Here is a 115343-nt window from a genome sequence, read left to right on the forward strand (position 1 = left end):
CGTGCGTTTTCCATTAACAATCCATCCCTCATGTACAGCTGCTATCTTTTCTTCGCGCCCGCGCGTTCTGCCTTTTTGCCTTTTTACATAGAGCCCATCTACTTCCACAAAAAGAACGCGCCTCATCGGAGTAACGGAGGGGCCGGGTATGACTTCGGTCTGTAAAAGATGTTGTCTAATTGCTTCATGGCTAATGACGGAGTACCCCAGAAGCTTTTCTAGCGTACTAGATGCATGGCGATAAGAGGAGCCTTCAACCGCTAGCTCCATCGCCATTTCCTGTACGAGGGGACTCAACCCTTTTGCCCCGTCAAACTGTAAATATTGATCCAATAAATAAATATACTTTCCGTTCTGCCGATCATAATAATAATTTCTAGTAATTTTAATGGAGCCAAATAAAGCATCCATCGTCATGGGGCGTTTATCTTTCAGTTGAAATCGAGTTTTATCTCGACTTTCCGCTAGTTGTTGATCCAGTTCCGTTAGGAGCTGTTGAAATACGTTCGCAAACGTTTGTTGAAGTGTTCGAAATAAATCTGTCTCAATTTCTTTTAATGTAGGTAACTTTATGTTATTTTTAGGCATGTGGGTTCTCTTTCTCCTTAGTGTTTGTGTGCAAACTTCACTATACAAGAAGAGAGCCCCTTTTTCATGCCTTTAAACCTACCGCGCTATCGCTTACTTTCCGCTCCCTGCAAGTTGGAATCCAAAACCGGGATTCCAACTTGCAGGGAGCGGTTACTATTTATTCACCCACAAACATTTTACTCATACCGCTTTGCATCCAACCGTTACTCAGTTCCGTTAGGAACTTATGGAGTATTACCAGAGAATCAGGTTGTTTTAGACATACAAGGCGAGCAACAAGATAAGTTAATCATTCGTAAGCAGTCAAATGGTGAAGTATTGGCAGAACACCAAATTAGTAGCGAAAAAGGGAAGCTTATTCAAAATCGTAATCATACCCGAGACCGTTCTAAAGGAATTGAAGAGTTAAAGAAAAGCGTCATTTCACATTTTAAAGAACAAGAAGACGCATCGATATATGTGGACGAAATTTGTAGGACATACGTGCGTTATCGCCGGGATCAATTAACAATTCTTCTAAGAGTGATTAAAGAAGAAACCGAATGGATTGACCCAGCACTTCAAAAATGTATACGTGAAAAACTATACAGTGCGAATGACTTTAGAGACATAGTGTATTACTTGAAGCAATCGAATCTAGAGGAACCAGCCCAGCTCCATGAGCAACAGCAAGTCCCAATGACTCCAACGAATATTCAAGTAGAAACACGCCCCTTAGAAACTTATACACGAATTCTAGGAGGAAATGTCTCATGAATAAAACCGTGAAAGACTTACAGAATCACTTTCGGCAGCTACGGCTATCAGAAACAGCAGAGGAGCTCCCGCAGCTCCTTCGCGAGGCTGAAAAAGAGTCTTGGACCTACTTAGAATTTTTGGAAGCCATCACATCATTTGAGCTAGGTAAACGCGAGTTGAAAAGTATAGAACGTCGCATTAAATGGGCGCGCTTCCCCTATATTAAGACGCTACAAGAATTTCAAGTAGAGGAGCAAACAGCCCTCACATCTCGTCAACTGACACAGTTACAAGAGTTTAGCTGGTTAGAGCAGCAATACAATTTAATCTTATTAGGACCACCTGGTGTCGGTAAAACGTTTCTAGCCATAGGGCTAGGCCTGGAAGCTATTCATAAAGGATTCCAAGTGTATTTTGTGACAATGGGTGAATTAATTCAGCTACTGAAAACCCAAGAATTTGCGCATAAATCGCAGGTGCAAATGAAACGACTCCAAGCGTCTGATTTGGTGATTATTGATGATTTGATGTATATGGCGATGGATCAGCGTGAAGCAAATCTATTCTTCCAACTCATCAATCATCTGTATGAACGAAGTTCCATTATTCTAACGTCGAATAAGAGCCCAGAACAATGGACGGAATTAATGGGAGATCAAGGGGTTATGACAGCCATTCTAGATCGACTGTTACATCGTGTCGAAGTGATTCATATGAATAGTGATAGTTATCGTATGAAAAATAGGCAGCATATATTTTAAGCAAAAGTGTTCATTTCAAACGAGCAGAAACTGTTCAATTTAACTTGACGGTTACAACAATGCGGTATGTGCTGGATTAACAACCTTACACCGAGCCTCGCATGAGTCCCAAGCCAGGAAACCAGCAACACGTGCTGGCTTGCCCCGCCAAGGCTATCATGCCCGTCACTCGGTGTAAACTTGTGAATTTAAGTATCGGTAGCCTCCCCAGTCATTGTGTATCCTGTATCTAAGCTTCCCATGCAGGGTGTAAATGATTATAGAAGGGGAATGGTAGACTACTTGTCATTCGCTGGTATATTTGTTGTCATTCGATGGTAAAAGACTTGTCAGTGGTGGTACATTTCATTGGCTGTAATCAATCAACCAAGAAAAAACATTTACAACGAATAATGGATTTATAGTCTTCAGCCAAAACTTTAGTAATTAAAAATGAATTACTTTGCGATTTCTAATTTAAAGTAAATTCTCCCACTTAACAAATACAATACCATTGCCGAGCAGTGGCAATGATATTGTATTTGTGTCCTAGATAAATTATAACTACTTAAGATAAAGCATTGCGTAACGAGACCAAATATATTTCACTAAATCAAATAACCATTCAAAATTCAAAAAGGCTACCAATATTAATATCTACTTGTTTTTCAAAAATTAAAATTTCCCATTACTATCCACATCATAAATTAATGACTCCTTTAAAAACCACTTTAGAATTTTATACGTTTTATTCCAATCAATACAAACTTCATATTGTTGAAGAAATCTTGGAATATTACCAATTAATAAATGCCAATTCCCAATGTATTCTTTATCTGATACTCTAGCAAACATTGCATTGTGTATTATCATCATGTGGTGGATTCTGATCTCCTCCACTTTGTAAAGAGAGTATATATCTACTAGGGGTAAACAGGAATGCCATCCATCTGGATACCTTGATACTTCAAGATATCCGATTTGATTATCATTAATATACTTTTTATCCTCTTCATGTATACATCCATATTTAAACGGGGTATACTCCTTTTCTTCTTCTTTTGCTTTTTCCAGGATATCTATTCCTTTTTCAATGACTTTTTTCTCGATCTTTTTATCGTCAATCGCCCCTAATATTCTGTAGCCGTTGTAATTTATAGAATCGAGAATACGATTACAGTGCTTGCTTTGCAATGGATTTTGAATATCTCCGTATTCAATAGTTTTCCCATAATCATGATATGAAAGCAGTTTATAAACTCTGTAATCAATGTGTTTAACATCAAGGCAATTTATTTTCTCAGGTGCTAAATCGAATATATCTACAGGGAAATCACTCCTATTAAATGCACCTATTTGATCCAATTTATTTATTATAAAATTGTCTTTCATATTTATATAGCTTCCAAGCAAATGTCTAATCCCTTTTTCACTTTGATCCATCACTTTTCTTAATATATCAATCGATTTTAACTCTTCTAAAAAACCATGTTCCTCAAACACGCTTAATGCAGTATCTAGTGTATATACACTATAATCTTTTCGGTTATAATACATTGTCCATACACGATTAATTGAATAAATATCAATCTGTCTCTTTTCATGGTTTACTAACCTTAAAAAAGATTGCGCATATTCTACCGTTTCAAAAGATCCTTTGGAAGCACTTTCTCTTATTATCTCGTCCAAAGATTTACCATAAAAGAAATTTTTATCTCCTAATTTCCCCATTTCATTAAGTTGATATTTGGCAGATATTAATATTCTTGCTGACCACATACTTCTTATACCGTACTTCTCAACGATTTTACTTAATTGGTATTCTGCTATGCTTTTATCGTTTTTCAGGTATTCATCCAGTAATTCAAAATAAATATCCTCTTGGTCCTGATTAATCCAAACATTAACCATATGTCTTATTAAGATATCTTGCTTCTCAAATTCGGTTATACCACTATCTTCCAACCTTTCTAATGTCTCTTTGTAATTCGGTTTGTTTTCCCGTATTTCAAAGTAATGTTGTTCATCATAAACTGCTTCATATAGTGTTTCTATTTGATTTGAATCATACATTCTATCTGTCAAATACCTTTTATATGGTCCCTCCTCCTGTAACTTTAATAGAATGAGAGTATTCCATAAAACACCCGTACTAAATATCTCTTCCTCTATAATTACATGATCATTCATATATAGAAGAATCTGATACACCAAACCGTCATTTCCAATTAAATCATTACGATTAACCATTTGACAGATTAAGGAAAATGAATAATATTGATATAAATCAAGTACTCCTTCCCGATGCTCTAATAACCTCTGTAGCTGGTTATATAATGAGGTTACTGAATTGTAATCTAAAGTCCTTTCAAGTAAATCTGAAAAACTTCCAACATCGCTATACATCAATAATATGTCTTTGTAGAAATTTTCGCTAAGGTCAAATGAAGACAATCTTGACATGAAATTTACAGTTCCACTTAACAAACTATCCTGTACAAACTGATTTATTCTATCTTCTAACTCTGGATAATTTTTAATTTCATGCCTCAAGTAGGTGTTAAAACTATCATGAATTAACGAAATTCTATTCAGTGTTCTTTTAAACAAATATGGATGTGTTTCTACAAATTCCATAATGGCGCCTACTAGGAAGGATTCTTCAAGAATAATTTTAATCTCAGATTCTGTGAAAAAACTATTGTTTGTTGCAAAAATAGATAATAATGATTTTGGTTTAACTAGATCAAGCAGTAGGCCATAATATTGATTTAAACTTTCAATTTCCAGAGTAACATTTATTTCCTTATGTATTTTATAATGTTCAGCAACAAAGTAGGTAATTATAGGATAACCATCGGTAACATTATAAATTTCTCTTACAACTCGATATTCATAGATATTGTAAGCCATCGCTAAATATAATTCGGTTTCTTCAAAACTCCAATTTTCCAACTCCATCTTTCCCCAATTAACTTTAGCTAAAAGTGGTCTCGACAAAACAACTATAGGGGCATTTGCCAGTGAATTAATGAAGTCTATATATAAATCAAGTTCCTTTGGATTGTAATTTTCTACATGATCAAGACCATCAATTATCAGTATCCTTTTTTGCCTAACAATTTCTTGAATTAACTCTGCGGTAGTATAACTCTTTGGAGAGTTGAAAATTGCTACTGCTATATCATCTAAAAATGCATCAAATTGTAACCGTTTCATAAGTCGTTCGTCTTGAGATCCAGTCCAGAATCTATAAACTACTGCGTTATCATATTTTTGAATCAACTCTTTAACATAATGACTCTTACCTACGCCAGGCTTACCACCTATCCATAAAATACCTGTTTCTATACTTTCTATCGGCTCACGTATTAATATTGTTTTGTCACTTAAGTCTAGAGACATTCTGATCACTTTTGGCAGATCCCCTACCATAATCATAAAGTTCGAAGAAGTTGTTAATGAGAAGGCATACTGAATGATCTGAACCTCCCTACTTTCAGTACTAAACATCTCATCAAGTAGATTTTGTACTTCACTAGGAGTAAGTGGGATTATTACTATTTCATTTATTATTATTGCTGGTAAACCCAAAAATTCTGAGTCTGTAATAATCTGGTCAGTATTAATTATTACAATATTATTTTCGTGTTGATTGTAAACATTTGAGCTTCCTTTGATTCGAAAACTATCTTTACTTATAGAAATGTCATCCAATGAAGTTCCGGGGTAGTTTTTTACCTGAATTCTATAATTCTTATTGGACTCTAGGTATAAATCATCAAAGTTTCCAGTAGTAATTGCTTCCGATTCAATTTTTTTGATTTTCCTTTCAACATCCATCTTTGCTACGAACAATGTGAATATGTAGTGTTGATATGTGTAACCTTTGAGTGCATTACGTGCAGCTTGACCCATAACATCCCTCCTTTGTCTCTCATCAATACTATATTAACCCTTATAGTATCTATACTTTTATTAACTATCTACGTGTCAAATAATAAAGTTATTAAAACAATACACTTCAAAAAAACCTCACTTACTTGTGATACAGTTCCCCATATCACAAGTAGATTCACCTAATCATTCATCAATCAAATAATGATAAAGCTTCCCCTCCACAGCCTGTTCCATTGCCATATTCATATGAACAACAGGAAGGTCTTTCCCATTCTTATCAGTCATTCTGTCTTCTTCAACACTGGATTTGTCAGGGTACCCTTGTCCTAAATAATAGAAATCGGTTCCCTCGTCGTCATCTTTTTTTACGAAGATATGAATATCGATATTATTATCGTCTGAATGAATGATTTTCTGAACTTCCTGCGACCTCAATGATCGATTACTTCTTGTGTACCACTTAAGTAGCTCCGGATTGAGGAGTTCATCGCCGTAATTAACGCTGGATTCAACTTCTTCATTCTTATGGTAAGTAATGAAGATGGGACATGTGTTGTGCTTCGGCTTATATCCATACATCGTTGAACTTTCATCTGCATTCCAATTCAAAAGCTTACAAGCATCTTTTCTGGAGTACTTTTCATATAGAGTAAGGGGCCGGCTGCATTCATATAGCTCCGATTTTGATTTTGCACTATGAATAATGTCTTGAACCAGCTTTCCGAAGTAAGGATTGCTTGTTAATCCTTCGCGAATTAATTCATTCAGCGTGTAATTTCCACTTTCATCTACAGTGACTAGTGGTTTTCCACCATATTTACTTTGGACACTTGTTGTGAAGAAGGATAAGTATAACAATCGATTCACTGAGTCCATTGTTGCTACATCTGTCCGACAATTATTTGCAGTTAGCAAGCTCAAATAGGCATCGTAATGAATCTTTTCCTGTTGCAACAATTGTTCGAGCAATAGTATTTCATGCAGGCGTTTTCCATTCAATACTTCTAACGAAAGCATTGTTAATACCTTGTCTTCATAGTCCTTCACGGTAGGTACTTCTTCTTTCATCTTCAATAGAAACTGGTAATAGTTTGTATGTTTCTCCACAATGACTACAGGATCGATGGAATGATTCGTCACAAAATCGTATAAGTACGGAACCCGGCCAATTTTATTTTTCAATTCTACATAGGCATCCCGTAAAACTTTCAGTGCCGTCAAATTACTATCATTGATCGAACTAAAAATCCGTTTTTTAGCAATCTCTTCGAAGTTAACGGTTGATACGCCCTTAATGTAGCTTGTATCCTTTGTTCGGCGACGTACATTATCTTTGTTTTGGGATTTGTCACCTGAGAGTGCAACCGGGATTAAATAATTGTTTTTGTAGTTACCGATAAAGTCGATAATCGTCACGTAGTTTTTCGAATTATGCTTACGTAATCCACGTCCAAGCTGTTGAATGAATATAATACTCGATTGAGTTTGTCTCAACATCACCACTTGATTTATGCTCGGAATATCAATTCCTTCATTAAAAATATCTACCGTTAAAATATAATCAAGGAATCCATTTTCCAATTGGGTTATCCTACGTTCCCTTTCTTCTGGCGAATCATCACCTGTTAATGCAACGGTTCTAAATCCCTTCTTGTTTAGCGCAATAGATAACTCTCTTGCTTCAGCTTTCCGGCTGCAGAACATTAATCCTTTTACTTTCTCACCCGAAAAACCATAGTAATTAATCTTCTCGATAATGTGGTTTACACGTTTGTCAGTGACAAGTTTTGTAAAAACGGCTGTATCATCGACTGATTCTCCATCTAACTCAAGATCGGTTACTCCAAAATAATGAAATGGACAAAGCATATCCTCTTCAAGTGCTTCCTGTAGCCTAATTTCATAGGCAATATTGTAATCAAACAGGGAGTAGATATTAAATTCATCTGTCCGCTCCGGTGTGGCTGTCATTCCCATTAGAAATTGCGGTTTAAAGTAATTAATGACTCGCTGATAAGAAGCGGCCCCCGCCTTATGTACTTCATCAATTAGAATATAATCAAAGTCTCTCGGATCAAATTGATTTAAGTTTTCTTGTTTTGACAGCGTTTGAATACTTGCAAAAAGATATTTCTTATCCAATTGCTTGCTAGCACCTACATATAATCCGAACTCTTCGTCGATTCCACCCAAAATTCTATGAAAATCCTCTTTTGCTTTGTTTAATATTTGCTCCCGGTGAACAATAAATAGCATCCTCTTAGGCGCAAAACTTCTAACATCAAATGCAGACAAATATGTTTTACCGGTGCCTGTTGCAGAAATAACTAGCCCTTTATCATTTCCCTCATCACGGACCGCCCGTATTTGCAGCAAAGCGGCTTTTTGCATTGCATTTGGAACTATCTTCATCGATTCCTCGATAGCATTCGGATTATAATTGGCTGGCATCTCTACCACTTGCTCAGCAAGTTTTCTATCTGCATTTTTTAAGTACTCAATTTCGTAATCCTCTATCCACTTTCCGGTTAATAAATCTGCGTCTTCCCAAACATCCTCAAATTGATTTTTAAAATGATGAACAATATCACCATTCTCATGGGATGTTAATTTCACATTCCACTCATAATTCACTTTCAATGCATGGGCGGTTAGATTGGAACTACCCACAATTAAAGAGTAGTGCGTTTTGTGTTTAAAAATATAGCCTTTGGAATGGAAACCTTTTAACTGTGTTAACCTTACTTCCACGTTCGTCAATTTCATGAGTTCCCTAAATACTTTGGGTTGATTAAAATATAAATAGGTAGATGTTAATATTCGTCCCGTAACCCCCTTTTCTTTAAGATCTAAAAATAATGACTTCATTGTTGCTAGGCCGCTTTCCGTAACAAACGCTACTGAAAAGATAAAGTCTTCACTAGTTTCAAGTTCTTCCTGTATTGTATTTAACACGTTGATACTTTTCTTTGCATTATTAATTAATAACTCTGGTTTGAAGCTACCTATACTGCTCTGATTTTTGTTCACAAAGCCTTCTTGTAGTGAAGAATTTAAATTCCGTAAAAAGCTTTCCATTTAATCACCGCGTTCCCATACTATTTTTAATTCTTTAAAACTCGCCCGTTAGCTTATTAATTGCTGGAATATCTGCAGGCGCCCAATCTAGGGACCGTAACCCTTCCCTTGTAACCCACCTAACTTCTGCATGTTCGGAAAGTACGGGGGTACCAAAAACGACCTTTGACATAAACGTCTCCAACCTAACAATGACTTTTTCATATTCATATGTCGTATCTTCTACTTGATTAAACACTTCAATCGTACAACCTAGTTCTTCTTGAATCTCTCTTTTTAAAGCCTCTTCTTTTGTTTCGCCTTTTTCAATCTTTCCACCTGGAAACTCCCAGTAATTCGGCAATGTCATCTCTGGCCCTCTTAGTGCACATAAAATTTCGTTGTTTTCATTTTCAATGATTGCTCCTACAACATGTACAATCTTCTTGATTTTACTCACCTATTCTTACGCATATTTTCTACACTTAAAAATCCAAAAGGCTTATCTGTTAATTATAAACAAATCATACCATATAGCTGTCAATTAAATGTTTAATTTGTCGATTAACTTTAATTTCTCAAGCGTCATACCAATCCGTCCAATACGCATCTCCATTGCCATTGTCGTGAATTGCTAAGTAGTCCTTCCAAGAGATAACTTTTAGCAGACAAGCCTCACTGCAATACTGTGTTCCGTCTGATTCAAAATAGAACCCTTCTTCCATCGGCGTACTACATTCGGAGCATAGACGCTCATCTTCTTCCTAGTCTTTCATGCGAAGATCTTCAGCAACTAGCATGGTTTTCATTTCGAAACGTGTTGTATAGACAAATTTAAAATCCTCTTCGTCCATATCATATATTGCGCACACCCTATCACTTACTATCAATATTCCGTTTGGAACAACAATCGTTCCGCTACCGTCTACTAATTGAATGGTCGTACCTTTGAATTCCAATGTACCCCACTCCTTTATAAAAGCTTCTCTCAAATCAATTAATCAATTCTGTTTCGGGAACAATCCTCAAACTTTCACAAGTGCAAGCCTGACACATATAGGTTTCATCTGCGTGCATTTCGTGACATTTGTTGCAGACGTATAAAACGGCTTCATACTCCCCTGTATTTTTATTGAAAATAGTAGGTTTTATATTCTCTTCCATTCGTTTACACCACCTTCGCACTGATCTTCAAATTAATATAAACCTTATCGTCCTACTCGACTTCTACTACATTCACACATTGAGTAGCAAGCATGTGACCTAAATCTCCACTTATTGTACAGACATAAGGAAACCAACCTTCATCTAAATCATAAATCGTACAAAGGCCTTCACCTTCTACCCAAACTCCTCTTTTAACAATAACTTCTCCATCATCATGGATCACTTGGACTAGCGTTTCTTCGATATCATACTTGATAGTTGGTTTCAAAATAGATCCTCCTCCGAATTCATTTTTATCTATATGCCTTTCCGATCCCCCTATCATCGTTTATCAAACCACATTGCTTTTAGATTTCATTCCGACTGAAACCCATCCAAAACGGGTAAAGAACTAACAACTATGCAACAAAGGAGTTTTTACATATGAACCCACAATTCGAAGAACTACAAAAACGTATGAATCATATCGGGAACTTGAACAACTACCTAGAAGACTTGCTTGCTAAAATTCCGGGTAATTTGTTGTCGGGGAAGCAGCAGGCGAAGTTGATGGATGTTTTGCTGGATGATAGTGATTTGACTAGTTTGCTGGAAGGTTTGAAGGATCCGCGACCGCCGCGTTTTGTGCTTGTTGGCAGGACAGGTGTCGGGAAAAGTAGTTTGATCAATGCGATGAGTGGTAGGTATCTAGCGGAAGTGAGCGATGTGGAAATTGGGACGGAGGAAGCGCGTCGGTTTACGTACGAGTCGGATGGACAAGTGTATTTTGAAGTGATTGACACGCGTGATATTGGGGAATCGGAGGCGTTTACGAAAGATGCAGATGCAGAGGCTGAGCTTGCGGCTGTCGTTAAAGCGTTTCGGCCGGATGCAATACTGTTTTTGCAAAAAGCGACGGAGCGGGCGCATAGCGATATTGATGTGGAGAGCGCGAAAAAGATGATGCTGAGTGCCGGTTATGGTTTGCCGATGGTTGGCATTATTACGCATGTGGATGAGCTGAATCCTTCCCGCATAAAAGACCCTGCTGATTATCCGCCCGGCAAGCTTGCGTTAATGGAGGACAAGAAGGGGCAGCTGAGGCGTATTTTTAAGGAGCAAAAGGTGCCAGTTGATGCGATTATTCCTGTCTCTTCTTATATCGAGTGGAGCCAGGATCCTGACGATTTATCCGAAGTTGAACGTGGTGAGTTGACGATTGGGTTTGACGGACGTTATGGAATCGAGGAACTGCTGGATTTTTTGGAACAAAGTATCGACATACGGGCGGCTATCCACCTGGGTATGACGATACGCATCCATAAGATTTCCGAAAGGATTGCGCTGCGGTTCATCAAAGTATTTTCGACGCTTGCCGCCACGGTTGCGCTGAGCCCGATCATTGCGACGGATATTGCTGTTCTTTTGTCGTTGCAGACGGTCCTTCTGATGATTATCGCTTATTTGTCGGGCCGCGATTTGGCATTCAAGACAGCACGGGAGCTACTAGTATCGCTTGGCGGAATTGGCGCTACCGGTTTTACGCTACGAATGATTGCACAGCAAGGCAGTAAGTTCGCGAACCTGATTCTGCCCGGTGCAGGTTCCGCCATTAGCGCAAGTATCGCGAGCGGCGGAACCTATGCAATCGGCAAGGCTGCGGTTGCTTATTATTTGAAAGGTGTTCCGGAAGAAGAGTTGAATAAAGTTGTGAAGAATGCTCGGGATGAGTTTGATAGAGGTTTGGAGTAGATGTGCGCTGGGCTTAAAAAAATCAAATAAGGACCAAATAAGGTAGATTAACGTACCTTATTTGGTTCTTATTTGTGTTGTAGGACTCCTTATTTGGTTTTTATTAAGCGAGAGTCCCATGCTTAGTGGGGTATATAGTCCATTTAATCGCATATGAAAATGCCGCTGGGTTTACAACTATAACTTCCATTGCTATCAAGCCCATTGTGTACCGGAAAAAAATACACGGCTCCAAAACAATACAATCTTGTTTCAGAGCCGTGTACCTACTTCTCTCACTGAACAGCTGATTCAATAATTTCTTTCACTTTTGCAAGGGGTATTTTTGTTAATTGTGAGATGGATTCCGCCGACACGTTTTCTGCATGCATATTAAGGATAATCTCTCGGTCACGCAAATGTGCACCTTCTTCGCGGCCTTTTTCTATCCCTCTAAATTGGGCATCTTCTTCCCGTTGCAACTGATCTTTCAAGTGAATTTCCCTGGAAATCGCCATTTTAACAGTTTCCGGGTTCTGACTCAAACGTTCAATTTGAGAAAGGGCTTCTTTCAACGTTGAACTTTCCATAGCCAACACCTCCTTTGTTTTTCTATCGCTGTTCATGAACAATAGCCACTTTTCCAAGTCATTCGATTCTATTATTGACTTTGCCCGTAACTTCGGTAACTCCAACACATGAATTTCTAGATGGTTGGAAAAAACCGTGCCATCCTCCGGGTCCATTATCAGAAACATACTATGAAAATTTGATTTCGGCAACAACTTGAAATTGACGATGACAATCTGGACTGCTTTTTTCAATTCCCGATAAGATTTCCCAACCTTATCTTGACTGCCATACATTTTTGCCCAGTACATCAGCATCCGTTCGGAAAATGCCTTATGTCCTTGATATTGCATCTCGACATTGATTTGCTCTCCGCGATTTGTTAGCACACGCAGATCCATCACAGATGATTTATCACCAGAATGAGCTACTTCAATCGTTGGATCTGTCAACATAACGGATGTAATCGATTCACCCAAAATCGCCCTGAGAAATTGTAAAAGTAGTCCGTTACTTCGCTCATCCGTGAAAAAAGCTTTGAATACAAAATCATTCCGCAGGTCCAAAGGCTCGGCACCATAGACATCTTTCTCTTCGCCTACAACAGAGACCAACACATGCACCACCGTTTCTTTCCCTCTATTATAGAACTAAGGTTCCCCAAAATCAATTAATTTGACTGATTATTCTACCACCCGAGCTAGCAATCCAAAAACAGAAATTCATTCAAAATGAAAATATTGTCGTTTGTTAATATATCTAACAGATAGCGGATGTACGTCTTCTATTTTAATCAAAAAAAGCACCCAGTTCCAAAACAATTCAAGATTGTCTCAGAGCCAGGTGTCTACCAACTATTTCCCTATTTAACACGTGATGATTTAATAAAGAGTGAAACAATAAGACCGGCAATCGCCAGTATGAAACCGAAGATAAAGGAATCCTGGACACCGGCCGTCAAGGAAGCTACGATGTTTGATGGATCGGTTGGGTTCGTAACCCCCTTTAAATAAGCTTCTTGAGAAACCGACATGATGGTGATGGCTACAGCCGTTCCGATTGCACCGGAAACTTGCTGCAGGGTATTCATCAAAGCGGTACCGTCCGGATAAAGTTCTCTTGGTAGTTGGTTTAGCCCGTTTGTTTGCGCGGGCATCATGGTCATGGAAACACCAATCATCAGTATGGAGTGCATCACAATCACCATGACGATGGATGTCTCTGCGGTTATCGTCGACAGCATCCATAACATAACAGCCATCAATACAAACCCTGGAAGAACAAGTCCTCTTGGTCCATATTTATCGAAAATGCGGCCGGTGATCGGTGACATAATCCCGTTTAATAAGCCACCTGGTAAAAGAATAAGGCCTGCTGTAAATGCCGCTATCGCCATCCCTGTTTGTAAGTATAGAGGCAATAGAATCATGGATGACAAAATAATCATGAACGTGATGAATACGGTGAGTAAGCCCAACGTAAACATCGGATAGCCCAAAACACGTAAATCAATCATCGGTCTTGGCATTTTAAATTGTCGAAGCGAGAATAAGGCGAGAGCTATTAAGCCAATTAGTAAAGCAGATACTACGATGGCACTTCCCCAGCCATTTTCGCCCGCGCTACTGAATCCGTAAACAATCCCACCAAAACCAATTGTGGATAAAATAATCGAAAGTACATCAATTTTAGGTTTCGTTATGTCAGAGACATTTTGCATATAAACAATCCCGAAGAGTAAAGCGATTATAAACAGCGCTAAAGAAATCCAGAAAATCCAATGCCAGCTGAGATATTCTATCAATAAACCGGAAATCGTCGGCCCAATAGCTGGTGCAAACATAATCACCAACCCCATCAGTCCCATGATCGTTCCTCTTTTATGAACAGGGAAAATGACAAGAATTGTATTGAACATAAGTGGCAACATCAGTCCCGTACCTATTGCCTGAATAACACGGGCCACTAGCAATACTTCAAAACTTGGAGCCAATGCGGCGACCAGCGTTCCAATAATCGAGAAAAACATTGAGGCGAAAAATAAGTGGCGCGTACTGAACCATTGAATCAGCAGACCCGAAACCGGAACTAGAACCCCTAAGGTCAATAGATAACCTGTCGTCAACCATTGAATAGCTGAGGGGGAGACTTGAAATATCCGTATTAAATCACCTAGCGCCATATTTAAGGCGGTTTCACTGAATAGCCCGATGAACCCTGCCATTAAAAAAGTGATTAAAATCGGGGTCGTTTTGATGACTTGTTTTTCTTGTTGTACGTTACTTGTTACCATTCATTATTCCTCCACCTATTTATCAAATCGACCTTGGTTCATTATGACTTTTAGAGTTACAACCTATTTCTTCAGTAAAAAAGGTATTTGTTCAGCTATTATTCGCAGCGGTTCTCTAGATTTCGTCGTTAGACATAGAAGAATTCCGCCTTCTAGCATAGCATTGATCAGTAAACCTAACTCTTTTGCATGCTTCTCGCTATACCCCGAGGCAAGTAACTTCTCTACATAGATCAATTGCCAACATTCAAAAGCTGATTGACAGGCCAGTCTTATCGGTTCACTCGTTAAAGAAGTTTCGCCCGCTATCGTTCCGATGGGCAATCCGAAAATTTCCTTGTGCACGCCGAATTCTTCGGACAGGTCATTGATATGTGCTTGAAACGCCTGAATAGGTTCTTCAAACTTTTCTAATGCTCTACGGATTTTATCTGCTACAAACTCTTTCGTGTAATCTATAGCCGCAATAGCTAATTCTTCTTTGCCATTGGGGAAATAATAATAGAGCGATCCTTTGGCGGTGCCACTTTCCTTAAGGATTTCATTAAGCCCTACCCCGTAATATCCACGTGTACGAAAAAGTCGAGAAGCGGCTTTGATAATAATATCTTTCGCATTTTTTTTATCAGTCAACGTTTTTGCGCTCCTTTAATTATAACAACCGGTCTACTAGTATAATGAATGCATATCTGTTCTTTGTCAATTTTTACGTCCAATTCCACTGTGGATTGTTTTTTTACAGTAAAAAAAGTCGGCCATTATAGACTGGACTAAGAATTCTCCATGATACACGCTTCGGCGCTTTGTGGATGCCACACATACGAAGTCCCTCTAATCGATTCTCTTAACAAATGTCATCATTTAGGTAGTTATTAGTCATCCCGGTTCTTCAATGCCCATAGTGACAAAACTGTCACTCACCTTCTTGTTACATCTATGGTTGGATAACAAAAAAGGGGATATAGTTGGAGCAGTAGAAGGAGGAATTATTCGATGAACACAGTAATTCAAACAAAAAGCTTATCCAAATCTTACGGCAAGACCCAGGTCTTAAAAAATATAGATTTAACCGTTGAAGCGGGTGAATTCACAGCAATTATGGGGCCTTCTGGTTCAGGGAAAACAACTTTAATGAATGTCTTATCAACGATTGATACCTTTGACGGTGGAGATGTTTCGCTTGATGGAACGTCTCTTTTAGATTTAAAAAAGAAATCGTTACGTCAATTCCGTCAAGCGCGAATGGGCTTTATTTTTCAGGACTACAATTTACTTGATACATTAAGCGTGAAAGAAAATATATTGTTACCACTTTCTTTACGCAAAACCTCTGCGGAAGAGATGGAAAAACGATTAGCCACTATTGCTCAATCATTAAATATTAAATCGATATTAAGTCAGTATCCTTCTGAAATTTCCGGAGGTCAAAAACAACGCGCAGCAGCCGCTCGTGCCATTATTACCAATCCCGCGATTGTCTTTGCAGATGAACCTACTGGTGCCCTTGACTCTCGCTCGGCAACTCAGTTATTAGAACAGATTGAGTCACTCAATCATACATTCGAGACGACAATCCTTATGATTACGCATGATTCATATGCCGCTAGTTACTGCAAACGCGTTATTTTCTTGCGTGATGGTGGAATAATGAATGAATTGTACAGAGGTGATCAGAACCAGAAGGAGTTTTTCGATCGCATTCTGACCATCCAAAGTGTACTGGGGGGCGATCGGAAATGAGTTTGCTGGATTTATCTTGGAGAAATGTTCAGCGGAATTTCCGGCTGTATTCGATTTATTTGTTTTCAATGATTACGGGGGTTATCATCCATTTTACTTTTTCGTCTTTAATGTATAACAAAGACATTTTAAACGCACTGGAGAATAAGGAAAACTTCCAACTGGGTGTAATCATCGCATCTGTTGTTGTATTTCTCTTCATTATTTTCTTTATCCTTTACGCCAATTCGTTTTTTATGAAGCAACGAAAAAAAGAATTCGGTATGTACTTACTTTTTGGCATGAGTGAAAGACAAATTGCGACGATGGTTTTCATTGAGACTTTATTTCTTGGTGCTATATCCCTTGTAAGTGGTATTTTGATTGGCGGTTTGCTGTCTAAATTTTTTGGGATGTTATTAATGAATTTGATGCAATATGATAACGTCATTTCTTTTGCCTTCCCGATACAAGCTATTGGGTCAACGATTCTATTGTTTATTTTATTAATAGTGATCATCAGTATTCAAAGCTACTTGAATGTACGTCGTGTACAGTTGATAGAATTATTTCATGCAAAAGAAAAAATGGAAAAACCTATCCCTTCTTCAAGAATTCTAGCCTTGTTTGCTATTTTCTTACTGGGAATGGCTTTCTTATTGATTAGCCGTGGCCGGGCATCCGTTGTGTGGCAGGATTATGCAAACGTCAGCATGATTGCAGTTACCATTGGTATCATCGGCGGAACGTATTTGTTTTTCCGACAATTCACCGGCTGGCTACTACAGATGGTGAGTCGAAGCAAAAAGTTCAATGAAGGCAATACAGTATTGTGGACTTCCTCACTTCGTTTTTCAGTTCGCAGCAACACCTTAAACTTAACGTTTATCTCGTTGTTTAGTGCAGTGATTATCATTTTAGTTGGATTCGTGTCCATCAATTACGCCGTCCAATTCGAAGCTGCTGGAAGAAATTTACCGAATGATATCGCGTTCGAGTCACTAGATGAACAAACCAATGAAGACATTGAAAAAATTATTATAAATTCGGATCATCGGATTATTTATCATGAAATAATTGAGGGACTTTCAGGAAAACCGGCAACCGACATGGGTATTGCCTTTGAAAACCCAGAGTATTATACAGAAGACATTTTCCTACTCCCTGAAAAACAATACAACTATATAGTCACTTTACGTGGACATGATCAACAAATCGATTTACAAGGTAAAGAAGTTGTTGCTCTTTCGCAAGGAATGGACTTACCAGGACGTTTCACTGCGGATAAACAACCAGAATTTACAGTTACCACAAGTGAAGAAACTACTTTTCAACTTGTTGAAAGAAAAGATTACGCTTTACTTGGTTGGGCTTCCGACCCAGCAAAATCCATGACAATAAAATCGGCTGTGCTCATCATTTCGGATGAAGCCTATCAAGACTTAAACAATGCTACATCGACGAAGTCATTTGAAATTTACCACATTGAAGATGCAAAGAATGCAGAAGCATTATCTGAGCAAGTACATGCAGTTGTTTCAAAAACACCCGGAGCATACTACTCTTCTTTTGCTGATGTGTATTCCGTCCAAATCGAAAGCTCTTCATTGTTGTTATTTGCAGCCGCTTTCCTCGCAGTCATTGCATTATTTGCCTTAGGCAGCGTCATTTATTTCAAACAATTACGCGAGGCAACCGAGGGACAAAGACAATATGCGATTTTACGCAAGATCGGTGTCGATCAGCGTGAAATGAAAAGTGTCATTCGAAAACAGTTATTATTTATCTTCTTACCTCCGCTTATATTAGGCGTTTTGCATAGCTGGTTTATTTTGAAGTACTATATGCTAGATACACTTCAGGACTATCCACAACTCACGAATATCATCTGGGGTATACTGATTGCTTACTTCCTTATTTACTTTTTGTTCTACTTGTCTTCTACAAGTGTTTATTACAAAATTGTCAATCAGAAAAACTGAGCACGCTAAAAACGCAATGACTGATTTGTACAGTCATTGCGTTTTTTTGTCTGCATTATTTTGATTCATCAATAGGAATGGATCATGGTTTTTTGGAAAATGGATGATAAATTCTGTATAAACATTCACATCAGATGTACAGGTAATATAATGTTCCAATTTATTTGATAATTGTTGCGCCAAATATAGGCCCATCCCCGTTGATTTGGAATGTGTACGACCATTCTCTCCAGTAAAACCTCGATTAAAGACCCGTGGAAGGTCTTTTTGTTCAATCCCAATTCCATTATCTCGGATGATTAGTTGCTTTTCTTGTGGGGTTTCAACAATGGTAATTGTTATTTCTCCACCTACAGATGTATACTTCAAACTATTCGTAATTAATTGATTCAAAATAAACTGTAGCCATTTGGAATCGCTTTGTACCGCCATTGGTTCTAACTGTAAATTGATGCGGATTTTTTTTGAAATAAAGGTTTTCGAGTGATCTTTTACTGTTTCTTTTACCATTCTCTCTAGGTCACAGTTTTTAATTTCATAGTCTTGATTGAAACTATCAAGCTTGGCATAATAAAGCGCCTGATCGACGTAATTTTCTATCCTTGATACTTCTTCACTCAAACTTTTGGCGTCCACTTCCGTTTGCTGCATCAATCGTAAGACAGCAATGGGGGTTTTAATCTCATGGAACCAAGAAACGATAAAATCATAATGCTCATTTTGTTTTTCCTGAATCGTGTTCAATTCACGAATATGCTGCTTTCTCATCTCATCCATGTGTTGCTGGGCGTAATCACCTTCCATAGATAGACTTTCGTAATCCCTGCTCTGCATACTGCGGATGGCCCGCAGATTTTGCTGATAGCGAAACAGCAAATAACCGGCCAGTATAAGTAAGATTAAAGCGAGTGCGTAGAAGAAAGTACCCCAAAGCCAGTTTCTAGTGGGATCTGTAAAAAACACCATTGCCGTTATGAGAAAACCGACCAGATATAAAAAAATAACTGGCCTTTCGTAACGTAAAAACCGCAGAAACGTCATTCGATTAAATACCCCATTCCTTTGCGGGTGACGATAAACGCTTCCAATCCAAGAGTGGCAATTTTTCGACGCAAGCGATTCACATTGACAGTCAGCGTATTGTCATCAACAAATTGCTCATCTTTCCACAAAGCCTGCATCAAATCGTCCCTCGAGATAATCTTTCCAATATGGCTCATCATCAATTGTAAAATTATAAATTCATTCCTAGATAACAGCGACGTTTGTTCTCCTACCTGTATGGATGAATTGGTCAAATAAAATACCAGGTTTTGGTGCGTGAGCTGCATACTACTTTCATCTTGATAAGCGTGATTCCGACGCAGCAGTGCACTAACTTTAGCAGCCAACACATCCAAATCGAACGGTTTTTGTACGAAGTCATCGCCACCCATATTAATTGCCATAATGACATCCATATTTTGAGTCCGGGAAGAAAGGAAAATAATCGGTACTTTTGATATCGAGCGAATTTGCTGGCACCAGTAATAGCCATCAAAAACCGGTAAATTAATATCAAGCAACACTAAGTGAGGCTGATTATTTTCAAAAGTGGTAAGTACTTGATCGAACTTGGCTACTTCAATCACGTCATACTGCCACTTCTTTAGCATATCCGCTACAATCCTTCTTATCTTGTCATCATCTTCTACAATCATCACCTTATACATCGCGTTCGCTCCTATCACGTAGGTACGTCTAATGTGGAAATTGTACCATGTTTTTGAGTACTTTCCTTTGGTAATGGTTTTGATGAACAGTACCGTTGAACTATCACCAAAAGAAAAAGGATTGTTTGCTTTTGTCATTCTTCCCCGGTATTGAGGCGTATGCAAATCCAATGAACGAATGAGTTATCTGTTTCTTGTGCTATACTTTATAAAAAGGATTCGGGGGGGTATTTTGATGGCACAGTCAAAACCAAATCGACGATTGACGATTAAAGAGATTAGTGATTGGGAAGGTAATTGGGAATTAATCGATGGAGCGCCATACAATATGACGCCGGCTCCTACACCCATTCATCAGCGTATTGTCGGAGAACTATTTTACGCATTACGAACACATTTCGGGAAAAGTGGATGTTCTGTATACGTTGCTCCGTTTGACGTTCAGCTAGATGATACCGATGACTATACGATTGTACAACCCGACATTTCCGTTTTCTGCAATGATGATATGATTGGAGATAAGCGGGCAATCGGTGCGCCAGAGCTAATCGTTGAGGTACTATCTCCGTCGACAGCTTTGAAGGACCGCAACAATAAGTTCACCCTATACGAACGGGTAAATGTTGGAGAGTATTGGCTTGTCGATCCACATAATGAAACGATCGAAGTGTATGCCCTTTCAGAAAATCGATATCGGAAACGGAAAGTGTTTGGACGGGATGGTTCGCTTGTATCGTTCGTATTTCCGGAATTGACGGTTGGGTTGGATGAAGTATTTGTGGGCTGAACATTTTGAGGTTAAGTACTGTATAACTATGATGCACAGAAAAGTTAAATGTATTGCTCGTTCTTCATAAGAATAAGTGGGCTGCTGTTCACGTTGAGTTATTGTATAAATTCATTTATAATGGACATATACTAAAAAAGAGAGAAGCGCGTCAACGCTCCTCCCTTTACAACCTTTACCGTCAGGGTGATGGTTGTCAAAAAAGTTTTGTTACTTTCTTCGTGAACCACCCTTTTGCTTCTGACGGCGATGGGTGGTTTTCTTTTTTTCTAAAACGTTCTTCCGATAGAAAATTGCACTTGTTTCGCGCACTATTCCTTTCAGAACTTCTTTTAGAATTTCAAGAAATGTTTCCATGATTATCACCTCCTTTCCACTTAGGAAAGAAGAATGACAACCAACCACCCTCACAATATTCGGTTGTATTTATATAATATCAGAGTCGTACATAATTTAGTAACCTATTTCGTATGAAAACAGTGTGCCGGAGCTCATTGTTTAAGTACCTCTGGATGATTCGCTTGTATCGTTCGTATTTCCGGAATTGACGGTTGGCTTGGATGAAGTATTTGTGGATTGAAGCATCCTGGTTGGATGCTTTTTTGTTTTGAGTGGATTAAATGGTTCAGGCTGTGAGCTTGTTTGTGGTTATCACCGGCTCATGTGGGTTTATCACCGCTTCGGGACGTGTTATCACCGCCTTGGGATCTGTTATCACCGGCTCACGTGGTTTTATCATCGGCACGATTTTTTGAAACCAAAAAACCCCACTTTGAAGTAAGGGTTTTTCACCATTCAATTCCTGTCACTGCACCAAAAGCTAGTGCAATCATGATAACGAAGGCCGGGTGCCAATTCCACTTTTGAAGCATCAAATAACTGGCCAGGGCAATGATTCCCGTAAATAGAATCCCAACCCCTTCGACCGATGTTTCCACAAACTGGACAGTCATAAACACCAAAAGAATAGCGATAATTGGACGGATAAGTTTTGTTATACTTTTCACTTTGGGATGATCTTTATATTTCATGAGAACAGCCATTAGCCCAATCATAAGAAAGAGTGATGGCGCAACGGTGGCAAATATGGCGACAAAAGCTCCCAGGATTCCCCCTTCCGAATAACCGATAGATGCAGCCATTTTGGTTGCAATCGGTCCCGGCAAAGAATTCCCAATAGCGACGACCTCACTGAATTCTTGGGTGTCCATCCATCCGTAAGTTCCGACTACCTCATTCTCCACAAGCGGAATCGTAGCCGGTCCTCCCCCATAGCCTAGCATTCCAGATATAAAAAATGCGAGAAACAGTTGCCAATAGATCATGCCTTCTTCCCCCTTCTTCGAATAGGAAAGAAGATGAAAATAAGGACTACTACTATAATAATTGCGGGATGTATATTCAATGCTTCCATTAATAGTCCCGCAGCGACCAACATCGTCAATGCCTTTTTCCACCCCAGTGTATCACCGGATTTTTTAATGAAATCCCAGGATAGTATACCTAGCATAACGGCCACTACTGGCACAACGGAGGCGGACATATTTTTAACCCATGAGATATCTTTGTATTTCTGCAAAATGCCGATTAACACAATCATCATTAAGGAAGTCGGTAACACACAGGCAAGTATGGCATTGAGACAACCTAACTTTCCACCCACTTTGTAACCAATATATCCTGCTAACTTTGTCGCAATCGGTCCCGGCATTGTATTCGCTAGAGCAAGGGTATCACCGAACTCATCTTCATCCATCCATTTATAATTGCGTACAACTTCTTGATGGAAAATTGGAATTGCTGCAGGTCCTCCCCCGAATCCCAATAAGCCTACTCGGCAAAATGCGGTGAATAAGTCTTTTTGCAGCTTCCACTTCCCTAACCCAGGCGTCTTCCCACCACCTAAGGGAATGTTGTTATCTTTCACCAAACCGCAAGTGCCCCGTCTGTACGTGATTCAGTTCCACCCCGAAGTACGCCCGTTTCTGCATTTCGCCATATGATTTGCCCTCGTCCAAAGCCTCCGCCATCCGGTGAAATTTTCACTTCATGACCTTTTCTAATTAACGACTGCACCAAATAATTGGGGAACTCTGGCTCAACCAGTACCTTTCTCGCTTTCGTCCATTGCCATCTGGGCACGTCAAGAGTTGCCTGGGGATTTAGCAGGAAATCGACTGTGTTTACCACAACTTGAAAATGTCCTTGCGGCTGCATATAGCCTCCCATTACACCAAAAGGTCCGACCGCATCACCATCTTTTGTTAGGAATCCAGGAATTATTGTGTTATACGACCGTTTACCTGGTTTCAGAACGTTTGGATGGTCCTTATCAAGCGAAAAGTCATGGCCGCGATTTTGAAGCGCAATACCTGTTCCAGGGACAACGATACCTGAACCGAACCCCATATAATTGGATTGGATGAAAGAAACCATATTCCCTTCTTCATCTGCTGTCGCAAGGTACACGGTGCCGCCCTTCGGCAATTCATATGGTTGCGGATCCATTGCTTCATCATGAATAAGCTTTACACGTTTCTCCGCGTAGTCATCAGATAACAGATGAGCCGTTTCAACCGGCATGTCTGCCTTTTCCGTAATGAATGCTTTGCCATCTATAAATGCCAATTTCATACTTTCAATTTGTTCGTGAATCGTTTGAGTAGACTGCCACTCGGGTTTACTCAGTTTCTTATAAATATTTAACGCCATAAGCGTTACCATCCCATGACCATTCGGGGGAATTTCCCATACATCATAGCCTTTGTAGTTCACAGAAATAGGTTCAACCCATTCCGGTTTGTATGTAGCAAGATCTTCTTTCGATAAAAAACCACCATGTTTTTTCATGTACGCATCAATCTTATCAGCAATTTCACCTTCATAAAAATCACGTGCATCTGTATCCGCAATTGCCTTTAGTGTTTTTGCATGACCGGGTGATGACCACATTTCACCTGTTTTGGGTGCACGACCGTCCGGGGCAAACGTCTCGAACCACGCATTGAACTCATCTCCGGTACATTGTTCTTTAAACCTTTTATACGCCATTCCCCAGTACTTACCGAGTATCGGTGTGAGAGGGAAACCTTCTTCTGCATAACGGATTGCAGGTGCAAGTACTTCCTTCAAGGATAGCTTTCCAAACTTACGTGAAAGTTCCGCCCAAGCGGCAGGCGTGCCCGGCACTGTAATCGGAATCACTCCGTGGGCCGGTATCTTGTCATGACCTAGTGCCTTTACAGCCTCCGGGGTCAGTGTCGCTGGAGCGGGTCCAGATGCATTTAGTCCATACAATTTATCTTTCACCCAGACAAGTGCAAACGCATCCCCTCCAATACCGTTGGAAGTCGGTTCTACCACTGTTAGCGCTGCCGCCGTTGCGATTGCGGCATCAATTGCATTTCCTCCTTTCTGCATAATTTCTAATCCTGCACTAGAGGCAAGCGGCTGTGATGTAGCGACCATACCCTTCCTGGCAAATACGGTATGTCGTTTTGATTGGTATGGATGATATAAGTGATCCATGAAACTCCTCCTCGGGGCGATTCTATTTTTTCGCTCTACTTTTAGACCTACGATATGTTAAGAATTCTGAAAAGCCCGTTGCTTCCCTTTAACAAATTCAAGTCTCTTATGTCTATAAACTTAATCATTTGTTAATCAAAATCTAACTTCCTCTTAACAAATGTCCTTACCCGTGTAGTTATTAGTGTAAAACGAAGAGTCAGTTAAATCAATATGGTTTTCAAATAACTTAGACACTATAAATTGTATTTACATTTGATGACGATTTGGATTGGTTTATCACCGCCATGCCCTATTTGAAGCTAAAAACATTCATTTCCAATGAACCCTAACAGTACTTCCACCTTAATCATCATTAAAATTAAAAAAACTCCACTTCTTAGTGGAGTTTTTTGTAAGTTCTATTCCCGTACAACCGGCATGGAGCAGCATCTAAAGGAACCGCCGGATTTGATGATTTCAGAGAAGTCGATTTCAATGACTTCAAAACCATGTGCCCGGATTTGTGCGTTGACGTTTTTGTTTTGAGGTAAGCTGAATACTTTTTTGTCGCCGATGGATAAGACATTTGTACCCATGGTGAATTGCTCTTCTTCGGATACTTCGATGAGCTCATATTGTGTAGCTAGCTTGTCGATTGTTTTTTGTTCGATTGCTTTCGGGAAGATGAGCCCGACTTCGGGTGACAGGATATTGAATACACAATCGAGGTGCAAGTATTTTTCATTGAACGGAATGGGTATGATTTTGTGCTTTGGCAAGTCCTTCTTCAACTTCTGAATGGCTTCTTTGGACGTACGGCTGCTGACACCTACATATACCCTGTCGCGATCGACGATGACATCGCCGCCTTCCACCCGATTGGTCGTTGTCTGGAACTCAATGTCCTCGTCGTCCAACCAATCCTCGAGTGCTTCTTCTTCACCTTTACGGATGTCACTTGCCATTTCAGCAACGAAGATATCGTCGCCGACTGTGAATCCGATATCACGTGTGAATACTTGCTCGGGGAACTCTTCGGATGTAGGTAGCTTAATGACTTCGACTCCGTGTTCGATAAGCTTTTTTTCAAATTCCGCATGTTGTTTCATAGCTATTGTGGTATTTATATTTTCGTCTTCGTATTCTTTTTGCACATCATTGATGACTTCGTCTATCGCCATGAATTTCGGCTGACAGAGGATGACACGGCGTAACGTATCATATTCGGTATTGCACTGTGTTTCAAGGGTATCTTCTATAGGGGAATCCATCTTCCATCCTCCAAGTAATTTTTTTCGTCTTCAAATCAATTCCCTTTTGAGATAAATATAAACATTTAATTTTCCATATTTAATTCTATAAACGATAACTCTTTTAAGGTAGAGACGACAGAACTTGTGGGTGTTTTTAAGCGTAAGATACCCACCATTCCGTTGAAAGTTGATTTGAAAAGCCAATAATTTGCGTGTCGGCCTCTTTTCCGCTGTATTTCCGAGGAAATGATAGCGCATCATTCACCCCCCGATTCGATATGTATATTGAGTTCCTACATATATGGTTTATTCGGCCCATTGAAAAAACCCTCACATTCCGTGAGGATTCCACATTATTCACACGGTTATTTCCCGTTTCGTGTCGATTTCCCGGGAAATAAAGCGAATTATTTCCCCGCCATCCCGTAGTAAAGTGCCATTTCGGCTTCAGGGACCATACTGCCACCTGTTGCCCAGACTAGATGGGTTGCATTAGCAGAATCAGCGTCCAGCACATGTTCACGAATGACGTTTATGGGGCCTGTCATGCCTGCTAATGCAGATGGTTCAAGCTTGATGCCTTCTGTGTCTGCAATCAGCTTCAATAAACGGAACATTGATGCGTCTGCAATTGTATAGCAACCCGCCAAATGCGGTTCCATTGTTTTGCCGACAAAGCCTGATGCTGTACCGACTGCAAGCCCATCCGCAGCGGTTTTATTGTCAATGCCGAAGTCTTTTACAGAGACTTTATCATGTAGGCCAGTCATCATCCCGAGAATCATACACGGGGAATGTGTGGGTTCTGCAAAGAAACAGCGAACATTATCGCCGAACGCAAGCTTCAATCCGAATGCGACTCCGCCCGGTCCGCCGCCGACACCGCATGGCAAGTAAACGAATAACGGATGGTCTTTGTCGACAATTGTACCGCGTTCATTCAGCTGATCCGCTAGGCGTCCTCCTGCAACAGCGTAACCTAGAAACAGGTCAAGCGAGTTTTCATCATCGACAAAGTGGCAGCTCGGATCTGCGTCTGCTTGGCGACGCCCTTCTTCAACTGCCTTGCTGTAATCGTCTGCGTATTCAATGACTGTTACGCCTTTTTCACGTAACAACTCCTTCTTCCACTGTTTCGCATCCGCGGACATATGAACTGTAACGTTGAAGCCAAGTTTTGCACTCATTATGCCTATACTCAGGCCCAGATTACCGGTTGAACCGACAGCTATTTTATGTTTGGCAAATAGGTTTTTCAGTTCCTGTTCGGCAAACCTGGAATAATCGTCTTTAAGGTCAATCAAGCCATATTCGATGGCAAGTGTTTCCGCATGTTTCAGTATTTCATAAATGCCGCCACGTGCTTTGATGGATCCTGAAATAGGTAATTTATTGTCTTGTTTTAAAAGGAGTTCCCCTGGAATGGAACTATTGTATTCATCCGCAAGCGCTTCTTTCATTTCCGGAATTGCGGTTAATGGTGATTCAATGATTCCTTTCGCATCTCTCGTTTCCGGAAATACCGTTTCAATATAAGATGCAAAACGTTTGAGTCGATCTGATGCATCTTTGACATCCACTGCCGTTACATTAGTTTTTGGCAGCCCGGTTGTAACGGACTCTACTAGTGGATTAAGCCAGAGAACTTCTTCGAGACGGGTTAAGTTTTTAATGAGTGGCAGTTCTTCCAACCAATTATTCACTTCGTTCGGTTTCAACAACTAAATCACCCCTTTTTTGAAAATTTATACGAATAGTATACCATGTAGCAATTCTTCACTCTTGCCATCTGAATTACTTGTACTTCATAGGAAAATACTTCTGCTTCGCTAGTTATAAGATAATTTTCTCAAACGCATCCGTTATGCCTTATTGCACACACGAATATTAACTTTTCAGAATACAATATAATAACGAATCGATGATAGGGGGCGTTTGAGGTTTATGCAATGAGCCACAGCGGTTCGAGGAGGCGTGCCCGGGGTCGATGCGCAATCAGTTCGACAGGTTCATTGCCGGTACCTGTTTATGCGTTATGAATGAAGTCTTATTATTTAAGTGAACCATCTACAAAACTCCGCCAACGAATTCATATCGTGGCGGAGTTTCTTTTTCTATAGTTTCGTACGTACTTCCCATAGCTCAGGGAAAAATTGGTGGTCTAGAACGGATTTTAAATACTTCACACCGGACGAGCCACCCGTTCCTGTTTTGAAGCCAATGATTCGCTCGACTGTTTTCATATGCCTAAAACGCCATTGCTGGTGGCTGTCTTCTATATCGACCAATTTTTCGGCAAGCTGGTACAAGTTCCAATACTTATCGACGTTACGATATACTTCGAGCCAGGCATCCGCGACGGTTGAATCCCCTTTGTAGGTAATGGAGAAATCGCGCATTAGTAATTCGGGATTGATAGGGAAACCGGCCCTTGCCAATGCACGGATGGCGACATCATAAATGCCTGGTGCACGGTAAGCGGTCTCCAGCTTTTGCGCAAGCTCGGGATCCTTTTCGTAAATTTTCACGATATGCGCCTGCTTGTAGCCAAGTGCGAATTCGATAAGGCGGTTTTGATAGGATTGGAAGCCCGATGCGCGGCCGAGGCTATCACGGAATTCCATATATTCCGCAGGTGTTAGTGTCGACAGGACATCCCATGCCTGGATGATTTGCGTTTGGACTCTTGAAACACGAGCCAGCATTTTGAACGCTTCCGGTAACTCGTCTTCTTCAATAGATTCAATTGCGGCGTCCAACTCATGCAAAATGAGTTTCATCCATAATTCACTTACCTGGTGAATGACGATGAACAGCATTTCATCATGATGACCGGACAAGCGCTCTTGACTCGTCAGCAACTTATCAAGATTTAGGTATTCGCCATACGTCATATTGTCTCTGAAATCAGTATGAATCCCATTTTCACTCATGTGAGCCACTGCCTTTCACAGATCTCAAGACGGCGCGAACTGGGCTACCGTCACCCTCTGCTAACGGTAGCGGTAATGCAATCAGCTCATAATCGCCCGGCTCGACTGAATCGAGTACAATATTTTCTAAAATCATCACGCCATTCTGATTTAGCGAATGATGAGCCTCCAACAATTTGCTGTCTTCTGGATCGACGGAGGGTGTGTCGACGCCGATTAGTTTGACGCCCCGTTCGTTCAACAAAGGACCGATATCTCCGCGTAAATACGTAAATTCTTCAGGGAATACATTTGCGTCAGGACGACTTGAGGTCCGCAATAGAACTCGTGCCACTCCGCCGAAGTCGATGTTTTCCAAGTCCGAATGACCGACACTTTCAAGTCCTGAAACGTCGATGACACGGGCCTTTCCAATGTATAGATTGATGTCAAGATCAAGCACTTTTTTGCCCGCATCATCGAAATGGAACGGCGCATCGATATGCGTGCCCATATGCGTACTTGTCGTTAGTTTTCCAATGTTGACGGATCCTGTATCGACTTTAGCAAATGCAACTTCGTAGCTGAACGGCGTGTCGCCCGGCCATTCTGCAATATCGTTTTGGAGTGGTTGTGAAATATCAATCCATTTCCCGGTCATGCGACGACTCCCCTTTTGTTTTCAAACTTTTCATAGCGTTTTTCATCCATGATGATTCTTAGTTTTTGCACAGTATGCCAGACATCTTCGAATGAGTTATAGAGTGCTATAGGCGCGAGTCGGACGCCGTTCGGTACGCGGAAATCAGGTATGACGCCATCTTCTTTGAGCGCTTTGCAAATGCGTGCCGCCTCTACATGTTCAAGCAGAATATGCCCGCCGCGGGTAGCGTCTGTTGGGTTGCCGATGGTGAATTGATAATCGGCAAGTTCCGATTTAATTAATTCCAAAAAGTATTGTGTAAGTTGAAGTGATTTCTTGCGGATGTTGGCTAGACCTGCCTCTCCAAACAATTCAAGTGCTCCGATTAACGGTGCGAGGCTTAGAACATGTGGCGTCCCTATTTGGTAAGCGCTCACATCCATTGCCGAGTCCATTGTATGATCCATATCGAATTGCGATTCCTTTTTGGAACCGAACCACCCCGCAAGTCCTGGCACTGTACCGAAGTGTTTCTCGTGGACGAATAATCCGCCGACAGAACCCGGACCGCCGTTCAGATGCTTGTATGTACACCAAAATGCGAAGTCCACTCCCCAGTCATGCAAAGCGTGTTCAACCGCCCCTATGGAATGGCACAAATCGAATCCGATTGGAATGCCCCGCTCGTTTGCAGCTCTGGTTAGTCGATCCATGTCAAGTACTTGGCCACTTCTATAGAGTACTGCCGGGAGGACGATTAGCGCGATGTCGTCTGTCATTGCTGCGATGATGTCATCTTCGCACAGGAATCGACCGTCAGGACTTGTCACTTGAACTAGATGTTCGTCCGAATCGTAGCCTTTCATTGCAAGTTGGCTTTTAAGTGCGTAAATATCTGAAGGAAAGTTTAGTTTGTCCGCGAGAATTTTCGTTCGGACGCCTGCGGGCTTGTAAAAAGTTGCGACGAGCTGATGCAAGTTCGTTGTTGTCGACCCTGTCGCAATGACTTCCGCTTTCATGCCCCCAACTAGCGGTGCCATTTTCCCTCCAACGGATTCCGACAGGTAAAACCATGGATTGTCCCCTTCTGTCCATCCCTCTATGCCAAGTGTTTTCCAGGAATTAAGTAGGTCGAACAATGTGCGTTCAGCCCGTTTGGATAGCAAACCCAACGAGTTGCCGTCCATGTAGAGGGTGTTTTCTTGCAGGTAGAATTCCTGTCTATAGGCCGCTAAATCATCTTGCTTATCCAGTAGTTGTGCGTATTCAAGCGTATCTTGTTCCATTACTTTCTCCCCCTTATTCGAATTGTCTGTTTCTAGTGGAATCATAGCATAGATTGGGGGGGTTATCACTGGTTTTGGAGGGGTGTCATTGGCTTGGGTGGGTTTATCACCGGCATGGGGGAGGTTATCACCGCCTCAGGGTACTTTATCACTGTCTTGACGGGAGTTATCACCGCCTCGGTTGTATATCCCGCCTTGACTAGGGTTATCACCTCCTCGGGGTACCTTATCACCGCCTTGACCGGGGTTATCACCACCCCGCTGCCTCAAGCTTTTCCCACACAAAAAGCCGGCTGATTCGCCGGCTTCTACTTCACATAATTCACTTAAACCAGCCCTTATCTTTAAACCTCGAAATCGCTTCAATCCGATTGCTGACTTCCAGTTTGTCGAGGATGGTGGAGATATAGTTGCGAATGGTGCCCGGCGTTAGAAATAGTTCACCGGCAATGTCCTTCGTTGTTTTGCCGTCTGCAATAAGACTAAGCACTTGGCTTTCACGTTCGGTCAGCGGGTTTTCCGTTTCATCCCTGTCTCCGTATGCGATGTCGACAAGCTCCGGCGCATAGATACGTCGTCCATCCATAATGGTTCGGATGGAGCTGACCAAATCCTCGATTGGGCTATCTTTCAGCAAATAGCCACGCACGCCTGCTTTTCGCGCGCGTTCAAAGTAGCCGGTTCTTGCAAACGTCGTCAGGATAATGATTTTGCATTCGCCGCCTTGCAAAGCTTCTGCTGCATCAAGCCCAGTTTTTACAGGCATTTCAATATCCATGATACACACATCCGGTCGCTGTTCATTTACCAAGTCAACGGCTTCTTCACCGTTTTTTGCCTTTCCGACGACCTCCATGTCATCCTCCAAGTTTAGTAATGATCCAAGTGCGCCTAGCATCATCCCTTGGTCTTCTGCTATAACAATACGTATCACGTCAATCACTCTCCATAATATGTGTTAGAACCGCAGGAACACGGATGCATAATTTCGTGCCTTTACCACCGACAATTCGAAGGTTGCCATTGATGAATTCAAGTCGCTCTCGCATTCCCCTTAAGCCATTCCCCGGCGACGTCTCTCCGCCCCTTGTAATGCCAATGCCGTTATCTTCAATGATGATGACAAATTCATTTGGCCGTTGTTCAAACGTAATATGACAAGAAGTCCCGTAACTATGCTTCACAACATTCGTCACGGCTTCTTTTAAGCACATGCCCAGCACATTTTCAACGATTGTCGGGATATTAGTGAATACCGGATTCCCTTCGATTGTGAAATCCATTTCAGCTGCTTTCAAAATTTGCTGGATACGCGGCAATTCATCTTCCAATTTTGTCGCTCGCATATCTGATACAAGTTCTCGGACTTCTTTCAATGCCGTACTCGCTGTTTGCCGAATATCATGCAATTCCTTTTCTGCTGCGGCTGGATCGCGGGAAATAAGTTTTCCAGCCAAATCACTTTTCAAACCAATTAACGACAACTTTTGCCCAAGCGTATCATGCAAGTCACGCGCAATACGCTGCCGCTCTTCCATTATGATCAGATCCGAAAGCCGCTCATTTGCGTACTCCAATTGACCTTCCAGGTTTTCACGTTTATTGCGATTGTACAGATTGAAAGGAAGAAGTACGACACCAATTACCGTAATGATGATGAAATGGACCTGTGGAAGGAATAAATCGATTTCGATGAAAAAACCTGTAACAATCGCTACAATCGTAATTGCGATATGTAAACCATACATGATGAAAAAACCGACTGGATTACGAATATTACCTATGAAAAATGCTGTAAACAACGATAAGTAGACATACCCGAAAAGAAGCGTCATAGCGACATTGATGACCATTTCAAAACTGAGCCACATATAAACAAGTCCACTTTTTGATTTGAATGAAAAGCGGTACGACAGGAAAAATAGAATAAGAATAGCAATCCCTATACTAATTTCAACCGGAGACGAAGATCTGAAAATGAAAAAGAACGGAAGAAGACAAAAAATAGACCACGCATAGATACTTAGCCATGTGTTTTTCGGGAAAATACTATACCAACTTTGCATACCGCTCCATCACCGTCCTGTCTATATGTACCATTGTACCAAATGAATTGTAGAAAAAAACAGTCATTCTCCAAAGAGATGACTGTTTCAACTATTATTTTGGATCTAACGTTGTGCGTTTTGGTTTCAAATCGATTGAAGGGCTTGCTGATTTTAACATATGCTTCACGTCTTTAAATGCGATAAACCGTTTCTTTTCAGGATCGTACAAACGGTATCGAATGGACGAAAAGCTTTCTTTGATTGTAATCGTTGTTGCTACATGAAGAGGTGGTGTCGATTCATGAGCCATTTCCAAGTTGTAATTCGGAACCCGCGGTGACAAGTGATGAACGTGATGGAAACCGATATTTCCTGTTGCCCACTGCAACACGCGCGGTAACTTGTAGTATGAACTGCCGTCGATGGCAGCTTTCACATAATCCCACTCCGATTCCTCTTCGAAATACGAGTCTTCAAATGTATGTTGAATGTAGAACAACCAGATGCCTAGCGCGCCTGCAACGAACATAATTGTTCCTTGTATAAGAAGGAATGACTGCCATCCGACAAGTAAAATCATACCTGTGTAGAGGACAACAAGTGCTACATTTGTCAAATACGTATTGTTTCGCTCTTTCTTACGTGCATCTTTGCGGTTAAAACGGCTTGAAATAAGTACGAGGAAAAGCGGTCCAAAGCCGAACATGACAATCGGATTACGGTATAACCGGTAAGCCAAGCGCTGCCATTTCGATGCTTCCACGTACTCTTCAATTGTCATGACCCAAATGTCACCCGTGCCTCGCTTGTCGAGGTTTGAGCTTGTTGCATGGTGGATTGAGTGTTCACGTTTCCATTTTTCATATGCAAACAGTGTAAGAATACCGGTAATTGTACCGACAATATCATTTGTTTTTTTGTTTTTGAAGAATGAACCATGCGTGCAATCATGGAAGATGATGAACGTCCGGATGACGAATCCTGAAGCAATAACGGAAAGTCCAAGTGTCAGCCAAATCGATACCGACAAACTCTGGTACGCCAAGAACCATAGGATTAGAAACGGCGGTACTGTATTGACAAGTTGCATGATACTTTTCTTTTTATCTGACTTAGCAAAAGGGGCAACGTCTTTGTGAAGCTGTTTCGTTTTCTCTTTAGACATGTTGTGTTATCCTCCTTCAATTTGGTGTTAATTTTCTGATTCACTATGTTGACTCTAATGATAAAGAACTTTCAGACCTTACAGAAGACATAAATGTCATAATAATTGATGTGACAAGTGTCATCTATTGTGAATTGATTCACAAGGAGCTCATTAAATTGGGTTGCTGTTATGCAAATAAAGATGTGAAAATAATTATTGGCCATAAAAAAAGAACCACCCCAATTTGAGGTGATTCTTTTTACACTGTGGACGACTTCTATTCGTCGATGTCCACATGTGGATATCGAATTTTCATTCCCAAAACTGCTTTTGTGCATAACTTCTTACGTCAACATTCCGCCATCCACTTCCAACACGGTGCCGTTTACAAAGTCAGATTCGTCGGATGCAAGGAATAGATACGCGTTTGCGATGTCTTGCGGCGTTCCGAATCGTGGATAAGGAGTTAACTGTTTGAGTTGCCCTAATATCTTTTCAGGAATGGTGCTGATCATATCCGTTTCGATGAATCCCGGTGCAACCGCATTTACATTAATGCCTTTGCCGCCGAATTCCTTTGCCCATGTTTTTGTCATGCCGATGACGCCGGCTTTGGAAGCGGCATAATTTACTTGGCCAACGTTTCCGCCTGTCCCTGTAATGGATGAGGTATTGATGACTTTTCCTTTTCCTTGAGCGAGCAGCGTTGGTAGAAATGCTTGGGTGCAATTGAAGACACCTGTTAAATTCACGTCCAACACTTGTTTGAAATTCGCTACGTCCATTTTCAATGTCATTGCGTCTTTCGTGATGCCGGCGTTGTTAATGAGGATATCCACTTTGCCGAACTTTGCGATGACTTGTGTAGCCATCTCTTTTACATTTTCTGCGTCAGAAACATCTGCTTTGAAAAAAGCTACATCTAACCCTTCTGCACGAAGTTGTTGCGCTTTTGCTTCACCTGCTTGTTCATTAAAATCTACGATTGCCACTTGAGCTCCCTGTTTGCCGAAAAGCTCGGCGGCGACGGCCCCGATTCCATTTGCACCACCTGTGATGACAGCTGTTTTCCCTTTTAAACGCAATATATTCTCCCTCTTCTCTAGTGCTATTATAAGATAATTCTTATTTTATCATACAGCAATGAAAAGCGGGTACTCCTTTATATAGAGTGCCCGCCTTGATTCAGCAGAATTCTTCCACTGCTTTTTTTAGTTTAGGTCCGCTTATCGCATAGTGTGTCGCTTGCCAAATTGCTTTCCCATCTTTCAGTAGAAATAATTGAGGAGATTCATGTTGAATGCTAAGATCTTTCTCAATTTCGTTGGAAAGGGGCTTGCTGTCTTGTACGATTAAGTAACTTTTCGGCACTTCCGTTTGTAATTCACTATAGGCCTTGTATGCCGCCGCACTGACAGGGCATGTTGAACTATGTTTCATCATGAATTGAGGTTGCTCGTTTGAACTTTTCAACACGTTTTGCCATTCATCCACTGTTTGAATTTCTTTCATATTCGCCATCTCCTCTTCCATTCGTTTAATTCCCTTAAGATATCGTCGTAAACGTGCTTTGTTTTCCGGATGCTAAGAAATTGAGCACGTTAAGAAACCGGTCCAATTCTTTTTCAGGCACATCATTCATAGACGCAATTTGGAGCCAGTTCTTCTCTTGTAAATAAGAGCTTTCGTAATGTACGTTAAATCCATTTAAATATAGATTGTCGCCGAGCAGGATTGCGGAAACGTCTTCTGGCATAATGAGTGTCACGATAGCAGGCGTTGCTGATTCTTCTGTCACCGGAATTCTGAAGCCCGTCTTTTCAACGGCCTTTCTTACTTTATGAGCACGTGTTTTAATGCTTGTAAATACTTCGTTTGCATCATCGTATTTCAACAATGCTGCATCTAGTGCGTAGAGAAGATTGGAGGACTGGGAATAAGGAATTCCCTCCGCTTCAGTATATGCCCCTAAATCCAAGTAGCGCGGCAACCGTTCACTTTTTTCCACTTCTTCCTTGTGAAAGACAAAGGATAATCCTGTGTAGCCCGCCAACCCCTTACCACTGACCCCTGAAGCGAACGCAACTCCATTGAGGTCAACCCGCACTGTACCAATAACACTTACACAGTCGAGCGCAAGTGCAACGTCATTTTCCGAGCATACTTTTTTCAGTAAACCGACGTCATTAAGGATACCTGTAGACGTTTCACAATAGACCGTCCATAACCAACTATAACCGCCGCTCTTTATCGCGTCAGCGACCTGTTCTTCATCAAACACTTCGCCCCATTTAGTTTCAATCACGTCGAACTTCATCCCAAAACGTGTTGCATGATCACCTAATCTTAAGCCGAATTCCCCGTTTACAAGAATAAGTCCTTTACCATCGATCAAACTGAGCTGGGCCGCAACAACATCATTCGCAAGCGTTCCAGTTCCTTGCAGAAGTTGAACATGTTGGGCGTTGCACAACGCTGTTAACTTACATTGTACGCGTTTCAACAGACTTTCAAATTCGGCTGAGCGATGTGAGAGCGGTTCAATCATTAACGCGTCTCGTACTTCATCGGAAATGGTGGTCGGCCCTGGCAAGAAGTTGACGTGCGGTTTTGAAATTCTCCCAGCAATACCGGCTTCATACGTTTTTTTCGTCAAATACATAGGTTGGAATGCGGCTTCCGTTGTTCCCGTCAGTTCGGCAAATGGTAAAAACCCGAGTTGTCCGTACAACTTCTGTTCACGTACAGTGCCGGATATAAGGGCCGCGTCATAGCCCGCTTTTAAACAATACCGGACGAGCGCTTGCATAAGGCCAAGAAATGCGCGCCCATTACGGTACACATGGTCAATCGCAAGGAGCCTGATTTCAACGGGGTTGTCCACTTCAATCGGCAAATGTCGTTCCACTGTGCCGATTTTTCCATCAAGTGAAAAAGGTCGCTCACCTCGCAAGGCAAGCATCCCAACGACTTGGTCATTTTTGAGGCAAATAATATATGTATTTTCAGCATGAAATTTATCAACGAGTTTTTGCGACTCATTGCGTTCGTGTTGTGGAATTTCCTCGACAAATGTCCTATAATTCAATTCGTGGATTTGTTCGAATTCGGAAGGTGTTTCCGCAATCTTATAAATGAAACTCATTAGAATCCGCCCTTTTCTTTCGTGAATTTCTTTTTCAAATCATCCCTGTGGGTCATCAGGACAAGACCCGCCAAGAAGCAAGTGCCTACGAATACCGGTAGACCTAGTGAGAATGAAAGAACAATAATAGGCACGAGTGAGATAGCGCTCAACCCGGCAATCGTGAAACTTCTGATGAATAAATAAAGGAAAGCGAAAGTAATTACAAATATAGTAAACACTATAGGATTGAACGCCAGTAAGCCTCCGATGAATGTCGAAATCCCTTGTCCTCCGCGAAACCTGAAGAACACAGGAAAGATATGACCTACCATAACGGTGAATAGGGCTAGCACCTCGGTGCCCATTCCGAGTCCAAGCCACTTCGCAACGAGTACAGCCAGTACACCTTTTAATGCATCGCCAAGAAACGTTGCAACGAAGGCCTTTTTGCCAAGTATGCGTCCGGCGTTCCGAGCACCGGGATTGCCGCTACCTTCCATACGAATTTCTTTGTTAAAAAACAGCTGTCCGATAATGGTGGCGGTTAACACATTTCCCAATAGATATGCGCCTAGTACTAAAAATAAGATTGTCATATTCGATCCTTTTCAGAAAGTAATGTGTTTAGTCTAGTTTACCATCTTTACAAACTGATGATAACAAAATTTCAATCTTTTTAACCCATATTAGCGGACGACAAAACGCCCGTTGATTGAAGTTTCGCTTTTGCCTTAGTACTTTCTTTATCAATAGGCGGTAGATGAGGTACACTTATTTAATACGGAAAGGTGAGATGTATTTGCGTAAACATTCTCTACGTCTGCTGATAGCTTTTATCCTTTGTATCAGTTTTGGCGCCTTATTTAGTTATATTGCAACTTCTATTAGCAACAAATCGATTGCCCATTTTGACAATGCTGTAATTGCTTTTGTGCAAGGATTGGAGGCACCGTGGTTGACCGTTGTTATGAAAGGTGTCACATGGATTGGCTCCGGTTTTGGCGTTGTATTGATCACGCTAGTAGTCTTTGTTGTTCTCTTTTTCAAATTTCGGTTTCGCAAACAAGCGTATTTTCTTCTCATCGTTATCGCAGGTACAGTTTTATTTAATACAATTTTAAAACATTATTTCGAAAGAGAACGACCTACCATTCACCGAATCATGGATGCAAATGGTTTTAGTTTCCCAAGCGGCCATTCAATGATGGCGTTTAGTCTATACGTTATTATTGCGTATATTGCATGGCGCAATGTAAAAACAGTCGCGAGCCGTGTTTTACTCGTACTATTTGCTGGCTTCATGATTATTATGATTGGGTCAAGTCGGATTTACGTCGGCGTCCATTACCCAAGCGATGTAGTTGGAGGGATTGTCGCAAGCGCTTTATGGCTGACGATTGCCATTTCGGTGTATGCCATTTACCAAGGACCACGGGAAAAAAAGATGGGTTCTTGAACTCGGTGCCAGTTGCTGTCACAATTAGAAGAGCGTACATGGTGTTAATAACTGGGTACTGGGTATGAAGAATGTAAAAGGGCGGTGTTGCAGGCAATGAATGGTTATCATCGGCTTTATGCCCCCTTATAGTATACGAAATGGGACTGGAAATGGTTTCATCAACAGGTTTGCTGTACTGGAAATAGCGTAAGGAGGTTGGACGTATGACGGATTTCACGGAACGGGTTATTCGAATTATTCAAGGGATTCCTGCCGGTCAGGTGATGACATATGGACAAGTTGCCGCCGCAGCGGGCAGTCCACGTGGGGCAAGGCAAGTTGTACGTGTCCTTCATTCAATGAGTGCAAAATACGAGCTTCCATGGCACCGAATTATTAACGCACAAGGCAGTATATCCGCCCCCGCCGACGCTGAAGGAAAATGCGTACGCCAAAGGGGACTACTGGAGGCGGAAGGCGTGCAATTTAATAGTGAGGGAAAAGTGGACTTTACGTTATATCGCTGGTTTCCTGAGGATGCAATTGAGGGATGAATATGAATTGATTCCTTGTAAAAATAGTATAGAAACGGAATGATAGTATGTGGAAAGACTTTAAAGAATTTGCGTTCAAGGGCAATGTAATCGACCTTGCCGTTGCAGTCGTTATTGGGGCGGCTTTCGGAAAGATTGTCACTTCGCTTGTCGAAAACATTATCACCCCACTTATTGGGCTACTTTCGGGCGGCTACGATTTTTCGAAACTAAGTTATACATTTCTGGATGCCAAAATCATGTATGGCGCATTCATTCAATCTGTGATTGACTTCATTATTATCGCGTTCTCAATTTTCATGGCGATTCGTTTGCTGATGAAATTGAAACGTAAAAAACCTGTGGTAGAAGAACCCCCCGTTGCGGAAATCGATGCACAAGAAGCGCTTCTTATGGAAATCCGTGATTTATTGAAAGAACAGAATAGGCGTTGATATGTAAAAAGAAGCAGGGCAAGCTCGAGTAAAACGGGATTGCCTTGCTTCTTAAATTAGTGCGTTTCGGGTGCAAGGTATGCTTCAACTGTTTCCAACGGGACTTCCAGCAATTCAGCTATCTCTTCTGCTGAAGTTCCCTTAGTGAAAAGTCTTTTTACTAACGCTTTCTGTTGCTTCACTATTCCTTGTTCTATTCCTTGTTCTATCCCTTGCTCTATTCCTTGCTCTATTCCTTGCTCTATTCCTTGCTCTATTCCTTGCTCTATTCCTTGCTCTATTCCTTGCTCTATCCCTTGTTCAATCCCTATTGCCAAACCGCGTTGCTCAGCGTCGTACCGGTATTGTGCCTGGTCTTTCAACCACATGTCACGGGATAGTGCACGGGCACGCATCTCTTTACTTTGACTGATTCGATCCAATTCATCATACGCATTTTGGAATGTCGGTTCTTGCATCGCTAACTCCTCCTTAATCTTTTTATTTCCCTTCAAAAACAATAACCATTTCTCTAATTGACTTATATCCTCATTCAACTTTTTATTCATCTTCGGCATTTCCAAAACATGCATTTCCAATTGATCTGTGTATGCGAAAAACTGCTCTTTTTCTATTATATGAAACGTACTATGGAATTCTTCAGTTGGCAAGTAAGAGAAGTTGGTTATAACGATTTGTATCGACTTTTTCAATTTGACAAGTTCTTTTCCCGCGTCGTCTTGGCTTGCATGCATACGTGTCCAGTACATAAGCATGCGTTCCGGAAATGCCGTGTGGTACTGCATTTGAATCTCAAGATTGACTTGTTCACCATCTGATTTCTCAATTCGTATATCCATAACGGATGACTTATCCGTCACACTTTCTTTCTCCAAATATGGATTGACAAAAGTTACTTTTTCAACTTCAAAAGGCAAAATAGCATTCAACAGATCAAGCAACAAATTCATATTTCTATCCTGTCCAAACAGCATCTTAAAGACAAAATCATTCCTTGGATCAAGCATCTCTTTTTCATACTTTTCCTGTTCTTCCCTTACGAAAACCACCATACGAATCCCCCCTTTTTAATACTTATAGTATAGAACATTTATTCCCCTGAATCAACTATAATGACTGACATTTCAGACTACAGATAATTAATTCCACGTATAGAAAAGGCATCCCCGTCAAACAAGGATGCCTCATTCATTCGTCAATCAACCGTTACTGATAACTCTTTCACCCGTAGCGATGGTGAACCGTAGCCGCCTGGTAGGAAATGCAGTTCCGATCCGACTTCTTCGATATCTTTCATGTAATCGAAGAAATTACCGGCAATCGTCATTTGTTTAACGGATGATGCAATTTGTCCATCTTTAATATGAAATCCTGTTGCCGCCAAAGAGAAGTCGCCTGAAATTGTGCTGGCTCCTGAGTGAAGTCCGGACAAATCCGTGATAAGGACTCCGTCTTTAATAGAAGCAATCAAATCAGCGTCACTTTTTTCGCCAGGAGCAATGTACATATTCTGGGGAGCTACTGTTAGCGTACTTTTATAAGATGCTTTATGTGCATGGCCTGTTGTTTCGACGCCCTCTTTCTGCGCCGTTTTCCGATTATGCAGAAGTGTTTTTAGTGTACCCTTCGAAATAACCTCTTGTTTTTTTGTCGCTACACCTTCTCCGTCGAAATTCGAACCTACAACGGCTTCCGGATGGAATGGGTCATCGAGTAATGTGAAAGCGGCTGCCGCAATTTCTTCGCCAACTTTCCCTTTTAACTTCGATTGATCCTTCTGTGTGTTTTCAGCCGAGAATATCGGTGTAAACGCTGCAAGTAATGACGCCGAGGCATCGTAACGCATAATGACGGGGTATTTTCCGGCTGGAATCGATTGCTCACCGAGATTCGACAAGGCTTCTTCCGCCGCCTCTTTTGCAATCTCATCGGCATCCAGTGACGCGAAATCACGTGTCATTTTAATGCAACTGCCCGTTTTCATTTCCTCGCCATCCTTGACGACAACAGAAATATAGATGATTAATCCATTTATCTTTTCATTCAATGAAAGCTTCTTACTGTTTGCCATTATGCGTTCTGCCGTAAAATTCTGCAGCATGCAATAGTCTAGCGTTACAATCCGCGGATCATATTCGCGTACTTTCTTTTCTATGGCTGTAATCAGGTCAATCTTTTCCGGAATCTCGACATTCGCAAGTGTGTCGCTGTAAAACGACTGGTCCGCATACGTCTGGCTTTCTTCAAAAATTGTCGTTCCATCATCTTCGTCAAGTACGGCTGCATTCGCTTTTGCGCTATCGATCAAGAATGGAATTGACTCCTTTTCAATCTTTTCCGTATAGGCATAGCCCATTTTGCCGTCATACATCCCTCGAAGGCCAAGCCCACCTTCTTCAGACGTCTCATAACTATCGATTTCACCTTCGAAAATTGTGCAACGGAACGATTCGGAGCGTTCATAATACACTTCCGCCTCTTTAAATCCGGACGCATTCGCTTCTACTAGTAATTGTTCTTGGAATTCAATGATATCCATCGCTTATTCCCCCTTTGTCCCACCGACTGTAATTTCACTGACACGGATCATCGGCTGGCCGACATTCACTGGAAGACTGCCGCTTAACGAGCCGCACATCCCCGCACCGTGTGCTAGATTATTACCGACACGGTCGACAAGCTGTAACGTTTTCGCACCGTTCCCAATAAGCGTTGCGCCACGGACGGGACGGTCGATTTTTCCGTCCTTTACAAGATACGCTTCTGCGACGGCGAAATTGTAATCGCCTGTTGCAGGATTCACTTGCCCGCCGCCCATATATTTCGCATAGATGCCATGTTCCGTCGATGCGATGATATCTTCCGGCTTCGACTCACCCGGTGTGATAAACGTATTCGTCATACGTGATGTAGGGTTGAATCGATAAGATTCACGGCGTGAAGATCCTGTCGCTTCCGTATTCATGCGACGCGCGTTGAATTTATCGACCAAATAACCTTTCAAAATCCCATTCTCAATCAAGACATTTTTACGAGTCTTCTCTCCTTCATCATCAACAGTTAGAGAGCCCCACTCGTTAGGCAACGTCCCGTCATCGATGTATGTCACAATATCCGGCGCCACTTTTTCACCAATTCGATTTGCAAAAACGGAGTTGTTTTTAGCAACCGCAGTCGCTTCAAGACCATGCCCGCAAGCTTCATGGAAAATGACTCCCCCGAATTCATTGTCGATAATGACAGGGAACTTGCCGCTTGGACATTCATCCGCCCCCAGCATCGTCACAGCAATACGCGCTGCCTCACCTGCATAGTGATCAAGGTCCAGGTTTTCGATAAATTCAAAACCAGCATGCGCTCCCGGTCCATAGAAACCCGTTTGCATTTCATGACCGTCCGAAGCTGTCGCTTGAATGGCCAGCCTACTGTAAACGCGTGTATCTTCAACAAACTTACCTTCCGAGTTTGCGATAAGCACATGTTGTTCCTCATCGATATAACGCAATGCAACCTGACGAATGCGCTCATCGTACTTTCGTGCGATGTCGTTCGCCGTTTTCATAACGGCTGCCTTTCGTGCATGTTCCACCGTTCTTGGGAGTTGAGCAATTTGATGAATCGGCGTGCATACTTCTTTTTGCAGTGTATGAATCGTTCCATGTCCCCCGCCTTTTATGGCCAGCGCCGCACGTTTCGCTGCCAGCAACAGTCCTTCTTCCGAAAAGTCCGTCGTATACGTGTAGATGCTTTGAAGACCGGAAAAAATACGGATACCGATTCCGAAATCTCGACCCGATATACTTTTCTCGATTTTCCCGCTTTGCAATTCCATCGTATTCACATATTTATCCTCTATGAATACTTCCGAGAAGTCACCGCCCGTTGAAAGAGCTGCTTCAAGTACGTTTTCAATAATAGATTGTTTGATCATCGTCACTTCCCCCTTCTCTAGTAGATTATAGCCTATTTCGCAGTCTAAGAAAGTATTTAGATTGACAATTCTATTTTTTCACCTTTAAAGTAGACAAGTAATCTTGCATGTCTACACAAGCCCGGCAGTATGATGAATAGAATGACAGCCGACATTCCAATGATTTTTTATGGCTCAGACTATTTTCTGAAGGGGTGAAGGTAACATGTGGTTCCTGTACATTATGTATGCTTTTTTCGCAATAGTCTTCTTAGGAACAGTTTACGGGGTTGTGCACACAAATAAGTTCCACGCATAGCAACCAAGCAAAAAAGCCTTCCATTTCCGGAAGGCTTTTTGCTTCAATAAATTATAGTACCTGAAAGAATTATGCCGTAACATCTCTTTTACCGAATACAATGTAACTAATCACTAAGAAAATAATGATATACACAGCAAGTACGGCTAGCGAGAATGGCATTGTGATGCCTTCTATTAGTTGGTAACCTGTTGCATATTGCGTTAAATCCATATGCGTGAAGACAATATACTTCGCTATTTCATATTTTGAAAGTAGCATAACAACCGTCGACCCTGTGAAGTAAATGAAGAGCGAAAGTCCGATTGCCAGCCCGTTAGAACGGAACACACTACCAACCATAAACGCAAACGTCGACGTGACAAAAACATTTCCGAATGAAAGAAGTAACATATAAAGTCCTTTACCCCACACAGATACTGTAACAACTTCACTACCATTCCAAACTAGCTCTTTCCCACCGCTTGAAGGGAATAAAAGATATGCAGCAAGAATTGAAATAGCGAATCCAAGTAACATGAGCATAATGCCGAATAGATTTACCGTCACAAATTTTGATGTGAGGATCTTCCAGCGTTTAATAGGTCTCGACAAAAGCATTTTTATAGTGCCTTGCGAGAATTCCACTGCTACGATACCTGCAGCAACGATAACCGTTAATAATACGACAAAACTACCAATCGTGGATGAGTTCATAATCATTTTTTCACGACTTGATCCTTCTAATGGTGCAATTGAATGTTCTAACCGATACTCGAGAACTTTTTTATCTTCCTCGAAATTCTCTCTCATATCCGCAGGTAAATTTGGACCTTCTAAGCTTTCATTTGTGTAAGTCAGTTCTTGTTTAACATTCGTTTTCCAATCCTGACTGCCACCACTTTCCATTGTGTCTATCCACTTCGCAAGTCCCATCATGCCGATAACAGCAAGGATTAATAGACCGGTCATAAGCCAAGTCCCTTTTTTACTCCACAGTTTCATCCATTCATTTTGTATGAGATTCAGCAATTTGGCCACCTCCTGTCATTTCCAAGAATTGATCTTCTAACGTTTTGCGGTGTGATTGAACCGTAAATACTTGCATCTCTTGCGCCGTCATTTGTTGGATAATTCCTGGAATTCGTGTCTTTTCAGCATTGATGATAAATCCTTCTTTAAATGCTTCCACGGTAAATCCTTCAGCAACCAGTAAGTCGTGCGCGCTGGCAGTCGGGAATGCTTCAATATAATAATGCGACTCATCCGCTCCTGCTACATCGCGGATATCTACCAACTTTCCGTTCTGAATGATGGCAATCCGATCACACATCAATTCAATTTCCGAAAGCATGTGACTGGAAACGAACACAGAAACCCCTTCATTTTCCGCGATAACGCGTAAATAATTCCGAAATTCTCGTATTCCTGCTGGATCTAACCCGTTGGTTGGTTCGTCCAGTATAAGGAACTTAGGTCGGTGCAGAAGTGCTTGTGCAAGTCCGAGTCGTTGACGCATTCCAAGTGAGTACGTCGATACTTTCTCTTTAATCCGGTTTTGCAGACCGACTTGATTCACAATTTCATTAATGCGCTCTTTTGTGACACCCTTATGCATACGCGCGAAATGAACCAGGTTTTTATAACCGGACATATATTTATACATTTCTGGGTTTTCAACGATAACGCCTACCTTAGAAAGCCCTTCTTCAAAATCATCCTTGAGTGATTTCCCATCAATAATTACATCCCCGCCAGATATTTTCATCAGTCCGACCATCATACGAATTGTCGTTGTTTTCCCCGCCCCGTTCGGTCCAAGAAACCCTGTGATTTGGCCTGGATATAATGACAAACTCAAATCATCGATAATCTTTTTAGAGCCAATCGTTTTCGATAAATTCTTCAGTTCTACTACTGGTTTCGTCTCCATGTCATCTTCCCTCCCTAAACAATGACACCATCCACGTGGTGGCGTCCTTCCCGTGTGTATCACGGATTTCATCGACCGCTTCATGCGCAATCACGCGGCCCTCTCTTAGTACTACGATTTCATCGAGCAATGGTTCCATTTCTTTTAATTCGTGCGTGGACATGATAACTGTCTGCCGCTCGGGGTCGGTGAAGCGAATGAGCCCTTTTGTAATATCATCCCGCACCATCGGGTCAAGTCCTGAAAACGGTTCATCCAACAAATAGTAATCCGCTTCACGTCCGAGCGTCGTCGCAATTTTAACACGACCTCGATTTCCTTTGGACAAACTCTTTACTTTTGAATCAAGTTCAATCGCTAAAAACTGTGCAATTTCTTTCGCTTTTATCGGATTGAAATCAGCGAACTGCGTGTCGTAGAAATCGAACAACTGGTTAACGGTAAAGCATGGATAAAACAGATCGGTATCCGGCATATAAGCGAGATTGGATGCAATTTTACGCGTGATTTTACTACCGCCATATGTGGCTCTTCCAGAATCAGGCGTCAATAACCCCGCAATCAGTTTCAGCAACGTCGTTTTTCCGCTGCCGTTCTCCCCCACTAAACCGATGATCTTTCCTTGCGGCAGCGTAAGCGTCAAGCCATCAAGCGCTTTCCGACCGCCATACTTCTTTGACACTTCCTTTAGTTCAATCATTTTCCCCACCTCTTTTCCGAAGATGCTCAGTCATTTCCGTTGTCGTGAAGCCCAGTGCCTCGACGCTTTGGATGAAAGAAGTCACGAGCTGTTCCTTCATCTCATCGCGCAGCCGGGCAATCCGTGATTCATCCTCCGTCACGAAAGATCCCTGCCCTCTCTTCGTTTCAGTGAGCTCGAGCTGTTCCAACTCCTTATACACGCGCTGCATCGTGTTAGCATTGACACCGGCTTCAATAGCATAGTCGCGGACGGACGGCAATTTCTCCCCGGGAATTAGGGTACCGCGGATGATATCCCCCGTAATTCGATCAATAAGTTGTTGGTAGATGGGTTTATCAGGTAGAAAGTCAATGCCCATCGTTATAACCTTACTTTCTTCTCGAACAGGACCGAAGCTGCCATGAATAGGACGACAATGGTAAATATTTCGAACAATACTTCACCCGTATAGAAGGTCGTATCCGCCAACACAAAATAATCAAAGTTAACAGCGATGTTCGGATTTACGATATCTACTATATTAACCGGTCCGGATTGAATAACTTTCTTGTAAAAAGCGGAAAGGATGAATAGTCCATAGAGCTTTAATGAAAATATAAAGAGAATGAGTGTAAAGAGGATTGAAAAACCTTTCAAATACCTTTTCACTAAGCGATCAATGGTGAAAAAGAAGAAACCGATGCTCAAGAAAGAAAGCGAGGCAACAAAAATCAGTACGATAAAAATGCTTCCGAATAAAAACAATTCCCCAAAAGCCATTTCCCGAGAACCCGAAATTGTAAAACGGACTGCAAGAACAAGAGTGGGTATCAACAAACTCACAACCCCGATCACCATCGCTAAAAATGCTTTCGAACCCATCAATTTGAAAATAGAAGCCGTTGAGTGAAGCCAAATATCAGGTCGCTTCATATCCCTTTGCAGCGAAATGATAAACGCAGCGAGCGGAGCAAACACACTGGCACCTGCCCATATGAAGCAGAGAACTAATGTGATTTCGAAGTTCTCCAGTTCCCCTCCCATAAGACGATTAATGAGAGAAGGGAAAAGCGATAGAACGACAAGCGACAACAATACGCCTAGTATTAAAGAGCCCCTCATCGGAATCCATTCCCTTTTCACTAATCCATTCCATTGATTCATTCCGTCGCCTCCTTCTGTACCACTGTGTTAGTTATATAGTACACCATATTCAAATGGAATGTAAAGGGTTAGGTGAAATAAAGAATTACATTGAATTCCTTACAGCACTCGGGGATGCCACACGCCTAGCCTAGCTGCTCTGCTACTAGTCCTATGGCTTCGGCTCCCCCTTAGCTTAGTTAGTATAAGTATTCATTTGTTCAACATGTATATACTTTTTCTACATATCCATCTAGTGTTGAGGGGACTGAAATGCAGCTATATGAACAACAATCCATTTTAAACCTCACAAAAACACCTCTCCAATGCAAATGAAAGAGGTGTTTGATTTATAATAAGCTTTTAACAATCAATTGGAGGATCAAGGCGATGGTGACTAGACGCAGTAGTATTTTTACGTGGCGAGGGTTCAACTTTTCTGCTAGTCGGACGCCGATCTGCGCGCCCGATAATGAACCTGCCAAGAGGGCAAAAACGACCGGCCAAATTATTTTCCCCATCGCTATGAAACTGAGGGCAGCACCGAACCCGCTGGAAAATGTGGCTAGTCGGACGAAACCGATGGCGCGAATATAGGCGATATGCAAATGACCGAACAAATAGAGCAATAGTGTGCCTTGTCCAGGACCGAAAATACCGTCATACAAGCCGATTCCGAAGAGTCCCGGGACCGCTGCCTTTGTAGGATGCAACATTTCCTGACCCGAAAAGTCGACTTTGGACAGGAAAGATGTAAGAAATGCAAAGACAAGCAGAACAATCGCAACAGTGTACATTGTACTTTCCGATAACCTTGTTGCAATGAAACCGCCGATGGAACCACCTGCAAGTGATACAGGCAGAATCCATATAGACTCTTTCAGGGTAATCTGCTTTTTCAGTAGGACTGTCAAAAATGTTGAAAATGAACTGACCGTCGTCGAAATCTTCCCGGCGCCGATGACGGAATGGATCGGAATCCCCATAAGCAACATTGCTGGCAATGTGATCAGCCCGCCTCCACCCGCAAGTGTACCAAGCGTCATCGCCGCCATGCCGATAAAATATAAAAGTATATAGTCCATGCCGAACACCACCTTCCACCTCAGTATACGTGTTATCGACAATTCAGGAAACTTATTTACTTTCAATAAAGTGAATAAGTATTCCTTATGTTGAGTCGTTACAAAGGGGACATGGTGTCCATACTGATTGACCTCTATAATGGAGGGACCACCTAAAAAGGAGTGATGGAAGATGACGGATTACATTACAGGATTGGATCACATCCAAATTGCGGCACCGCCAAATTCAGAAGCAAAGGCGCGGATTTTCTATGGTAAATTGCTTGGCATGAAGGAAATTCCAAAACCCGAAAACTTGAAGGCGCGCGGCGGTTGTTGGTTCCTCTGTGGTGCTCAAGAAGTGCATATCGGCATTCAAAGTGATTTTATGCCCGCCAAAAAAGCACACCCAGGGTTTACAGTGATTGCGTTAGAGTTATTGAAAACTCGATTGGAAAAGGCTGATTACGTGGTCAGTGAAGAACTGCCGATTGATGGTCGTTCGCGCTTTTTCACACACGATCCATTTGGCAACCGTATTGAGTTTTTGGAATTTAGTTGACAAGGTTGGCATGATATTTTGCGCGGGATATTATAGTCCCGTGCTCCGCCCTCACAGTTCCGCATTCGTCATGACAGTTCCAGGATTTGTCCTTACAGTTTGCGCGGGCCATTACAGTTCCGCACTTTGCCCTCACAGTTTCCCCATTTGCCATGACAGTGCTCGGATTTGTCATTACAGTTTGTACGAGCCATTACAGTTCCGCACTTTGCCCTCACAGTTTCCCCATTTGCCATGACAGTTCCAGGATTTGTCCTCATAGTTCGCGCGGGCCCTCACAGTTCCGCACATTGCCCTTACAGTTTCCCCATTTGCCATGACAGTTCTCGGATTTGTCCTTACAGTTTGTACGAGCCATTACAGTTCCATACTTTGCCCTTACAGTTTCCCTATTTGCCATGACAGTTCTTGGATTTGTCCTTACAGTTCTCCATTCGCCATGACAGTTCACAGCATTGTCCATACAACTCCAAAAACCCCGGCAATAAAAATTTCGATTCTTGATGGGTGTCAATGTCTGTTTTATGAAATTGGCGTACGCTAGAGGTGGAGGTGCTGATATGAAGCGTTTCATTATATTTGCACTCATACTTATTCTTACAGGATGCGGAAAAGATGACCCACTCCCGATTTTACCGGATCCCACACCTGATCAGGTCATACAATCAGTTGAAGAAGGTCTTTCACTTGAATTACTTGAGGATTCCTACGAAGGACCCCCCTCTGAAATAACAACCATTATTCGTAATGATAGTTCAATTGATTTCAGTTACGGCGAGTTTTACACGATTGAAGTTAGCGTTGATGGACAATGGTATATGATGACGTATTCGGATGCGGTATTTTTGAGAAATCAGCGTTTTAAGGATACGGGGCATTTATTGTTAGCGGGGGGCAAGGCGCGACAGACTTTTTCCATAGAAGCGCTTGGCTTAAAGCTTTTACCAGGTGAATATCGGCTTGTAAAATCATTTTCAACGCATGTTGACCCGTTCTATGAAGTTTCAGTAGCGGCGACATTTTCGGTGAAGTGATAGGCGTAAAGTTACTTTATTAATCAATAAAAAAGCCCGCAAATGTATGCGGACCTTTTCCAATTAGTGTTTCATTTCACTTCGCTGCTTCCGATGTATGCGGCGGGCAGGAGCTGTTTCAAATAGTGACTTTTCCACTTCGGTTTCCGGGAAAATGCCTGGTATTGGCGTTGGCTTGTTGTTTGCATCCATCGCAACCATCGTTAAGAATGATTCTGTAGTCAGTTTTGATTCGCCTGTAAGCAAATTCATGGAGTGGACTGAAACGAACACTTCCATTGAAGAACGACCGGTTGAGCTGACGATGGCTTCAAGTTCTAATACATCCCCGACACGTGCAGATGAAACGAAATCCACCGAATCGATTGACGCTGTGACGACTGCTGTATGCGCATGTTTCATTGCCGTAATTGCAGCAATTTCATCTATGTACGACAACACATGCCCTCCGAAAATCGTCTGCAAGTGATTCGTGTCCGGTGGTAGTACAAGTTTAGTTTGAATGGTACGGGATTGGCCCATCGGCTGTTTTGCCGTCATTTGTCTAACCTCTTTCTATTAGTAGCATCTTTAGCTAGTATACCCATTTTCGCACGGGATACTAAACTACGCATTCATTTAATAAAAAGAAGTTATATTCAAATAACGGTTAAGACAACCGGATGCCAACTTTTTCATTCTATTAACCTTCCACTGTACCATAACGTCTGACCGCGCAAAGTTCGCTTTCCAAGCTCGAACCTGCCAACTTCAACAGTTCAATCGACTTGCCTGTGGAAGGTGAATGAAGGATCAGCCCGTTTCCATAATAAAACCCGACGTGCCGGACATTGCCTTGTCCTTCATCATTTGCAAAGAAGAGTAAATCGCCTTTTTCCCATTGCTCAACATTACCCATAAGGATTTCCACTCCACCTCTCGCCTGATCACCCGCGTCCCGCGGTATAGAATGTCCGCAAGCCTTTAGCATGTTATACGTGAAGCCGGAACAATCATATCCATAAGAGGACATGCCTCCCCAAAAGTAAGGCAGATCAAGAAATGTGAGCCCTTTATCAACGGCTACAAGGGGGGGTGATTTCGCAAACTGGTGGATGGACGGTGCCCGAACTGCATCACTGTTCAATAACAATGCATAGCCATCCGGCGTGCAAACACGTAAATAATCACCTTCTTCTCCGACGTATGGCAGCAACGTATTCATAGGGACCACAACAAGTGGCGTGCCATCTGTATGCAGCAGTTGTGCTTTTCCTACCGTCACCTTTGCGAACCCTTGTGCATCAATCGGTTGTGCTTCCTTTAACTGTGCAAGTGGTACCCATCCCGGATAGCCTCGTTCATCCTTTTTCGATGGTTGCCAGACGGCGATGACTTTCGCCCAATCGCCTTGCACGCCTTCAAGAATTACCGGTTCACCGTACAGCAATTGTGTCTGGATACGATTGCCGTCACATAGGTCTAAGCGTTGTTCATAAGGTAACTTCTCAAGCCAGTCGTTCAATCGGACGGGATTTATCAATCCTAACTCATCAATAGCACGGGCAGATTCAGGCGATGTCCACACCGAAGCGACTGAAACCGAACAATACCATGTATTCAACGTTGTCTCCATCTTCATCTCACTCCACTCCTTTTCCGGGAGGTCTCATCCATTTCCCTAGCACTGCAACTTATATAGATGCTTCATTCATTCTACGCCTGGTAAAATTGTTAATGTCTTGTTATCTGCATCCAATTTTGCACTAACGCCCAGCGGAATTGCAAAATGCGGCTGACAATGGCCTATTTTAAAACCTTTTAGGACTGGTACACCAAGATCACTTAAATAATGGTCGAATACTTCGTCCAATGACAATGTCTCTTTTTTCCTTTTGGGTTCTGTTTTGGAAAAGTCACCGACGATAATTCCCGCTACATCATTCAATTTCCCAGTCAATCGCAATTGATTCAAAAGGCCATCCACTCGGTACGCTTCTTCACCAACGTCTTCCAGTAAAAGGATCTTCCCTTTCGTATCCACTTCGAAACGTGTTCCGATTCCACTTGCTAGCAGTGATAAATTCCCTCCGACGAGCTCACCTTGCGCAACGCCGCCGGTAATCGTTTCAAGTGGTGAAATGTCTTCTGTGTAATGTAGTTCCATCGGCTGAAACAACTGTTGAAACATTTTAGCGGACAATTCATGGAACGAGTCCTTCCCGACGCATGATGCAAGCATTGGACCATGAAACGTCACCAGGTTCGAGTATCGTCCGATTGCAGTATGGAGAAATGTAATATCGCTGAATCCCCAAAAGATTTTCGGATTTTCATTCATCAGCTGCAAATCTATTTTATCTGTAAAACGGGCGGACCCATATCCGCCACCTGCACAAATGATTCCTTTGACGTTCGGATTTGCAAACATGTCTTCCAAGTCTTCCAAACGTTCTTCATCTGTTCCGGCTAAATAGCCATGAGCCGTTTTGACATGCTTGCCGAATTGCCATTTCAGTCCGAGTTCCTCAAGAAAAGCCAATGACTTCTGAAGATTTTCCTGATTGGGTGGACTAGAAGGCGCAATGATCCCAATCGTATCCCCTTGTTGCAAGCGCTGTGGTCGTATTTTCATAATTACTAACTCCCTTTCCCGAGATTATGTCGGTGCCTAACACGGACATAGTCTCTTTCACTAAATAGTACCTCAAATAATTTTGAAAAACCGCCATCTAGTTTCCCAGATGGCGGTTTTTAGTAAATCGTTATTATTCAGATACACCCATTTCATACAACCATAGGTCTGAACCTGGATCGATTGAGTAGTTAACAATGCGCTTGTTAACAGCAGTTAGAGCATAACGGTATACAGTCGGAGCAACCGGTACCTCTTCAACCATAAGTTCTTGCCATTGATTGTAGATATCTTTACGGTATTCAGTATCAAATGCTTTTTCAGATGTTCCAGCTTCTAGAAGCTCGTCGTTCTTTTCGCTCGTAAAACGAGGGTAGTTGAACGCAGCTGTTCTTCCGTATAGGCCTTCAGGATCTGGATCTGAACCAGTTCCCCATGCGCCTTGGTAGATATCAACTCTTTTATCATCCTTTTTCAACAAATCGTAGAAAGCGTTAAATTCGTGTAGGCGACCGTCCAATAATTGAACTTTAATGCCGACGTCAGCCCAGTTTTGCATGTAGAATTTTGCGATTGGTTCAGCTGTTTCTCCGCCTTCCATTGACGCGAAGTTAAGAACGAATTCTTCACCCTTGTCATTTTCACGGAAGCCGTCACCGTCAACATCGATATATCCAGCTTCGTCAAGAAGCGCTTTCGCTTTTTCAGGATCATATGGACGTCCTTCATTGCTTGAATCATGGAAGCCTTCAAATACAGGGATGATCAATGTTGTAGCTGGGAAACGAAGACCGTGGTAAAGTTCTTTACCGATTGTTTCGTTATCCATTGCGTGCCACATTGCTTGGCGAACAAGTTTATTGGCCATTTTTTTAGTTGGATCCATAACATTTTCTTCTTTCTCAGCATCCCATTCACCAAGATTGAAACCGATATATGTGTATGCAAGATCCACTTTTGCAAGAAGTTCTACATTTTCAATTGTTTTTGCATTCAAGTATTGGTCAGCTGGAATATCAGCATAGTCAATTTCACCTTTTTTAAGTGCTTCTAGTGCAGTTGCAGAGCTTACTACTTTTAAAACGATTGATTTAAGAGCAGGTTTCCCTCTCCAGTAATCTTCGTATCTTTCATAAAGTACAGATTCACCAGGAACGATTTTTGCAACTTTGTAAGGTCCAAAACCGATTGGATTTACACGAATCTTATCAGATGCCATTAATTCTTCCATTGTTAGTTCACCGGTCATCACATCGCCGACATGGTGACGTGGTGTAGGTGTTGACCAAAACCCGGAAAGAATAGATGGTGTTGCTTCTGTGAATGTGAATTCAATTGTTTTGTCATCGATTACATTGATTCCAGAAATTTTGTCCGTTTTTCCTGCGTGGTAATCAGGCATACCTACGACATTTTCTTTCATGAAGTCATAACGTTCACCGACATAATCCGGATGTCCTAGAAGCTCATAAGAGTAAAGTAAATCGGATGCTTTTACAGGCTCCCCGTCATGCCAATTGACATTGTCTTTGATCATCACTTTAATTTTCTTGTTATCATCAGAAATTTCGTACGTTGCAGCACCTTCATTTGTGATTAAATAGTCTCCATCAGCAGCTAGCAAGTCTTCAGTGAAGAACTGCATTACTTCAGCGTCAGGTGCGCCGGAGTAGAATACTGTGCTCAATGTACCTTCGAACGGAGAATCAGAAACCAGTCCGTACGTTAGTTCACCATCTTCTATTGCTGCTTCTTTGTTTGAAACGTCAAGAGGGAAATCAAGGGCCTCTTCTTCAGCAGGTTCATCCTTCGTTGTCTCTTCGGTTCCTTTGTCATCCCCATCTTTACTTGCTGCTTTGTCGCCTTCTTCGCTCTTTTCTTTTCCCGTACACGCCGCTAGAAAAACGCTAAGTGCGAGCATAAGACCGACGAGTAGCAATAGTTGCTTCTTTGCCAATTGTATTACCTCCCCTGTTTTTTTTACGCCAATCTTTGTCTTGCGTCAGACGCACGTTTAACCGCTTGCCCAACGTAATTTATACACAGCATCATTACTAGAATCAGTAATGCTGCAGGTAACCATACCCACCACTTATTTTGCACAATATCCGGATTTCTCGCGAAACTAATGAGTGTTCCTAGAGATGGCGTACTCGCCGGAAGACCGAAACCAAGAAATGTTAAACCAGTCTCCAACCCAATATTTCCTGCAAGTGTAAGTGTCATATTCACAATGACGATGGAACTGAGGTTGGGAAACATTTCAAAAAACATGATTTTCCAACTAGGCGTTCCTAACGTCTTGGAAGCATTGATATAATCTAGCTCCCTTTCTGCCAACCCTTTAGATCGTATAAGCCTTGCCTTACCAAACCATGCGAACGCACTCATGATTAAGATGAAACTGAAGATCGTATAATTTGGAACAATAGTTACAAAAACAATGATGAACATCAATGCTGGTAGGACCATTAGGAAGTCGATAATACGCATAATGATGTTATCGACAACACCACCATAAAAGCCGGAAATAAGACCAACAGTCAAGCCGAACAATCCAGCAATCAATGTTACACAAATACCAATTGTGAATGAGTTTCTAGTTCCCAGCATCAGCTGACCAAATACGTCCCGTCCAGCGTCATCCGTACCCATCCAGTTCTCAGCGGAAGGCGCGTTCCAGTTTTTCAGGAAGTTGACTCGCGTAAGCGCTTCTGCGTCGATGAAAAGGGGCGATGAATAGGCGGTCGCCAAGATGATGAAAAGAACAACAAGTGATCCCAATGCCATCTTATCATGCTTTATCTCACGCCAAACCGTCTTCATAAACGACGGGTTATTCAGCTTTTCCTGCGCCACTAATTCTTTCGTATTCAATGTAACTGTATCTTTCATTCGTTTTCCCCTCCTCTTCTTTCATTTCCATCAATCAATTCGAATACGCGGATCGACAATACTTAGGATGATATCTGAAAGCATTGTCCCAACAACTACAGCTGTGCCTGAAATCATGACAAGAGCCGTAACGACCGTAAAGTCACGCGTACCGATGGACTGTATGAAAAGTTGTCCGAGTCCTGGATAACTGAAGATTGATTCAATAAAGATAGAGCCGCCAATTAGACCAGTAATTTCAAGACCAAGGAATGCCGCAATCGGTAACAAAGAGTTACGCAAAATATGGCGTGTGTATACTTTGCCTTCGGGTACCCCCTTGGAGCGGGCGGTCTTGACGAAGTCTTTCAATTTCGTATCGATAATATCGTTCCGCAGATATTGTATTGTACCAAACGTTGCTAGCAATGCCCCTGACATAACAGGCAGGAATAGGTGCTTCGCTTTGTCAACAAAGTATTCCCATGTACCTGTCTCAATCCTTATGTCAACACTTCCTCCACTAGGGAACCATCCAAGTATAAAACTGAATAGGAAAAGCATGAGTAATGCAAATACGAAAAGTGGTGTCGCAAACGCAAAGTAGTTGTATGTAACAATTATTTTATCTGCCCAAGTATCTGTCCACCTTCCCGCTATAATTCCAAGCGGGATTGAGATTATATAGGTGACAATCATTGTAACCGCGGCCAACAGTAGTGTATTGGCTACCCTACTCTCAAGTAGATGAGTCACCGGTTGCTTATGCACAAATGACATACCGAAGTCACCCTGTACCGCTTTTCCAATCCAATGCCCGTATTGCACGTACCAAGGGTCATTCAGGCCGAAACTTTCCCGTATTTTCTCCATTTGTTCCGGCGTTGCATTTGGATTTGACACGAATGCACCCGTAACCGCATCACCCGGCATCGCCTTTGCCAAAACAAAGATGATTAAGCTGAGCAGAATAAGTTGGGGGATCATGATTAACATTCTTCTTATGATGAACTTCAGCATCTTTTCATAATCCTCCTTTACTGCACTGCAACGGAATGTGTTTCAGAAACACTCTTTAAGTCAAACATCCGTCCGTCCTTATCAAAATAGCTATCATAGTCTGTTCTGTATTCTTCATTAATGGCTTGGCGAAGATGCATTTTCTCAAATCGCTTCTCCGGGTTCATTTCCGGAATAGCCGCAATTAGTCTTTTCGTGTATAGATGTTGCGGATTATTGTATACATCGGCAGCTGTTCCCTCTTCAACAAAACGACCTTTGTACATAATACCGATTCGATCACATAAATGTTTGATAACACCTAGATCATGTGAAATAAAAAGATAGGTAAGATTAAATTCCTTTTGAATTTCTTGCATGAAATTCAATACTTGCGCTTGTACCGATACGTCAAGTGCAGATACGGGTTCATCGGCAATGATTAGCTTCGGATTTAACATAAGTGCTCGTGCAATCCCGATACGTTGCCTTTGTCCGCCTGAGAATTGGTGTGGGTACTTATAAATCGACTCGGGATTTAACCCAACACGATCAACAAGTGCTTGAACTCGTTTCAACTCTTCACCGGGCGACATACGCTCGAAATTGCGAAGTGGTTCCGCGATGATATTCAAGACGTTTTTCCGTGAATTCAATGACGAATACGGATCTTGAAAAATCATCTGAATATCTTTTACATGTTTCCGTCTTTCCGATCGACTTTGTTTTGCAAGGTCTGTTCCTTCAAAAAGAACTTCTCCGCCCGTGATAGTATTCAGCCCAATAATCCCACGCCCCGTTGTAGTCTTGCCACAGCCCGATTCACCTACAAGGCCGTATGTTTCGCCAGGTTCCAATTCGAAACTTATGCCATCCACAGCTTTAATGTGATCGACTACTGTGCGGAAAAAGCCGCCCCGTATCGGAAAGTGAATTTTCATATCATTAACTTTTAGTAGTGACATAACTCTCATCTCCTACTTTCTCTTCCGGGAAGTGGAAGTTTTTATAGCATGTGCAGCGAACGAAATGACCTGGTTCTACTTCATGTAGAGTCGGGCTTTCCTCATGCTCATGTTCCGGCACCCATGCAACACGCGGTGCAAACCGGCAACCTGTACGATCAAGTTTTTGGATGGACGGAACTATTCCTTCAATCACGTGTAATGCTTTTTTATCTTCCATATTCGATGGGATTGAGTTAAGTAGAGAACGGGTATAGGGATGTAATGGATTCATAAATAACTCACGTACTTCCGCAATTTCCACTACTTCACCTGCATACATGACCGCTACACGATCGGCCATTTCAGCAACAACACCAAGATCATGTGTAATCAGGATGATGCCTGATTTTATTTGGTTTTGAAGTTCTTTCATAAGATCCATTATCTGTGCTTGGATTGTAACGTCTAAAGCAGTTGTCGGTTCATCCGCAATAAGTAATACCGGATCACACGCAAGTGCAATGGCAATGACGACACGTTGTCTCATACCACCTGACAGTTCATGTGGATATTGACTATAGATGCGTTGTTCGTTCTTGATACCAACGCGTCGAAGAAGTTCAAGTGTACGTTTCTTCTTTGCGGCCGATGATAGTTTCATATGGTAATCCATTGGTTCCTCAATTTGTCTTCCAATTGTCGCCAATGGGTTAAGCGCCGTCATTGGGTCCTGGAAAATCATTCCGAGGTCTTTCCCACGAATTTTATTTAGTTTAGAAGCAGAGAGTGACAAAAGATTTTGACTTTTGAAGTTAACTTGACCTTCGAGTTTTGTCGTTTTTAGATTGTGCAGCCCCATAATGGATAATGCAAGGGCACTTTTTCCGCAACCCGACTCTCCTACAATGGCAACAACTTCATTCTCATGGACAGTTAAGGACACATCATCTACTGCGGCGTAATAATTACCTTTGATGTTGAATGATGTGCGCAGATTCTTTATTTCTAGTACTGGGTTTGCCAAGAAATTTACCTCCTTGCTAGACTATAAAACGATTAGTAAATTTTCAGATATCGGATCGCTTGTCTTAATATACTACACAATTAAATGGGTGGCAATACTATTTTTTCAGAATACCAAATGCATTCAATGTTTCATATATGACAATCACATTACAAACAGTGGTATGAAAGCGTTTTCATGGACTTGTTTTATTTGGAGATGCCGGTATTTTTCTTAGAAAATAGTAAAAAAAGATTCCTTCCAAAGTACGGAGGGAATCCTTTTTTATTTGTAATCTATCACACCAAAGCGTAATGTCATCCAGGCTTCAAAAGAGGTCAAATTTTCGTTTTCATAGTAATCATTTTCAGTTCCGTCATTTCTTCCACAGCATATTTTACACCTTCACGACCATAGCCACTCATTTTCACACCGCCATATGGCATATGATCGACCCGGAAAGTGGGAATGTCGTTTATGATGATTGCACCTGCCTGTATGTCGTCTGCCGCTTTCATCGCATCCATCAAGTTGGCTGTATAAATACCTGCATTCAGGCCGTATTTCGAGTCGTTCACCATGGTGATTCCTTCTTCCAGTGACGTATAAGGAATAATCGTGACGATTGGTGCAAACACCTCTGCACAGACGACATTCATGTCTGGCGAAACATTCGTCAAGACAGCTGGTTCAAGCCCATTTCCAACAATTTGTCCACCCGTTTGCACGACTGCACCTTGATTTTCCGCATCCTTAATCCATCCAATAACACGCTGTAATTCATCAACGTGAATCATCGGACCAATATCCGTTGTCTCTTCGAAGGGATCACCCATCCTCAATTTCTTCGTTTGTTCGATAAAGAGCTTCGTAAATTCGTCCAGGATTGACGCATGCACGTAAATCCGTTGAAGTGAGATACAAACTTGACCAGCGAATCCAAATGCGCCTTCCACACAACGGCTGACGATTTTTTCAAGTGGTATGCCCGGTTCGATAAGAAGTGCCGCATTCGATCCAAGCTCTAGTGTTAATTTGCGTAAGCCGACCTTCTCTTTTATGGATAGCCCGACCGGTACACTTCCTGTAAACGTCACTTTTTTCACTGCTGGATGGGTGATGAGTCCGTCACTTAACTCTGCTCCACTACCTGTCACAATTTGGAGGGCACCGTCCGGTAAACCTGCTTCCTTGAATAACTCTGCCATAACTAATGCACTAAGAGGTGTTTGGGTAGCTGGTTTTAAGACAACAGTATTGCCTGCCGCAAATGCGGGTCCTAACTTATGTGCGATTAGATTAAAGGGAAAGTTGAAAGGTGTTATGGCTGCAACGACTCCAAGTGGTTCACGCTTCGTCCATCCGATTCGATCGGTAATGCCTGGTGCTGCATCCATTGGAATTGTTTCCCCGCTAATTCGTTTAGCTTCTTCCGCCGTAAATTGGTATGTCGCGATTGTCCTGTCAATTTCCGATCGGCTTGTCCTGATTGGTTTTCCTGCTTCGTCGGCCATAATGAGGGCAAGTTCTTCTTTCCGTTCCCGCATGAGATTGACAACTCTGTATAACATCTCCGCACGATCGTAGGCTGTCCATTTCTTGAAGGTTTGGAATGCTTTTTCTGCTCCGTCGATTGCCTGTTTCACTTCGGTTGGTGTTGCTTTTGCTATTTGTGCAATAACTTCTCCGGAGTATGGTGATTTTAAATCGTATGATGATGCGGTATCTTGCCACTTTCCATTTAGCCATAGCATTGTTTTCTTCATTTCCAAACCCCTCCCAATTTTTATATATACTTATTTACCATTTACCCTATGCTAAAGGATATCCATTGAATTCGCTTCGGTGCTTGGGGATGCCTCCCGCAATAAGCCAGACAGAAGTTCACTGTCAGTCTTATTGCTTCGGCTACCCCCTTCAGGCACCTTTGCTAGTTTGTATCACATACCTGGTAACTAGACACCGGTTGCAATCAGGTATTCGATGAGTTCGAGGCTGAGGATGCCGCCATTGCTGCGATTGTTGCTGCCATCACGGCTTGCTGCGCTTGTAAAATTAGCTCCACTGATGTGGCCAGGCTGATACTTGCTTGTTCTGCATTCTCTGTCAGTTCATGCATAACATATCCAATTCCAATGGATAGCGCCATCTCTCGATTCCATTTGAATGGCTTCGTCTGTTCCAACGCATGCGTCAATTCGATAATATCCGTCAATTCCGTATCTTTCACGTCGAAGACAGTCAGAAATCCGATTATCGGATAATGAACAGAACGCACCTTTGTTTCCTTCTTGAAGTGGGCAAGGATTTCCGCTGCCCGAGACACAAGGAATGGATTGAATTGGATATGTATATATGTCAATACTTGCGACAACCACTGTAATTCATTTCCTGAACGGAATCCGGCATCTCGAAGAGCATCATAATAAGTACGCATGGACAGCGCATGTTCAACTGGCTCTTCGCCTTTTTTTCCAAGAAGGACGGCGTATGCATAATCATCATCGGAAGTCAGGAAAAAATGTTGTTTTTTCATGGCATCATATAGCTTTTTCGCTTGTCTAGCTTCAATTTCATAGGAATCCGGGTTATCCGATACAAGAAGCGCAGCTAAGTACGAATGGATTGTATTTCGGAAACCAACTTCTTTTAGTACCTGTTGTTTAGCGAATAGACGATTGACCTCTTCTTCGATATTCGACCCGGGTTTATCAAGAAACGCTGCCATCATTGGAAGGAGATTACCCCGCAATGGTGAAAACCAACTCGCTTTACTCTTCAGTGCATCAATCGCCCGATTCAAACTTTCGGCAACAAACTCCCGCTCGGATGTGACGTAATACGAAGTAATCGTCAGCACAACATTTTTGTCGACCGTCCATCCTGCTAACGACTTCACTTTTTCATATGTTGACTCGACCTCTTGGCTGATAACAGTTGCCTTCATGTCCGAACACCCCTTTCTTATATGTACGATTCATAGCAGGGAAAGTTTCAAAAGTCTTGGCGAATAAAGCGAAGATTGCTATGCTTTATTGAAATGATTAAAGAATCGAGTGATAGACTATGTCCGAATTTGAAACCATCCAACAGACGACTTCTTTCCAGTCCAAAAAGACAGTAATAAACCAACTCCACAATTTGGGGATAAAAGCAGGTGACAATCTCATCGTCCATTCTTCGCTCAAATCGATGGGCTGGATTGCGGGTGGTGCCCAGGCAGTCGTCGAAGCCCTAATGGAAGCAGTAACAACCGAGGGAACAATTGTGATGCCTGCTCAGTCCCCCGATAATTCAGAGCCCTCTTACTGGATGGTTCCGCCGGTTCCAGAAGATTGGTATGAACCGATCCGCCAATCATTTCCTGCGTATGACCCGCATCTCACACATTTACGTGAAATGGGCAAGATTGCGGATTGCTTCCATCGTCACCCCAGTACAATCCGAAGCAACCATCCAGCGCATTCCTTCATGGCTTGGGGTAAACATGCAAAAGACTGGATGAGCGAGCACCCATTGGAAGATTCGTTTGGCACGCGTTCCCCACTTGGGAAGATGATGGACACGGATGTGAAGATTGTCATGATCGGCGTAGGTTATGATTCTTGCACAGCCCTTCATTTGGCTGAATACCTCGCCCCGGGGTTAACAACTTCCCCGCAAGGCTCTGCTATCATGCAAAACGGTCAACGAGTTTGGGCTACGTATGACATGGCGGATGTAGATTCGGATATCTTCCCTGAGATTGGGATGGACTTTGAAAAATCCAACCCAACAGCCGCTACCTGCAATCCTATTGGACAAGCTGATTGTAAAGTCGTTTCCATGCAAGATCTTCTTGTATTCGGTACGGAATGGATTGAGAAGAGTCGAAAAGAAAGTTTGTTAGAATCCAAGTGAAATGGCTACCAGCAAAGATCTAGGCAACCCGCAATCCCGTATGAAAATGCCTTTCCCCATGTTTTATCGACATGGGAAAAGGCATTTTCTTATCTAACCTATGCATTGACAAGGGCTTTTACTCCAGCCAAATCTTGTCGATGAAATGCATCTACAATCGCGCTTCCAACGATGACACCGTCCGCCAACCCGCCAATTGCACGTACCTGTTCAGGTGTCGATATGCCAAATCCTGCAAGCACCGGTACGGGACTTACCGCCTTTAAGTGTTCAAAATGAAGGGCAAGATTATCTTCGAATTCATTCCTAACACCTGTAATGCCATTGACTGTTACCGCGTAAATGAACCCCTCGCCAGTAGCCGTGATTTTTTGAATACGTTCGTTCGGACTAGTTAATGACACAAGTGGAACGAGCGCGATACCCGATCCGTCTAGTGCACTCCGCAATAACCCGCTTTCTTCTAACGGTAAATCGGGGATGATTAAACCGCCTAGCCCAATACGACGGCAGTCCTCGACGAACTCACCGATGCCATAGCGTAAAACCGGATTCAAATAAGTCATGATGATAAGGGGGATCCTTATTTCATTTCCAATAGCAGTAAGCTCTTCCACCACCGAGCGAAGCGTCACCCCATGTGCTAACGCTCGTTCCCCTGCTTGTTGAATAACGGGGCCATCCGCCACTGGATCGGAGAATGGAATACCGATTTCGATTGCCGTCACGCCGGCTTCTTGGAGAAATAATAAGTTATCCTTTAGCGTGTGAAGTCCGTCGTCGCCTGCCATTATATAAGGGATAAATGCTTTCTCACCTCTTCCAATGCATGCATTGATTGCTTTTGTCAGCATCATTTCAGTCATTTTACGCTACCTCCTAGTGCGTCCCGCACAGTTTGGACATCTTTATCGCCCCGCCCTGAAAGACAAATAACGAGGATTTCATCTTTTGCCATGTCTTCTGCCAACTTGACTGCATAACTAACTGCATGAGCACTTTCAAGGGCAGGGATGATTCCTTCTTTTTCTGCTAATAACTGAAGGCCTTCTAGGGCACCTTTATCTGTTACGGATGTATACTTTACCCGACCAATATCGTGCAGATGGCAATGTTCCGGTCCAGCTGCTGGATAGTCAAGCCCTGCTGAAATGGAATGTGCCTCCTGTATCATTCCGTCGTCATCTTGCAGGATATACATATATGCCCCGTGAAGGACACCCTCCTTTCCATCCGCAATCGCCGCCGCATGAAGACCCGTTTCGATTCCGCTGCCCGCCGCCTCAACGCCGTACAATGCGACTTCTTCATCTTCTAAAAACGGATGGAACATACCGATTGCGTTGCTACCACCACCAATGCATGCAACAATCGCATTCGGCAAACACCCTTCTTTTTCAAGTATTTGCCGTCTCGTTTCCACACCGATAACGCGTTGGAAATCACGTACAATCCGCGGGAATGGATGGGGACCAAGTGCAGAGCCCAAAATATAATGTGTATCCTCCACATTCGACACCCAGTAGCGCAATGCTTCATTGACTGCGTCTTTCAGTGTCCCTGCCCCTTTTTCGACTGAAACGACTTTCGCTCCAAGCAATTCCATTCGAAAGACATTCAATTCTTGCCTACGAATGTCTTCTGCACCCATAAAGACGACGCATTCGAGATCGAACAATGCACATACTGTCGCCGTTGCAACACCGTGTTGACCGGCGCCGGTTTCTGCAACAATCTTCTTTTTGCCCATCCGCATTGCAAGTAATGCTTGTCCGATGGTGTTATTGATTTTGTGGGCGCCGGTATGATTCAAATCTTCCCGCTTCAAGTAAATCTTGGCCCCACCCGCTTCTTTTGTAAGCCTTTCTGCAAAATAGAGCGGATTTTCACGTCCTACAAAGTCCTTCAAATAGTAGTTCATGTCATCGATGAAGGACGGATCTACAATCGCTTCATCGTACGCAGTCTCCAATTCAATAAGTGCCTGCATTAATGTTTCCGGTACAAACTGTCCACCAAACTTACCGTATCGACCTACTTGCTCTGTTCGTTCCACACTCGCTGATTTCACCATTACTCATCTCTCCTCGTCTTTGACTGCGCGCACAAATGCGCGGATCAACTGCATATCTTTTTCTCCATTTCTCTCTACTCCACTTGAAACGTCCACCATATAAGGCTTCACTTGACGTATCGCTTCACCGACATTATCCGCGTTTAGACCACCTGCAAGAATCCGCTTATCCAGAGGGATTGTCACATCCTGAACCAACCGCCAATCGAATCGTTCACCGCTGCCGCCTTTATAGTCTTTCCCTGGTGTGTCAAATAGAAAATAATCCACGTCAAATCGTTTTGCCGACCCGACATCCTCACTACGTTGAATTGCTAATGCTTTAATAGAAGGAAGTCCAATTTTCTTAATGAATTCCGGTGCTTCATCACCATGGTATTGGACGTAATCGAGCGGTACTTCATGAAAAGTGCGCTCGATTTCTTCACTGGATTCGTCAACGAAAATGCCCACCTTTAGGACGCTTGAAGGGATACTCTGTGCAAGCTCCTTCGCTTTTTCAACCGTTATACGACGTTTGCTTGGTGCGAAAACGAATCCGATTGCATCCGCTCCTACTTCGACAGCAACTTTCACATGTTCCATTTCCATCAACCCACATATTTTCACTTTCGTCATCGGGCAGTTCCCGTCAAATCAAGTTGTAGCGACCGCATCGTGTTTCGCACATTTCCGCTAGTCATAAGTGACTCCCCTACAAGGACTGCTTTCGCCCCTGCATTTGCCACTCGTAATGCATCTTCGCGATTCACAATGCCACTTTCGCTAATGAGTACACGTTTTTCATCAAACGGAAAAATAGAGGCAATTTCCTCTGTCCTCGCGATATCCACTTCAAAAGTGCGAAGGTCACGATTGTTTACGCCGATTATGTTCGCACCTACCGCAAAGGCCCGATCGAGCTCCTCGTTATCATGAACTTCCACCAACACTTCAAGGCCCAATTGCACCGCATATGTGTATAATTTCATCAGTTCCACTTCACTGAGCGCCGCCACAATGAGAAGGATTACAGAGGCACCTGCCTGTTTTGCACGATCGATTTGTACTGGGTGGATGATAAAGTCCTTACACAAAATCGGTACAGGCACCACTTTTGCAACAGCCGCCAAGTCGTCAAATGAACCCTTGAAAAACGGTGTATCCGTCAGAACCGAAATGCACGTTGCACCTGCGTCAACATACTGGAGCGCTTGTTCAATCGGGTTCACCCCTTCGGCAATAGGCCCTTTCGAAGGCGAAGCGCGTTTCATCTCAGCGATAATGCACAATTGGTCCGCCTTGTATAATGCGTCGAATAATAAAGGACGGGAAATGGCCGTTCCTTGTATGATTTCTCCAGCAGAAAGCAGGCGATCTACTTCATGCCGTTTCGTTTCCAATATGTCATCCAGAATCGTCATCTTGCCACCGCCTCCTGACCAATTTTCCCACTGAATGCAACAACTGCATTCAATTTCTCGAGTGCTTTGCCTGACAAAATACTTTCTATTGCACGTTTAACGCCTTCTTGAATCGTTGCCGTTTGCCCATTTGCAAATAATCCGATACCCGCATTGAATACGACAGTATCGAAGTGCGGGCCCCGTTCCCCGTTTAGCACAGCCCGAATAATTGCCGCGTTTTCCAATGCATTCCCACCCCTGATTGAAGAAGGTTGTGCAGGTGTAAGTCCCACATCATCGGCCGTTAACGAAAACGGAATGAGATCCCCCTTGTCAAGTAAAACAAACGCATTTTGTCCCGCTAAAGAGGCTTCATCCATCCCACCGGTTCCTGAAACGACAATTGCCCGCTCTCTACCGAGCAGCTGAAGAACAGATGCATATTCCATAATGAAATCGGGACGATTGATACCTGTAAACTGTGTTTTCAAGGCAACGGGATTCGTCAACGGACCCACAAGATTGAAAATAGTCGGTTTCCCGATTTGCTGTCGCACTGCGTTGATTCGCTTTATTTTCGGATGTACATTCGGTGCATACAGGAAAGTAATTCCTTCCTGACGAAGCAACTCTGCCGTCTCTTGTGCTGTAAGGTCGGAACGGATGCCCAATGCTTCCAAGACATCATGACTACCGGCCTTGCTAGAAATTTTTCGGTTGCCGTGTTTTGCTACAATCACACCCGCACCCGCCAATACAAACGCCGATGTAGTGCTAATATTAAAGCTGTTGGAACCATCGCCGCCCGTACCACAGTTATCCATATAATCTCCAAATGGTATGTTCAAGTCGATTGCAAAAGATTTCATGACAGACGCAAGTGCAGCGACTTCACAGGCCGTCTCTCCCTTTTCCGATAACGCAAGTAAGAAATCCCTAATATCCTGTTCTTCCGTTTGATCATTGAACAGTAGTGTTGCTGCATCCGTCATTTCCTCAGTCGTCAAATGCCTACCATTTACTACTATGCTAATATACCTTTCCATCCTCATCTCTCCTCTTCTCTTCTCTTCTCTTCTCTTCTCTTCACATCTTCACGCTTTACTCAACTATTTCCAGTAATGACCGTGCTTTATTGACCGTCTCCATGTATTCGCTAGTCGGATCGGAATCACGAACAATCCCCGCTCCCGCCTGCACATAAGCCTTACCTTTTTTTAATAGCATCGTTCTAATGGTCAACGCAAAATCAATAGAGCCATTGAGCCCGATATAGCCGATTGCCCCACCATAAATGCCGCGTTGCATTTTTTCCAGCTCATCAATCAATTCCATCGCCCGCCTTTTCGGCGAACCTGATACTGTTCCCGCGGGCAGACAGGTTTTCAGCGCATCCAACGCGTGCAAGCCTTGCGCCAATGTCCCTTCTACCTCCGACACAAGATGCATGACGTGTTCATAACGGACTGTTTCCATATAGTTTGAAACGCTTATGGAACCCGGATTGCAAATAGAAGTCATTTCCTTTTTACTTAATGCAACCAACATATCGTGTTCCAATCGTTCTTTCGGGTCCGCACGCAATTGTCGTTCAAGCTCCATATCTTCCGTCCCATTGATTCCCCGTCTCCGCGTCCCTGCAATCGGGTTCGTCATCACTTTGCCATTCGTCACACCTACGAGGCTTTCTGGTGACGTACCAATTACAGTATGGTCATCGAATTCCATATAGTACATATACGGAGATGGATTTTGCTTTCTCAGTTTACGGTAGACTGAAAATGGATTCCCTTTGAAATCGGCTTCCAATCTTCTAGAGAGTACAATCTGTTCAACTTCTTCATTTCCGATATATGTTTTTGCTTTATATACCATTTCCTCAAATGTTTGTTGTGTCACGGAACTTTCATAAGCAGACATTGTGAAATCCGATTCTTCCTCAAGCGAACCAGTCAGTATCCGTTCTGCCAATGCATCCAGATCAGGCGTTTCATGTTCCGGATTAATCGCAGTATGCAACAATGTCACTTCATTCAATAAATGATCGAAAATGACGACCGTATCATAGATATTGAAGTAGGCATCCGGTAATCCAAGACCATCAGCCAGATCCTTTCCCTCTTCCCTGGTTGCCCCGTACCCGACATAGCCGACTGCACCGCCAATGAACGGAAAATCCATTACATCCGCGATACGCGGCATCAACCTTTTTAAAAGTGTAAACAATTCACCTTCATGCACGTATTTCTTTCCAGAACCATATATATATTCCTCAATTTGTCCATTTCCCCCGCGATAGGATTTCAACGGATCCATACCCATGAATGAATAGCGCCCCGAACCTTCCTTCTGTGATGAACTTTCCAACAAAAAACGTTGCTTACCTTGCATTCTTCGGAATATCACTATTGGTGTCAGACAATCCCCATCCACCTTTTTCATCGTCGTCCGTAAACCTATTTGCTCTGTATGCATCTCAAATCTCCTCGTCTCGGCTATTTTTGGGTATAAAAAAAGCCCTCTGCAAAAGGACAGATAAGTCCGATTGCAGAGGACGGGTTTAACCGCGTTGCCACCTCTAATTGAAGCGTTTCCGCTTCCTCTTGGCGCACCTATCGAATAGGTACACCCCATAACGTGGGGTTAAGCGTCCTAGTTACCGAATTCATTACGAATATCGTTAAACAGGCTCTCATAAGTCCATTCACACCAACCGCAAATCAGTTTCCACCACCCACTGACTCTCTGTAATCGCATATCGGTGCTACTTCTCTTATTCAATAATTTCTCAGCTATGCTCTTCTACTCTCAGCTCGTCTGCTCCGTGGGCGGTACCGCTATCGGTACCTCCTGCCCGTCTCTCGAACAAAAAAGTTACTCTTATCTTAATACGAAGAAAAGTGTTTGTCAACCTCTTCAGTCATTTCAGTTATTTCAAGTTGTTCCATTCGTCAGCAGCAGGCAGTTAAAATAAGGAAACGAGCAGCACGGAACCCCACACTTTTGAACATTCCCGGCCAAAGCGCTACAATGGAAATAAGAAATTTACCAGAAAAGGTGACCTCAATGCGGATCAATAAATATTTAAGTGAGGCGGGAATCGTTTCTCGCCGTGGCGCAGATAAGTGGATTGAAGATGGACGTGTAAAGATAAATGGCCAACTAGCCAAGTTAGGCAGTAAAGTGGAAGATGGCGACGAAGTATATGTAGACGGAAAACCCATAAAAACGGAACAACAACTTGTCTATATCGCTCTCAATAAACCTGTCGGCATCACAAGCACGACTGAGCGCCATATTGAAGGCAACGTTGTCGACTTCGTAAACCATCCCCTCCGTATTTTTCATATCGGACGACTCGACAAAGATTCCGACGGATTGCTTCTTTTGACGAATGACGGAGATATTGTCAATGAAATCTTGCGTGAAGAACATGGTCATGAAAAGGAATACATTGTAATAGTTGACCGTCCAATCACGAAATCATTTATAGACAATATGGAATCAGGCGTCGATATTCTTGGTACAACAACAAAGCCATGTAAAGTGAAGCAACTAGGCCCTCGCAAATTCAATCTTACGTTGACACAAGGGTTGAACCGCCAAATCCGTCGCATGTGTTCTGCACTTGGCTATACTGTACAAAGATTGCAACGTACACGGATTTTGAATATCCATCTTGATAACCTCCCAATCGGGAAATGGCGTGATTTAACTGAGGATGAATTGCAAGGGTTGTTCAACATGCTCAGCTATGGACCGAAACGCTGATTTTAAAAAAGCTGTTCCACACGGGGATTCCCAGTTGTGGAACAGCTTTTATCATTACTTAACAGGAGGTACTGTCTGCTAATTAAACATCTACCATTTCTAAAAACTGTCTAGTTCGTTCGTTTTCCGAATGGTTAAAAAAGATCTCAGGTTTTGCGTCTTCTATAATACGGCCCTCGTCAAGCATGATGATGCGATCCGCTACTTCTTTTGCGAACTTCATCTCATGAGTAACGACGACCATTGTCATGCCTTCATTTGCCAGGTCCTGCATGACTTGGAGCACTTCCCCGACAAGTTCAGGGTCGAGTGCGGATGTCGGTTCATCGAATAGAAGCGCTTTTGGTTCCATCGCGAGTGCCCGTGCAATGGCGACGCGTTGCTTTTGTCCACCTGATAATTTACCCGGATAGACGTCGGCTTTATCGGATAGACCGACTTTCTCCAGTATGGCATATGCTTCTTTTTCTGCTTGTTTCTTATTTATCTTCTTGACAATAATTGGAGCTTCAGCAACGTTCTCAAGCACCGTCTTATGCGGAAATAAGTTAAAGTGCTGGAACACCATACCGACTTCTGCACGTACTTTTGATAAATCATCTTTTTTGTGATTTACTTTCCGTCCGTCGACTGTAATCTCACCTTCATCCAACATTTCGAGGAAGTTCATACAGCGAAGGAGTGTACTTTTCCCTGACCCACTTACACCGATTAGCACGACGACCTCGCCGGCTTCTACGTCTATGTCGATTCCTTTTAGCACCTCAAGGTCATCGAAGGATTTGTGAATGTTTTTTCCTGTCAGCATCTATTCCCCTCCTCATTATTTGTCGACATTCAATTTGTTTTCGTACCATTTCAGTAGGCCGGAGAAGATAAGTACGAGTACAAGATAGTACAAACCGACAACTAAAAATGTTTCAAATGACTGGAATGATGCCGCCGCTTCCCGATTCGCCAGGCCGAATAGTTCCGAAACCCCTATGACGTAAACGAGAGATGAGTCTTTCAGTGTAATGATGAACTGATTCCCAAGTGGCGGGATTGCACGACGAAGTGCCTGCGGAAAGATGATTCGACGCATCGCTTGCCGACGATTCATGCCAACTGCTAGACTTGCTTCCTGCTGTCCGCGATCGATCCCCTGTATGGCACCGCGGAAAATTTCCGCTATATACGCACCGTTGTGGATACCTAACGCAATTGCACCTGCCCAGAAATTTGAAAGGACGATAATGGATGTGATTCCGTAATAAAGAAACATGATTTGAACAATAAGAGGCGTTCCCCGAATCAACGTAATATATAAGTTTGCAATTGTTTGCAGTATTTTGGATTGTGATATTTTCATCAAAGCGAACATGACACCAAATAATGTACCAATCACGATGGCGACTGCTGTCAGTTCCAATGTGATGAGTGCTGCTTTTAAAAAACCTTCGTACGTACGCATGAATACTTCAAAAAGTGTTATGAATATATCAGGCATCGACATTCCCTCTTCCTGTCGTTCTTTTTGCTATATAACTCATTCCAGTAATTCGACACCTTCCAAATCAAGATCTAGCAAATTCCGATTAAACCACTTTTGTGAAATCTCATCGTACGTACCATCTTCAATTATTTCTTTAAGCGCTTTATCAATTTCTTTTCGTAATGCATCATTTTCGGGACGAACAGCGATGGATGGTTGCTCTACCCATAGTGGTTTGCCTATTCCTTTAATTGCAAAATCGTTATCGATTGCTTCAAGACCAACGATATCTGCTGTAATGACTGCATCTAGACGGTCTGCAACGGTTAAATCTTTGAGCGCAACAACGTCACTGCTGTAATACTGAATATTATCTGAAACTGTTTTTGCGGGTTCTTCATAAGTCGATTGTGCGACGACACCTATTTTTTTACCTTTTAAATCATCCACTGATTTAATCTCTGTATTGTTTTCAGAAACAAAGATCATGCCGCCTGAGTAGTAATAAGGCTCAGTGAAGTTTGCATGTTTTGCGCGTTCTTTGGTGTATGCCATTGAACCGATAATTGCATCGTATTTTTCCCCAATAAGTCCTTGCATGATTGTTTCAAATGGATTGGTCACCGGATTCGGCTTCAAGCCCATTTTTTCTGCTATCGCATTTCCGATTTCAATATCAAACCCAGTCAATTTACCATCTTCTTCAAAGTTAAATGGTTTATAAAGCCCACTCGCTGCGAATGTTAGGCTCCCTTCGTTCACAAGGTCATAACTTCCATCGTCTTTCTTTTCCTTGGACGTGTCTTTGTCTTCCCCGCACGCTGCCAGTAAAACGATTGATGCCGCGAGCAACAAAAATAATGATTTCAACTTTCTCATTCTTAACAATCTCCCCTTTTTCTTTTCTATTTTTTTCTTACTCTATACACCTACCCCATCGTAACACTATTAAACCCGAATAATCAAAAAAGATTAATAAATTTGCTTTATATCGAAATTTAGACTTCCCTTGAAGTCAACTTCCAGTCCAATTTTCAGTGGCCTTCGCTTAAACTAAAAAACAGCCCTACACCTGTGAATTCCGGTGTAGAGCTATATTTTCAGTTGGCAATATACGTTGCAATTTCATCCAAAACTTCTGTTGTATTTTTCGCTAAATAATTATTGACGATAATCGAAAATGTAAACTGTTCACCATCTTTTGCAGTGGCGTATCCCGACAATGCCATGACTCCATTTAATAGCCCCGTTTTTGCCTGTACATTACCTTCCGCCGCGGTTCCTTTCATGCGGTTGCGCAACGTTCCACCGACAAACCGGTCGTCGGCTCCCGCTACTGGAAGCGACTCCATAAAGACGGGATACCACGGTTTCGACTGCACAGTATAAAGTAGCTTCGATATTTCATTCGCTGTGACAAGGTTTTTGTGCGACATACCTGAGCCGTCACGCAGCAATAATGTTTTCGTGTCAATTCCCATATCGGCTAATGTAGTTTCCATGACGGCCAGTCCTTTACCCCAACTACCCTCTCCGCCGATAACCCGGCCCATCTCTTTAACGAGGATTTCGGCATGTCCATTATTGCTCAACTTCATGAACGGAATAAACAAATCACTTAGCGGCATGGATTGTTTCGTTGTTAAGCGTGTTGCATTTTTAGGAACTTTTTTACGTTCGATTTTCGGTATTGTTGAAAATCGGATACCTTGTTTATCAATCTCCTTTTTGAACAAGTGAACCGTGTAATTCGTAGGCTCCCAGACAGATCTCCATGTACGCGTTTGCTTTGACCTCACTGGGATGGTTCCCGAAACAACAAGGGTATTTGAGCCATGTTGCCGTTCGACCTGAATATTTTTCTGACCACCTTTTGCAACTGTTTTTGTATTGTTAATGATTTTCATATAGCTATTCGTGGGCACCATCGATATATTGGCAGGCTGATTCGTTTTCGGAGCCGGGTACACTTCAACGATAACAGTCCCCGCGTCATAATCATTATTCGGTGAAAATGTCAGTGCCGATACTTGTGTTCCCGTGTAAAACGACTCGTCGGACCAGTTCAAGTCCTGTGAAAGCCTAACGTTGTCATACCAAGTGTCGTCTCCGTATAGATTACCATTGATGGTTTTAATGCCGTTCTTCTTTAAAAGTGAAGCGAAAGCTTTCAAATCTTCACCTATTAATGTTGGATCTCCTTGCCCGCGCAAATAGAGATCACCGTGTAGGACACCGTTTTCAATTTTGCCATTCGTCAATAATTCCGTTTTGAACGTATAATCAGGGCCAAGTTTTTCGAGCGCCGATGCCCCCGTCAGTAATTTCATGACAGAAGCCGGGTGAACCCGTGTATCACCAAGATTGGCGTAGACTACTTCTCCTGTTGAGACCTGACGGATGCTTACACTAGTTGTTGCACCTTGCAGTCGCGGATCCTTCAGGATTTCATCGATATGATTGAATCGGTTTGTTTCCTTTATTTTAGTGACCTGTACAGTGGGGGGATCCGGTGGCTTGGCAACTTCATCGGTTTCTTTATTTCCAATTATACTTACACTTCCAATTACTATCAGCAGCATAATTAATGCGCATGCAACAAGCACTTTCCATTTCTTCAGTTTTTTCAACGATGCCTCGCCTCCGCCGTTTTCATTTCAAAAGTTGTTTCTGAATGTACAATTTGGGGAATTAATGTTTTAGAGTATTTTACTATAAAGGGGTGAATGCAAACGATGACCGTTCAGAATACAAGCGAGCTTGCGAGCGCCCTTATACGGGTATTAAAAGAGGGAAAACAAGATACGTTCCATGACATTATAAAGGATCTGCAACCCTTTGATGTCGCTGTTCAATTTAAGGAATTACCCGTCAAACACCGTCCTTTATTTCTTGAATTCCTAACAATAAAGGAACTAACGGAGTTGTTACGCCATTTAAACCAAGACGAACAGCTGCATGTCCTCCGCGTGATTGGCCCTGAACGTTCAACAGCAATATTGGGTATGATGAAAAACAATGACCTTGCATTTCTGTTGACAGGTTTGCCAAAAGCGCAAGTGGATGAACTAATCGCTGAAATGAAACAAGAAGAAATGGATAATATCGTATCCATAATGAATTATCCGCCGAAGACGGCAGGCAGAGCAATGACGAAACGTTATATTTGGATCCATTCGTCGTATACCGTCGATCGTGCAGTAAGCAAGTTGAAGCATTTTGCAAATCTAGCGACGTATTTAAATTATTTGTACGTAATTGATGATGAAAAAAAGCTGATCGGTGTTGTTTCCTACCGGGATTTATTGCTAGCTGAACCACATGCCCTCATTGTAGATATTATGTCTTGTAACTTAATTACAGCAGATGTGCTCATGAAACAAGAACAGGTAGCCAAGCTAATCGCACATTATGATTATGTATCAATACCGGTTGTCGATGAAACTACGATTCTTGTCGGCATCATCACAGTCGATAACGTGCTTGACATTGTTGTTCGCGAAGCGAATGAAGATATTGAAATGCTTCTTGCATCTGGCAAAGCGATTGATTTTAAAACGAAGCCGCTAGTTGCTGCTAAAAAACGTTTGCCTTGGCTTATTCTATTGCTTTTCATCGGTCTAATTTCTGGAAGCATTATTTCCCGCTTCGAAGCAACGCTTGAGCAAGTTGTCGCACTTGCCTTTTTCATGCCGATGATTGCAGGGATGACGGGTAATACGGGAACACAATCACTTGCCGTCGTTGTCCGCGGTCTTGTGACAGAAGATCTCAGCTTTAAAAAATCGTTGAAGCTACTAGTACGGGAACTTATTGTAGGTATACTGATTGGTGTGACATGTGCTATCCTCATCGCCGTTATTGCTTATGTGTGGCAAGGCAGTTTCGTTCTCGGAATCGTCGTCGGTTCTTCCCTTCTTGCAACGCTCATTATCGGAACGATTGCAGGAACGATAATACCGCTTGTCCTACACAAATTCAATGTGGATCCAGCGGTCGCATCGGGACCACTTATTACAACAATCAATGACATTTTATCGCTACTCATTTATTTCGAAATCGCAACTATGTTCATCTCAAAATTAATGTAAAGAAATGCAACCGAGCCACTGGGCGCAGGATCTATAATAGAATGAACAGGAGTTGCCTCGATTCGTCCACGAACGACTGGATGAAGACGTTGCAACTCCTTTTTCTATAGGTATACGCTTGAATGGTAAAGTTTATGCACAGTTAAGGTTATGTTATGCGTGCGAGCTGGCATCTATACTCGAAGGAAATACACATGCATTGATGAGCGAAGTAGAAGTTTGACTACATACTAAAAAGCATCACTCGGCTATGAGTGATGCTTTTTAGTGTTAATAGGCTATGCCGACTCGATAACCGATGTGGTTGCCCGTCATTAATTCGCCATAAGCAAATGCGGCGGTATCGCCGACTGAAATCGCTTTACCATTTTCGGGTAAAAAGTCACGTCCAATCCGGTAATCACCAACTGCTCCCCCGCTTGGCAAGAACGTCGGACAGATAATTGTCCAGTCCAACCCCGATTGACGGAGCATATCAAAAACTTTATGGTGCTCTTCCGCCGCGAAGGTCAATCGCTTACTTGAATCCCCTGCTTCATAGCGTACCTTTTCAGGTTGTGTTCGACTTTGTAAAATACCAGCTGTTCCAATTGTCACGATTCGCTCGATTGATTCTGCTCTCATCGCTTTAATCATTTGTGGCACAGCTTCTGTAAGTGTCGTTGTTTTGTCAGTGCCGAGAGCGCTGAATACGCGCTCCGCACCCGAAATAGCTTCGGTTACCGCCTCTTTGTCACAGACATTCCCTTGAACGATTGTTAATCGGTCATGCGGTGTCAGTTTTTCCGGCGACCGAACGAGCACGGTCACTTCATGTCCATCTGCAAGTGCTTTCTTCAACACTCCCCCACCTACTCGACCCGTAGCTCCAAACAATGTAATCTTCATTGGGCTCCCTCGATTCTTAAAAACTTTTTCATTGAATAAATAAATAAACACCCGTCACAATTAAAATACAATACGTGAAAACGCGAAAATGTTTTTGATTGATGTGGTGGAACAGGCGTTGACCCAAGAATAAACCGACTACGACAAGTGGTAGCGCCAACCCGCTTGATGTCCAAATTGTTTTGTTCGTTCCGACAAATACCATTTGAATGGCTAAACTGATGGAATAAATGAAAAGGTAAAATGCGAGCGTAGTTGCACGCAGTGTTTCTTTCTGTGTATCCGTTCCTGAAAAGTAAAGCAAAAGCGGTGGACCCGGCATACCAATTCCTGTCGTAAAGGCACCTGATAATCCACCAACGATGTAGTCCCGGCCTTTGCTTTTCTTAAATCGGAAGTTCAAGATCAATAGGACTGTCAGCACAAGCAAAACAATACCAATACTTATTTTCAACTTGCCGATGTCAGCCATAAGGAAAATAATAAGCCCAAGCGGAAGACCAGGTAAACTGCCGATAATAAGCCTTTTCAATATGCCTGCATCCACGTCTTTATGTATATTTACAATAAGTGCAGCTGAAATGACAAGCGATAAAACAAGGTTGATTTGAATCGCTTCCCGTGGTTCAAAAATCATAAGCAGAAACGGAGTCGCCAAAATTGAAAAACCGAAACCTGTACTTGTTTGCAGGATAGATGCGATTAAAATAATCGCGATAAATATGAAAACTGTCAACTAATCACTACCTTCTCTACACGTTCAGTATAACAGAGAGATGGGAACGTTTTCATTCCCAAACGGTTTGTTCAGAATAACTTTTCTTTAATTAAATACTGTTTTGCATGAATTGTTACACGTGGAACATTTCATACCCTGAGAAGTTGTATACAACAGGCGCTTGCTATATTGGTCGACATAAAGAATCCTTTCAACAACGCTTGGCACTTGGGGGCGCCTCCCGCAATAAGCCAGCCAGAAGACCGCTGTCAGTCTTATTGCTTCGGGTACCCCAGTAAGACGCCTTCGCTGGAGATTATATAGAATCATTAGTTCAAAATAAATATGAAGAAAACGTTGAAAAAAATAACGCCCTGCTAAAAAAGGCCACCCATTACATCTGAAAAAACAGATGTAATGGGTGGCTTCTATTTTATACACTTAAACCGGTTGACCAACAAGCTGACGCATAGTGCCATGCTTTGCCAAATTGTCATGCCATGAGAATGCTTTTTCTAGGACGTGAGGAGTTTGACCCCCTCTTTCCAACGCTTCATTGTAATACGCCCATAATTGTTCACGATACATCGGGTGCGCACAACGTTCAATCAGCAATCCAACTCGTTCCCTCGGCGCTAGCCCGCGCAAGTCTGCGTACCCTTGCTCCGTGACAATGATGTCGACATCGTGTTCTGTATGATCGACATGCGTTACGAATGGAACGATGCTCGAAATGTCTCCACCTTTTGCCGTGGACTTCGTAACAAAAATAGCGAGACGCGCATTACGGGCAAAATCACCCGAACCGCCAATTCCATTCATCATTTTCGTTCCGGATACGTGAGTCGAATTGACATTGCCATAGATATCGAGTTCAAGTGCCGTATTAATCGATATCAAGCCGAGACGACGGATGATTTCGGGATGATTCGTAATTTCTTGCGGTCGCATAACTAGTTTATCTCGATAGGTATCGAAGTTATTGAACACTTTGTCCATTTTTTCATCAGATAAGGTAATAGAGGCGCAAGAAGCAAAACGAACTTTTCCAGCATCTATTAAATCGAATACCGCATCTTGAAGCACTTCTGAGTATACTTCCAACTCTTCAAACTCGGAGTCAATCATTCCGTAAAGTACTGCGTTTGCAACTGAACCGATTCCAGATTGCAAAGGAGCAAGATGTTCAGTCAGTCTCCCCGCTTGGACTTCCGTACGAAGGAATGTCAGCAAGTGTTCCGCCATTACCGCCGTTTCCGCATCGGGTGCGACGATTGTCGACGGTGAATCGAGTTGATGAGTAAACACAATTCCTCGCACTTTTGATACATCAATTTGTATACCTGTCGTACCGATTCGGTCATCCACTTTTGTAAGCGGAATTGGTTGCCTTTTACCTTGTTTGCCCGGATTATATAAATCATGCACGCCTTCCAGTTGCGTAGGTTGTGCTGTATTAATTTCAATAATGATGGACTTCGCATGCTCGGCGAACGTTAACGAGTTGCCGACAGAAGTCGTCGGGATAATCATGCCGTCTTCAGTGATTGAAACCGCTTCCAAAATAGCGAAATTGATTGGCTCTATCACTTCTGAACGAATTAATTCGGATGTATGTGATAAATGGTGATCCACAAAAAGAAGCTCACCTTCGTTAATCTTTTTCCTCATTACAGGATCAGCCTGGAAAGGTAGACGCTTATGTACGATGCCCGCTTCGGCAAATAGTGTATCGATATCGGAACCTAAAGAAGCCCCCGTGAAAACGTTCACTTTAAATTTTTCTGTTTCAGCCCGTTTAACCAAAGCTAACGGCACTGCTTTTACATCTCCAGCACGTGTAAATCCGCTTAACCCCAACGTCATTCCATCTTCAATCCAAGATGCCGCTTCCTCCGATGAGACAACGACATCTTTTAGTTGAAGGCATTTGATGCGATCCATTTGATTCTCCATCTGCATTACCCCGATTCATAACTTTTAGACAATAATAGCGCAAAAGCTAACAGAAAAGTGGGTTTTTGATTTAGAGAAGGAATAGTGGGGTAAAGCAGAATATACGCAGTTTAAAATAGCATTGTTAAAAGTCCAATAACTTTCTGAAATAGCTGGAATACGATTGACTGACTGGAATTCGCACTTCATCGTCCATTGCCAACACAAATGTCGAGTGTGTATCTGGATAAATTTCACGAATCCGATGCACATTTACAATGAAGGAACGATGACAACGAACAAATGCCTCATGGGGCAATAAATACTCGAATTCTTGCAACGAGTTTTTATGTGTACCCGAGAATCGATCTGTAAATACATGTGTCTTACGGTTTTTCACTTCAATATAGTTAACCTCTTTAAAGGGAACGGGTATCCATCCATCTTGTGTTTTCACCGTTACAACTGACTTCCCCTCTGTATAAGCCGGGTAAATAGCTGTCACGCTCCCTTCCAGTTTCCCTTCAACGTGGAAAGGAACAACCATCCCGTGATAAGGAGTCCCTAAAACATCTTTGTTAATGAACTCGGATACTTTTTGTTGCTGGGTAATTGCTTTGTATGCCATCGTCCCTTCTTTTACTGGGTCACCCGGTTTAATCTTCAAATCCACACGCTTGCTGGGTCGATAGTAGATGTATTCTTTTCGATTCGATACGGCAATTGAGATTTCATCCGAAAACAATTTCCCTATCGTATCTAAAAGTGCAGCAATACTTAGTATTTCCATTTCTAAGAACTCCTTCATAACCTATTTCATAGTCTGTATTGCAATACGAATAGTACAATCTCATGTATAATTAATTGTACAATAACCCGCCCCTCCATTATAATAAATAATCATAGACGAAAGATTATGAGAACATAGAAAATGTAGATAACTAGGAGGATTCCGCATGCATATTAGAGACTTGCTTTTAGAAAGACTAGCAGTGGCAACAGTAAACAACGAAGATACCGTGGAAGAGGCATTAGCTAAAATCACCGCAAGCGGTTACAGATGTATTCCTGTTGTAGACAAAGAAGATACCTACAAAGGGATGATTTACAAGGTCCATTTAATCGAGTATCTATATGAAGAAAAAGGCGATAAGAATTCGGCAATCGATTCTTTACTGAAACACCAAGATACGTTTATAACAGAACGTTCCTCTTTCTTAAGCGCACTTATTAGTATTAAATCCTTGCCTTTCTTGAGTGTCGTTGAGCACGGAAAATTACTTGGCATTCTTACTCATAATAAAGTGGAAAGTGTACTCGAGGATGCGTTTGGATTAAAAACAGGAGGCATCAACATCACCCTCTCCTCAACCGAAGCAAAAGGCATGATCGAGAAATTAACGAAAACACTACGTCATGAAAATATCGAAGGCATGTTCACATTGGATAATGGTTCTGTATTGGCAAGACGAGTTGTTATTACGCTTGAAAACGGAAAAACGGATGAAGAGATTGAAAAACTAAAAGAAAAATTCGAAAAAGGCGGTTTCAGAATTCTACAAGTCGACCGCATCGAGAAGAAATAACTGGATATGACGACAAAAAACGAGGCCACATACTCAAAGTATGCGCCTCGTTTTTGTCGTTATACAGACTTAACTTGCCCATCCGGCTCAGGCACACGTGCTAGAAGAGCCAAGCCTATGATGAATAGGATAATCAAACTGAACACACCATATGCCGAACTTCCGGTCAAATGTGCAGTCACACCAAGGAGCAAGGGCCCCATAACAGAAGCAAACTTTCCGAAAATATTATAAAAACCGAAGAACTCATTCGATTTTTCTTTTGGAACAAGTTTTGCGAAGTACGAACGGCTAAGCGCTTGAATACCTCCTTGTGAAGTAGCAACAAGCATGGCCAATACCCAGAAATCCATTGTTGTTTCCATGAAAGACGCATAAATACACACGATAATATACACGATAATGCCCACATACAGCATTTTCTTTCCTGTGAACTTCTGTGCTAACTTCCCGTAGAGAATCGCAAATGGAGCAGCCACCACTTGCGTAACAAAAAGAATGATAAGCAAACTTGTTGCACTAATGCCTAAATCTGTTCCATAAGCCGTCGACATCGCAATAATTGTACCGACACCATCAATGTAAAAGAAATATGCTAGTAAAAACAAGAACACAGTCCGGTATTTTCGAATTTCACTAAATGTAGTGCCCAGACGTTTAAACCCACCTGCTAAAACATTAGGTTCACGTTTGATGGCATGAATTTGACGCACATTATTAATCATTGGAATCGTGAATGTAAACCACCAAATTGCCGTAATAACAAACGCAATGCGACTGGCCGTTGACACCGCTATCGGGATAATTTCATTTTGTGCCAATAGAATAATAGCGATGCTGATGATGAACGGAATCGTACTCCCGATATACCCCATCCCGAAGCCCCTTGCGGATATACGGTTCATGCGCTTTTCCGGCGTGACATCTACGAGAAATGCATCGTAAAATATATTTGCCCCGTGAAAACCAACCGCGGTTACTGTATATATGATTAATAATAATAACCAATTATCGCTTGGTACAAAGGCAAGTGACGCCGTCGACAATGTCCCTACTGCAAAGAAAAACAAGAAAAACTTCTTTTTCATACCTTCATAATCGGCTATTGCCCCCAGAATCGGCCCAATCATCGCTAAAATGAATGTTGCGATGGCGACCGTGTAGCCAAGATACGCAGTTGAAGTTGATAATTCTACGCCCGCTCCTGTAGCGACCGACTTATAATACAGCGGAAAAACAGCAGTTGTTATAATGATAGAGTACGCGGAGTTACCCCAATCGTAGAAAATCCAACTATTCTCTTGTTTACTGAACTTCTTCAACCCATCCCCCCCTTTCATACTACTTCCCTACAGTGTACAATACAGCGTCCTAAAGTATATGCGAAAGTCGAAATTTCACATTTGCGATAACCCTATTACCATTTTACCGTCGTCCTTCTTTTCGGAAACACAACGCGCCAACCCACTACTACAGCAACAAAAAGGATGGCAATGTATACATACAAACCGAACTTCACCGCTCCCAACAGCAAATGGGCAATAACAAATACACCAATCAGCAAACTTGAAATAATTATTTTAGCCCCACCTGTACTTTGTGCGAATTCAAATGACCGCGAAAAAGGAAACGTTTCATTATTGATAAGCTTATACGTAATAAGTGATTGAACAATCCCTACCAATAAAATCGCAAACAAATCGGGAATGATTCTTACACCAAAAGTCCATGTGAAAGCGATGCTCAGCAATAGAAAGACCGGTACATACAACTTCACTAAAAATGCTTTTAACGTCCCGCTATAAATAGAAGATAGTTGTTGAATAGGTGCTGCTTTGAAAATCCAGCCCCCTTTGTAATTCCCTGAGAATTGCAACATGTGGATGATGGTCGGAATCAATAGATTACAAAAGTAAATGAACAAGAACGATTTTCCCAAAGAGACTTCAGTAATCGTTTTATCCCGCAACTCATTGAAGATGAAGATGAATGGAAAAACGAGCCCCATTCCCAGTCCGGGATACACTTTCAATTTAAACTCCCGTTCCTGCTTCATCATCAGCGCAGCAAAACGGAAGAAAATCCTTTCCTCGTTTCCGCGGCATATTACTTTCGCCCATAATTCATCCAGTCCGTTCCATTTCTTTTTACGCTTTCTTGTATCACTTAACAATTTCTCCAAATTGCGTTCAAATGCAGGCATTAATCGCGCGTAACAGTAGATGGAGATGATTGGAACAATAACAGCGAGCAATGCGAAACCAATCATATACGTGGAATAGTTCTGATGTAACACAACTTCAAACAACGCACCGAACCAGAGCGGCGGAATAGCGAAGTGCCACCACGCAAACGAGTACACCACATCCAAGTCAATGAATTCAAAAGATCTGATAAATACCTGATAACCGACAATAACTCCCACAGATAAAAGAATCTGCACATAATTGATGATATCTTTTAAGCGTTCCCCGTCGAAAAACCGTAAAACGAAAAGATACAGTAAAGCTGTCAACACGACGATGAAAAGCATTGTGAACAGTAACCCCGCAAGGAAAGTCAGACCGAACAATGGCCCGTGTTTAAACACACTTATGATAAGTGGAAGTACCGCGAAAGCACCTGTCACATACGTCATATAAATACCGACATGCATCATTTTTGCCGCGCTAAGCGTTCGACCGCTAATCGGTTTTGTATCCAATATATTTTTGTCCCTAATATCCAACAACACTGAAGAAAAGTCCGAGATCATCGATGTCATGACGATGAACATCACCATTGCAAAAACGATACCCATTTGAAATATATAGTTTTCACCGAGTAAAATAAATGGTATTAGAATTAGTCCATATAAGCCATATACCCACAACGACTTGAGAAAGTGGTTACCCTCTTTCTTCTTATTATTCCCTTGGAAAATCGTAGGAACCCGTCTTTCATCCATCGTCAACTTTACTTGTAGTATCTTTTGCATCGCATCAAAGTCGATGCCAAATTTTGTGAAAAGTCCTCTAAACAATGCCAGGAATCGTAATGAACGAAAGTCATGCATTACCGTTTCCCTCCTGCACAATCGTGACAAATCTTTCTGCAATATTCTTGTGTTCGGTGAATCCGGTTAATTGGTTGAAGATTTGTGCCAACGATCCTTCTTTGCTGCGTTCCTGCAACTCTTCAAAACTACCATCTGCGACCACTTTCCCGTTGACGAGCAATACAATCCGATTACTTATTTTCTCGACGAGATCCATAATGTGTGAGGAATAGAAAATCGTTTTACCCTGTGCAGCCAATTGCGACAAAATCTCCTGAATGATCATCATGCTATTCGCATCCAATCCACTTAACGGTTCATCCAGGAACAGTAAATCGGGATCATGCAATAAGCTTGAAATAATGAGTACTTTTTGTTTCATTCCTTTTGAAAACGAGGACAATCGCGCATGGATAACTTCCCCAAGATCAAATTCATGCAATAACTTGATCGCTTTTTCTTCCGCAAGCGCCCGGTCCATCCCGTAAAGTTCACCCGTGAATATCAAATACTCACTTGCCGTCAAATTATCGTAGGCTTCCGCATTTTCAGGGACATAGCCAATTCTACGTTTATAACTTGGGTCACCCGATGCAATATCCTGCCCGAAGACCTCCACTTTCCCACCGTAACCGTCTATTAAGCCAAGCATAATTTTAACCGTCGTACTCTTGCCGGCACCGTTCGGACCGATATAGCCAATAATCTGTCCTTGGAACACATCCAAGTCGATACCGGTCAGCACATTTTTTATGCCATAATTCATGGTCAGATTTTGAAGAGATAATATCTTCTCACCTTTCATATTCAGCACCCCCAATTACTTAAATAATATGTCTATTCTAACACACCGATTCTATGCAACTTAAAAAAAACCAAAGAATTAAATCTTTGGTTTTGCTTCTGTGGCTTATGCGATTTTCAATATATATGTTGACACAAAGAATCCCTTCAACTACGCTCGGCGCTTGGGGGAGCTACCCCGGTAAGGCGCCTTCGCTGGTAATAATATAAAACTATTAGTTCAACATATGTAGCTTAATCTATCGATTACACCCAAAAAAATCGATTATAATCGATTTAATAATCGTTACAAAAAGTTATTCAAAAAAAACCTCAACATAATACAAAGCTTACAAACAAACTTTTAAACGAATATACAAAAAAAGACGGAAGCGCAATGCCTCCCTCCCGTCCTTTTCCATTCGAATCCCACGTAGGCTTTCCCTTCATGGGATTTGAATGTATTAAAGCTCCTGATAATCCTTCTGGTACTTGCCGCCGTCTTTTACTGCCGAATGGTACAAAGCTTTCAGCGCAAAGTTCTTTTCCAATTCATGATCCTTCATGATTTGTTTCAGCTCTTTCGACAAATTGGCATCTTCCCTAACCAGTTGCTCCATTTTCTTGATTGAATATTGCATCTCACGTTAACCTCCCCGTACTGAATTTGTTCTTACATTATAGCATTGTTTTCGCATTTCATTTCACAATAACGCTATAATTACAGTATGTGCACGAAACGGGAGGAAGTAACGCAATGTACAAGACAATCGGGATACTTGCCCATGTAGATGCAGGGAAAACAACCTTTTCTGAACAGCTACTGTACCATACGAACAGCATCCGCCAAAGAGGACGCGTCGATCACAAAGACGCCTTCCTGGATAGTCATGCAATCGAAAAAGAGCGGGGAATCACGGTCTTTGCCGATCAAGGAATTATTTCCTATAACAATTCCACCTACACAATCATCGACACGCCCGGACACGCCGACTTTTCACCGGAAATGGAACGGGCCATTCAAGTAATGGATTACGCCATCCTTATCATCAGTGCCGTTGATGGTATCGAAGGTCATACGGAAACCGTTTGGCAACTACTTCGCAAACACAACGTGCCCACCTTCTTCTTCGTCAATAAAATCGATCGGGAAGGAACCGCTATAGAAAGTGTGTTGGACGAAATCCGTACCCAGCTAACTGAAGACGTATGCGATCTGACAAACACTTTCCATGAAGGCATCATGCACGAAGAGCTCATTGAGTATATCGCCGAACGGGATGAAACACTTCTCGAACACTATATGGAAACCGGTTACGACAAAGAACTTTGGCTTCAAACGTTTAAAACAATGATTCGGGATGGTAAAGTCTTTCCCTGTGCGACTGGCTCTGCCTTAAAAGACATAGGTGTCCTTGCGTTTTTTGAAAAACTGGACCTTCTAACGGAGACAACGTATACAGACATGGAAGACTTTGCAGCACGTGTCTATAAAATCCGCCATGATGAAAACGGCCATCGCATTACTTTTCTCAAATCCATTAGTGGCACACTTCGCGTTCGGGATGAAGTTACATATGGGGAACATACAGAGAAAATTACGCAGCTTAGAGTGTATAACGGAAATAAATTCAAAACAGTAGATTACGTTCATGCCGGAGAATTATTTGCAGTTACAGGACTGACGCTTGCTTCCATCGGTGACGGCATCGGTGCGCTGCAAGAGAAATCCATTTTCGAATTGGTCCCAACGCTGAAATCGACTGTCCTTTTCGATGACTCCATACATGTCAAAGAAGTGTTGCGCTGCTTCAATTTGTTGGACGCTGAAGATCCGTCCCTACGAGTTTTTTGGGATGAACATTTCCAAGAAATCGATGTGCACGTTATGGGCGTCATCCAACTTGAGGTCCTGCAGCAACTGATAAACGAGCGGTTTTCATTTACAGTTTCCTTTGGCGAGCCCCAAATCCTCTATAAAGAAACCATTGAAACAGCTGTAATTGGTTACGGCCATTTCGAACCATTAAAACACTATGCAGAAGTCCATCTCAACATCGAACCAGCTAGTCGAAATAGCGGAATCTCATTCGCCAACAACTGCCACGCAAATGATTTGTCGATCGGTCATCAAAATCTGATTCGTCATCATCTATATGAACGCAATCACCATGGCCTATTGACGGGTTCTGCCCTCACTGATGTCACCATTACATTGCTGACGGGTCGTGGGCATAACGAGCATACTTCCGGCGGTGATTTCAGGGAAGCCACTTATCGTGCGCTTCGACAAGGATTGGAACAAGCACAAAATGTATTGCTCGAACCCTATTACGACTTCAAGATAAAATTGGAGACAGACCATATCGGTCGTGTGCTGTCCGATATTCAACAAGCACATGGCAACTTTGAACCGCCCGAAACAATCGGCAGCAAGACTAGCATCAAAGGGCGTGTACCTGTCGCCGCCTTTATGACATACAGCACAACTTTCGCATCCTACACTAACGGAAAAGGTGTCCTGACCTTGCAATTTGGCGGCTACGACCGTTGTCACAACCCCGAACAGGTCATCGAAAAAATAGGCTACGATAAAAATGCAGATCCCGAGTATTCATCCACTTCCATCTTCTGCGCAAAAGGAAAAGGCTATCCCGTTCCTTGGGATGAAGCCGAGAATGCCATGCATTGCTTGTGAATACAATTAAGGAGAGGCAAATCTTCTAGAATGAAGGAGACGTTTTCATGATTGCACTTTGGATATTGCTTGCAGCATTTTTGGGGACCAGTAGTTACGTATGTACATTGGTTTATATAAGGTATGTGAACGAGGGAAAAGATTTAACGAATCCAAGACTCTTGGGAGCCGTTTCATTATTTCTAGCTATTGTTGTTTTCATGACTTTTGTTTTGTCTATATAGTGTAATTTTCTATGTAGTTGTTAGGGGGTACTATATAAATAAGTTGGTACCTGAAATAGAGTGAAACTTCCCACCTTTCCACATCGTATAATACTTAAAGGGGTGTTTGCGATGCAACGGGACATTCATGAAAGACAAATGGAATTGATGATGAAACGGACAGAACGGAATCGGATTAAGCGTAGATTGGATGGGACGGAGCAACAGCTAAATGAGGCAACTGTTCTTCGTGATCGTCTGCACAAGCAACTGACAAAAGAACAATTGGATGTCGTCAAATTAGGGAAATTTTCATTTCTGAATAAAATCAGTGAGTGGACAGGTACATGGGACGAAAAAATGAAGAAGGAAATTGAAGAGGTGGCGGACGCTGAATTGAAGTACAATGAAGCGGAAAAAACAGTGACCGACCTGGAAGCAGAAGTGGAAAGATTGCGCGCCGAGATGAGTAATCTAGCGTTTGCTTATATCGATGAAGAGTGGAGCGACTTCCTGAAAGTGAAAGAGATGTGGATCCGACAGAACGACTCGGCGGCAAATCACACGCTACAGAAGATTGCAGATGATCGCATCCGGATCCATTCGATGATGCGTGAAATTGTAGAAGCACGTGATGCGGGAGACAAAGCGATCCGTGCATTGGATGCCGCGCTCGACAAACTCGGCTCCGCAGAAGGGATATCGATGTGGGATACATTTCTTGGCGGCGGCATGCTCGTATCCGCTATGAAATATTCTGAAATCAACAGTTCGGATGATCTGGTCCACCGGGCTCAACGCGCTTTACGCCATTTTGAAACGGAATTGATGGATGTCCAAAATGTAGCGTCAGAATCCTTCACTGTGAATAAAAATGATATCTTCACCTTCACGGATATCTTTTTCGACAATATCTTCTCCGACTGGATGGTCCATTCACGAATTACCGACGCCAAAAGTAAGCTGAACACAGTATTGAAAGATGTGTGCCGTGTGCGGGATCAGCTAGCCAGAAAACATGCGGAATCGGAAGAGGAATTAAGACGGATAGAACAACAGCAGCAGGATATCATTGTTTCCTGATATACGCTGGAAGAAAGAGTAGAAGGGGTGTATCAGTATGAATGACAAAAAAGATCTTTTAGATAATGATCCTTTTTTTTCATGGTACTAAAGCAGAACTAAAAATTGGGGATTTATTAGAACCGCAGTACTTATCAAATTACCAAGATAAAAAATCTAACTATATATATTTTACAGCAACATTGAATGCTGCTAGATGGGGCGCTGAATTAGCAAGACCTGGATCAAAAGAAAGAATTTATATTGTAGAACCATTAGGTGATTTTGAAAATGATCCGAACTTAACTGACAAAAAATTTCCTGGAAATCCAACACGTTCTTATAGGTCTAAATCTAATTTGAAAATAATAGCCGAATTAAGTTCATGGGAAAGACATTCCGATGAAGAAATAAATCATATGCTTGCATCTTTAAAAAAGTTAACTGAAGAAGGAAAAAATGTAATATACGATTAATCCTTAGAATCTATAAAGTCATGATCTTCAAAATATAGACAAATAAAATCAAACTCCCCAGCCCATTAATTCCTGAGGGGCTCCCTTTCAACAATGTTTTTGGGACTCCAGCACGTTTAGAAATACGTTTTACAACAAAATTATAGGTTCCCGTTTGAGAAACAATCGTGAATATTTAAATAATAACGATTGTTCATTGCAAATAGACCTATCAGTCTATGCAAAATATACCCTATTCCACCTTTAGATAGAATAGGGTGTATTTTGCATAGACACAATGCTCGTTATATACATCAATCCATCTTTTTCTTCCTAAATACGACAACTGTCAATGCAAAAATAGCGATAATCCAAAGTACAATGATTCCTAAATTCCACCAAACTCCACCAAGTCCAATTCCACTTTCAACCTTTGCTGCAATGTCCATAAGTTGCATGTTCGGCGTATAGTCCAACGCTTTCAGGATAGGGTATTTGTCTGCAAATATCGTTGCCATTGATCCAAAGCCAAAAACAAGCATAAAAGGCATAATAATTACAGAAGCTTCCATAACTGAATTTGCAAGCAAGCCAAGAAGCGTACCCAAACCAATATAAAACAAACCGCTTAATAGGATCGAGCTGGCAGTGATGAGTAGGTTTTCTGGTTTGTATCCCGTCATCATTGCCCCGATGATAACCACAATCATCATCGCAATCAAGCTTAACAAACTTTTCCCACTGAGTATCTCTAATGTGGAGGCAGGCGATAACATTAACCCACGCAGGGTGTTCTTCTCTTTCTCTTCAGCAATTAAACAGCATTGAATAAAAGACCCGACGACAACCAACGTGATATTGATGACTGTATAGTGCGCTTCAACCGCAATATTACTATTCATTTTCCCCATCACAAACGCAATAATAAGTGGCATAAAAACGGTAACTGAAACAGCCGAGTTTCTAGAAATATCTTTGAAGTCTTTCTGAAAAATAGCGTTTACGCGTTTCATTGAAAATGTCATAATAGTTTCCTCCCTGTCACTTGGACAAAAATATCTCCCAATGTTGGTTCGTTTGAGTGAATGGCTACGATGTTGTTAGACGACATCTGGTTGAACATCATTTGAGCATCCTCAGCCGTGCTCTTCAAAACAAATTTCTCATTGTTTTTTAACTCTACAGTCATCGTTGAATCCGAAAACTGTTTTCTTAATTTCCTTGGGTCATCCATGAGCTGAATTTGACCTTTATCTAAAAACGCTACTCGATCACAAAGCAGTTCTGCTTCGTTCATATCATGAGTGGTCAGGAATATTGTTGTTCCCCTTGCTTTCAATTCCCGTAGTCCATCATGAAGATGCTGTGAATTCACTGGATCGAGCGCAGAAGTCGGTTCATCAAGGAATAGTAGCTCTGGTTCATGTAAAAGTGTTCGCGCAAGTGTCACGCGCTGAATCATACCTTTCGACAACTTTGAAATAATCTTTTTCTTTTCTTTAGTTAAATTAACAAGCGCCAACACATCAGCAATCCGTCGCTCCGGTACTTCATATAGTACACAATAAAGTTTCAAATTATCATAAATGGATAGCCTGCCATACAGACCACTGTTGTCTGTCAGTACTCCAATTTTCTTTCTTGATTTACCTTTTTTCATATCTGAAACTGGTTCACCGAAGACGGTTGCTTTTCCGCTCGTCTGATTTAATTGGCCAGTCAATATTTTAATTGTAGTCGTTTTTCCTGAACCACTAGGACCGAGAAATCCAAAGATCTCTCCCTTCTTAACGTGAAAATTAACATCCTCAAGTGCCGTTTGATTTGCGAAAACCTTTTCCAATGATTGAACTTCGATAATGTTTTCCATTGTTCTCCCCCTAAAACATGCAAATTGTCTTTTCGTAACTGCATCTTCAGATTAAGCTGTTTCCGATGAAATTACAGCATATTTCCCGCGAAAAGAGCCTTTTAGGGGGTGAATGGAGCTTATTTCAGGTCCAACATTACTTTCAATTCGGCCATTTTTGTTTTTGAAAGTGGGATGTTAGACTTTTTTTCATCATCCAGGATAAGACTATAGCTGTTCCGTGTCCATGTAATCACTTCACGAACTTTTTGAAGATTGACAATATATGAACGGTGACAGCGGAAAAAACCAAAATGTTGGAGACGCTCTTCAAGCTCATTCAACGTGAACATCGTCGGGAAACCTTCACCCTTAAAATGTAAATATGACTGGCCATCATTACTTTCAATATAATCAATTTCGGGTGGATCAAAGAGTATAATTTTTTCATTTACCTTCGTCGGGATTTTCTCAAAACGCACCGGTATAGCTTCTGCTTTTTCAATTTCAACTGTTGCAGTGACTTCTTCTTTGATTGAATCCATTTCAGCTTCCTCTGTCACTTGGATTTCATGCAAGCCACCTTCATCCAACTTATACACTTTATCCGCTAAGGTAACCGCGCTCTCCATACTCCCTGTCAAAATGAGAACACTTTTACCTTTCGCACGCAATTCGTCTAACATAATCATCAATACTCTTTGTGTTTCAATGTCGAGATTTTGATCCGGCTCTTCAAAAATGAGTAAATAAGGATTTTGGAATAGGAGCCTTGCAAATTGGATTCGGCGTTGTTCGGAGTAAGATAATTTCTTTATCCTCACATTCCTTTTCTCTTCAAGATGAACTTTTTGCAAAATCACTGAAATCTCTTCATATGTATTGTAAAGTTTTCCGTAGAAATTGAGCTGTTCAATAACTGTTAATCGCTCATATAACCCCTCATTAAGGAATGAAAAACCAATATCCGGGAGATGTACGTTCGAAATCTTGGTCTCACCTATGGATATTTCGCCATTAAAAATAGGAACTTCCCTTGTAATCATTTGTAGAAGTATATTTCGTACATTCAGACTGGAGTGGATCGCCGTCACTTGACTGAAACCTACCTGTAAGTTGAATGTAGGAAAAATAAGTGAATCGTTCAATCTCTTTTCTACATTAGTAAATTGCAAGCTCATTATCGTTATCACTTCTCCTTTCTAGTCAATTAAGTATAAACAATCAGATCCATCTTGCTACAATATACCCTAAACAAAAGAGTCCATTCTTGATTAAAGCCATAAGAATGTACCACTTCTGCAATGTTTTTTATCAACGATTGCCGCAAAACTCACCACTCATTGCCCAGGAGTTTACCAATGAGATAACATCAAGAAAGTACAAATTTGCAACGTTTAGGACGTTAAAAGATTAATAAGCCTAACCCCTCCGTATCTTAAGCGAGGAATTAGGCTTATGATCCGCGACAAACGCGCCCGATTGCGAAACGAGAAAATATAAAAAAACAATCCAATTGGAATAAAGCCACTAAGAAACAGATTGTATCCTTTTCTTTTTTCTCTTATAAAAATAACGCCAAATAAAAAAGATTGTCCAAGATATTAGAGGGAATAAACCTGTAATATATCCGGCTGGGTTTTCAGTAAATTGCACAATTAATATTTGTGCTATCACAGTGGGTACCATAATAATCAACCATACTCTAACTTCCTTGTTTTTCAAACTTAGTTCAAATCGGTCACTCATACGTCTCCCCCCTTGCATTTAATTAAATGGCCCAGATTGCGGAAGATTGATCCTATTGACAATTCGTCAAGTTTGTATAATAAGTATAACATCCCGATTTCTGAGAAGTATGTTTTTGTTTTTGAGTATTATTGCACCATACTTTGTTATAATTAAAAGAATTAGATAATAGTGAACGGGGTGATTCAATGGACAACCAAACAAGTTTCCTGATGTATCAAACAGAAGATGGAGAAACAAAAATCAATGTCCGTATAGAAAATGAAACGGTTTGGATGACGCAGAAAGCGATGGCAGAGCTGTTTCAAAAGGGTGTTCCTACAATAAATGAGCATATAAAAAATATATATGCAGAGGGTGAACTTGCGGAGGAGGCAACTATTCGGAAAAACCGAATAGTTCAAGTTGAAGGTTCACGCAAGATAGAAAGAATGGTTGCGTTTTACAATCTTGAAATGATCCTCGCTATTGGCTACCGTGTCCGTTCGCACCGTGGGACACAGTTCCGTCAGTGGGCAACTGAACGCCTGAACGAGTATCTTGTTAAAGGTTTCACGATGGATGATAAGCGATTAAAAGAGGTTCGAAATCTTGGACAAGATTATTTTGAAGAATTACTAGAACGCATTAAGGATATTCGAGCATCTGAAAAACGATTCTATAATAAAGTTACGGATATTTATATGACCTCCGTTGATTATGACGCTAGTGTGCCTGCAACAAGTCAGTTTTTTGCAACCGTTCAAAACAAATTACATTATGCAATCACAGGTCTAACTGCCGCCGAAATAATCATGGGTCGTGCAGATGCAACCAAAGACAATATGGGGTTAACAAGCTGGAAAGGTTCACAAGTTCGCAAGGGGGACGTAAGTATTGCAAAGAATTATTTAATTGAGGATGAGGTAAAGGATCTCAATCATATTGTCACTATGTATTTAGATTTCGCACAATTACAGGCAAAGAAGCAAAATCCAATGTATATGAAAGATTGGGCAGACAAGTTGGATGCTTTTTTACAGTTTAACGGACAGGACGTTCTTACAAATGCGGGAACCGTGAAAAGTGAAGTTGCTAAAACGCTGGCGCATTCGGAATATGAAAAGTACCATCAGCAGCGTTTAGAAAGTCCACCAAAGGATGACTTTGATAAGTTTTTGGAGGAACAGGGATTGAGGCGATGAGGTGACACCATCATATCACACTGGACTAATCTAATGTGATGACTGTATTCAAAAAAGCGCCCGATTGAAGAAGATTTATTAACTATATCGTTTGTTCAATTTGAGACCTTTTCTATAACTCCAAAAAACATATCCACTAAGACATAGCTGGACAATGCCAATAATTAAAAAGGGGCCAGTTACTATATACATTTCACCAACGGCAATGTACTGAAAAGCCAAACCGAACAAAAAAACTGCTCCCATAACAGCAGATGCATACCAAGAACTATTATGTTCTTTTTTAAAACTTAACACTGCCGCTATAATATTACCGAGTCCAAATATGACAATTGCTAAAATCCCAGGCATAACCCAACTATCAAAAGGAAGATTGGACACCCAACTGTCGGGATATGGATCGGCAAAAAACGTTCCATTACTCGACGTTATCATTTGAACCCCTAGCCAGATTGCACCCATCGCCAAAAACAAATCATAAATGCCCAACACGATTGCACCAGTTTTACGCATTACCTTCCCCTCCCCAAATAATGACTTATAAAAGTTTTAGCATAACTGTTAAACAAAATGGCCCGATTACGGGACAACGACCATTCCTCGTTCAATTTCAGTCTATCCTATCGTATAGCTCATTTAACCTTAACATATTAGCCAAAATCTGAAATAGTGCGTATAGGGAAAGGGATGTTAAAAGGACTTGTTATAAAAGTAATATCTTAATTCCCCACTGAAATAGGCTTAAATCTTTGGTTTCTCACATCCGTGCCGACACACAAATGGTTCTCCAATGTAAAAAAAGATGTGATTGGAATATAAATATCCCAATCACATCTTTTTGAATTTTTTATCCCGCACTCACACTGCTTTTTTTTCTATCTCTTTGTTTTTTCCCTTTTTACTGGAAAACAATCCAGATAGGGCTTCCGGAAGCGCTATTAAGGCTGGCAGGAAGATAGGGAGTAAGATGAAGCACAGCACGATTAAGCCTGTAATGACTGCAATAGCCAATTCGGTTAAAAGTACAATTCCCGCCGGTGTAAGTGTTGCAAAAGTACCGCCGAGAATGATTACAGCCGATATGATCACACCACCTATATGCTTAGAAGCCATTACAATCGCCTCTTTAGGTGGTAAATCCGGATACTCCTTGAACCGCATCATCAGGAATATGCTATAGTCTACTCCCAAGGATACAATAATGATAAAGGAGAAGAATGGAACAAATGAAGATAAGCCTGCATACCCCAGCAAATCTATGAAGATGGAATTTACGACGAACATCGCCGCATAGTATGCACCTACAAGGGACGCGGTAATGAAGATTGGTGTCCAGAAAGATCTTATAACAAAGAACAGAACAAGCAATACGCCAGCAATGACGATAACCGTTGTTTTGCTCAAGTCTCTGGACAAGATATCGTTCATATCTCTCGTTGTTGCACTCGATCCCGCTGTTCCATACTCAGCACCGGAAAGTACCGTACCTTTTAATCCGGTAGAAATAGTCTCATTCATTTTATCAATTGTCTGTAACGCTTCATTTGAATAAGGGTCGTCATTCAAAATAACCGTCATCTTTGTGATCTTTCTGTCTTTGGACATGAATGCATCTAAAGAACCTTTAAATTCATCATTCGTTAAGGCTTCCTCTGGAATAAAGAAGCTTTCATTCTTATTCAACTGCGTCAAGTAACCATTCGTTTGGCCTATGCCATCGGAAATTCCTTCTAATCCGCCGTTTACATCTGATAATTGATCTCCGAAAGCACTAAATCCATTGAGGCCTTCAGCAAGCTGCTTTTGTCCTGATTTCATCTGACCAAGCCCAGCATTTACACTGTTCATATTAGTTACGATCGTGCCAATTCCTGATGAAGCCTCGCCTAGTCCTTGTTTGAGCTGCTTCAAACCACCTGCGAGTTTGTCCAACCCATTGCTGATTTCTGCAAGACTCTTATTGGCTGTGCCAAAACCAGCAGTAGCTGCATTGTATTGTTCATTTAATTGGTTGATTCCCTCGGGCGTAATATCACCTAAAGAGGATGATAGTGTATCAAGTGTCTGTTTTAATCCCACATAGTGTTCATCATTCGTTAAATCGGAGTAACTGTTTCCTAGGTCTGCAACCATTGATTGCATTAGAGAAAGTGTTTCTTTTACCCCTAGAAGGGCTTTTGCAGCACCTTGATAATGTGTTCCCATTTCCTTAAACCCAGCCTGCATTTTTCCATAGTTTTCAGCTAGCATGGATACGCCGCCGCCCATCTCTGAAAGATTGGTTTCTATGGATGTGAGACCGTTTGAAATGGTTTGTGGATTGCTTGATCCATCATCGATTCCGGACTGGATTTGCTTTAATCCATTGGCTAATGCCGTTACGCCGTCCTGAAGTTTTGCCGTACCATCGACCATTTCACTTACTTGTGAAAAGTCTGCCGAGCCAAGCCTTTCCGACGCTTCTTTCATCCCAGCAGATATGGTATCCACACCATTTTGCGTTTGTGATAAACCATCTGTCACCGTTCCCATTTGACCGGAAACATAGAAATCGTCAATTCTATCGCCCAGAGGCTGTGTGACAGAAGATACCTGTTTGATACCCTTCATTCCTTTGAGTCTCTCTGTAATATCATCAATCACAGCAAGAGATTCATTATTATCCAGGGCTTTCTTACTTTCAATGACAACAGTAGCTGGCATCGATTGTCCTTTGCCAAAATGCTCAGAAACCAAGTTGATTGCTTTTGAGGAAGGATATTTGTTTCCAAGTTCCCCTACGGTATCAAAGTTAAGTTTCTCTTCATGGAATATGACCATCGGACCGATGATTAAAAGTATGATCATTGTAATGATGATCGGATGCTTGACTCCAAGAGATGAAGCTTTACCCCAGAATTTGTTTTCCTTATGACCGCCGACATTCTTAGAAGGCCAGAAGAGCTTTTTGCCTAACACCTTCATGACAAAAGGCGTTAATGTTAAAATTTCGAGTAATAATAGGGTCACACCAATGACGACAACGACACCGGATTGATAGATTGGTGATTCGGAGAAAACAAGTGCAAGAAACGCAATAAATACGGTGAGTATACTATAAGCAATTGTTTTTCCTGCTGTTTTATACGTTTTAACGATAGAATCATCGACCGAGTGGCCACGTGACAGTTCTTCTTTAAATCGATTGAAAAGAAGAATATTGTAATCCGTGCCAAGCCCAAAAAGAATAAGGACTAATAGCATCTGGGTAAGACTGGTAATCGGAAATCCTGCTTTATCTATTAATTGCGCTGCAATCCCCATTGAAGTCAGATAGGAAAAGGCTACAGCAAGCAAGGATACGAGCGGTGTTACGACAGATCTAAAAGCAACGATTAGGACAACTAATATAAAGATGACCGTCAGCGCGGCACTCTTCTCTACACCGGCCTGGGTTGCTTTTAAATAGTCATTATTGATGAAGTCTTCCCCGCTCAAATAGTATTCGACAGGCACCTTATCAAGCTTTTCCTCAAATAGCGGTTGGATTTCATCTATTTCTCTATCTTTTTTATCAAGCTTATAGCTTACCATCAAGGTTGTACCATCTTCAGAGACTAAAGAGCTTTTAGCTTCAGGCATGTTGAAGGGGTCAATCATGTTCGTGATACCAAGCTCTGAGCTACTATCCTTAAGTGAATTTACTGCGTCCCCGATCTGTTCCATATCCTGCTTTGATATTTTATCTTTATCATAAAAAACGATTAGGTTATCTGTCCCTATTGTTGTATCCATCTTTTTTAAAATATCATTCGCTAGAACGGAGGGGCTGTCTTTACTCGTGCCTTCCTGTCCTTGATCTCGTAATATTGCATTGACGTCTGGTTGAATAACAGTTAGTACAACTGTGGCAATTAACCATATTGCTAAAATAAACCAGCGTCCCTTTATGATTGTTCTCATCCTTTAGCCTCCCGCGTTGTTGTTTATTTCTTAGGTTCGTCTCTCTCAGAGAAGTACAGAATATTAAAGAATTTATTGTCATCCATGTCTTCAGCTATCATTTTTTCTTTCACGGCCGAGACCAGCACTTGCATTCCCTGTTCCACTATCTCCTGTTCTTTAGCGTCCAATCGATCTAGCACGCCAATTAATGACTGATTTTGAATTTGTGCTATACTCTCATCTATATTTTCATCAAGTCTTTCAGATAAAGAAATATCCACTAAGCGTTTATCCCTTATATTAGGTGTTTTCTCCAGAAATCCTTTTGTCACCAATCTTTCTACAATATCTGAGACGGTGCTTTGTGTCATTTTCAAATTTTGTGAGAGCAGTTTGACACTTACGGTTTTATGAGCAAATACTTCTGCAATAACCCTCACTTGTGGAATGGTGACACCATGCTCCTCTGCTTGTTTCTGAAGACTTTTCATTGTATAACGATGCAAATATTCAATGGATTCTCCAATAAAATTAGCCCTTTCCACTATTCCCCAACCCCCTCTTTTTTTAAAAAAACGTACACGATGTATCGTACCCGATATATATCATAAAAAGATACGGGCTATTTGTCAAGGGAAAAAAGTTCACTTCCATTTTAAGAGATGACATGATTGTTCTTTGGCAAGGTAATCTCGTAAGTGTGAGGTACCTATGCGCCAAACTTTCGTGTTTGTTTAAAGATTCATGATTGATTTTCACGCCGTTCACAATGGACGACATACTCATAAAAGCTCGATTCACAGTGAAAAGTACCAGGTTATAAAACAACTCAGAGTCGTTTTATAACCTGGTACCCGAATTTAATTATTGAATGACAGCATGTTTAGGTGAAACAAAAAAGGTAGTTCCTAAATCCAGGAACTACCTTTCATTATAAAAATGTTCTGATCTGCTTTAGGCATAGATCAATCACATCATCAGGGGCTTTTTCTGATATTGTTGCATTTCTCGCCCGAAAGACCAGATTTTTTAATTGGCCCTATCTCAGAACAACATTGTACGATTATCGTGCTTGTTTGTTAAATAGTTACAGCAAGAACGTCAAATTTCTTTTAATATTCTTGCTGGGTTTCCAGCCACTATTGTATTTGCAGGGACATCCTTGGTGACAACAGAACCAGCAGCTACAACTGAATTATCTCCAATTGTAACTCCGGCCAAGATTACACAACTTCCCCCAATCCATACGTCGTTACCAATTTCAATTGGAATTGCATATCCGCTCTTATTCCTGCTTTTAGGCTCAATTGAGTGACCGGCAGTATATATACCGACGTTCGGCCCTAACATGCAGTTGTCACCAATTCTAACTTCAGCCATATCTAAAATAACGCAATTATATCCGGCATAAAATTCGTTGCCAACATGAATGTTATATCCCAGGTCACAATGGAAGTTATGTTCTATGCTTGGATTGAACCCTGCATTACCGAATAATTGCTTAATTACTTCCTTTTTCCCTTCAAAATTCTCAACGTCAAAATTGTTTAATTCACGAACAAGCTTATTAGCACAGATACTTTTAATTTTAAGTTCCTCTGTACCTCGCTCATAATATTTCTTTTCCTTGTTGTCCACCTTGTTCCCTCTCTAACTAAAAGTATTATGTTCTGTTAAATGATTCGCTATTAAAAGCGTCCGATTGTTTAAACCAACTGAAAAATCTATCTCAATCCAAACAAGCCGAAAAAATCAGTTGTATAAATTGAAAGTAAAAGGATTGTAATAAATATTAATTGAAGAACCGTAAAGATATAAGCATTTCGATTTTCTGCATATTTCCATTCCATAACCGCTGTTACGATCTCAGCTAAAAAGAGTAACATAAATAATAAAAAATACGGCTCCAAAAACAAAATTGGATTCAATGGAAGTCTTGAGACATTGATAATTACTCCAACAATCATAGCAACAACAATGGCAATTCTAATTGTCCAATCAATCCTTTTGTGCCGCTCATTCAAATGATTGTATGAGAACATCTTCTTTTTTTCGACCTTTAGAACCCTTCTTACAATCACACTAAACAAAAACATTACTAGCCATAACACGAATAAAAACAGAAAAAACTTCGGCCAAAAAGATGATTCAACGCCATAATAAAACATTTCGATTCCATCTCACCTACCCAATACTCCAAATCCATTCACTTTTATTTCCTATCTAAGTTATAAGATAACCTTTCATAATCTAGCTCGTTTGTTGAATAATACACTCACTGAAAATTAATTAAATTGTAATGACAAGTATAACAGAAAATTCAATGCACATATGGATTTCTACTATAATTACCCAAAACAAAAAAAACAAACGTAATGGGGACTCCCATCACGCTTGTTCTTTTTTCTGCATTCGGCTATTAGATAGTGTTGATCGATTTTTTCACAACAATCGGATTCAACGCCGTTGTCTGATCGATGAAAATAAAAGCATCATATCGACTCCCTACTTGAGAGGGTACGTAATTCCCGAATGCCTCGTATTCAGGGTCGTAAATGACGCCAATTGCTCGATGTCCAGTCCATCCATTAAAGTATTTCCGATTTTCTTCATTAAAGATGAATAACTTATCAAATGCGCCTGTCTTATGCAGAAGATGTTCCCAGGAATGTTCCCGGGCAGGAGGTACGTCAATCTTCATGAAAGGGGTGTCCCATTCAGAAGCTGCGATGACCGTCCCTCGATTAGTCCCCAATCCTACTGCAAAAACGTTTTGTTCCCCGTATTGTTCACGCAGCAGTTGCCCAACATTCAACATCCCCTCATCCTTCATCGTCGTTGCTCGGGCGTCTCCGATATGCGTGTTATGCTCCCAGATGATGATTTTAGTGTCCTCTCCGTTGTGCTTTCTAACTTCATTGATTGCTTCCACCATATGTTCATCCCGAATATTCCAAGACTGTGCATTGTCTTGCAGCATGGCACGGTAGTATTCTTCCGCATTTTTCGCGACAAGTGCATTCACTTTCATATTCAGATCGGCTTCCATCTTATCTTCATAATGATCTTTATGAGAACGGATAGACATTAACAACTCACTTACCTCATCAATGCACACCTGCGAAAAATGCGCCGTGGAAATTGCATAATGCTCCGGCATTCCGTTGAACGGTTCAAAGCAGGAAAATGCTTTTTTGGCCAGTTTAAGATTGGCCCCTGCCGGATTGGATTCGGTTAAATAACGGATGATTTCCTCCATCGACTCCCATAAGCTATAAATATCGACACCGTAAAACCCGACTTTTTCATTTGAAGTGGTATTGTGCATTTTCAACCAGTCAATGAACTCGGCTATCTCTTCATTGGCCCACATCCAGGTCGGCCATCTACTAAATGCCTGCAAGACGTCCCGGGCATCGGCCGTTTCGTCGGCATACCCTTTTATGTACTGATTGACTTGTTGCGATGACGGCCAATCGCCTTCCACCGCAATTGCCGAAAACCCTTTCTGCTCAATCAACAACTTGGATAACTTCGCCCGTACTTTGTAAAACTCCGAAGTTCCATGGCTAGCTTCCCCCAAAAGAACAACTTTCGCTTCCCCAATCGCCTCAACGATTGAACCAAGATCATCGTCCGATTCATAGGGAATCGCATAGTTTTTGACAGCTTCTTCAAGTGTAAAACCCAATTGGATAACCCCATTTCCTGCACAGTTTAATGGTAGTATACCCAGTTTCTCATAACGTACCCTTTCTTCAAAATCGCACTTATTTATTCCCTATTATATCCACAAACCTTGTAGATGCGGGTGATAAGGATACACTTTTCAAGAAGCATATACCTACGCTCCTCTTTGGTATTTCTTCGATTAACTGCACTTCATGCACTAATCCTGTCGTTAAATAATCTCGGGAAAATTCTTTCGTCACACAAGCGATGCCTAAATTTATTTTTGCAAACTCCAATAATAAGTCATGCGAGCCTAATTCAAATTCCGGGGAAAGCTTTATCCCTTTCGTTATCATATAATCCTCTACATACCTTCTTGAATTTGATTTTGATTCCAAAAATATTAATGGCAGTTTTACTAATTCAGCCAGACTTACTGGCTTGGCTAATATTTTTTTGAATTTCTCCCCGTACACAAATGTATCCTGGATTTCAAAACAAGGTCTCAATTCCAATGCAGGGTCATCGATGGGAAAGTTACAAATGGCAATATCAATTCTTCCCGACTTTAAAATCGAACAAAGTTCCAATGTCGTGCCATTCACGATTGTAAATTTGATATTAGGGTATCGATTATGGAATGTTTCCAAATAGGGAAGTAAAAAGTACCTGGAAATTGTATCGCCTACGCCTATCTTTAATTCACCTGTTGTCAGGTTTTTGAATTCCAGTATTTTCTCTTCTCCGACGTCGATTAAATTAATGGCCGAATTCGCATACTCAAACAGAAGACTGCCTTCATTCGTCAGAGACACTCCTTTTGGCGTTCGATTAAAAAGCCGTGTATCCAATTCCCTTTCCAATTGCATGATTGCTTGACTCACTGCTGATTGCGTCATATAAAGGCTTTTTGCCGCCTCCGAGAAACTTTTGCTTTTACCTACCCGAGAGAATATTTTATACAAGTCCAATTTACTTACCATATAACCACCACTTATACCCACCATTCAATATATTAATTTTATTTATACCACTAAACTGTTGTATAGTACAGAGAGAGATCAGTTACACTAACAATAATTGTAGTAAGGGGCGATCATTTTGGAAAGAGTAGTCGGAACTGTCGTTAGAGGACTTCGCGGTCCAATCATCAATCAAGGGAACAATATTGAAGAAATCGTCGTAGATAGTGTGTTAAACGCAGCACAAGTTGAAGGATTTTCCATTAACGACAAAGATATCGTCACTATAACAGAATCGATTGTTGCGCGGGCACAAGGCAACTACGCCACTGTCGATCATATCGCTAAAGATGTTCATGCGAAATTCGGTGAAGAAACGGTCGGCGTCATATTCCCGATTTTAAGCCGTAATCGTTTTGCAATTTGTCTTCGTGGAATTGCGAAAGGAGTTAAGAAAGTTGTATTAATGCTTAGCTACCCGTCTGACGAAGTTGGAAACCACTTAGTGGATTTAGATATGCTTGACGAAAAAGGCATTAACCCTTGGACTGACGTGTTAACAGAAAAACAATTCCGCGATAACTTCGGTCACAATAAACACGCGTTTACAGGCGTTGACTATATTGATTACTATAAATCATTAATCGAAGAATATGGCGTTGAATGCGAAGTCATCTTCTCAAACAATCCGCGCACTATTTTAGATTACACCAAAAATATTTTGACTTGTGATATACACACGCGGTTCAGAACTAAGAAGATATTGAAAGCAAACGGCGGCGAGAAAGTTTACAGCCTTGATAACATATTGGCTGATTCCATTGACGGTAGCGGCCATAACGAAGACTATGGTCTACTAGGCTCAAATAAGGCGACTGAAGACAGCGTCAAACTTTTCCCACGTAATTGCCAACCTGTCGTAGACAATATTCAGCATATGCTCAAAGAAAAGACGGGCAAAAGTGTTGAAGTCATGATTTACGGAGACGGCGCATTCAAAGATCCGGTAGGTAAGATATGGGAACTTGCTGACCCAGTCGTTTCACCTGCTTATACAGCGGGACTTGACGGCACACCGAATGAAATAAAGTTGAAGTATCTTGCCGATAACAACTTTGCTGATTTAAGAGGCGACGAACTTAAACAAGCCATATCCCAATACATTGACAACAAGGGCGCAGATCTTGTAGGAACAATGGAAGCACAAGGAACGACGCCAAGAAAACTAACTGATTTGATCGGCTCCCTATCTGACTTAACTTCAGGAAGCGGAGATAAAGGGACACCAATGGTATTCATTCAGGGCTATTTTGATAACTATACGAAATAAGCCTGTCTATTACAGATGGACAAATTTATATTTAAATTATGAAAAGAGCTATAAACCTTATTGGTTTTAGCTCTTTTTTGTTTTGGATGGGGGATGCCTACCATTCAGACTACTGATAGTCCCCGTAAAGTCTTCATTAACTTTTAAATTGTAATTTAAGCGAAGTATTTTTTGCTTCACAATTTCATCTGCAAGTTGCTTCGCTATTAGTATTGCACCTACATGTACAAAACTGGGACATAAATTTCATAGAAAGCCATACATTAAGTATATTGTATTACCACAATTATTAACCTACTATTCTTGTAAGTACTTTAAATAAAGGGGGGTCGACATTGAAAGTCATTTTAGCACCAGACTCCTTTAAAGGGAGTTTAACAGCTCTTGAAGCAGCCAAAGCGATGGCTACGGGAATTCATGAATTCGATTCCTTCATACATACAGTCCTGTTGCCTGTAGCTGACGGCGGTGAAGGAACAATGAAAAGCTTGGTTGACGCAACAAACGGGAAAATTGTTTATGTCGATGTACAGGATCCACTTGGCCGCCCTATCAAAGCGGGATACGGCGTTCTAGGCGATGGTGAAACTTGTATCATCGAATTTGCAGAAGCATCTGGGTTGATGCTGTTAACCGCGTCTGAAAGAAATCCGATGGAAGCATCCTCATTTGGAACTGGTGAAGTCATCAAGCATGCGCTTAATGACAGATATCGCAAGTTTATTATTGGACTGGGGGGGAGTGCAACAAATGATGGTGGGGCCGGAATGCTACAAGCGTTGGGCATGCGATTTCTAGATATTGCTGGAATGGAGTTACCCATCGGCGGTGAGGGTCTTTTCAACCTTCAGAGAATCGACAATTCGAATTTCGACAAGCGCATAGCGAGTAGTGAATTCATTCTCGCGTGTGATGTAAAAAACCCTTTTGTCGGTTCAACTGGGGCATCTGCTGTTTTTGGCCCGCAAAAAGGTGCATCTTCTGAAATGGTAAAGTTGCTTGATAGAAGCCTGACTCAATTTGCAGATATAGTTGAAAAGTTGACGGGAATCTCCCTTCATTCCAAAAAAGGAGCTGGTGCAGCGGGTGGTGCAGGCGGTGCATTTCAGGCATTTTTCGGTTGTACAATGAGTCAAGGAATCGACGTTGTCTTGAACGCTATATCATTTGATGCTCATGTCAAATCTGCGAACTTGATCTTGACAGGCGAAGGAAAAACGGATGTTCAAACACTATCTGGGAAAACACCTTTTGGGGTAGCAAAGGTTGCGCATAGAGAAAGTATCCCCATCATTCTGATTTCTGGTGCGGTAGATGAAGAATGTCGTGAATCGTTAATGTCAATGTTCGATGAAATACATGCCCTTACGGATGATTCTGTTTCATCAGAGGAAGCAATTGAACATGCATTTCACCTTTTACAAAAGAAAACAAAAGTTGTTTTTGAAGATTATATAAAAAATAGAATCGGGGTGTAGAGATGTTATTTGCTGTTATAGCTATAGGGGTACTACTAATTGTTTTACTGACTGCGGTATTTAAGGTTCACCCATTCTTGTCCCTGCTGGCAGGGGCTTTCTTTGTTGGTATCGCTTCAGGAATGCCATTACTATCGGTTGTTGAGAGTGTGAATGACGGATTCGGCGGCTTAATGAAGGGCATCGGTTTGGTAATCGTTGCGGGTACAATTATCGGGGTTATTTTAGAGAAGTCGGGTGCGGCCTTCCGGATGGCGGAAGTCGTGCTTCGTGTAATCGGTGAAAAAAGACCACAATTAGCTATGTCTATAATTGGTTATATTGTTTCTATCCCCGTGTTTTGTGATTCAGGTTTCATTATATTAACAAGCTTGAAAAAAGCATTGGCTAAACGGGCCAAAGTTACCATTGCATCGATGGCAGTTGCACTCGCAACCGGTCTGTACGCAACGCATACATTAGTACCACCAACACCAGGTCCAATTGCGGCGGCGGGGAATATTGGCGCCGAAGGATTCCTGGGTACGATTATCTTAATCGGATTAATTGTCGCAATTCCAGCAGTCGTTGTCGGTTATATTTGGGCGGTGAAGGTTGGATCGAAAATAGAGGTACCAGAAGATTTAACGGATGACGGTCTTAATTATGAAGAGATTATAAAGTCATTTGGTAAAATGCCATCTACGTTTAAAGCATTTTTTCCGATTGTCTTGCCGATTGTTTTAATTGGGCTTGGATCAATTGCAGATTTCGTTGGAGATGATACCGGTTTTTATACTCTTTTGAGCTTTTTAGGGAAACCAACTGTGGCCTTATTATTGGGTGTAATGGCTTCCTTCCTATTGTTACCTAAAATGAATGAAGAAACATTGACTGGTTGGATAGGAGAAGGAGTTAAAGAGGCTGCACCGATTCTTCTTATAACGGGTGCTGGTGGTGCATTTGGAAAGGTAATTTCAAATTCCGGTGTTGCGGATTTAATTGCTAAGATGAATTTTGATGCGTTGGCGGGTGGTGCATTATTCTTACTTGTGCCATTTGTCATTGCGGCCGCATTGAAAACGGCTCAAGGCTCATCTACAGCTGCACTTGTCATTGCGTCTACATTAGTAGCGCCACTTTTACCTGTAATGGGTATTGAAGGGGCGATTCCATTAGCGCTTGTTGTCATGGCGATCGGAGCAGGTGCGATGACGGTTAGTCATGTAAACGACAGCTTTTTCTGGGTCATCACAGAATTTAGCGGTATGAAAGTGACAGATGCGTATAGGGCCCAAACAATGGCGACACTGTTAATGGGAGTGACAACGATTGTGGTAACAATGTTGTTATGGATCATTCTCGTTTGATTATTGAATCGAAAAGTATTCTACTTACACCATACGTAAGTAGAATACTTTTTTACTTGTTTTGTCGAACCTTTCGATGCTCGGATCGATTACGGTACCTGTATCTCAAACTAACTCCAAAGTTCTAGTTATCGTAACTTAGTGATTACTACACGAATGTACACATGGTATAGTAAACGTAGGTGATGAATATGAAACTAACTAGTAATGTAAACAATGAAAAACTCATTGCGGGGACAACCCTTAAGGACGAAACCGAACATGAGCACAACAATATGGCCCTTCATGCCTGTTTAAATTCAGCACATGTACTGGAAAACCGCAAGAAGTTGGCGGCTTCCTTGAATCGCGAGCTGGATGATTTCGTTTGTGCCGATCAAACACATAGCTCGAATTTCCATCGGGTAACCCTTGCTGATAAAGGTCGCGGTGCAAGTCATACGGATACAGCCATTGCAGATACAGACGCTTTATATACGTATGAGCCAAATCTGGTACTATGCAGCTTCACCGCCGATTGTGTTCCAGTTCTTTTTTACAATGAAGTGAATGGCCTCGTTGGCGTAATCCATTCCGGATGGCAAGGAACCGTCAAAGAAATCACCTTGAAACTCTTTCAGCATTTAAAACAGGTTGAACACTGTAATCCAAGTGATCTACATGTTCAGATTGGCATGGCGCTGAGCCAAGAAAAGTTCGAGGTGGATGGTGATGTCCATGAGAAGTTAAAAGACCTCGGCTATGCGGATGAGTTCATTTATTACAACGACCAAACCCATAAGTATCACATTGATAATCAGAAAGTCGTTAAAAAGCAATGTGAGTTGGCAGGTATCCCGGCTGAGCAAATTACGATTGATCGGACTTGCACGTATTTGAGCCCGGATGGTTTCTCTTATCGTCAAGACAAGCAAAGCGGCAGGCATTTGAGTTTCATCATGAAAAAAGGCGATTGACTTTGGTGCTTGTCGTACTGTTGGTTTGAATCTATTCAAAAATTCCAACCTCCATGCCCACATAAGGGACGAGCACCAAAGTGCCTAATTATTCCCGATACCTTATCGCCAATCCTTTTAAGAAGTTTCTCGCGTATCTATCAAGGCATTCTTTATAATTACGTTGACCTTCTTTTCGAAGAACTGCGCTCAACTCACTATTTGATATATTCACGTCCGTTTCTTTTAAGATAGCTAGCATGTCATCGCTTGTAAGTGAAAGTGCAATCTTCAATTTTTTGAGCATGACATTGTTAACGCTTCTGCTATCCTTTATCATTAATTCCTGTTTTTTCGGCTCTTCTGTTTTTGAATCTTGCGGCCCTCTCTTATGTACGATAAAACCATTTAAAAAGGACTCAAACATGCGGTTGTCGCAGTTTTTCATATATTCATTGGCTTGAAACTCCTCTGCTCCTGCCTCATGATTGCCTTTTGACTTTTGTAGCATCTTTTGCAATTCTTCTTTTGCTAGCTCAATGCCGCCCAGTTTGAAAATCTCGACCACCTCTACATCTTTTATGTCCAATGCGTATCTTAATCTACTCAACCTATCATTATTATTCATGTTATCCCTCCAAAAGAAGTTCTATTTACGTAGTACTCATCAGTATAAGCTTTTACCCTATCTATTGCATTTATTTTCTATACGTTCTTTCATGCTCAAGCAGCCATTCCTTTCTCCACAGACCGCCTGCGTAACCAGTCAACTTTCCATTTGAACCGATAATTCGATGACAGGGAATCACAATGCTTATTTTATTTTTGCCATTAGCGCTTCCGACTGCTCTGATAGCTTTTTCATTATCGATTGCGACCGCGATATCTTTATAAGAACCCGTTTTAGCATAGGGTATACTTTTTAAAGCATTCCATACTGTTTTTTGAAAGTCTGTGCCTTCAACTATATAAGGGAATGTAAATTCATGGAGTTCCCCTTTAAAATAGGCATCAAGTTGACGAAGGCATAGCTCCAAAACCTTTGGCGTATCGTCTTGCATACCGTTTACTGTACTATCCCGTTCAGTAAATAAAATAGAACAGATAGCATCCTCCGTTCCCGCTATTTCCAGGATTCCAATCGGTGTGACATAATCGAGTTTATGTAGTTTGCTCATACAATGACCTCCACAGGTTAAAGGTTGCACTCGTTTTACAACCTCTCCAATTCATTATGGCATGTTTTAAAAAAAAGAACCTTCAATCCAGAGATCAAAGGTCCTGTATATTATTCACCGAATTCATTTAAGCCAAGCGTTTCTGCTGCTGAAGCATGAATTTCAGTTATGAGCTCCGGATTTTCCATTAATGGCAAACCATAAGAAGGAACCATTTCTTTCAACTTCGGTTCCCATTCTTTCATATGTTGTGGGAAGCATTTATTTAGAATTTCAATCATGACATGAACGGCAGTGGAAGCACCTGGTGAAGCACCGAGCAATGCAGCAATCGAGCCGTCAGTGGCGGTAATCACTTCCGTTCCAAATTGAAGTGTACCTTTGCCGCCAGCTTCAGTATCTTTGATAACTTGTACACGTTGACCAGCGACTACTGAATCCCAATCCTCGCTTTTAGCGTTCGGGATAAACTCTCGTAGTTCTTCAACACGTTTTTCTTTAGACAACATAACCTGCTCGACCAGGTATTTTGTCAATGACATCTCTTTCGCGCCTGCCGCTAACATCGTCAAGACATTATTCGGTTTTACGGACGTAACCAAGTCTAACATTGAACCGGTTTTTAAAAACTTTGGTGAGAAGCCGGCAAACGGTCCAAATAGCAATGATTTTTTATTGTCGATAAATCTTGTGTCAAGATGTGGGACGGACATTGGTGGTGCCCCGACTTTTGCCTTGCCATATACTTTGGCATGATGCTGCGCTATGACATCCGGATTATTACACACCAAAAATACTCCGCTTACCGGGAATCCTCCGATATGTTTTCCTTCAGGAATACCGGTTTTTTGCAGTAGATGAAGGCTACCTCCGCCTCCACCGATAAATACAAATTTTGCTGTATGGTATTCGATTCGACCACTGGCATTATTATGCACTTTTACTTCCCATAAGCCGTTATCGGTACGTTTAATATCCTTAACACTATGTTTGTAATTCATCTCGACGTTTTTACTTTCTAGGTGTTCAAACAACATGCGCGTTAAAGCACCAAAATTGACATCAGTTCCATAGTCAATTTTTGTTGCCGCAACAGGTTCTTTAGATGTACGACCTTCCATAATGAGTGGAATCCATTCCATCAGTTTTTCTGGATCATCGGAAATTTGCATCCCTTGGAATAAAGGATTAGTTGAAAGCGCTTCAAAACGTTTCTTTAAAAACGTTATATTTTGTTCCCCTTCAACTAAACTCATGTGTGGTAATTGCATGATAAAGTCCTGTGGGTTATGTATTAGCCCGCTTTTTACAAGATAAGACCAAAATTGTAGGGAAAGCTGAAACTGTTCATTGACTTTGATGGCCTTGCCAATATCTATAGATCCGTCTGGCTTTTCGTTCGTGTAGTTAAGCTCACACAATGCTGAATGTCCTGTTCCTGCATTATTCCATTCATTGGAGCTTTCCTCTCCTGCACTATCAAGTTTCTCAAACACTGTAACTTTCCATTCCGGTACCAATTCTTTTAGAAACGTCCCTAAGGTCGCACTCATAATTCCGGCGCCGATTAATATGACGTCTGTTTTATTTTCTCCATTGCTCATTTTTACCATCCTTATACTTAAAATTTGCAGAAAGAATGTGGGCGTTCCTACATAGGCGTCACGCCAAGGAATGGCACGACATAGTCACACACCTTATCTGTATCAATTATATCATAGTGTATTACAATTATTTTTTAAGTGAACTATATACTATTATACGATAAGTAGATGGGATTTAAAAGCTAGTAAAAAGTGAATGTTCGTTCACTAGGTCTTGGAACATACGAAAATCATAGTTTTAACCCAATTCCTTGCAAGGGTTCGGACTTTTGCTTTGATTACCAGCGAATCATCGTCATCCAACCTTTACCTTTGTTTATGGTACGGTTCCCTTAGTGTATCCGGGTGGGACTTTTATTCACCTATTTAATAGTTCGTTATTGAAAAGGGCCAATTGGGGGAACCTTATTCATAAAGTACATCAATTCTATCCTAACTCTAAAAGGACAAGAAGTGCCATTGATGTTACGTTAAAGGTATTCGGATCGGAAAAGTCCTGGAATCATAAGCTTTTACTCTTCTGCCAGTTGGAGGTTTTATCTTGAACGGTATAGTGAAAAAAGTTAGAAAATGTACTACTCATGTTGTTCTGTTTTATTCCATCTTGACTGCTTGCTGTATCACCTCTATTTTATTTGTAAGTTACAATTATTCATTTTACGATCGTCCCATTGCCAAAGTTATTCAGACGACATTGGAAGATACAACGAAGATGGCTGATATGCATAACAATGAGGATCATCTCTTTACGCAACGCATTGTCGCCATCATGCAAAATGGACCTGAAAAAGGACAGCGCATTCACATTACGAACAAATACTCCTCCTCCGGTGCTTACGATCAAGAATACCGGATAGGAAATGAATTATTTGTTTCCATTAATCCAATCACAACCAACACTACCAATTTAACCGGGATTATCATTGAAGTAAAACGCGATAAATATGTTTTATTCATAGCGTGGACCTTTATATTTGCCTTACTAATCATCGGAAGGAAAAAAGGGCTCTTTTCGATACTAAGTTTTGCGATCAATGTCCTATTGTTGTCCTTTGCATTGGATTTATACGTGAACCATTTCCCTTCCAGTTTGCTGTTGATTACAAGCGTATGTATTCTTTTGTTTACAGCCATTTCTTTATTGCTTGTGAGCGGCTTTAACAAAAAAACATATGCCGCTATCGTGGCAACACTGATTGGAACTTTCACTTCGCTAGCCGTTGCCTATTTTGTCATATGGGTGACTTCGGGGAATGGCCTACGGTACGAAGAAATGCAATTTTTGACCCGTCCTTATCACTCCGTCTTCATGGCGGGGCTATTTATCGGATCGTTAGGCGCTATTATGGATGTTGCCATCACCATTTCCTCTTCACTCTTTGCCTTATATGAAAGGAACCCCCATATATCTCACAAGGCACTGAGAGCTTCCGGGATGGACATTGGAAAAGATATTATGGGGACTATCACCAGTATTTTGTTTTTTGCTTATATTAGCGGTTCGATTCCCATGCTTATTTTATATTTGAAAAATGCTTCTCCATTAGGATTTGCTTTTTCAATGAACCTTTCCTTGGAAGTAGCACGCGCTTTAGCTGGTGGAATTGGAATTGTACTGACGATTCCAATTGCCCTCCATACTACCCTATTTTTTATTAAACGAAAGCAGGCAGGATTATGAACGTAATAGTGGTACTCGCAACTGTTTTATTTATATCCATGACACTAATTGGTGGAAAAAAAGGGGTGCGTTCCTTTATTTCCTTATTCTTGAACTTTGGCGTCCTATTTTTCATGCTGTTTTTTATGATGGATCCGGCTGTTAACCCGATTGTGATAACTTTCATTGCAAGTACACTGGTCGGTTGCATAGGACTATTTTTCATCAATAAAGTAAACAGTAAGACGGTCATTGCATTCATTTCCACGATGATCGTTATTGGATTTTTACTTTTTTTCATTGTCTTCATATCCGAAAAGCTGATGATTCAGGGGTTTGGAGAGGAAGAAACAGAGGCAATCGCCGGGTTATCTCTTTATATCGGGGTAGACTTCATGAAGATTGGGGCTTCCGTCATTATTATCAGTACAATCGGTGCCATTATGGACGTAGCTATTTCCATCGCCTCTTCCATGCATGAAATCTTTAAGCATAATCCACTCATAAGCAAAAAGGAGCTAGTAGCATCCGGTTTAAGTGTTGGAAGAGATATTTTAGGATCAGATACGAATACACTGTTTTTCGCATTCTTTGGAGGTTACTTGGCATTACTTCTATGGTTTAAAGACCTATCCTACTCCATTGGAGAAATCGTCAATTCCAAAGTATTCAGCTCCGAGATGCTCTTGATCCTCTGTGCCGGTATCGGCATTGCTTTGGTGATTCCTATTGCAACCTGGATCAATGCCTATTATTTAATCAAGACGAAAGAAAGGTCAGAGGAACTTTAAAGGCTAGAGACAATTTGCAGCGATAATGGATGCCAGGTATTCGGAACTCAGTGTGTGCTGAATTCAGCGTTGCCTGGCACTCAAAATAAGTTTTACGAGTTCAAAACTCATTTACTTATGGTATGGTTCACCCTTCATTATCCTAAACGCCCGATACACTTGCTCCAACAGTATCAGTTTCATCATCTGGTGTGGGAATGTCATTTTTGAAAACGACAATAGCTCATCTGCTCTTTTCAACACGCTGTCATGCAATCCGAGTGATCCGCCGATTACGAAAACGATTTTACTACGCCCGTATGTCATTAACGATTGCAAATCGGCAGCCAGTTGTTCCGAGGTTTTCATCTTTCCGTCAATTGCCAACGCAATCACATATGCATCTGTACTGATTTTGGAAAGGATGCGCTCCCCTTCTTTTTTCTTCACGATTTCCATGTCTGCCTCACTCAACGATTCTGGCGCTTTTTCGTCTGCAACCTCCAGCAAGTTGATTTTTGCATAAGTACCCAACCTCTTTGTAAATTCGTCCATCCCCATTTTCAAATACTTTTCTTTAAGTTTACCTACACTCACAATTGAAATATTCACAAGTTGTCCACCCTTTTTAAATTGTTATACACAGAACTTATACACATATCCACAGACATCACTATATATTGTGCCTGTTTATTCGTTTGCCACAATATATAATGCAATGCAATCGCAGTATGTACAGTTTGTGGATAACTTTTCTCCTTCTGATAAGGATTCTAAGATTGGGAACTTTTCTTGCTCCGCGACAAAAACATCAAGTGCATGATTTATATGGGTTTCGCAGCTGTATATCTTCATTTTTATTCCTTCTTTCGTCATTTTTGTTTTATACAAAGTTGTTCACAAATATTTAGACTTATCCACAAAGCGTGAAAATAAAATGAAAAGCAGGTAGAATAGCTACGGTTTCGCTATTCTACCTGCTGTGGATAAGATTTTTTCATTTTATTATAAGACTCTACTTGTCAGAATGAATTTCCGTCTTTCAATACCATTTCAATTTCAAGAACTTTTCCTTTTCGATACACTTTCATACGCATCGTGTCACCTACATCTTTCGCATTATACAGGTGTTTACGCAACGTGACCATATCTTCAATCTTTTCATCATCCATTTCGACAATCACATCATATTTCTTGACGCCTGCCTGTAGTGCAGGTGAAGCCGGCATTACATCCGTTACAACAACGCCGTCCGTCACATCTGTCGGTAGACCTAACATTTCCTGTTGTTGATGTGCGGGTATACTTCGAAGGTCAATGAGTGATACACCCATTGTTGGACGTTTAACTTCGCCCATACTTTCAAGGTCTTCAATTATTGGGATTGCAAGGTTGATGGGAATTGCCAGACCGATTCCTTCGACCGCCTCTTCGGATATTTTCATCGAATTAATGCCGATTAGCTGGCCCGCCAAATTCATAAGCGCACCGCCTGAGTTTCCAGGGTTGATGGCTGCGTCTGTTTGCAGCACATCGGCCTGCCAATCCATCCGACCGTCTTGGTTAAAGTCAATGGGTACTGAACGGTCTTTGCCTGATACAACACCTACTGTAACGGACCCTGAAAAACCCAGGCCAAGCGGATTACCTATTGCGATGACCGTCTCGCCACGCTTTAAGGCATCCGAGTCACCGAACTCCGCAACCGCTTTTACATTTTCAGCGTTTATTTCGATGACAGCGAGGTCTGTCCACATATCACTGCCAACAAGTTTTCCCTCAGACTTCGTACCGTCGTCAAATGTAATTTCGAGTTCCTGTGCGCCCTCGACAACATGATGATTTGTAATGACATATGCTTTTTTGCCTTGTTTCTTAAAGATGACGCCTGATCCGGAACCAGCTGCTTGCGGTGCTTCCGCCGATGCCCAGAATTCATCCGCAGTTTGCAAATTCGTAACCCCTACGACTGTGTCTGCCACTTTTTCGACGATTCCTGTCACATCTGTATTGATATCCGCAGAAATCCGCTCTGTCTTTGTTATACCGGCATCTTTCTTTGCGCCACTGATTTGGCCATTACCCGTTACATTGACATTCGATAACACAAGCCAGGCAAGCAATGCACCAACTATAACACCCAAAAGACCCATCCAAAAACCACCTGGTTTCTTAGATGGTTTGCGTTCCGGTTCGGTAGGAATAAGTCGCTCCTGTTCAGTCACTTTTGGTTGTTCATCTTTATTATTAGGAAACTGGTTGAATTCATCCATCTGCTTCATCCTTTCTTGGAGCTTGTTCTTTTATTAACATTACCCTATTTCAACGGTTTCAAAATCTTTTACAAGGTAAAAAGAAAAACCTCACTTGTAGGCAAGGTTTTAACGTACTTTTTTATACTGTAATGAGTTCCGTGGGCTTTTCTGCATCCGTATCATAAAGATGTATAAATTCACCCGTTCTGATACCGCATGTTTCTAGCGTCTGCGAAACACTCATCCTTGCAAGGTCTTTCATATTATTATCTTTACTTAAATGGGATAGATAAATCCTCGTTTCTTTTTGTTCTACAACTTCACTAATTGCGACAGCAGCATCTTCATTTGACACATGACCTACATCACTTAGAATCCGTCGCTTAATGGACCATGGATAGCGACCCATTTGAAGCATGCTAACATCGTGATTGCTTTCAAAAACAAAAGCGTCGGCACCGCGGATGAAGCCTTTCATCCGATCACTTACATACCCTGTATCAGTAATGACAACCGCTTTCCTACCGTTTTCATGGAATATATAAAACATCGGATCTACTGCATCATGCGAAACAGCGAATGACTGGACGTCAAGTGAACCAAATGACTTTACCGTCTCCATGTCAAATTGGAAACGCTGCTCCAATGGAATAGTACCTACATGACCATCCATCGCTTGCCACGTTTTCTCGTTCGCATAGATTGGGATGCCGTATTTTCGTGCAACAACACCAATTCCTTTTATGTGGTCACTATGCTCATGTGTGACGAAAATCCCATCGACTTGCTTCAATGAACGGTCAATGCCGTTCATAAGGCCTTCTAGCTTTTTCGCGCTGAAACCTGCATCGACCAGAAAAGTATGTTCATCATTTTCTATATAAATTGCATTACCCGTACTTCCACTTGCAAGCACACTTAAACGCATAACAAAAATCTCCTTACTTTTGATCGTCTTCAGACGGTTCGTGCTGGAACTCTATAACTTTTCCTTCATCTGCAT

110 protein-coding genes and 1 other annotated feature (1 of these 111 running past the window's edge) are annotated in these 115343 nt (G+C 41.7%); of the genes, 25 read left to right on the forward strand and 85 right to left on the reverse strand.

Annotated features, from left to right (window positions below):
- Positions 1-588, reverse strand: a 588-nt coding sequence (locus tag FILTAD_RS02955; RefSeq protein ID WP_203229637.1) for a UPF0236 family transposase-like protein, incomplete at its 3' end; no start/stop codon positions are given.
- A gap of 66 nt (positions 589-654) precedes the next feature.
- On the opposite strand from FILTAD_RS02955, the gene FILTAD_RS02960 reads away from it, so the two are divergent.
- The gene (locus tag FILTAD_RS02960) at positions 655-1347 is read left to right on the forward strand and encodes a hypothetical protein (RefSeq protein WP_124069024.1); all 693 of its coding nucleotides are present in this window, start codon (positions 655-657) and stop codon (positions 1345-1347) included.
- Positions 1344-2090, forward strand: a complete 747-nt coding sequence (gene istB, locus FILTAD_RS02965; RefSeq protein WP_124069025.1) for an IS21-like element helper ATPase IstB — start codon at positions 1344-1346, stop codon at positions 2088-2090. The genes FILTAD_RS02960 and istB overlap by 4 nt, the downstream gene beginning before the upstream one ends.
- Positions 2091-2744: 654 nt before the next feature.
- Here istB and FILTAD_RS02970 read toward each other — a convergent pair.
- The 6 genes from FILTAD_RS02970 to FILTAD_RS02990 all read right to left on the reverse strand — a co-directional run bounded on the left by FILTAD_RS02970 (position 2745) and on the right by FILTAD_RS02990 (position 10461).
- Entirely contained in the window at positions 2745-5987 is a 3243-nt protein-coding gene (locus FILTAD_RS02970) for a hypothetical protein (protein ID WP_124069026.1), read from the reverse strand.
- A gap of 165 nt (positions 5988-6152) precedes the next feature.
- The gene (locus FILTAD_RS02975) at positions 6153-9047 is read right to left on the reverse strand and encodes a DEAD/DEAH box helicase (RefSeq protein ID WP_124069027.1); all 2895 of its coding nucleotides are present in this window, start codon (positions 9045-9047) and stop codon (positions 6153-6155) included.
- Between the two features lie 34 nt (positions 9048-9081).
- Complete coding sequence (locus FILTAD_RS02980) at positions 9082-9477, reverse strand: (deoxy)nucleoside triphosphate pyrophosphohydrolase (protein WP_124069151.1); 396 nt, start codon at positions 9475-9477, stop codon at positions 9082-9084.
- Between the two features lie 313 nt (positions 9478-9790).
- Entirely contained in the window at positions 9791-9985 is a 195-nt protein-coding gene (locus FILTAD_RS02985; RefSeq protein WP_124069028.1) for a hypothetical protein, read from the reverse strand.
- Between the two features lie 34 nt (positions 9986-10019).
- Complete coding sequence (locus FILTAD_RS15755; RefSeq protein WP_160117553.1) at positions 10020-10190, reverse strand: hypothetical protein; 171 nt, start codon at positions 10188-10190, stop codon at positions 10020-10022.
- 52 nt (positions 10191-10242) lie between these two features.
- Positions 10243-10461 carry a hypothetical protein gene (locus FILTAD_RS02990; RefSeq protein WP_124069029.1) on the reverse strand — a complete coding sequence of 73 codons (219 nt, stop codon included), beginning with the start codon at positions 10459-10461 and terminating at the stop codon, positions 10243-10245.
- A gap of 155 nt (positions 10462-10616) precedes the next feature.
- On the opposite strand from FILTAD_RS02990, the gene FILTAD_RS02995 reads away from it, so the two are divergent.
- Positions 10617-11924: a GTPase family protein gene (locus tag FILTAD_RS02995; protein ID WP_124069030.1), complete on the forward strand. Its 1308-nt coding sequence runs from the start codon at positions 10617-10619 to the stop codon at positions 11922-11924.
- A 275-nt stretch (positions 11925-12199) separates the two neighbouring features.
- Here the strand turns inward: FILTAD_RS02995 and FILTAD_RS03000 are convergent, their stop codons facing one another.
- From FILTAD_RS03000 to FILTAD_RS03010, 3 genes are all read right to left on the reverse strand, one after another.
- Positions 12200-13099, reverse strand: coding sequence for an Rpn family recombination-promoting nuclease/putative transposase (locus tag FILTAD_RS03000; protein WP_124069031.1), 900 nt, complete (start codon positions 13097-13099; stop codon positions 12200-12202).
- Between the two features lie 236 nt (positions 13100-13335).
- A complete protein-coding gene (locus FILTAD_RS03005; protein ID WP_124069032.1) occupies positions 13336-14766 on the reverse strand; it encodes a DHA2 family efflux MFS transporter permease subunit in 1431 nt (476 codons plus the stop codon).
- 63 nt (positions 14767-14829) lie between these two features.
- Positions 14830-15399, reverse strand: coding sequence for a TetR/AcrR family transcriptional regulator (locus tag FILTAD_RS03010; protein WP_124069033.1), 570 nt, complete (start codon positions 15397-15399; stop codon positions 14830-14832).
- 360 nt (positions 15400-15759) lie between these two features.
- Between FILTAD_RS03010 and FILTAD_RS03015 the strand changes: the two genes are divergently transcribed.
- Together FILTAD_RS03015 and FILTAD_RS03020 are read left to right on the forward strand one after the other, a co-directional pair.
- Positions 15760-16506, forward strand: a complete 747-nt coding sequence (locus FILTAD_RS03015) for an ABC transporter ATP-binding protein (protein WP_124069034.1) — start codon at positions 15760-15762, stop codon at positions 16504-16506.
- Positions 16503-18467: an ABC transporter permease gene (locus FILTAD_RS03020; RefSeq protein ID WP_124069035.1), complete on the forward strand. Its 1965-nt coding sequence runs from the start codon at positions 16503-16505 to the stop codon at positions 18465-18467. The genes FILTAD_RS03015 and FILTAD_RS03020 overlap by 4 nt, the downstream gene beginning before the upstream one ends.
- Before the next feature lie 33 nt (positions 18468-18500).
- On the opposite strand, the gene FILTAD_RS03025 is transcribed toward FILTAD_RS03020, so the two are convergent.
- Together FILTAD_RS03025 and FILTAD_RS03030 are read right to left on the reverse strand one after the other, a co-directional pair.
- On the reverse strand, positions 18501-19508 hold the full coding sequence (locus FILTAD_RS03025) for a sensor histidine kinase (protein WP_124069036.1): 1008 nt from the start codon (positions 19506-19508) through the stop codon (positions 18501-18503).
- Positions 19505-20179 carry a response regulator transcription factor gene (locus FILTAD_RS03030; RefSeq protein WP_124069152.1) on the reverse strand — a complete coding sequence of 225 codons (675 nt, stop codon included), beginning with the start codon at positions 20177-20179 and terminating at the stop codon, positions 19505-19507. Before FILTAD_RS03030 ends, FILTAD_RS03025 begins: the two co-directional genes overlap by 4 nt.
- Positions 20180-20414: 235 nt before the next feature.
- Here FILTAD_RS03030 and FILTAD_RS03035 point away from each other — a divergent pair, with 235 nt between their 5' ends.
- On the forward strand, positions 20415-20966 hold the full coding sequence (locus FILTAD_RS03035; RefSeq protein WP_124069037.1) for a Uma2 family endonuclease: 552 nt from the start codon (positions 20415-20417) through the stop codon (positions 20964-20966).
- A 210-nt stretch (positions 20967-21176) separates the two neighbouring features.
- Here FILTAD_RS03035 and FILTAD_RS15925 read toward each other — a convergent pair whose 3' ends face one another.
- The 17 genes from FILTAD_RS15925 to FILTAD_RS03115 all read right to left on the reverse strand — a co-directional run bounded on the left by FILTAD_RS15925 (position 21177) and on the right by FILTAD_RS03115 (position 37488).
- A complete protein-coding gene (locus tag FILTAD_RS15925; protein WP_203229638.1) occupies positions 21177-21323 on the reverse strand; it encodes a hypothetical protein in 147 nt (48 codons plus the stop codon).
- A gap of 431 nt (positions 21324-21754) precedes the next feature.
- Entirely contained in the window at positions 21755-22291 is a 537-nt protein-coding gene (locus tag FILTAD_RS03040; protein WP_124069038.1) for a chromate transporter, read from the reverse strand.
- On the reverse strand, positions 22288-22893 hold the full coding sequence (locus FILTAD_RS03045; protein WP_415579333.1) for a chromate transporter: 606 nt from the start codon (positions 22891-22893) through the stop codon (positions 22288-22290). The genes FILTAD_RS03040 and FILTAD_RS03045 overlap by 4 nt, the downstream gene beginning before the upstream one ends.
- The gene (locus FILTAD_RS03050; protein ID WP_124069039.1) at positions 22890-24494 is read right to left on the reverse strand and encodes a gamma-glutamyltransferase family protein; all 1605 of its coding nucleotides are present in this window, start codon (positions 24492-24494) and stop codon (positions 22890-22892) included. Before FILTAD_RS03050 ends, FILTAD_RS03045 begins: the two co-directional genes overlap by 4 nt.
- 401 nt (positions 24495-24895) lie before the next feature.
- The gene (locus FILTAD_RS03055; protein WP_124069040.1) at positions 24896-25747 is read right to left on the reverse strand and encodes a dimethylarginine dimethylaminohydrolase family protein; all 852 of its coding nucleotides are present in this window, start codon (positions 25745-25747) and stop codon (positions 24896-24898) included.
- A 389-nt stretch (positions 25748-26136) separates the two neighbouring features.
- Entirely contained in the window at positions 26137-27447 is a 1311-nt protein-coding gene (gene dsdA / locus FILTAD_RS03060; protein ID WP_415579334.1) for a D-serine ammonia-lyase, read from the reverse strand.
- A 396-nt stretch (positions 27448-27843) separates the two neighbouring features.
- Positions 27844-28662 carry a tryptophan 2,3-dioxygenase gene (gene kynA / locus FILTAD_RS03065; protein WP_124069041.1) on the reverse strand — a complete coding sequence of 273 codons (819 nt, stop codon included), beginning with the start codon at positions 28660-28662 and terminating at the stop codon, positions 27844-27846.
- Positions 28655-29302 carry an arylformamidase gene (kynB, locus tag FILTAD_RS03070; protein WP_124069042.1) on the reverse strand — a complete coding sequence of 216 codons (648 nt, stop codon included), beginning with the start codon at positions 29300-29302 and terminating at the stop codon, positions 28655-28657. The genes kynA and kynB overlap by 8 nt, the downstream gene beginning before the upstream one ends.
- Entirely contained in the window at positions 29299-30570 is a 1272-nt protein-coding gene (kynU, locus tag FILTAD_RS03075; protein ID WP_124069043.1) for a kynureninase, read from the reverse strand. The genes kynB and kynU overlap by 4 nt, the downstream gene beginning before the upstream one ends.
- A 65-nt stretch (positions 30571-30635) precedes the next feature.
- Entirely contained in the window at positions 30636-30827 is a 192-nt protein-coding gene (locus FILTAD_RS03080) for a hypothetical protein (protein ID WP_124069044.1), read from the reverse strand.
- 65 nt (positions 30828-30892) lie between these two features.
- Positions 30893-31504, reverse strand: coding sequence for a response regulator transcription factor (locus FILTAD_RS03085; RefSeq protein WP_124069045.1), 612 nt, complete (start codon positions 31502-31504; stop codon positions 30893-30895).
- 1 nt (position 31505) lies between these two features.
- Positions 31506-32636 carry a sensor histidine kinase gene (locus FILTAD_RS03090; protein WP_124069046.1) on the reverse strand — a complete coding sequence of 377 codons (1131 nt, stop codon included), beginning with the start codon at positions 32634-32636 and terminating at the stop codon, positions 31506-31508.
- Positions 32637-32730: 94 nt separating this feature from the next.
- The gene (gene desA, locus FILTAD_RS03095; RefSeq protein WP_124069047.1) at positions 32731-33783 is read right to left on the reverse strand and encodes a Delta(5) desaturase DesA; all 1053 of its coding nucleotides are present in this window, start codon (positions 33781-33783) and stop codon (positions 32731-32733) included.
- A gap of 326 nt (positions 33784-34109) precedes the next feature.
- A complete protein-coding gene (locus FILTAD_RS03100; protein WP_124069048.1) occupies positions 34110-34850 on the reverse strand; it encodes an SDR family NAD(P)-dependent oxidoreductase in 741 nt (246 codons plus the stop codon).
- A 100-nt stretch (positions 34851-34950) separates the two neighbouring features.
- Positions 34951-35277: a bacillithiol system redox-active protein YtxJ gene (gene ytxJ, locus FILTAD_RS03105; RefSeq protein ID WP_124069049.1), complete on the reverse strand. Its 327-nt coding sequence runs from the start codon at positions 35275-35277 to the stop codon at positions 34951-34953.
- 34 nt (positions 35278-35311) lie between these two features.
- Positions 35312-36910: an aminotransferase class V-fold PLP-dependent enzyme gene (locus FILTAD_RS03110; protein ID WP_124069050.1), complete on the reverse strand. Its 1599-nt coding sequence runs from the start codon at positions 36908-36910 to the stop codon at positions 35312-35314.
- Entirely contained in the window at positions 36910-37488 is a 579-nt protein-coding gene (locus FILTAD_RS03115; RefSeq protein ID WP_124069051.1) for a glycerol-3-phosphate acyltransferase, read from the reverse strand. The genes FILTAD_RS03110 and FILTAD_RS03115 overlap by 1 nt, the downstream gene beginning before the upstream one ends.
- 203 nt (positions 37489-37691) lie before the next feature.
- Here FILTAD_RS03115 and FILTAD_RS03120 point away from each other — a divergent pair, with 203 nt between their 5' ends.
- The 3 genes from FILTAD_RS03120 (at position 37692) to mscL (ending at position 39318) form a co-directional block, all read left to right on the forward strand.
- Entirely contained in the window at positions 37692-38348 is a 657-nt protein-coding gene (locus FILTAD_RS03120; protein WP_160117554.1) for a phosphatase PAP2 family protein, read from the forward strand.
- A 206-nt stretch (positions 38349-38554) separates the two neighbouring features.
- Positions 38555-38884, forward strand: coding sequence for an MGMT family protein (locus tag FILTAD_RS03125; protein WP_124069053.1), 330 nt, complete (start codon positions 38555-38557; stop codon positions 38882-38884).
- Positions 38885-38931: 47 nt separating this feature from the next.
- The gene (mscL, locus tag FILTAD_RS03130) at positions 38932-39318 is read left to right on the forward strand and encodes a large conductance mechanosensitive channel protein MscL (RefSeq protein WP_124069054.1); all 387 of its coding nucleotides are present in this window, start codon (positions 38932-38934) and stop codon (positions 39316-39318) included.
- Positions 39319-39374: 56 nt separating this feature from the next.
- On the opposite strand, the gene FILTAD_RS03135 is transcribed toward mscL, so the two are convergent.
- From FILTAD_RS03135 to FILTAD_RS03175, 9 genes are all read right to left on the reverse strand, one after another.
- Positions 39375-40370 carry an Rpn family recombination-promoting nuclease/putative transposase gene (locus tag FILTAD_RS03135; RefSeq protein ID WP_124069055.1) on the reverse strand — a complete coding sequence of 332 codons (996 nt, stop codon included), beginning with the start codon at positions 40368-40370 and terminating at the stop codon, positions 39375-39377.
- A gap of 143 nt (positions 40371-40513) precedes the next feature.
- Positions 40514-41857 carry a TldD/PmbA family protein gene (locus FILTAD_RS03140; protein WP_124069056.1) on the reverse strand — a complete coding sequence of 448 codons (1344 nt, stop codon included), beginning with the start codon at positions 41855-41857 and terminating at the stop codon, positions 40514-40516.
- Between the two features lie 3 nt (positions 41858-41860).
- Positions 41861-43249 carry a TldD/PmbA family protein gene (locus FILTAD_RS03145; protein ID WP_124069057.1) on the reverse strand — a complete coding sequence of 463 codons (1389 nt, stop codon included), beginning with the start codon at positions 43247-43249 and terminating at the stop codon, positions 41861-41863.
- Positions 43250-43616: 367 nt separating this feature from the next.
- A complete protein-coding gene (locus FILTAD_RS03150) occupies positions 43617-44558 on the reverse strand; it encodes an ABC transporter permease (RefSeq protein WP_124069058.1) in 942 nt (313 codons plus the stop codon).
- The gene (locus tag FILTAD_RS03155) at positions 44536-45459 is read right to left on the reverse strand and encodes an ABC transporter ATP-binding protein (RefSeq protein WP_124069059.1); all 924 of its coding nucleotides are present in this window, start codon (positions 45457-45459) and stop codon (positions 44536-44538) included. Before FILTAD_RS03155 ends, FILTAD_RS03150 begins: the two co-directional genes overlap by 23 nt.
- A gap of 1 nt (position 45460) precedes the next feature.
- Positions 45461-46159 carry an ABC transporter ATP-binding protein gene (locus FILTAD_RS03160; protein ID WP_124069060.1) on the reverse strand — a complete coding sequence of 233 codons (699 nt, stop codon included), beginning with the start codon at positions 46157-46159 and terminating at the stop codon, positions 45461-45463.
- Positions 46152-46520 carry a GntR family transcriptional regulator gene (locus FILTAD_RS03165; RefSeq protein ID WP_124069061.1) on the reverse strand — a complete coding sequence of 123 codons (369 nt, stop codon included), beginning with the start codon at positions 46518-46520 and terminating at the stop codon, positions 46152-46154. Before FILTAD_RS03165 ends, FILTAD_RS03160 begins: the two co-directional genes overlap by 8 nt.
- Positions 46521-46522: 2 nt before the next feature.
- Positions 46523-47305, reverse strand: coding sequence for a hypothetical protein (locus tag FILTAD_RS03170; protein WP_124069062.1), 783 nt, complete (start codon positions 47303-47305; stop codon positions 46523-46525).
- A gap of 329 nt (positions 47306-47634) precedes the next feature.
- Entirely contained in the window at positions 47635-48369 is a 735-nt protein-coding gene (locus tag FILTAD_RS03175; RefSeq protein WP_124069063.1) for a sulfite exporter TauE/SafE family protein, read from the reverse strand.
- A 172-nt stretch (positions 48370-48541) separates the two neighbouring features.
- Between FILTAD_RS03175 and FILTAD_RS03180 the strand changes: the two genes are divergently transcribed.
- Together FILTAD_RS03180 and FILTAD_RS03185 are read left to right on the forward strand one after the other, a co-directional pair.
- Positions 48542-48910, forward strand: a complete 369-nt coding sequence (locus FILTAD_RS03180; protein ID WP_124069064.1) for a VOC family protein — start codon at positions 48542-48544, stop codon at positions 48908-48910.
- 560 nt (positions 48911-49470) lie between these two features.
- Positions 49471-49944, forward strand: coding sequence for an immunoglobulin-like domain-containing protein (locus FILTAD_RS03185; RefSeq protein ID WP_124069065.1), 474 nt, complete (start codon positions 49471-49473; stop codon positions 49942-49944).
- A gap of 63 nt (positions 49945-50007) precedes the next feature.
- Here FILTAD_RS03185 and FILTAD_RS03190 read toward each other — a convergent pair whose 3' ends face one another.
- From FILTAD_RS03190 to FILTAD_RS03235, 10 genes are all read right to left on the reverse strand, one after another.
- Positions 50008-50484 (reverse strand): acyl-CoA thioesterase, encoded by a 477-nt coding sequence (locus FILTAD_RS03190; RefSeq protein ID WP_124069066.1) that lies wholly within the window; start codon positions 50482-50484, stop codon positions 50008-50010.
- Between the two features lie 142 nt (positions 50485-50626).
- The gene (locus tag FILTAD_RS03195) at positions 50627-51565 is read right to left on the reverse strand and encodes a C40 family peptidase (RefSeq protein ID WP_238988130.1); all 939 of its coding nucleotides are present in this window, start codon (positions 51563-51565) and stop codon (positions 50627-50629) included.
- A 69-nt stretch (positions 51566-51634) separates the two neighbouring features.
- A complete protein-coding gene (locus FILTAD_RS03200; RefSeq protein WP_124069067.1) occupies positions 51635-52558 on the reverse strand; it encodes a S66 peptidase family protein in 924 nt (307 codons plus the stop codon).
- A 133-nt stretch (positions 52559-52691) separates the two neighbouring features.
- On the reverse strand, positions 52692-54515 hold the full coding sequence (gene opp4A, locus FILTAD_RS03205; protein WP_415579325.1) for an oligopeptide ABC transporter substrate-binding protein: 1824 nt from the start codon (positions 54513-54515) through the stop codon (positions 52692-52694).
- Positions 54516-54538: 23 nt separating this feature from the next.
- Positions 54539-55453: an ABC transporter permease gene (locus FILTAD_RS03210; protein ID WP_124069068.1), complete on the reverse strand. Its 915-nt coding sequence runs from the start codon at positions 55451-55453 to the stop codon at positions 54539-54541.
- Between the two features lie 30 nt (positions 55454-55483).
- The gene (opp4B, locus tag FILTAD_RS03215; protein ID WP_124069069.1) at positions 55484-56452 is read right to left on the reverse strand and encodes an oligopeptide ABC transporter permease; all 969 of its coding nucleotides are present in this window, start codon (positions 56450-56452) and stop codon (positions 55484-55486) included.
- A gap of 17 nt (positions 56453-56469) precedes the next feature.
- Positions 56470-57396, reverse strand: coding sequence for an ABC transporter ATP-binding protein (locus tag FILTAD_RS03220; protein ID WP_124069070.1), 927 nt, complete (start codon positions 57394-57396; stop codon positions 56470-56472).
- On the reverse strand, positions 57377-58402 hold the full coding sequence (locus tag FILTAD_RS03225; RefSeq protein ID WP_124069071.1) for an ABC transporter ATP-binding protein: 1026 nt from the start codon (positions 58400-58402) through the stop codon (positions 57377-57379). The genes FILTAD_RS03220 and FILTAD_RS03225 overlap by 20 nt, the downstream gene beginning before the upstream one ends.
- A gap of 317 nt (positions 58403-58719) precedes the next feature.
- Positions 58720-60147 carry an aldehyde dehydrogenase family protein gene (locus FILTAD_RS03230; protein ID WP_124069072.1) on the reverse strand — a complete coding sequence of 476 codons (1428 nt, stop codon included), beginning with the start codon at positions 60145-60147 and terminating at the stop codon, positions 58720-58722.
- 206 nt (positions 60148-60353) lie between these two features.
- Positions 60354-61328: a DUF4003 family protein gene (locus tag FILTAD_RS03235; RefSeq protein WP_124069073.1), complete on the reverse strand. Its 975-nt coding sequence runs from the start codon at positions 61326-61328 to the stop codon at positions 60354-60356.
- Between the two features lie 119 nt (positions 61329-61447).
- Here FILTAD_RS03235 and FILTAD_RS03240 point away from each other — a divergent pair, with 119 nt between their 5' ends.
- Positions 61448-62281: an AAC(3) family N-acetyltransferase gene (locus tag FILTAD_RS03240; protein WP_124069074.1), complete on the forward strand. Its 834-nt coding sequence runs from the start codon at positions 61448-61450 to the stop codon at positions 62279-62281.
- 98 nt (positions 62282-62379) lie between these two features.
- On the opposite strand, the gene trpA is transcribed toward FILTAD_RS03240, so the two are convergent.
- Genes trpA through FILTAD_RS03270 form a run of 6 tightly spaced genes read right to left on the reverse strand, consistent with a single transcriptional unit; the run spans position 62380 to position 68215 of the window.
- A complete protein-coding gene (trpA, locus tag FILTAD_RS03245) occupies positions 62380-63147 on the reverse strand; it encodes a tryptophan synthase subunit alpha (protein ID WP_124069075.1) in 768 nt (255 codons plus the stop codon).
- A complete protein-coding gene (gene trpB, locus FILTAD_RS03250) occupies positions 63144-64355 on the reverse strand; it encodes a tryptophan synthase subunit beta (RefSeq protein WP_124069076.1) in 1212 nt (403 codons plus the stop codon). Before trpB ends, trpA begins: the two co-directional genes overlap by 4 nt.
- A gap of 3 nt (positions 64356-64358) precedes the next feature.
- Positions 64359-64973: a phosphoribosylanthranilate isomerase gene (locus FILTAD_RS03255; protein ID WP_124069077.1), complete on the reverse strand. Its 615-nt coding sequence runs from the start codon at positions 64971-64973 to the stop codon at positions 64359-64361.
- Positions 64970-65758: an indole-3-glycerol phosphate synthase TrpC gene (trpC, locus tag FILTAD_RS03260; protein WP_124069078.1), complete on the reverse strand. Its 789-nt coding sequence runs from the start codon at positions 65756-65758 to the stop codon at positions 64970-64972. The genes FILTAD_RS03255 and trpC overlap by 4 nt, the downstream gene beginning before the upstream one ends.
- Positions 65755-66786, reverse strand: coding sequence for an anthranilate phosphoribosyltransferase (gene trpD / locus FILTAD_RS03265; protein ID WP_124069079.1), 1032 nt, complete (start codon positions 66784-66786; stop codon positions 65755-65757). Before trpD ends, trpC begins: the two co-directional genes overlap by 4 nt.
- Before the next feature lie 55 nt (positions 66787-66841).
- Entirely contained in the window at positions 66842-68215 is a 1374-nt protein-coding gene (locus FILTAD_RS03270) for an anthranilate synthase component I family protein (protein WP_124069080.1), read from the reverse strand.
- A gap of 72 nt (positions 68216-68287) precedes the next feature.
- Positions 68288-68530, reverse strand: a binding site (T-box leader).
- A 276-nt stretch (positions 68531-68806) separates the two neighbouring features.
- Here FILTAD_RS03270 and rluF point away from each other — a divergent pair.
- Positions 68807-69511, forward strand: coding sequence for a 23S rRNA pseudouridine(2604) synthase RluF (rluF, locus tag FILTAD_RS03275; RefSeq protein WP_124069081.1), 705 nt, complete (start codon positions 68807-68809; stop codon positions 69509-69511).
- Between the two features lie 82 nt (positions 69512-69593).
- Here the strand turns inward: rluF and FILTAD_RS03280 are convergent, their stop codons facing one another.
- The 4 genes from FILTAD_RS03280 to dacB all read right to left on the reverse strand — a co-directional run bounded on the left by FILTAD_RS03280 (position 69594) and on the right by dacB (position 73615).
- Positions 69594-70319, reverse strand: a complete 726-nt coding sequence (locus FILTAD_RS03280) for an amino acid ABC transporter ATP-binding protein (RefSeq protein WP_124069082.1) — start codon at positions 70317-70319, stop codon at positions 69594-69596.
- Positions 70320-70334: 15 nt separating this feature from the next.
- A complete protein-coding gene (locus tag FILTAD_RS03285) occupies positions 70335-71000 on the reverse strand; it encodes an amino acid ABC transporter permease (protein ID WP_124069083.1) in 666 nt (221 codons plus the stop codon).
- Between the two features lie 39 nt (positions 71001-71039).
- Positions 71040-71864, reverse strand: coding sequence for a transporter substrate-binding domain-containing protein (locus FILTAD_RS03290; RefSeq protein ID WP_124069084.1), 825 nt, complete (start codon positions 71862-71864; stop codon positions 71040-71042).
- Between the two features lie 221 nt (positions 71865-72085).
- A complete protein-coding gene (gene dacB, locus FILTAD_RS03295) occupies positions 72086-73615 on the reverse strand; it encodes a D-alanyl-D-alanine carboxypeptidase/D-alanyl-D-alanine endopeptidase (protein WP_124069085.1) in 1530 nt (509 codons plus the stop codon).
- Positions 73616-73720: 105 nt separating this feature from the next.
- On the opposite strand from dacB, the gene mgtE reads away from it, so the two are divergent.
- The gene (gene mgtE / locus FILTAD_RS03300; protein WP_124069086.1) at positions 73721-75076 is read left to right on the forward strand and encodes a magnesium transporter; all 1356 of its coding nucleotides are present in this window, start codon (positions 73721-73723) and stop codon (positions 75074-75076) included.
- A 270-nt stretch (positions 75077-75346) separates the two neighbouring features.
- On the opposite strand, the gene FILTAD_RS03305 is transcribed toward mgtE, so the two are convergent.
- From FILTAD_RS03305 to FILTAD_RS03320, 4 genes are all read right to left on the reverse strand, one after another.
- A complete protein-coding gene (locus FILTAD_RS03305) occupies positions 75347-75964 on the reverse strand; it encodes an NAD(P)-dependent oxidoreductase (protein ID WP_124069087.1) in 618 nt (205 codons plus the stop codon).
- A 28-nt stretch (positions 75965-75992) separates the two neighbouring features.
- Positions 75993-76700: a sulfite exporter TauE/SafE family protein gene (locus tag FILTAD_RS03310; protein WP_124069088.1), complete on the reverse strand. Its 708-nt coding sequence runs from the start codon at positions 76698-76700 to the stop codon at positions 75993-75995.
- A gap of 423 nt (positions 76701-77123) precedes the next feature.
- A complete protein-coding gene (gene scpC / locus FILTAD_RS03315) occupies positions 77124-78638 on the reverse strand; it encodes a succinyl-CoA:acetate CoA-transferase ScpC (RefSeq protein ID WP_124069089.1) in 1515 nt (504 codons plus the stop codon).
- 124 nt (positions 78639-78762) lie between these two features.
- Complete coding sequence (locus FILTAD_RS03320) at positions 78763-79407, reverse strand: LytTR family DNA-binding domain-containing protein (protein WP_124069090.1); 645 nt, start codon at positions 79405-79407, stop codon at positions 78763-78765.
- Positions 79408-79573: 166 nt separating this feature from the next.
- On the opposite strand from FILTAD_RS03320, the gene FILTAD_RS03325 reads away from it, so the two are divergent.
- A complete protein-coding gene (locus FILTAD_RS03325) occupies positions 79574-80203 on the forward strand; it encodes a CBS domain-containing protein (RefSeq protein ID WP_124069091.1) in 630 nt (209 codons plus the stop codon).
- Between the two features lie 59 nt (positions 80204-80262).
- Here the strand turns inward: FILTAD_RS03325 and FILTAD_RS03330 are convergent, their stop codons facing one another.
- The 4 genes from FILTAD_RS03330 to FILTAD_RS15930 all read right to left on the reverse strand — a co-directional run bounded on the left by FILTAD_RS03330 (position 80263) and on the right by FILTAD_RS15930 (position 84664).
- A complete protein-coding gene (locus FILTAD_RS03330; protein ID WP_124069092.1) occupies positions 80263-81543 on the reverse strand; it encodes an MFS transporter in 1281 nt (426 codons plus the stop codon).
- Positions 81544-81620: 77 nt separating this feature from the next.
- Positions 81621-83258 carry a hypothetical protein gene (locus FILTAD_RS03335; protein ID WP_124069093.1) on the reverse strand — a complete coding sequence of 546 codons (1638 nt, stop codon included), beginning with the start codon at positions 83256-83258 and terminating at the stop codon, positions 81621-81623.
- Complete coding sequence (locus FILTAD_RS03340) at positions 83251-84045, reverse strand: ABC transporter ATP-binding protein (protein ID WP_124069094.1); 795 nt, start codon at positions 84043-84045, stop codon at positions 83251-83253. Before FILTAD_RS03340 ends, FILTAD_RS03335 begins: the two co-directional genes overlap by 8 nt.
- Positions 84046-84487: 442 nt before the next feature.
- Complete coding sequence (locus FILTAD_RS15930) at positions 84488-84664, reverse strand: hypothetical protein (RefSeq protein WP_203229639.1); 177 nt, start codon at positions 84662-84664, stop codon at positions 84488-84490.
- Between the two features lie 116 nt (positions 84665-84780).
- On the opposite strand from FILTAD_RS15930, the gene FILTAD_RS03345 reads away from it, so the two are divergent.
- From FILTAD_RS03345 to arr, 3 genes are all read left to right on the forward strand, one after another.
- Entirely contained in the window at positions 84781-86721 is a 1941-nt protein-coding gene (locus FILTAD_RS03345; RefSeq protein ID WP_124069095.1) for an elongation factor G, read from the forward strand.
- A gap of 335 nt (positions 86722-87056) precedes the next feature.
- The gene (locus tag FILTAD_RS03350) at positions 87057-88007 is read left to right on the forward strand and encodes a hypothetical protein (RefSeq protein ID WP_124069096.1); all 951 of its coding nucleotides are present in this window, start codon (positions 87057-87059) and stop codon (positions 88005-88007) included.
- A 65-nt stretch (positions 88008-88072) separates the two neighbouring features.
- Positions 88073-88462 carry an NAD(+)--rifampin ADP-ribosyltransferase gene (arr, locus tag FILTAD_RS03355; protein WP_415579326.1) on the forward strand — a complete coding sequence of 130 codons (390 nt, stop codon included), beginning with the start codon at positions 88073-88075 and terminating at the stop codon, positions 88460-88462.
- Between the two features lie 293 nt (positions 88463-88755).
- Here the strand turns inward: arr and FILTAD_RS03360 are convergent, their stop codons facing one another.
- From FILTAD_RS03360 to FILTAD_RS03375, 4 genes are all read right to left on the reverse strand, one after another.
- A complete protein-coding gene (locus tag FILTAD_RS03360) occupies positions 88756-89466 on the reverse strand; it encodes an ABC transporter permease (RefSeq protein WP_124069097.1) in 711 nt (236 codons plus the stop codon).
- Positions 89463-90311: an ABC transporter ATP-binding protein gene (locus FILTAD_RS03365; RefSeq protein ID WP_124069098.1), complete on the reverse strand. Its 849-nt coding sequence runs from the start codon at positions 90309-90311 to the stop codon at positions 89463-89465. Before FILTAD_RS03365 ends, FILTAD_RS03360 begins: the two co-directional genes overlap by 4 nt.
- Before the next feature lie 119 nt (positions 90312-90430).
- Entirely contained in the window at positions 90431-91471 is a 1041-nt protein-coding gene (locus FILTAD_RS03370) for a LytTR family transcriptional regulator DNA-binding domain-containing protein (RefSeq protein ID WP_203229640.1), read from the reverse strand.
- Between the two features lie 349 nt (positions 91472-91820).
- Complete coding sequence (locus tag FILTAD_RS03375) at positions 91821-92039, reverse strand: hypothetical protein (RefSeq protein WP_124069099.1); 219 nt, start codon at positions 92037-92039, stop codon at positions 91821-91823.
- A 188-nt stretch (positions 92040-92227) separates the two neighbouring features.
- Between FILTAD_RS03375 and FILTAD_RS03380 the strand changes: the two genes are divergently transcribed.
- Positions 92228-93223, forward strand: coding sequence for a virulence RhuM family protein (locus tag FILTAD_RS03380; protein WP_124069100.1), 996 nt, complete (start codon positions 92228-92230; stop codon positions 93221-93223).
- Between the two features lie 78 nt (positions 93224-93301).
- Here FILTAD_RS03380 and FILTAD_RS03385 read toward each other — a convergent pair whose 3' ends face one another.
- The 7 genes from FILTAD_RS03385 to FILTAD_RS03415 all read right to left on the reverse strand — a co-directional run bounded on the left by FILTAD_RS03385 (position 93302) and on the right by FILTAD_RS03415 (position 101802).
- Positions 93302-93736: a hypothetical protein gene (locus tag FILTAD_RS03385; protein WP_124069101.1), complete on the reverse strand. Its 435-nt coding sequence runs from the start codon at positions 93734-93736 to the stop codon at positions 93302-93304.
- Positions 93737-94081: 345 nt separating this feature from the next.
- Positions 94082-97165 carry an MMPL family transporter gene (locus FILTAD_RS03390; RefSeq protein ID WP_124069102.1) on the reverse strand — a complete coding sequence of 1028 codons (3084 nt, stop codon included), beginning with the start codon at positions 97163-97165 and terminating at the stop codon, positions 94082-94084.
- 23 nt (positions 97166-97188) lie between these two features.
- Entirely contained in the window at positions 97189-97692 is a 504-nt protein-coding gene (locus FILTAD_RS03395; protein ID WP_124069103.1) for a MarR family winged helix-turn-helix transcriptional regulator, read from the reverse strand.
- 556 nt (positions 97693-98248) lie between these two features.
- A complete protein-coding gene (locus FILTAD_RS03400; RefSeq protein WP_124069104.1) occupies positions 98249-98785 on the reverse strand; it encodes a sugar O-acetyltransferase in 537 nt (178 codons plus the stop codon).
- Between the two features lie 86 nt (positions 98786-98871).
- Entirely contained in the window at positions 98872-99315 is a 444-nt protein-coding gene (locus tag FILTAD_RS03405; protein WP_124069105.1) for a DUF4181 domain-containing protein, read from the reverse strand.
- Positions 99316-99566: 251 nt separating this feature from the next.
- Positions 99567-100838 (reverse strand): erythromycin esterase family protein, encoded by a 1272-nt coding sequence (locus FILTAD_RS03410; RefSeq protein WP_124069106.1) that lies wholly within the window; start codon positions 100836-100838, stop codon positions 99567-99569.
- Positions 100839-100917: 79 nt separating this feature from the next.
- A complete protein-coding gene (locus FILTAD_RS03415; protein WP_124069107.1) occupies positions 100918-101802 on the reverse strand; it encodes a LysR family transcriptional regulator in 885 nt (294 codons plus the stop codon).
- A gap of 118 nt (positions 101803-101920) precedes the next feature.
- On the opposite strand from FILTAD_RS03415, the gene FILTAD_RS03420 reads away from it, so the two are divergent.
- From FILTAD_RS03420 to pgeF, 4 genes are all read left to right on the forward strand, one after another.
- On the forward strand, positions 101921-103111 hold the full coding sequence (locus FILTAD_RS03420) for a coenzyme F420-0:L-glutamate ligase (protein ID WP_124069108.1): 1191 nt from the start codon (positions 101921-101923) through the stop codon (positions 103109-103111).
- A 335-nt stretch (positions 103112-103446) separates the two neighbouring features.
- Positions 103447-104589, forward strand: coding sequence for a glycerate kinase (locus tag FILTAD_RS03425; RefSeq protein WP_124069109.1), 1143 nt, complete (start codon positions 103447-103449; stop codon positions 104587-104589).
- Between the two features lie 2 nt (positions 104590-104591).
- The gene (locus FILTAD_RS03430; protein ID WP_124069110.1) at positions 104592-105938 is read left to right on the forward strand and encodes a GntP family permease; all 1347 of its coding nucleotides are present in this window, start codon (positions 104592-104594) and stop codon (positions 105936-105938) included.
- Between the two features lie 191 nt (positions 105939-106129).
- Complete coding sequence (gene pgeF, locus FILTAD_RS03435) at positions 106130-106894, forward strand: peptidoglycan editing factor PgeF (protein ID WP_124069158.1); 765 nt, start codon at positions 106130-106132, stop codon at positions 106892-106894.
- 88 nt (positions 106895-106982) lie between these two features.
- On the opposite strand, the gene FILTAD_RS03440 is transcribed toward pgeF, so the two are convergent.
- The 3 genes from FILTAD_RS03440 to FILTAD_RS03450 all read right to left on the reverse strand — a co-directional run bounded on the left by FILTAD_RS03440 (position 106983) and on the right by FILTAD_RS03450 (position 109670).
- The gene (locus FILTAD_RS03440) at positions 106983-107501 is read right to left on the reverse strand and encodes a YehS family protein (RefSeq protein WP_124069111.1); all 519 of its coding nucleotides are present in this window, start codon (positions 107499-107501) and stop codon (positions 106983-106985) included.
- Between the two features lie 70 nt (positions 107502-107571).
- Positions 107572-108051 (reverse strand): methylated-DNA--[protein]-cysteine S-methyltransferase, encoded by a 480-nt coding sequence (locus FILTAD_RS03445; protein ID WP_124069112.1) that lies wholly within the window; start codon positions 108049-108051, stop codon positions 107572-107574.
- Between the two features lie 110 nt (positions 108052-108161).
- Complete coding sequence (locus FILTAD_RS03450; RefSeq protein WP_282432567.1) at positions 108162-109670, reverse strand: malate:quinone oxidoreductase; 1509 nt, start codon at positions 109668-109670, stop codon at positions 108162-108164.
- Positions 109671-110196: 526 nt separating this feature from the next.
- Between FILTAD_RS03450 and FILTAD_RS03455 the strand changes: the two genes are divergently transcribed.
- Positions 110197-111336, forward strand: coding sequence for a YibE/F family protein (locus FILTAD_RS03455; RefSeq protein WP_415579329.1), 1140 nt, complete (start codon positions 110197-110199; stop codon positions 111334-111336).
- On the forward strand, positions 111333-112106 hold the full coding sequence (locus FILTAD_RS03460; protein WP_124069114.1) for a YibE/F family protein: 774 nt from the start codon (positions 111333-111335) through the stop codon (positions 112104-112106). Before FILTAD_RS03455 ends, FILTAD_RS03460 begins: the two co-directional genes overlap by 4 nt.
- Before the next feature lie 111 nt (positions 112107-112217).
- On the opposite strand, the gene rlmH is transcribed toward FILTAD_RS03460, so the two are convergent.
- The 5 genes from rlmH to FILTAD_RS03485 form a co-directional block, all read right to left on the reverse strand.
- Positions 112218-112697, reverse strand: coding sequence for a 23S rRNA (pseudouridine(1915)-N(3))-methyltransferase RlmH (rlmH, locus tag FILTAD_RS03465; RefSeq protein ID WP_124069115.1), 480 nt, complete (start codon positions 112695-112697; stop codon positions 112218-112220).
- Between the two features lie 78 nt (positions 112698-112775).
- A complete protein-coding gene (locus FILTAD_RS03470; RefSeq protein WP_345788882.1) occupies positions 112776-112961 on the reverse strand; it encodes a CxxH/CxxC protein in 186 nt (61 codons plus the stop codon).
- Between the two features lie 146 nt (positions 112962-113107).
- Positions 113108-114358, reverse strand: coding sequence for a S1C family serine protease (locus FILTAD_RS03475; protein ID WP_124069116.1), 1251 nt, complete (start codon positions 114356-114358; stop codon positions 113108-113110).
- 121 nt (positions 114359-114479) lie between these two features.
- Positions 114480-115268, reverse strand: coding sequence for an MBL fold metallo-hydrolase (locus tag FILTAD_RS03480; RefSeq protein WP_124069117.1), 789 nt, complete (start codon positions 115266-115268; stop codon positions 114480-114482).
- Between the two features lie 13 nt (positions 115269-115281).
- Positions 115282-115343, reverse strand: partial view of a two-component system regulatory protein YycI gene (locus FILTAD_RS03485; protein ID WP_124069118.1) — the end only. The gene runs 772 nt beyond the window's last position; 62 of the gene's 834 nt are visible here — the last part of the coding sequence; the start codon falls outside the window, past its right edge; its stop codon occupies positions 115282-115284.

Origin of the sequence: Filibacter tadaridae, assembly GCF_900609045.1 — a bacterium.
Lineage (GTDB): Bacteria > Bacillota > Bacilli > Bacillales_A > Planococcaceae > Sporosarcina > Sporosarcina tadaridae.

Bases quoted from the DNA above. Each gene is read 5' to 3' on its own strand.
- FILTAD_RS02960 (WP_124069024.1), top strand. From the start codon at position 655: ATGCCTTTAAACCTACCGCGCTATCGCTTACTTTCCGCTCCCTGCAAG.
- istB (WP_124069025.1), top strand. From the start codon at position 1,344: ATGAATAAAACCGTGAAAGACTTACAGAATCACTTTCGGCAGCTACGG.
- FILTAD_RS02970 (WP_124069026.1), bottom strand. From the start codon at position 5,987: ATGGGTCAAGCTGCACGTAATGCACTCAAAGGTTACACATATCAACAC.
- FILTAD_RS02975 (WP_124069027.1), bottom strand. From the start codon at position 9,047: ATGGAAAGCTTTTTACGGAATTTAAATTCTTCACTACAAGAAGGCTTT.
- FILTAD_RS15755 (WP_160117553.1), bottom strand. From the start codon at position 10,190: ATGGAAGAGAATATAAAACCTACTATTTTCAATAAAAATACAGGGGAG.
- FILTAD_RS02995 (WP_124069030.1), top strand. From the start codon at position 10,617: ATGAACCCACAATTCGAAGAACTACAAAAACGTATGAATCATATCGGG.
- FILTAD_RS03005 (WP_124069032.1), bottom strand. From the start codon at position 14,766: ATGGTAACAAGTAACGTACAACAAGAAAAACAAGTCATCAAAACGACC.
- FILTAD_RS03015 (WP_124069034.1), top strand. From the start codon at position 15,760: ATGAACACAGTAATTCAAACAAAAAGCTTATCCAAATCTTACGGCAAG.
- FILTAD_RS03020 (WP_124069035.1), top strand. From the start codon at position 16,503: ATGAGTTTGCTGGATTTATCTTGGAGAAATGTTCAGCGGAATTTCCGG.
- FILTAD_RS03025 (WP_124069036.1), bottom strand. From the start codon at position 19,508: ATGACGTTTCTGCGGTTTTTACGTTACGAAAGGCCAGTTATTTTTTTA.
- FILTAD_RS03030 (WP_124069152.1), bottom strand. From the start codon at position 20,179: ATGTATAAGGTGATGATTGTAGAAGATGATGACAAGATAAGAAGGATT.
- FILTAD_RS03035 (WP_124069037.1), top strand. From the start codon at position 20,415: ATGGCACAGTCAAAACCAAATCGACGATTGACGATTAAAGAGATTAGT.
- FILTAD_RS15925 (WP_203229638.1), bottom strand. From the start codon at position 21,323: ATGGAAACATTTCTTGAAATTCTAAAAGAAGTTCTGAAAGGAATAGTG.
- FILTAD_RS03040 (WP_124069038.1), bottom strand. From the start codon at position 22,291: ATGATCTATTGGCAACTGTTTCTCGCATTTTTTATATCTGGAATGCTA.
- FILTAD_RS03050 (WP_124069039.1), bottom strand. From the start codon at position 24,494: ATGGATCACTTATATCATCCATACCAATCAAAACGACATACCGTATTT.
- FILTAD_RS03055 (WP_124069040.1), bottom strand. From the start codon at position 25,747: ATGGATTCCCCTATAGAAGATACCCTTGAAACACAGTGCAATACCGAA.
- kynA (WP_124069041.1), bottom strand. From the start codon at position 28,662: ATGAGTGAAAATGGGATTCATACTGATTTCAGAGACAATATGACGTAT.
- kynB (WP_124069042.1), bottom strand. From the start codon at position 29,302: ATGACCGGGAAATGGATTGATATTTCACAACCACTCCAAAACGATATT.
- kynU (WP_124069043.1), bottom strand. From the start codon at position 30,570: ATGGAACAAGATACGCTTGAATACGCACAACTACTGGATAAGCAAGAT.
- FILTAD_RS03090 (WP_124069046.1), bottom strand. From the start codon at position 32,636: ATGCAAAGTTGGTATAGTATTTTCCCGAAAAACACATGGCTAAGTATC.
- desA (WP_124069047.1), bottom strand. From the start codon at position 33,783: ATGTCTAAAGAGAAAACGAAACAGCTTCACAAAGACGTTGCCCCTTTT.
- ytxJ (WP_124069049.1), bottom strand. From the start codon at position 35,277: ATGAAAGAAATTCAAACAGTGGATGAATGGCAAAACGTGTTGAAAAGT.
- FILTAD_RS03110 (WP_124069050.1), bottom strand. From the start codon at position 36,910: ATGAGTTTCATTTATAAGATTGCGGAAACACCTTCCGAATTCGAACAA.
- FILTAD_RS03115 (WP_124069051.1), bottom strand. From the start codon at position 37,488: ATGACAATCTTATTTTTAGTACTAGGCGCATATCTATTGGGAAATGTG.
- FILTAD_RS03125 (WP_124069053.1), top strand. From the start codon at position 38,555: ATGACGGATTTCACGGAACGGGTTATTCGAATTATTCAAGGGATTCCT.
- mscL (WP_124069054.1), top strand. From the start codon at position 38,932: ATGTGGAAAGACTTTAAAGAATTTGCGTTCAAGGGCAATGTAATCGAC.
- FILTAD_RS03135 (WP_124069055.1), bottom strand. From the start codon at position 40,370: ATGGTGGTTTTCGTAAGGGAAGAACAGGAAAAGTATGAAAAAGAGATG.
- FILTAD_RS03140 (WP_124069056.1), bottom strand. From the start codon at position 41,857: ATGGATATCATTGAATTCCAAGAACAATTACTAGTAGAAGCGAATGCG.
- FILTAD_RS03145 (WP_124069057.1), bottom strand. From the start codon at position 43,249: ATGATCAAACAATCTATTATTGAAAACGTACTTGAAGCAGCTCTTTCA.
- FILTAD_RS03155 (WP_124069059.1), bottom strand. From the start codon at position 45,459: ATGGAGACGAAACCAGTAGTAGAACTGAAGAATTTATCGAAAACGATT.
- FILTAD_RS03160 (WP_124069060.1), bottom strand. From the start codon at position 46,159: ATGATTGAACTAAAGGAAGTGTCAAAGAAGTATGGCGGTCGGAAAGCG.
- FILTAD_RS03165 (WP_124069061.1), bottom strand. From the start codon at position 46,520: ATGGGCATTGACTTTCTACCTGATAAACCCATCTACCAACAACTTATT.
- FILTAD_RS03170 (WP_124069062.1), bottom strand. From the start codon at position 47,305: ATGAATCAATGGAATGGATTAGTGAAAAGGGAATGGATTCCGATGAGG.
- FILTAD_RS03175 (WP_124069063.1), bottom strand. From the start codon at position 48,369: ATGGACTATATACTTTTATATTTTATCGGCATGGCGGCGATGACGCTT.
- FILTAD_RS03180 (WP_124069064.1), top strand. From the start codon at position 48,542: ATGACGGATTACATTACAGGATTGGATCACATCCAAATTGCGGCACCG.
- FILTAD_RS03185 (WP_124069065.1), top strand. From the start codon at position 49,471: ATGAAGCGTTTCATTATATTTGCACTCATACTTATTCTTACAGGATGC.
- FILTAD_RS03190 (WP_124069066.1), bottom strand. From the start codon at position 50,484: ATGACGGCAAAACAGCCGATGGGCCAATCCCGTACCATTCAAACTAAA.
- FILTAD_RS03195 (WP_238988130.1), bottom strand. From the start codon at position 51,565: ATGAAGATGGAGACAACGTTGAATACATGGTATTGTTCGGTTTCAGTC.
- FILTAD_RS03200 (WP_124069067.1), bottom strand. From the start codon at position 52,558: ATGAAAATACGACCACAGCGCTTGCAACAAGGGGATACGATTGGGATC.
- FILTAD_RS03210 (WP_124069068.1), bottom strand. From the start codon at position 55,453: ATGAAAGATACAGTTACATTGAATACGAAAGAATTAGTGGCGCAGGAA.
- opp4B (WP_124069069.1), bottom strand. From the start codon at position 56,452: ATGCTGAAGTTCATCATAAGAAGAATGTTAATCATGATCCCCCAACTT.
- FILTAD_RS03220 (WP_124069070.1), bottom strand. From the start codon at position 57,396: ATGTCACTACTAAAAGTTAATGATATGAAAATTCACTTTCCGATACGG.
- FILTAD_RS03230 (WP_124069072.1), bottom strand. From the start codon at position 60,147: ATGAAGAAAACAATGCTATGGCTAAATGGAAAGTGGCAAGATACCGCA.
- FILTAD_RS03235 (WP_124069073.1), bottom strand. From the start codon at position 61,328: ATGAAGGCAACTGTTATCAGCCAAGAGGTCGAGTCAACATATGAAAAA.
- FILTAD_RS03240 (WP_124069074.1), top strand. From the start codon at position 61,448: ATGTCCGAATTTGAAACCATCCAACAGACGACTTCTTTCCAGTCCAAA.
- trpA (WP_124069075.1), bottom strand. From the start codon at position 63,147: ATGACTGAAATGATGCTGACAAAAGCAATCAATGCATGCATTGGAAGA.
- trpB (WP_124069076.1), bottom strand. From the start codon at position 64,355: ATGGTGAAATCAGCGAGTGTGGAACGAACAGAGCAAGTAGGTCGATAC.
- FILTAD_RS03255 (WP_124069077.1), bottom strand. From the start codon at position 64,973: ATGACGAAAGTGAAAATATGTGGGTTGATGGAAATGGAACATGTGAAA.
- trpC (WP_124069078.1), bottom strand. From the start codon at position 65,758: ATGACGATTCTGGATGACATATTGGAAACGAAACGGCATGAAGTAGAT.
- trpD (WP_124069079.1), bottom strand. From the start codon at position 66,786: ATGGAAAGGTATATTAGCATAGTAGTAAATGGTAGGCATTTGACGACT.
- FILTAD_RS03270 (WP_124069080.1), bottom strand. From the start codon at position 68,215: ATGCATACAGAGCAAATAGGTTTACGGACGACGATGAAAAAGGTGGAT.
- rluF (WP_124069081.1), top strand. From the start codon at position 68,807: ATGCGGATCAATAAATATTTAAGTGAGGCGGGAATCGTTTCTCGCCGT.
- FILTAD_RS03280 (WP_124069082.1), bottom strand. From the start codon at position 70,319: ATGCTGACAGGAAAAAACATTCACAAATCCTTCGATGACCTTGAGGTG.
- FILTAD_RS03285 (WP_124069083.1), bottom strand. From the start codon at position 71,000: ATGCCTGATATATTCATAACACTTTTTGAAGTATTCATGCGTACGTAC.
- FILTAD_RS03290 (WP_124069084.1), bottom strand. From the start codon at position 71,864: ATGAGAAAGTTGAAATCATTATTTTTGTTGCTCGCGGCATCAATCGTT.
- mgtE (WP_124069086.1), top strand. From the start codon at position 73,721: ATGACCGTTCAGAATACAAGCGAGCTTGCGAGCGCCCTTATACGGGTA.
- FILTAD_RS03305 (WP_124069087.1), bottom strand. From the start codon at position 75,964: ATGAAGATTACATTGTTTGGAGCTACGGGTCGAGTAGGTGGGGGAGTG.
- scpC (WP_124069089.1), bottom strand. From the start codon at position 78,638: ATGGAGAATCAAATGGATCGCATCAAATGCCTTCAACTAAAAGATGTC.
- FILTAD_RS03320 (WP_124069090.1), bottom strand. From the start codon at position 79,407: ATGGAAATACTAAGTATTGCTGCACTTTTAGATACGATAGGGAAATTG.
- FILTAD_RS03325 (WP_124069091.1), top strand. From the start codon at position 79,574: ATGCATATTAGAGACTTGCTTTTAGAAAGACTAGCAGTGGCAACAGTA.
- FILTAD_RS03330 (WP_124069092.1), bottom strand. From the start codon at position 81,543: ATGAAAGGGGGGGATGGGTTGAAGAAGTTCAGTAAACAAGAGAATAGT.
- FILTAD_RS03335 (WP_124069093.1), bottom strand. From the start codon at position 83,258: ATGCATGACTTTCGTTCATTACGATTCCTGGCATTGTTTAGAGGACTT.
- FILTAD_RS03340 (WP_124069094.1), bottom strand. From the start codon at position 84,045: ATGAAAGGTGAGAAGATATTATCTCTTCAAAATCTGACCATGAATTAT.
- FILTAD_RS15930 (WP_203229639.1), bottom strand. From the start codon at position 84,664: ATGCAATATTCAATCAAGAAAATGGAGCAACTGGTTAGGGAAGATGCC.
- FILTAD_RS03345 (WP_124069095.1), top strand. From the start codon at position 84,781: ATGTACAAGACAATCGGGATACTTGCCCATGTAGATGCAGGGAAAACA.
- FILTAD_RS03350 (WP_124069096.1), top strand. From the start codon at position 87,057: ATGCAACGGGACATTCATGAAAGACAAATGGAATTGATGATGAAACGG.
- arr (WP_415579326.1), top strand. From the start codon at position 88,073: ATGATCCTTTTTTTTCATGGTACTAAAGCAGAACTAAAAATTGGGGAT.
- FILTAD_RS03360 (WP_124069097.1), bottom strand. From the start codon at position 89,466: ATGACATTTTCAATGAAACGCGTAAACGCTATTTTTCAGAAAGACTTC.
- FILTAD_RS03365 (WP_124069098.1), bottom strand. From the start codon at position 90,311: ATGGAAAACATTATCGAAGTTCAATCATTGGAAAAGGTTTTCGCAAAT.
- FILTAD_RS03370 (WP_203229640.1), bottom strand. From the start codon at position 91,471: ATGAGCTTGCAATTTACTAATGTAGAAAAGAGATTGAACGATTCACTT.
- FILTAD_RS03375 (WP_124069099.1), bottom strand. From the start codon at position 92,039: ATGAGTGACCGATTTGAACTAAGTTTGAAAAACAAGGAAGTTAGAGTA.
- FILTAD_RS03380 (WP_124069100.1), top strand. From the start codon at position 92,228: ATGGACAACCAAACAAGTTTCCTGATGTATCAAACAGAAGATGGAGAA.
- FILTAD_RS03385 (WP_124069101.1), bottom strand. From the start codon at position 93,736: ATGCGTAAAACTGGTGCAATCGTGTTGGGCATTTATGATTTGTTTTTG.
- FILTAD_RS03390 (WP_124069102.1), bottom strand. From the start codon at position 97,165: ATGAGAACAATCATAAAGGGACGCTGGTTTATTTTAGCAATATGGTTA.
- FILTAD_RS03405 (WP_124069105.1), bottom strand. From the start codon at position 99,315: ATGTTTTATTATGGCGTTGAATCATCTTTTTGGCCGAAGTTTTTTCTG.
- FILTAD_RS03415 (WP_124069107.1), bottom strand. From the start codon at position 101,802: ATGGTAAGTAAATTGGACTTGTATAAAATATTCTCTCGGGTAGGTAAA.
- FILTAD_RS03430 (WP_124069110.1), top strand. From the start codon at position 104,592: ATGTTATTTGCTGTTATAGCTATAGGGGTACTACTAATTGTTTTACTG.
- pgeF (WP_124069158.1), top strand. From the start codon at position 106,130: ATGAAACTAACTAGTAATGTAAACAATGAAAAACTCATTGCGGGGACA.
- FILTAD_RS03440 (WP_124069111.1), bottom strand. From the start codon at position 107,501: ATGAATAATAATGATAGGTTGAGTAGATTAAGATACGCATTGGACATA.
- FILTAD_RS03445 (WP_124069112.1), bottom strand. From the start codon at position 108,051: ATGAGCAAACTACATAAACTCGATTATGTCACACCGATTGGAATCCTG.
- FILTAD_RS03460 (WP_124069114.1), top strand. From the start codon at position 111,333: ATGAACGTAATAGTGGTACTCGCAACTGTTTTATTTATATCCATGACA.
- FILTAD_RS03470 (WP_345788882.1), bottom strand. From the start codon at position 112,961: ATGACGAAAGAAGGAATAAAAATGAAGATATACAGCTGCGAAACCCAT.
- FILTAD_RS03475 (WP_124069116.1), bottom strand. From the start codon at position 114,358: ATGGATGAATTCAACCAGTTTCCTAATAATAAAGATGAACAACCAAAA.
- FILTAD_RS03480 (WP_124069117.1), bottom strand. From the start codon at position 115,268: ATGCGTTTAAGTGTGCTTGCAAGTGGAAGTACGGGTAATGCAATTTAT.